Raw genomic sequence first — 85,811 nt, forward strand, 5'->3', positions numbered from 1 at the left:
AGGCGCTCCGGCGGTATTGCTGGTCATCACCGAAGAACAGCCGCCCGAGGCCTACGCCAGTTGGATCGTTGACGTGCCGTTTCCCTACGCCCTCGGCCTGCTGCTGACACCAGGCGACGAGTGGCAACTGGAACTCAGCGCCGGCACTGTCCAACCCACTCAAACCCAGTGGCCCCACGCCCTGAACCTGCTGCGCACCCTGCTTACCGAACAGGGCGCCTGCCAACATGCCTGGAAGAACCGTGTATGGAACTGGCAACGCAAGTCGTGAACGATAAGCCACGGGATGCCTACTACTGGCGCCTGTTCGCCACTGCCGCGAGCTTCTTCGTGTTCGGCGTCGGCGGGTTGTGCCTGCGCTTGCTGGTCTTTCCCCTGCTCAGCTGCCTGCCGGGCAACGTAGAAAGGCACCAGCGCCGCGCCCGCCATACCATCAGCAAGCTGTTCTGGTTCTTTATCCGCCTGATGCAGCGCGCCGGCGTGCTGACCTACAGCGTCGCAGGCGCCGAACGGCTCGGCCAGCCAGGCCAGATGATCATCGCCAACCATCCGTCGTTGATCGACGTGGTGTTCCTGATCGGCCTGATGCGCCAGACCAATTGCGTGATCAAGCAGAGCCTGTTTCAAAACCCGTTCACCCGGGGCCCGGTGCGCGACGCGGGTTATATAAGCAACGACGGCAGCGCAGACATGCTCGACGCCGCCGCTGACGCCCTGCGCAACGGCCAGACGCTGATCATCTTTCCCGAAGGCACCCGCACCACACCCGGCGTGGCGCCCGCCTTTCATCGCGGGGCCGCCGCCATTGCCCTGCGCGGTGCGACAATCATCACCCCGGTAGTGATCAAGGTCAGCCCCACCACCCTGACCAAGGCCGAACCCTGGTATCGCATCCCTAAATGCCGTTTTCACTTCAGTTTGCGCGTGGGGGCCGATATAGAACCACAGGCGTTCGCAACACTGGGGCCCGCGCCCCAGGCCTCACGCAAGCTCAACGATTACCTGCACCACTATTTCATTAAGGAGCTCGCCGAAGATGAGCGACCAACACCGCCTTGAGCACGACATAAAGCTGTTGATCATCGAGGCCCTGGGCCTGGAAGACATCAGCGCCGACGACATCGGCAGCGACCAAACCCTGTTCGGCGAAGGCCTGGGCCTGGATTCGGTAGACGCCCTGGAATTGGGCCTGGCGATCCAGAAAACGTACGGCATCAAGATCGATGCCGACGCCAAGGACACCCGCAATCACTTCACCAACGTGGCCAGCCTTGCGGCGTTCGTCACGGCCAGACAGGCAGCTTGAGACCGGACCATGCAAACTCGTGACGATATTTTCAACACCCTGCGCGATGCCTTGGTGGAACTGTTTGAACTGCCCCCGGAGCGCGTCACCCTCGACGCCAACCTGTATCAGGACCTGGAGATCGACAGCATCGATGCCGTGGACCTGATCGACCATATCAAGCGCCAGACCGGCAAGAAGATCGCCGCCGAAGAGTTCAAGGCCGTGCGCACCGTCAACGACGTGGTTGAGGCGGTGTACCGTCTGGTCCAGCCTGCCGCATGAGCCGGCTGATCGGCCTTGGCCTGTTATTGGCGGGGCTGCTGTACCCGTTTGCGGTGTATTACGGCACCGAGCACTTTGCGCCCTGGCAATTCGGCCTGCTGCTGGGCAGCCTGTGGCTGCTGCGCGCGGTCACGGGTGCGGCGCGCCCCGGCAGCCGCTGGATGGCGTTGGCGGTGATCGTGTTTTGCCTGGCCCTGGCCTGGTTCGACAACCCGCACCTGTTGCGCTGGTACCCGAGCCTGGTCAGTGCGTTCATGTTGGCGCTGTTCGGCCTGAGCCTGAAATACGGCCCGCCGATGGTGGAGCGTCTGGCGCGCATGACCGACCCGGTGCTGCCGCCTCACGCGATTGTGTATACGCGCCAGGTCACCGTGGTGTGGTGCGTATTTTTTCTGTGTAATGGCCTGCTCGCCGCCGCCCTCACCCTATGGGCGCCGTTGAGCTGGTGGACGTTGTACAACGGCTTGATCGCCTACGGGCTGATGGGGCTGTTGTTTGCCGTGGAATGGCTGGTACGACAAAGGGTTCGAGGCCGCGTATGAATGGGTTGAATCTTGAGCATCTGTTGCTCGAGCCGCTGGAACAGCGTTTGGTGACTACCGAACCTGCGATGAATCACGCCCAGCTGTGGGAACACTCCCTGAGCCTGGCCGCCGGGTTGCAAGCCCGTGGCATCCAGCGCCTGGCCCTGCACCTGGAAGACGCCGGCCTGCTGGCGATTGCACTGCTGGGCGCCTGGCGCGCCGGGGCCAGCGTGCTGCTGCCCGCCGATCTGCAACCCCAGACCCGCCAACGCTGGGACGCGGTTGTCGACGCCTGGCTGACTGAAGCGGCAGACCTGGACGCGCTGTATCAAGCACCGTTGAGCCCGGCCGCCCTCGACCTGGACACCTGCCAACTGAGCCTGTGCACCTCCGGCTCCAGCGGCGAACCCAAGCGTATCGACAAGACCCTGCGCCAGCTCGCCAATGAAGTCCAGGCCCTGGAAGCCCTGTGGGGCGCCGACCTGAAAGACGCCTGCATCATCGGCAGTGTCGCCACCCAGCACATCTACGGTTTGCTGTTCCGTGTGCTGTGGCCGTTGTGCGCCGGTCGCAGCTTTGTGCGCCGCCAGCTGGCGTTTCCGGAAGACATGCAACGCGCCAGCCGCGAACACCCGCAATTCGCCTGGGTCGCCAGCCCGGCGCTGCTCAAGCGCATGGGCGACAACCTCGATTGGCCGGCGCTGAGCCAGGTATCGCGGGTATTTTCGTCGGGTGGCGCCCTGCCCATCGAGGCGGCCGGCAGTCTTTACGAGCGCTTGCAGCAATGGCCGACCGAGATCCTCGGCAGCTCGGAAACCGGCGGCATCGCCTGGCGCCAGGGTGCGCAACCCTGGCAGCCGTTCGCCGATGTACACCTGAGCCAGGACGCCGACGGTGCCCTGCGCATCGCCTCGCCGTACTTGCCCGTCGGGCACATAGAACAAACCGCTGACGCGGCGCGCATCCATGCCGATGGTCGCTTCGAGCTGCTCGGGCGCCTGGACCGTATCGTCAAGCTGGAAGAAAAACGCATCTCCCTGCCCATGCTCGAGCAGGCGCTGATGGCCCACCCGTGGGTCGCCGAAACGCGCCTGGGGGTGGTGCAGGAAAACCGCGCATCACTCGGCGCGCTGGTGGTGCTCAGTGCCGACGGCCTGCACGCCCTGCGCAACCAGGGCCGACGGACTGTCACCCAGACCCTGCGCCACCATTTGAGCCAGCATTGCGAAGCCCTGGCGCTGCCGCGTCGCTGGCGGCTGCTGCGCCAGCTGCCGCTGAATGCCCAGGGCAAACTGCCCCAGGCCGATGTGGCCGCATTGCTGCTGGCGCCCCGGCCAAAAGCACCGGAAGTGCTGGAGCAAGTCGAAGTCGATGGCGAATGGACCGTGCAACTGAGCGTGCCGCCGGACCTGGCCTATTTCAGCGGCCACTTCCCGGTCACTCCGGTATTGCCCGGGGTGGTCCAGGTGGAGTGGGCGTTCAACCTCGGCCAACAACTGCTCGATCTGCCGTCGACCTTTGCCGGCATGGAAGTGCTCAAGTTCCAGCAACTGGTGCGCCCCGGCGACCGTATCGAACTGCACCTGCGCTTCGACCAGGAACGCGGCAAGTTGTATTTCGCCTACCGCAACGGCGTCGCGGCCTGTTCCAGCGGCCGCATCCAATTGGAAGCCGCCCATGCATAAGCTTCTGTGGCGAGCGGGCTTGGTATGGTTAACGGGCATCCTGTGGCGAGCGGGCTTGCCCCGCGTTGGGCCGCGTAGCGGCCCCAAAACCTGCGCCGGAGGTCTGTCTGACACGCCTCGGTTACCTTACTGGGGCCGCTCCGCGGCCCAACGCGGGGCAAGCCCGCTCACCACGACAAGCCGGCTCACTACAACAAGCCGGCTCGCCACAGGTTATTTACCAGACGGTGAGGGACACCATGCATAACCCCTGCGTCCTGATCCCGGTCTACAACCACGAAGCCGCCGTGCCCGCCGTGGTCCACAGCCTGTTGAACAGTGGCCTGCCGTGCCTGTTGGTGGACGATGGCAGCAGCCCGGCCTGCGCAGCGGTGTTGGCGCAACTGGCGCGGCTGGACAATGTCACCCTGCTCACCCTGCCGACCAATCAGGGCAAGGGCGGCGCAGTGATGGCAGGCTTTCGCGAAGCGGCGCGCCTGGGCTTCAGCCACGCCTTGCAGGTCGACGCCGACGGCCAGCACGACCTGCGCGAAGTCGAGACGTTTATCGACGCGTCCCGCAGGCAGCCCAACGCAATCATCTGCGGCTACCCCGAATACGACGAAAGCGTGCCCAAGGGCCGTTTGTACGCGCGTTACCTGACCCATGTGTGGGTGTGGATCAACACCCTGTCGCTGCAGATCCGCGACTCGATGTGCGGCTTTCGCGTGTACCCGCTGGCACCGGTGCTGGCGCTGATGGACTCGGCCTATATCGGCACGCACATGGACTTCGACTCCGACATCCTCGTGCGCCTGGCCTGGCGCAACCAGCCGATGCGCTGGCTGCCGACCCAGGTGCATTACCCCGCCGACGGCCTGTCGCACTTCCGCCTGTTCCGCGACAACGTGCGCATCAGCGCCATGCACACCCGCCTGTTCTTCGGCATGTTGGTGCGTGCGCCGCTGATCCTGTGGCGGCGGTGGCAGGCATGAGCGACAGCACCAAGCATTGGGCCGACCGCGAAGAGCGCGGCAGCTACTGGCTGATGAAATTCACCGCCCTCGCCGCCAAGGTCCTCGGCCGCCGCCTGCTGAGCCCGGTGCTGTACGGCATCGTGTTGTACTTCTTCCTGTTCGGCCGCACCGCGCGCCAGAGCGCCTGGCAATACCAGCAGCGCCTGGCCGACTGGAGCGGGCGCGATGAACTGCGCCCCAGCCAGCGCAGAGTCTTCGCCCAGTTCATGGCCTTTGCCGATGCCCTGCTCGACAAACTCGACGTGTGGAACGGCAAGCTGCGCCTGGAACAGATCGAGATCAACGACCCGGCGAAACTGCGCGGGCAACTGCGTGGTGGGCGCGGGCAGATGCTGGTGGGCGCCCACCTGGGCAACCTCGAAGTGTGCCGCGCGCTGGCGGAAATCGGCGAACAGGTCACCATGAACGTGCTGGTGCACACCAAGCACGCCGAACGTTTCAACCGTCTGCTGGGCGAAGCCGGTGCCACCCACTTGCGCCTGATCCAGGTCAGCGAGCTGGACCCGGCCACCATGCTGCTGCTCAGCCAGCGCCTGGACGACGGCGAGTGGCTGGCGATTGCCGGCGACCGCGTGCCCTTGCATGGCGGGCGCACGGTGCGCGTGGACTTCCTCGGCCATGACGCTGCCTTCCCCCAAGGCCCATGGTTATTGGCCGGGCTGCTGAAATGCCCGGTCAACCTGCTGATGTGCCTGAAACACCAGGGCCGCTATCGCCTGAGCATCGAGCCCTTCGCGCAATTGATCGAATGGAAACGCAGCACCCGCGAGCAGGTCATCGCCCTGTGGACCGCGCGCTACGCCGCACGCCTGGGCCAGTTCTGCCTGGAAGCGCCCCAACAATGGTTCAACTTTTACCCTTTCTGGAAGACCGATGACGACGCATCTTGAGCCGGTAACCTTTGGCGAATGCCCCCTGCGCATCGAAGACGTGCTGGCCCTGGCCAACCGTCAGGTGCCGACCCAGCTGCAAGGCGATGCCGCCTATCGCCAACGCATTGCCAAGGGCGCGCAGTTCCTCGACTCGCTGCTGGACAAGGAAGGCGTGATCTACGGCGTAACCACCGGCTACGGTGACTCCTGCGTGGTCGCGGTGCCGTTGCAACACGTCGAGGCCCTGCCCCGTCACCTGTACACCTTCCACGGTTGCGGCCTGGGCAAGTTGCTCGACGCCCAAGCCACCCGTGCGGTGCTGGCGGCGCGCTTGCAGTCGCTGTGCCACGGTGTCTCCGGGGTGCGCGTGGAACTGCTGGAGCGCCTGCATGGGTTCCTCGAACACGACGTGCTGCCACTGATCCCGGAAGAAGGCTCGGTGGGCGCCAGCGGTGACCTGACGCCGCTGTCCTACGTGGCCGCGACCCTGTCCGGCGAGCGCGAAGTGCTGTTCCGTGGCGAGCGTCGCCAGGCAGCCGACGTGCACCGCGAACTCGGCTGGGAGCCGCTGGTCCTGCGCCCCAAAGAGGCCCTGGCGCTGATGAACGGCACCGCGGTGATGACCGGCATCGCTTGCCTGGCCTTCGCCCGTGCCGACTACCTGCTGCAACTGGCCACGCGCATCACGGCGCTGAACGTGGTGGCGCTGCAAGGCAACCCGGAACACTTCGACGAGCGTCTGTTCGCCGCCAAGCCACATCCGGGGCAGATGCGAGTCGCCGCCTGGCTGCGCGAGGACCTGGCGATCGACGCGCCGACCGCGCCACTGCATCGCCTGCAGGATCGCTACTCGCTGCGCTGCGCGCCCCATGTCCTCGGCGTGCTCGCGGACAGCCTGAACTGGCTGCGTTCGTTTATCGAGATCGAGCTGAACAGCGCCAACGACAACCCGATCATCGACGCCGAAGAAGAACGCGTGCTGCACGGCGGACATTTCTACGGTGGGCATATCGCCTTTGCCATGGACAGCCTCAAGACCCTGGTGGCCAACGTCGCCGACCTGCTCGACCGCCAGCTCGCCCTGCTGGTGGACGTGCGCTACAACCACGGCCTGCCGAGCAACCTGTCCGGCGCGCCGGCGGACCGCGCGATGATCAACCACGGCTTCAAGGCGGTGCAGATCGGCACCAGCGCCTGGACCGCCGAAGCACTGAAAAACACCATGCCGGCCAGCGTGTTCTCGCGCTCCACCGAGTGCCACAACCAGGACAAGGTGAGCATGGGCACCATCGCCGCCCGCGATGCGATCCGCGTGCTGGAGCTGACCGAACAGGTCGCCGCCGCCACCCTGCTCGCCGCCAACCAGGGCGTGTGGCTGCGCGCCCAGGCCGACGACGCACGCCCGTTGCCGCCGGCGCTGGCGGCCATGCATGCAGAGCTGGCCCAGGACTTCCCGCCGGTCATCGAAGACCGTGCCCTCGAAGGCGAACTGCGCCTGTGCCTGCAACGCATCGCCGAGCAACACTGGAGGCTGCATGCGTAGCCCTGGCGTACTGCACAGCGACACCGAAATCCTGGTGCCGTTTTTTGACGTCGACACGATGAACGTCGTCTGGCACGGGCATTACGTGAAGTACCTGGAAATCGCACGCTGCGCGCTGCTGGACAAGATCGGCCACAACTACACGGCCATGCTCGAAGCCGGCTACGCCTGGCCGGTGATCGACATGCAACTGCGCTATGTGCGCGGTGCGGTGTTCGGCCAGACGATCAACGTGCGCGCCAGCCTGGTGGAATGGGAGAACCGCTTGAAGGTCAATTACCTGATCACCGACCTGGCCAGCGGCGAGCGCCTGACCCGCGCCAGCACCGTGCAGGTGGCGGTGGAAATCGCCAGCCGCGAGATGCAGCTGGCCTCGCCCAAAGTATTCACCGACGCCGTCGAAAGGGCCCTGAAATGCTGACCCCGTTCTCTGTAGGAGCGAGCTTGCTCGCGAAGATCGTCAACGATAACGCGGGTTTCCTGATACCCCGCGGCGCTCTCGGGTTTTTCGCGAGCAAGCTCGCTCCTACAGTGTTGGTGTTGTTTGGTTTTTCTGGGGCGGCACACGCCTTCGACCTGCAACAACTCAGCGACCAGTTGGCCAAACCCTCAGTGATCCACGGCAGCTTCACCCAGGAAAAACACCTGCGTGCGCTGCCGCAGCCATTGGTCAGCAAGGGCACCTTCGTCCTGGCCAAGGACCACGGCCTGCTGTGGCTGCTGAAAACCCCGCTGCAACAGGACTACCGCATCAGCGCCCAGGGTATCGCCCGGCGTGACGCCAACGGCTGGCAACTGCTGCCGAACAAGAGCGCCGGTGCCGAACAGAACCGTCTGTTCCTCGCCGTGCTCCAGGGCGACAGCAGCGGCTTGCAGCGCGACTTCGAGCTGCAACTGCAAGGCGAAGCCCGGCAATGGAAGCTCACGCTGCTCCCGCGTTCACTGCTGCTCAAGCAGGTATTCACCCAGATCAATATCGATGGTGGTGAGTTGGTGCAGAAGATCGAACTGCTGGAAACCCAGGGCGACAGCACCGTGCTGCGCATGCAGGACAGCAGCGCCGGCCAGCCATTGAGCGACGCGGAGCAACACGACTTTGCCCAGTGAGCGCCTGCTGCCCCGCCTCTTCCTGATCCTGCTGGTGGCCGTGCTGGCCCTGGCCGGCTGGCAGTGGCGCCACGGCGCACCGCTGTCGGCCAACCTGATGGAGCTGGTGCCGGGCAGTACGCCGGACGCCCTGGAACTGCAAGCCGAACAGCGCATGCAGGAGCCGCTCAACCGCGAAATGCTGGTGTTGGTGGGACACGCCGATCGCCAGCAAGCGGTGGCCGTGGCCCAGCAATTGGGCGAGCGCTGGCAGGCCAGCGGCTTGTTCGAGAAGGTGCAATGGAACCTGCAAGCCGACCTGCCGGCACTGCGTGAACAGTTGCTGCGCGGACGCCTGGCGATGCTCTCGGCCAAGGACCGCGAACAGCTGATCGACCACCCCGACGCGTTCATCCAGCAACGGGTGCAGTCGCTGTTCGACCCCTTCACCGGCTTCAGCCTGGTGCCGAGCCAGGACGACTGGCTGGGCCTGACCGGGCGCATCCAGAACAGCCAGCCGCAGCACGGCTCGGTGCAACTGGACATCGGCAGCGGCGCCTTGATCGCCGATGCCGACGGCAAAAGCTGGGTGCTGCTGCGCGCACGCACCACCGGCAATGCCTTCGACATGAAACTGCCGCTGCAGGTGGCGGATCTGCTCCAGGCCAGCCGCACGCAGGCCGGCGAACACGGCGCGCAATTGCTCGCCGCCAGCGGTTTGCTTTACGCCGCCAATGGCCAGCAACAGGCCACGCGGGAAATCACCTGGGTCGGCGGCGGCGCCACCGTCGGCATTCTGCTGTTGCTGTTGCTGGCGTTCCGCCGCGGGCGAGTACTGCTGGCGTTTGTACCGGTGCTGGTGGGCATGCTGTTTGGTGCCGTCGCTTGTGTGGCGCTGTTCGGGCATATGCATGTGATGACCCTGGTGCTCGGCTCCAGCCTGATCGGCGTCGCGGTGGATTACCCGCTGCACTACCTGTCGAAAAGCTGGAGCATGAACCCCTGGCGCAGTTGGCCGGCATTGCGCCTGACGCTGCCAGGGCTGAGCCTGAGCCTGGCCACCAGTTGCATCGGCTACCTGGCGCTGGCCTGGACGCCCTTCCCGGCCTTGACGCAAATCGCGGTGTTCTCCGCCGCGGGCCTGGTCGGCGCCTACCTGTCAGCGGTGTGCCTGCTGCCGGCACTGCTCAAGGGTGTCGAACTGCGCCCGGCACAATGGCCGCTGCGCGTCGCCGAATGCCTGTGGCGGGTGCGGGCCGCCTTGCTCAAGCGTGTGCCCAGTCCGGTGCTGCTGGTGTGGGTGCTGCTGTTCTGCGCCGGCGGCCTTTGGCAGCTGAACAGCAAAAACGATATCCGCCAGTGGATCGGCGCGCCGCCGCAGTTGCTGCAAGAGGCACAGGCCGTGGCGCGCATTACCGGTTTCCAGCCCACCAGCCAGTTTTTCCTGATACGGGCCGACAACCAGCCGCAGTTGCTGGAGCGCCAAGCCGCCCTGGGCCAACGCCTGGACCAGTTGGTGAATATGGACAAGCTCCAGGGTTACCTGGCGCTCAACCAACTGGTCAGCCTGCCCGCCGAACAGCAGCAACTGCGCGATGCCCTGAGCACACTCCCACAACATTGGCAGCCGCTGTTGGACCTCGGCGTGCCCGCCAGCGCCCTGCACGCCGAAATCGCGCAACTGCAAGCGCTGCCCACCGAAGACATCGACGCTGCGCTGGTGGGCCCCTTGGCCGAACCCTGGCGCACGCTGTGGCTGGGCCCGGTGGACGGCGGCGTGGCGGCCATGGTCAGCCTGCAGGGCTTGAACAACCCGGCGCTGCTGCGGGTGCAAGCCGTGGACCTGCCCGGCGTGCAGTTGGTGGATCGCCTCGGGGATTTGAACCGTGTATTCGCCGACACGCAGATCAGCGCCGCCGAATTGAAGTTAATGTCGTGCGTGCTGATCGTGCTGTTACTGATCCTGCCGTTCGGCTTCGGCGGGGCCTTGCGCATCGTCGCCCTGCCGTTGCTGGCTGCACTGTGCAGCCTGGCCAGCCTGGGTTGGCTGGGCCAGCCGTTGACCCTGTTCAGCCTGTTCGGGTTGCTGCTGGTCACGGCCATCAGTGTCGACTATGCGATTTTGATGCGCGAACAGATCGGCGGCCCCGCGGTCAGCCTTTTAGGGACGCTGCTGGCAGCGCTGACGACCTGGTTGTCGTTCGGCCTGCTGGCGGTGTCCAGTACCCCGGCAGTGAGTAATTTCGGCCTGTCGGTCAGCCTGGGCCTGGCATTCAGCTTTATGCTGGCCCCCTGGGCCGGCCAACGGAAACACGCCTCATGAATGTAGTTATCGCCAAAGCGGCAAGGAGCCCTCGTGCCCATAGTTGAAATGGAACGTCGCCAGGTCGTGGTAATTGGTGCCGGGCCATCCGGCGCGATTGCCGCCGCACTGCTCAAACGCAAAGGGCATGATGTATTGATCATCGAGCGCCAGCATTTCCCGCGCTTCTCGATCGGCGAAAGCCTGCTGTCGCACTGCATCGATTTTATCGAGGAAGCCGGCATGCTCGACGCCGTGCAGGCGGCGGGATTCCAGGTAAAAACCGGTGCCGCGTTTGCCTGGGGCGAGCGTTACAGCGCGTTCGATTTCGGTGACACCTTCAGCAACGGCAAGCCCACCACCTTCCAGGTGCAGCGCGGCGAGTTCGACAAGTTGCTGGCCGATCAGGCCGCCCAGCAAGGCGTCGACATCCGCTACGGCGAAACCATCGTCGGCGTGGATTTCTCCGGTGAGTGCCGCTACCTGCATGTGCGCCGTGAGAACGGCAGCGAGTACCACATCAAGGCCAAGTTCGTGCTTGATGCCAGCGGCTACGGCCGCGTGCTGCCGCGCCTGCTCGACCTGGAGGCGCCGTCGCATTTCCCGCTGCGCCAGGCGGTGTTCACCCACGTTGAAGACCGCATCGAACACCCAGGCTTCGATCGCACCAAGATCCTGGTCACCACGCACCCTACGAAACGCGACATCTGGTTCTGGACCATCCCGTTCAGCAACGGTCGCTGCTCGGTGGGTGTGGTCGCGGCCAAGGAGCATTTCGACGGCCGCGACAGCGATCTCGACGCTTGCCTGCGGGGTTTTATCGATGAAACCCCAAGCCTGTCCGGTGTACTGCGTCACGCTGTGTGGGATACCCCCGCGCGCACCATCGGCGGCTACTCGGCCAACGTCAAAACCCTGCACGGCCCCGGCTTTGCGCTGCTGGGCAATGCGGCGGAATTCCTCGACCCGGTGTTCTCCTCCGGCGTGACCATCGCCATGCGCTCGGCGAGCATGGCCGCCGGCGTGCTGCATCGTCAGCTCAAAGGCGAAACGGTGGACTGGCAAACCGAGTTTGCCGAGCCGCTCAAGCGCGGTGTCGACACCTTCCGCTGCTATGTCGAAGGCTGGTATGCAGGCACCTTCCAGGATGTGATTTTCCACCCCGGCAGCTCACCGGACATTCGCCGGATGATCAGTTCGATCCTCGCAGGTTACGCGTGGGACGAACGCAACCCGTTTGTCAGCGAGCCCAAGCGACGTTTGCGGATGTTGTCGGAAATTTGTGCGAGTGAACCGGTATGACGTCTCAATACCTGAGTAAAAACTACGTCGAAGAAACCCGCTTCGGCTTCTGGTTCCTGCGCAGCCATACCTGGCAGCACCATGTATTGCGCGTGGCAATCAACGACCTGCGCAGCCTGTTCACCGACCCGTTGCCCGAGGCGCCGGTGCTGCTGGACGCCGGTTGCGGCCAGGGCAAGTCATTCCAGTACTTGCAGCAGGTGTTTGCCCCCGCGCGCCTGATCGGCCTGGATGCCGACCCCCACAGCCTGGAACTGAGCAAGGCCGAAGCCGCGCGCCAGGGCTTGGCCATCGAATTGATCGGCAGTGACTGCGCCACCCTCGATGTGCCGGACGCCAGCGTCGACATCCTGTTCTGCCACCAGACCTTCCATCACTTGGTTGAACAGCATCGCGCACTCAAGGAGTTCTACCGGGTGCTCAAGCCGGGCGGTTACTTGCTGTTTGCCGAATCCACCGAAGCCTATATCGACACCTGGGTCATTCGCTGGCTGTTCCGCCATCCCATGCATGTGCAGAAAAGCGCCGAAGAGTACCTGCAGATGCTCCGCGAGCAGGGCTTTGAGTTCGACCCGCAGAACGTTTCGTACCCCTACCTGTGGTGGAGCCGTTCCCGCGACTTCGGCCTGCTGGAGCGCTGGGGCCTGCGTAACCCGCCGCCGGTGGGCCAGCGTGAGGAAACCCTGGTCAACTGCGTGGCGCGCAAACCCCTGGCGAGCGCCGCACCATGATGCGCAGCCTATTGATCGGTTGCCTGTTGCTGCTGAGCGCCTGCGCCAGCCAGCCGCCGCTGCCTGAAAAAACCCCGGCCTTGGCCTTGCCGCTACAGCTGCATGTGCAGCGCCTGGCAGACGGCCAGAGCCAGGACTGGCTGCTGGTGATCCAACGCGAAGGCGGCGCAATCCGCTGGTCGATGATGGACCCCCTGGGCATTCCCCAGGCCCGGCAAAAACTGATCGATGGCCAGTGGCAGGCCGACGGTCTGCTGCCGCCCAATCCCCAGGCACGCGAGCTGTTTGCCGCACTGTTGTTTGCCTTGGCCTCGGCCGATGACGTGCGCGCTCTCTACCCTGGCGCCCAGGCGATGGACCTCACGCGCACCCTGCCGGGCCATTGGCAGATCGTCTACCAATCGTCAGAAGTCTTCAGTGTGAACATGAGCGGCCAGCCCTTGAGCTACCGCATCACGCCGCTCGGTGCCGCCCGATGAGCGCCTACCTCAATGCCCTCGGCGTGATTTGCGCCCTCGGCCGTGGCCAGGCCGCCGTCAGTCGCAGCCTGTTTGCCGGCGACTGCTCGGGGATGCGTGCCGAAAGCGGCTGGGTGCCGGAGCGCACGCTGCCGGTAGGCAGTGTGCACGGCGAGCTGGCGACCATTCCGACGGAACTCGGCCAGCAAAGCAGCCGCAATAACCAACTGCTGCTGGAGGCGGCGCTGCAGATCGAGGGCGAGATTCGCCAGGCGATCCACCGCTATGGCGCCTCGCGGGTCGGGGTGGTGCTCGGCACCAGCACCTCGGGCATCGACGAAGCCAGCCGCGGTATCGCCCAGTACCTGCGCGATCAGCACTTCCCCAGCGACTATGACTACCAGCAACAGGAACTCAGCGCCCCGGCGAATTTTCTCGCCGACTGGCTGCAACTGAGCGGCCCGGCCTATGTGATTTCCACCGCCTGCACCTCCAGCGCCCGGGCCTTGATGAGCGCACAACGCCTGCTCGACCTGGGAGTGTGCGACGCGGTGCTCTGCGGCGGCGTCGACAGCCTGTGCAAGCTGACCCTCAATGGGTTCGGCGCGTTGGAAGCGGTGTCCAACGAACGCTGCAACCCGTTTTCGGTGAACCGCAACGGCATCAATATCGGCGAAGCGGCGGTGCTGTTCCTGATGACTAAAGCGCCTGCGGCGATCGCCCTGCTGGGCAGCGGTGCGAGTTGCGATGCGCACCATATCTCCGCGCCGGAACCCACCGGCAAAGGCGCGTTGCAGGCGATGCGCAAGGCCCTGGCCAGCGCAAAAGTGCAGCCCGGGCAGATCGGCTACCTGAACCTGCACGGCACCGCCACCCAACACAACGACGCCATGGAGAGCCTCGCCGTCGCCAGCCTGTTCCCCGACGGCGTGGCCTGCTCGTCGACCAAACCCATGAGCGGCCACACCCTGGGCGCGGCCGGCGCGCTGGAAGCAGCGTTCTGCTGGCTGAGCCTGGCCCAAGGCCGGGTGCCGCCCCATGTGTGGGACGGTCAGGCCGACCCCGCGCTGCCCGCCCTGCAATGGGCGCAGGCGGGGGACACCTTGGAAAAACCCCGACTGATGAGCAACTCGTTTGCCTTCGGCGGCAACAATGTCAGCCTGATAATCGGAGAGGCCCCATGACCGATTGGCCACTCGCCGAACTGCTGCCCCACGCGGGCGACATGATCCTGATCGACCAGGTACTGTCGTTCGATGAAGAGCAGATTCACACCCGCCTCACCGTCAAGCCCGGCGGCCTGTTCAACCGCCCTGACGGCAGCCTGCCGGCCTGGGTCGGCATCGAGTTGATGGCGCAGAGCGTCGCCGCCTACGCCGGCTGTCGTGCCCGTCAAAAGGGTGAAGCGGTGGAACTGGGCTTCCTGCTCGGCACACGCAAGTTCGAGTGCAACGTGGAACACTTCCCGGCCGGCGCCGAGTTGAACATCCACGGCCTGCGTTCCCTGGAAGACGACAACGGCATGGGTGTGTTCGAATGCCACCTCACCGGTAGCGGTATCCAGGCCAGCGCCCGCTTGAATGTATTTCGACCGCCCCAGGCGGCCAACTATTTAGATGAATCGAAGGACGAAACGCCATGACTGAACCCGTACTGGTCACCGGCTCCAGCCGTGGCATCGGCCGCGCCATTGCCCTGCGCCTGGCCCAGGCCGGGCATGACATCGTGCTGCATTGCCGCAGCGGTCACGCCGAAGCCTGCGCGGTACAGGTCGAGATCGAGGCCCTGGGCCGCCAGGCGCGGGTGCTGCAATTCGATGTGGCTGACCGCGCCGCGTGCAAGCAGATCCTTGAAGCAGATGTTGAGCAACACGGTGCTTATTACGGCGTGGTGCTCAACGCCGGCCTGACCCGCGACGGCGCCTTCCCGGCCCTGTCCGAAGACGATTGGGACGTGGTGATGCGCACCAACCTGGATGGTTTCTACAACGTGCTGCACCCGGTGATGATGCCGATGATTCGTCGTCGCGCAGCCGGGCGTATCGTGTGCATCACCTCGGTCTCCGGGTTGATCGGCAACCGTGGCCAGGTCAACTACAGCGCCTCCAAGGCCGGCCTGATCGGTGCGGCCAAGGCCCTCGCCATCGAACTGGGCAAGCGCAGGATCACCGTCAACTGCGTCGCCCCCGGCCTGATCGACACCGCCATGCTGGATGAAAACGTACCGGTGGAAGAGCTGATGAAGATGATCCCGGCGCAACGCATGGGCACCCCGGAAGAAGTCGCCGGGGCAGTGAATTTCCTCATTTCGGCCGAAGCCGGCTATATCACGCGCCAGGTCCTGGCCGTGAATGGAGGCCTGTGCTGATGAAACGCGTCGTCGTCACCGGCATGGCCGGCGTGACCTCCCTGGGCAGCGACTGGGACACCATCGCCGCCAACTTCCGCGCCAACCGCAGCGGCATCCGACGCATGGACGAGTGGGAGCGTTTTACCGAATTGAACACGCGCCTGGCCGGGCCGGTCGATGATTTCGTCGTGCCCGCCCATTGGACGCGCAAGCAGCTGCGCAGCATGGGCCGCGTCTCGCGCCTGGCGGTGTGGGCCGCGGAACAGGCGTTGCAGGACGCGGGCTTGCTCGGTGACGAGTCGATCAAGGACGGGCGCATGGGCGTGGCCTGTGGCTCGTCCACCGGCAGTACCGATGAGATCAAGGCCTTCGGCAATATGTTGCTGAACTCGGTGGCCGAGGGGCTGAACGCCAACTCCTACGTGCGCATGATGCCCCACACCACGGCGGCGAATATCAGCATCTTCTTTGGCCTCACCGGGCGGCTGATCCCCACGTCCAGCGCGTGCACCAGCGGCAGCCAGGGCATCGGCTATGCCTATGAAGCGATCAAGTTCGGCCGCCTGCCGTTGATGCTCGCCGGCGGCGCCGAGGAGCTGTGCCCCACCGAAGCCATGGTGTTCGACGCGCTGTATGCCACCAGCCTGAAGAACGATGCGCCGCAGACCAGCCCACGTCCCTACGACAGCGGCCGCGACGGCCTGGTGATCGGCGAAGGCGGCGGCATGCTGGTGCTCGAAGAACTGGAACACGCACTGGCGCGGGGTGCGCATATCCATGCCGAGATCGTCGGCTTCGGCAGCAATGCCGACGGCCAGCACACCACGCGCCCGGAACAGAAAACCATGCGCCGCGCTATGGAGCTGGCCCTGGAAGATGCGGGCCTGGAGCCTGCCGCCATCGGCTACGTCAACGGCCACGGCACCGCCACCGACCAGGGCGACATCGCCGAGACCCAGGCCACCAGCAGCCTGTTCGGCAGCCGCATGCCCATCAGCTCGCAGAAAAGCTTCCTCGGCCACACCTTGGGCGCCTGCGGTGCGCTGGAATCGTGGTTCAGCATCGAGATGATGAACCGCGACCAATACGTGCACACCTTCAACCTGGACTCCGTCGACCCGCACTGCGGCGAGCTGGATTACCTGCAGGGTGAATTTCGCGAGATGCACCACGACTACGTGATGAACAACAACTTTGCCTTTGGCGGCGTCAATACGTCGCTGATCTTCCGCCGCTGGTCCTGACTTTTTAATCGATTGGAGAATACGGAATGTCTTCCTTGCTACGCGCTACGCTGATCACCCTGGCCCTGCTGACCGCCGCCGGCTGTACCAGCAAACCGATCCTCAACACCCAGCACGACCTGCCGGCCGACGCCCAGCTCAGTGAAGAGAAAATGAAAACGGTGATCGTCAACACCCTGCAAAAACGCGAATGGACGGTGCAACGCCTGAGCCCGCAGCTGGTGCAGGCCGAGATCACCGTGCGCAACCAGTACTATGCGGCCATCGACATCCGCTACACCCGCAGCAGCTACGCCATCACCTACCGCGACAGCCGCCAACTGGGCTACAAGGACGGCAAGATCCATCGCAACTACAACCGTTGGGTGAACAACCTGGACAGCGACATCATGGCGGGATTGCGCAGCAATGGCGTGAGTGGTGAGGCAGGGTCGGCAGCGCAGTTGTTCGAGCAGACGGGAACGTCGAAGTAAAACCAAGGCCGGGCACAACCTCTGTGGCGAGCGGGCTTGTCGAATCGTCGCACCGCCAGCGTTGGGCTGCGTAGCAGCCCCATTAAGATCACCGCGTTTTTTCAGGCAGATCACAGCGTCAGATTTGGGGCTAGCCCGGTCACCACCAACAACTCCACAAACGCCTTCGCCATCGGCGTTTGTGCGCCTTTGCGCTGCACCAGCCATACCGCCGTCACCGCCTCCTGATCCAGCAAGGTGCGATAGACCACGCCATCGATGCGTATCCGTTGGTACGACGCTGGCAGCACCGACACGCCCAAGCCCGCCGCCACCAACCCGATGATGGTCATCGCCTCCCCCGCTTCCTGGGCGAAGTGCGGGCTGAAGCCGGCATCACGGGCCAGGTTGAGCAGTTGGGCGTACAGGCCACTGCCGTAGGTGCGAGGGAAAAATACAAACGGTTCCTCCGCCAGTTGCGCAAGGTGCAGGCCACGCTCACTACCCTCCACTAAGGGGTGGTCAGCGTTTAATACGGCAACCAGCGGTTCGCGCATCAGCTCGATCACACTCAATGAGTCCGGCAGCGGCAGCGGACGCATCAGCCCAACCTGGATCGACTCATCCACCAGCGACTCGGCCACTTCGGTGCTGCTCATTTCCTGCAGGTTCAGGTGCACCGCCGGGAAGGCTTGGCGAAACGCGAAGATCGCCTGCGGAATCGTGGAGTTGAACGGCGCCGACGAGGTGAAGCCAATCTTCAATTCGCCCAGTTCCCCCAACTGCGCACGGCGGGCCACGTCTGCCGCTTTGTCGACCTGGGCCAGCACCAGCCGCGCCTCGTGCAGGAACAAGCGCCCGGCCTCGCTCAGCTCGACCCGACGATTGGTACGCTCAAACAAGCGCGCGCCCACCTCCTGCTCCAGCGCCTGGATCTGCTGGCTCAATGGCGGTTGCGAGATGCCCAGCACCTGCGCCGCGCGACCAAAGTGCAGCTCCTCGGCGACAGCGATGAAGTACCGCAGGTGACGTAATTCCATGTCAGCCTCATTAGGTCGTAAAAGCTATCAAACGGGTCGAACAATATATTGGAAAGAATCATTAGCCAGCTATATTCTTTTTTGCATTGCCAGTCCTGGCAGGCTTTTCCTCCCCGAGGTCTCCGTGAAATCTGCTGTCGCTCCATTCGCCCAAGAAGTCCCGCCCACCGCCCTGGATGAGGTGGTGGCGCAGCTCAATGACGCGTACATCGAAAAAGGCACGCCGATGTTCATGCGCACGGTGCTGGCGCTGTTCTCCGGCGGCTTCGCCACGTTCGCCCTGCTGTATTGCGTGCAGCCGATGATGCCGGCGCTGTCCCACGAGTTCTCCATCAATGCGGCACAAAGCAGCCTGATCCTCTCAGTGGCGACGGCGATGCTGGCGCTGGGTTTGCTGATTACCGGGCCGATTTCCGACACCCTGGGCCGCAAGCCGGTGATGGTCGCCGCGTTGTTTTGCGCAGCGCTGGCGACCATCGCCAGCGGCTTGATGCCGTCCTGGGAAGGGATTTTGCTGATGCGTGCGCTGGTGGGCCTGTCCTTGAGCGGCCTGGCTGCCGTGGCGATGACGTACCTGAGCGAAGAGATCCACCCCCAGCACATCGGCCTGGCCATGGGCCTGTACATCGGCGGCAATGCCATCGGGGGCATGAGCGGACGCCTGATCATCGGTGTACTGATCGACTTCGTCAGCTGGCACACCGCAATGCTGATCATCGGCGCCCTGGCGTTGATTGCCGCCACGGTGTTCTGGAAGATTCTCCCCGAATCGCGCAACTTCCGCGCCAGCAGCCTCAAGCCACGCAGCCTGGTGGACGGCTTCGTCATGCATTTCAAGGATGCCGGCCTGCCGTGGCTGTTCCTTGAAGCCTTCCTGCTGATGGGCGCGTTCGTGACGATGTTCAACTACATCGGCTATCGCCTGCTGGCCGACCCGTATGACCTGAGCCAGGCCGTGGTGGGCCTGCTGTCGCTGGTGTACCTCTCGGGCATCTACAGCTCGGCGAAAATCGGCTCCCTGGCCGACCGCCTCGGCCGCCGCCGCGTGCTCTGGGCCACCATCGTGCTGATGCTCGCCGGCATGGCCCTGACCCTGTTCACCCCACTGTGGCTGGTGGTGCCGGGCATGCTGATCTTCACCTTCGGCTTCTTTGGCGCCCACTCGGTGGCCAGCAGCTGGATCGGGCGCCGCGCGGTGAAAGCCAAGGGGCAGGCGTCGTCGCTGTATCTGTTTTGCTATTACGTAGGCTCAAGCATCGCCGGGACAGCGGGCGGATTCTTCTGGCACTTCGGCGGATGGAACGGCATCGGCGCGTTTATCGTGGCGCTATTGATGGGTGCGTTGCTGGTGGCGTTGAAGTTGGCGAAGTTGCCGCCGTTGGGGAGCGCAAAAAGCGCGTAACGCCTGCACCTCTGGCGGTTCCGGCGGGCCAAGGTACACTGTCGGCATTCGTCAGTCTTGGTAAAGGAAAGCCAGAATGCGCCTGGACCAGCTTCATATTCAGAATTTTCGTTGCTACGAAGATGCCACTTTTGACTTTCAGCCGGGTTTTAACCTGGTGGTGGGGGTTAATGGGAGCGGTAAGACTTCGTTGTTGCAGGCGGTGGCGGCAAGCTTCTTCAACATTTCCAGATGTTTAGGCCAAAGTGAAGGTCTCTTATCTGAGCTTGACGTTCGGTCAACGGTTCTGAGGTTCGAGGACCGCTACCGATTTGAAAGGGCTTACCCAATAACATTGACAGCCATTGGAGACGTACTCGAATTTCCTACGTGGGAGGTAAGCCAAGTTCGGCAAGGTCATATACCCAATTTAGATACTGCTATGGCTGTATACGTCGCAGACGAAATCAATATTTCAAACTCAGAAAGCACTACGGAACTTCCTCTTTTTGCTTTTTACCGAGCAAATCGTCGATGGATTTCTACTGATGTATCGGCAGAGTCTGCGATTGCCGAGCAGCCCTCCAGACTAGATGCCTATAAAAATTGGTATGACGCGTCTGTAAGCCTAAAAGACTTTGAAAGCTGGTTTATAGGAAAAACCCTGGAACGGCTCCAAAAAATGTCTCGCGTCCAAAGCACCAATCAATTCGATGATGAGCTCGATTGGGTTAACGCAGCATTGAAGTTTGCTTTGCCTGATGCCAATGGCATCGAATATGACCTGGAGATTCGAAGCCTTTTAGTTAACTTGAACGACAACAAAACATTACTGTTCAAAAATCTGAGCGACGGGCAACGTGGAATGATCGCGCTTATTGCCGATATCGCACGCCGCATGTGCCTCCTTAATCCGCAAAAAGGACATACCGTCTTAGCGGACACCTCTGGAATTGTGGTAATTGACGAACTGGATATTCATCTGCATCCCGATTGGCAACGCACTATCGTCTCAGCTCTAAAAAATGCATTTCCAAAAATCCAGTTCATAGCGGCTAGCCACTCGCCCCAGATAATCGGCGGACTAAGGCCTGAAGAAATTATGCTTCTGAACAACCGCGACGCTCCACATCCTCGCGTCTCATACGGTCTTGACTCCAGCCGAGTTCTTGAAGAAATCATGGGCGCATCCGAACGAGAACCAGAGATAGAAGCGCTCCTTAACGAGCTATTCAGTACCATCGAAGACAACGAGTTGGAAAAAGCTAAAACTCAACTCCAGGCGCTCAAAGAGCTGGCGCCTGACCTCCCCGAATTCGCAGGCGCCCAAGCCCTGATCCGCCGCAAGGAGATTCTCGGAAAATGAAACAAGTGTTCAAAGGAACTGAACCGGCTTCTTTTACCCAGTGGAAAGCTTCAATCAGTGACGAATGGGTACCGACTTACTCAACCCTGCAGGACCCGCAAAAACGTGAACTGCACAACAGCCTGTTGCTGGAGCAAGGTGGCTTTTGTTGTTACTGCGGCAGAGGCATTGATACTGAGTCGAGCCACATCGAACACTTCCGCCCACAAAAGCATTTCAAGGAATTGGCGCTTGAATACCAAAATCTTCACGCCTCCTGCATCCGGGAAACCAGGCCTGGCTCTCCCTTGCATTGCGGGCATGTCAAAGGCAACTGGTTCGACGATGCAGAGCATATTTCGCCGATGGAGGATGGTTGTGAACAGCGCTTCCGGTATCTGCTGAACGGGCAGATTCAGGCAACCGATACCAAGGACTCTCCCGCCGGAAAGATGATCGACGTCCTCGCCCTGGATATCGCCTACTTGAACAATCGTCGTCAGGACGCCCTTGAACGCGTCTTTGATCCTGACTTCGTTTCTCAGGCCAGCGATGCAGACTTCAAAACCATCATGACGGCTCTGCGCTCAACCACACTCGGTGATCAACAAGCCTTCGATCATGTCGTTGCCCGATTTGCCGAGCAAATCCTCACACCTTGATCCTCGTACTCACCGCCGGGTGTCTTTTCAAAAGACATCCGCACCATCACCCGCTTGCCCTCGCGTTCATGCATCACCACCGCGCCGATATGCATCACCAACATCAACAACAACCCCACGCAAGAGAGCACATGCACGCGGGTGTACCAGGCAATGCGGGCAGGGTCGCTTTCAAAGGGGGCGATGGAAAACAGGTTAAAGATATTGATCGGCCGATCCATCATCAGCACACCTGTCGCCAATACCACCGCCAGCACCAGGTACATGGCCTTGTGAACCAATAACGCCATGTACTCCTGCAGCGAACGTTTGATGGAAAAATCCAGGCCGTGGGAAAACGAACAGTAAACCCGTAAAACAAAAACCGGGATATAGAGGGTGGTCAACGACACATTGAAAAAGCCGACCCACGCCTTGACCGGCGCGGACACGGTAAACACGGCCACGAAAAAACCCGACAACAACGCCCATAAAATGATCACGGCCGAGATCCAGTGCAGCAATTTCTGGCGTGTTGAATAGCAAACGGTAGTCATCCGGTATCACCTGACAATTAACGCCAGTGGTTGGCGAGTGGAAGCGTCGGGTAGGATTTTTACCGAGGTGAGTTACCGAGGCTGTAGGAGAAATCCCAAGCAGCTCAGATTGGCAAGACAGGGCTTAACAGACGCTGAAACGCAACGAGCCCCGCTTTGCCAGGCAAAGCGGGGCTCGTTTTTCAGGCAGGGAGGTTACTGGTGGTATTGCGCGGACAGTTCGTGCACCGCTTGCAGGAACGCGCCCGCATGCTCGGGGTTCACTTCCGGCGTAATGCCATGCCCGAGATTGAACACATGCCCAGTGCCTTTGCCGTAGCTGGCGAGGATACGGCCAACTTCAGTGCGGATCGCTTCCGGCTTGGCGTACAGCACGGTCGGGTCCATGTTGCCTTGCAGCGCTACCTGGTTGCCGACGCGACGGCGGGCTTCACCGATATCGCACGTCCAGTCCAGACCCAGTGCATCCGCGCCAGCATCAGCGATGCTTTCCAGCCACAGCCCGCCGCCCTTGGTGAACATAATGACCGGAACCTTGCGACCTTCGTGTTCGCGGATCAGGCCGCTGACGATTTTGCGCATGTAGGCGAGGGAGAATTCCTGATACGCCGCCGCCGACAGGTTGCCGCCCCAGGTATCGAAAATCTGCACCGCTTGCGCGCCGGCCATGATCTGGCCGTTGAGGTAGGAGGTAACCGACTGGGCCAGCTTGTCCAGCAGCAGGTGCATGGCTTGCGGGTTGTCGTAAAGCATGGCCTTGGTCTTGCGGAAGTCTTTCGACGAGCCGCCTTCGACCATGTAGGTGGCCAGGGTCCACGGGCTGCCGGAGAAGCCGATCAGCGGCACGCGGCCGTTCAGCTCGCGGCGGATGGTGCTGACGGCGTCCATCACGTAGCCAAGGTCTTTGTGCGGGTCGGGGATCGGCAGGGCTTCGATATCGGCCAGGGTGCTGATGACTTTCTTGAAACGCGGGCCTTCGCCGGTCTCGAAGTACAGGCCTTGGCCCATGGCGTCAGGGATGGTGAGGATGTCGGAGAAGAGGATGGCCGCGTCCAGTTGCGGGTAGCGATCCAGTGGCTGCAGCGTGACTTCGCAGGCGAACTCCGGGTTCATGCACAGGCTCATGAAGTCGCCGGCGTGGGCGCGACTGGCGCGGTATTCCGGCAGGTAGCGACCGGCCTGGCGCATCATCCACACAGGGGTGACGTCCACGGGTTGCTTGAGCAGGGCACGAAGGAAACGGTCGTTCTTGAGGGCAGTCATGTCGGCATCCGCAAAAAAAGTGCGGGCATTTTCTCAGAGCGAGACGCAAAAGGCACGGCAAGAGCGGTGCCTTTTGTCTATCGGGTCAATTTGTCGCGGTAGCTAGCTGTGGTGAGGGGGCTTGCCCCCCGGGTTCACCGCAGATCAAAGGGGCTGCTTCGCAGCCCGGCGCGGGACAAGCCCGCTCACCACAGCAAGCCCCTCCCACAGTTTGATCCCCTTTCAACCTGGGATCAGGGTCAGACTTGCAGGTAGTCCAGGATCCCTTCGGCGGCATTGCGGCCTTCGAAGATCGCCGTCACCACCAGGTCAGAGCCGCGCACCATGTCGCCACCGGCGAAGATTTTCGGGTTGCTGGTCTGGTGCTTGTACTGGCCTTGTTCCGGGGCGACAACGCGGCCCTGGCTGTCGGTCTGGATCTCGAACTGCTCGAACCACGGCGCCGGGCTTGGGCGGAAACCGAAAGCGATGACCACGGCGTCGGCCGGGATGATCTCTTCGGAGCCCGGGATCGGCTCGGGGCTGCGGCGGCCACGGGCGTCCGGTTCGCCGAGACGGGTCTCGACCACCTTCACGCCTTCGACGCGGTCTTCACCGACGATGGCGATCGGCTGGCGGTTGTAGAGGAATTTCACGCCTTCTTCCTTGGCGTTCTTCACCTCTTTGCGCGAGCCGGGCATGTTGGCTTCGTCACGGCGATACGCACAGGTCACCGACTTGGCGCCCTGGCGGATCGAGGTACGGTTGCAGTCCATCGCGGTGTCGCCGCCGCCGAGGACCACGACCTTCTTGCCTTTCATGTCGACGAAATCTTCCGGCGACTTTTCAAAGCCCAGATTGCGGTTGACGTTGGCGATCAGGAAGTCCAACGCGTCGTAAACGCCCGGCAGGTCCTCACCGGCAAAGCCGCCCTTCATGTAGGTGTAGGTGCCCATGCCCATGAACACCGCATCGTATTCTTCGAGCAGTTGCTCCATGGTCACGTCTTTGCCGATCTCCGTGTTCAGGCGGAACTCGATGCCCATGCCGGTGAAGACTTCGCGGCGATTGCTCAACACGGTCTTTTCCAGCTTGAACTCGGGGATGCCGAAGGTCAGCAGGCCGCCGATTTCCGGGTTCTTGTCGAACACCACCGGGGTCACGCCGCCGCGCACCAGCACGTCGGCACAGCCCAGGCCCGCCGGGCCCGCACCGATGATCGCGACACGCTTGCCGGTCGGCTTTACCTTGGACATGTCCGGACGCCAGCCCATGGCGAACGCGGTGTCGGTGATGTACTTCTCCACCGAACCGATGGTCACCGCGCCGAAGCCGTCGTTCAGGGTGCAGGCACCCTCGCACAGGCGGTCCTGCGGGCACACCCGGCCGCAAACTTCCGGCAGGGTGTTGGTCTGGTGGGACAGCTCGGCGGCGGCGAGGATGTTGCCCTCGGCCACCAGCTTGAGCCAGTTGGGAATGAAGTTGTGCACCGGGCACTTCCATTCGCAATACGGGTTACCGCAACCCAGGCAGCGGTGGGCCTGATCGGCCGAATGCTGGGGTTTGAAGGGCTCGTAGATTTCCACGAACTCTTTCTTGCGTTGACGCAACAGTTTCTTCTTCGGATCTTTGCGCCCGACATCGATGAACTGGAAGTCGTTATTCAGACGTTCAGCCATGTTAAAACCTCATCAAACTCTTCAGGCGCATATCACTGCGGGTTGGCACGGATGCTGGAAAGCAACGATTTCAGGTTGGCAGCCTTGGGCTTGACCAGCCAGAAACGACGCAGGTAATCATCGAGGTTTTCGGCGAGGTTACGCCCCCATTCGCTGCCGGTCTCCTCGACGTACTCGTCCAGCACGTGCTGCAAGTGGTTCCGGTAGGATTCCATGGCTTCGCCGCTGATCCGCTGGATCTCGACCAACTCGTGGTTGACCTTGTCGACGAAGGTGTTGTCCTGGTCGAGCACGTAGGCGAAACCGCCGGTCATGCCCGAACCGAAGTTGTAACCGGTCTTGCCCAATACCGCGACAAAGCCCCCGGTCATGTACTCGCAGCAGTGATCGCCAGTGCCTTCGACCACGGTGTGGGCACCGGAGTTACGCACGGCGAAACGCTCACCGGCCGTACCGGCGGCGAACAGCTTGCCACCGGTGGCACCGTACAGGCAGGTGTTGCCGATGATGGCACTGTCCTGGGTCTTGTAGACGCTACCTTTGGGCGGAACGATGACCAGCTTGCCGCCGGTCATGCCCTTGCCTACGTAGTCGTTGGCGTCGCCTTCCAGGTACATGTGCAGGCCGCCGGCGTTCCAGACGCCGAAGCTCTGGCCCGCAGTGCCCTTGAAGCGGAAGGTGATTGGCGCTTTCGCCATGCCCTGGTTGCCATGCTTGCGTGCGATTTCGCCGGAGATGCGTGCGCCGATGGAACGGTCGCAGTTGCAGATATCCAGGGCGAATTCGCCACCACTGGCGTCGTTGATCGAGGAACCGGCCATTTCGACCATCTTCTCGGCCAGCAGGCCCTTGTCGAACGGCGGGTTGCGATCCACCTGGCAGAATTGTGGCTTGTCTGCCGGGATGTGATCGCTGCCCAACAACGGCGTCAGGTCCAGGTGCTGTTGCTTGGCGGTCTGGCCTTCGAGGATGTCCAGCAGATCGGTGCGACCGATCAGCTCTTCCAGGGAACGTACGCCGAGCTTGGCCAGCCACTCACGGGTTTCTTCGGCGACGTAGGTGAAGAAGTTCACCACCATGTCGACGGTGCCGATGTAGTGATCCTTGCGCAGCTTTTCGTTTTGAGTGGCGACGCCGGTGGCGCAGTTGTTCAGGTGGCAGATGCGCAGGTATTTGCAGCCCAGGGCGATCATCGGCGCGGTACCGAAACCGAAGCTCTCGGCGCCGAGGATGGCGGCCTTGATCACGTCGAGGCCGGTCTTCAGGCCGCCGTCGGTCTGCACCCGCACTTTGCCGCGCAGGTCGTTGCCGCGCAGGGTCTGGTGGGTTTCCGCCAGGCCGAGTTCCCACGGCGCGCCGGCGTACTTGATCGAGGTCAGCGGCGATGCGCCGGTGCCGCCGTCGTAGCCGGAGATGGTGATCAGGTCGGCATAGGCCTTGGCCACGCCGGCGGCGATGGTACCGACGCCCGCCTCTGCGACCAGTTTCACCGAGACCAGGGCCTGCGGGTTGACTTGCTTCAGGTCGAAAATCAGCTGCGACAAGTCTTCAATCGAGTAGATGTCGTGGTGCGGCGGCGGCGAGATCAGGGTCACGCCCGGTACCGCATAACGCAGCTTGGCGATCAGGCCATTGACCTTGCCGCCCGGCAGTTGGCCGCCCTCACCGGGCTTGGCGCCCTGGGCCACCTTGATCTGCAGCACTTCGGCGTTGACCAGGTATTCCGGGGTCACACCGAAACGGCCAGTGGCAACCTGCTTGATTTTCGAGCTCTTGATGGTGCCGTAGCGCGCCGGGTCTTCACCGCCTTCACCGGAGTTGGAACGCGCGCCCAGGCGGTTCATGGCTTCGGCCAGGGCTTCGTGGGCCTCAGGCGACAAGGCGCCCAGGGAAATACCGGCAGAGTCGAAGCGCTTGAGGATCGATTCCAGCGGTTCGATTTCGCTGATGGCCAGCGGCGTATCCAGGGTCTTCACCTTGAACAGGTCGCGGATCATCGACACCGGGCGGTTATCCACCAGCGCGGTGTATTCCTTGAACTTGGCGTAGTCGCCCTGCTGCACGGCGGCTTGCAGGGTACTCACCACGTCCGGGTTGTAGGCGTGGTATTCGCCACCGTGCACGAACTTGAGCAGGCCACCTTGCTGGATCGGCTTGCGCGCGCTCCAGGCTTCGGCGGCCAGGGCTTTCTGTTCGGCTTCGATGTCGACGAAACGCGCACCCTTGATGCGGCTCGGCACGCCACGGAAGCTCAGCTCGCAAACTTCTTCCGACAGGCCGATGGCTTCGAACAGCTGCGCGCCACGGTAGGAGGTGACGGTGGAGATGCCCATCTTCGACAGGATCTTCAGCAGGCCCTTGGTGATGCCCTTGCGGTAGTTCTTGAACACCTCGTAGAGGTCGCCCAGTACTTCACCGGTACGGATCAGGTCACCCAGCACTTCATAAGCGAGGAAAGGGTACACCGCCGAGGCGCCGAAGCCGATCAACACCGCAAAGTGGTGCGGGTCGCGGGCGGTGGCGGTTTCCACGAGGATGTTGGAGTCGCAGCGCAGGCCTTTTTCGGTCAGGCGGTGGTGCACCGCGCCGGTGGCCAGAGACGCGTGGATCGGCAATTTGCCTGGAGCGATATGACGGTCGGTCAGCACGATCTGGGTACGCCCGGCGCGCACGGCTTCTTCGGCCTGGTCGGCGACGTTGCGCACAGCGGCTTCAAGGCCGAGGCTCTCGTCGTAGTTCAGGTCGATGATCTGGCGGCCGAAACCCGGCCGCTCCAGGGTCATCAGCGAACGCCACTTGGCCGGGGAAACGACCGGCGAGCTGAGGATCACGCGGGAGGCGTGCTCAGGCGACTCCTGGAAGATGTTGCGCTCGGCACCGAGGCACACTTCCAGGGACATCACGATGGCTTCGCGCAGCGGGTCGATCGGTGGGTTGGTCACCTGGGCGAACTGCTGGCGGAAATAGTCGTACGGCGTACGCACGCGCTGGGACAGCACGGCCATCGGCGTGTCATCGCCCATGGAGCCGACCGCCTCGTAGCCTTGCTCGCCGAGCGGGCGCAGCACCTGGTCGCGCTCTTCGAACGTGACCTGGTACATCTTCATGTACTGCTTGAGCTGGTCGATGTCGTAGAACGCCGAACCGTGGTCGTTGTCTTCCATGGTCGCCTGGATGCGCAGGGCGTTCTTGCGCAGCCATTGCTTGTACGGGTGACGGGACTTCAAGCGGTTGTCGATGGCATCGGTGTCGAGGATCTGGCCGGTTTCGGTGTCCACGGCGAGGATCTGCCCAGGGCCTACACGGCCCTTGGCGATAACGTCTTCCGGCTTGTAGTTCCACACGCCGATTTCCGACGCCAGGGTGATGAAACCGTTGGTGGTCGTGACCCAGCGGGCCGGGCGCAGACCGTTACGGTCGAGCAGGCACACCGCGTAGCGACCGTCGGTCATGACCACGCCGGCCGGGCCGTCCCACGGCTCCATGTGCATCGAGTTGTACTCGTAGAATGCACGCAGATCCGGGTCCATGGTCTCGACGTTCTGCCACGCTGGCGGAATGATCATACGCACGCCACGGAACAGGTCGATGCCGCCGGTGACCATCAGCTCGAGCATGTTGTCCATGCTGGAGGAGTCGGAGCCCACGCGGTTGACCAGTGGGCCGAGCTCTTCCAGGTCCATCAAATCGTTGGCGAACTTGGTGCGACGGGCCACGGCCCAGTTGCGGTTGCCGGTGATGGTGTTGATCTCGCCGTTGTGGGCGAGGAAGCGGAATGGCTGGGCCAGCGGCCATTTCGGCAGGGTGTTGGTGGAGAAGCGCTGGTGGAACACGCAAATGGCGGTTTGCAGGCGCTCATCGCTCAGGTCTGGATAGAAGGCGGTCAAGTCCGCCGGCATCATCAGGCCTTTATAAATGATGGTCTTGTGGGAAAAGCTGCAGATGTAGTGGTCGACATCGGCGGCGTTGGCCACGGACGAGCGACGACGGGAGGTGAACAGCTTGATCGCCATATCCTGGTCGCTCAGGCCGTCGCCTGCGATGAACACTTGTTCGATCTGCGGCAGGCGCTCCAGGGCCAGGCGGCCGAGCACGCTGGTGTCGATCGGCACTTTACGCCAGCCCACCAGCTGCAGGCCGGCAGCGATGATCTCGCGGTTCATGTTCTCGCGAGCGGCTTCGGCTTTGACCGGGTCCTGGTTGAAAAATACCATGCCCACGGCGTACTGCTTGGGCAGGTCGACCGCGAAATGCTCCTTGGCGACCGCGCGCAGGAACTGGTCGGGCTTTTGAATCAGCAAGCCGCAACCGTCACCGGTCTTGCCGTCGGCGTTGATCCCACCGCGGTGGGTCATGCAGGTCAGGGCCTCGATGGCCGTTTGCAAAAGGGTATGACTGGGCTCGCCCTGCATATGGGCTATCAGGCCGAAACCGCAGTTATCCTTGAATTCATCGGGTTGGTACAGACCTGCTTTCATAGACACTTTCTCACCAGGCTGCCTCTTATATCGAGGCAAATTTCTTTTCAATTCAACCGGTTACCTTCCACGCCGAACGTACGCCGGCTTAGCGGGGGCAAAAGGGAGGTCATTGTACACACCGACACAGACGCTCACAAATTTAGCGACGAAATGTCGCAAATCTATGTCGCATTTATGAAAGGTTTAAAGCGATATGCTGTGCTAGTCAAAACTTTTTTAATTCTGACCGCTACGACTCAAAAGCTACTGTAACGCAGACACCACAAAGCGCGCGGCCTGGAGGGGCTGCACGCCTTGCGATCTTTTTTGAGGTGCCGGGAGGGCGGCCTGGGTAAGGCCGCCGGATCTTCAGCGAGTTGCTGCCAGTTCTTGTTGAACGCTGGCGACAGTGCGAGGCCAAGGTTTACCAGCCTGAACCTTCGCTGGCAAGGCTTTGATGGCGGAATCAGCTGCGGCACGGCTTGGGAAACTGCCGTAGGTGATCACGTAGAGAGGCTTGCCGTTGAGCACTTTCTTGAAATAACGGTATTCGCCGCCCTGCTCTTTCACGAACGCCTGGGCGTTCGCTTCGGAGCTGGTGCCGAGGATCTGCACGACGAAGTTGCCGGTGGGCTGGCTGCTGTACCAACTGCTGCCGGCCTTGGCGACGGTGGCTGCCGGCTTTTCAGCCGGTTTGGCGGCTGGCGCCGGAGCCGGCTTCGCCACTGGCGCCGCGGGCTTGGCAGTGGCAACGGTCGGTGCCGGGGTCGGCTTGGCGGCTGGCGCCACAGGGGTCGCTGGCGTACCTGCGGGAACGCCCGCAGGTGGCGCAGTAGTGGTCACGGTCGGCGGTGTGGCGCTGGAGCCTTCCACCGGCACACCGTCGTCGCCTTCGGAGATACCACCGGCTTCTTCCGCGAGCGGGCCACGCATCACCGGCTGGCCCACCATCGGCAGGTTGGTCGGCTGACCGGAATTGGCGAACTCGACATTCGGCGTGGGCTTGCCCAGTGGCAACTGCGCCTGTTCGGTTGGCGCACCGGCGGTGGTCGGCGCCTTGCTGCGACCCGGAATCAACCAGGCGGCGGCAACAGCAACCACGACAACGGCGGAAATTGCCAATACGTGCTTCTTAGGCATAGTGAACCCCATCTTTGGACGCTTGACCGCAGAGCGGCTGGCAATCATGGCTTCGATCATGGCATCGCGGGCGACCTGGTTGATGGTGCCAGGCCAGCCGTCGGAGCTTTCGTGAATATCAGAGATCTGCGCAGCGGAGAAAAGTTCGATGCCCTGCCCTGCGCCTTCGAGGCGTTGAGCCAGGTATTCCCGGGTTTCGTCCTCTTCGTACGGTTGCAGTTCGATAACGTGGAACAGCTCCTGATCACCGCTGATCTGCTCCAGATCGGCGATCAACGACGATTCACCGAACAGGAACACATGGGGGCGACCTTCCGGCGTGCCCGCCGCCAGCGCCAACAGCGCTTCCAGGGCGGACTCGTCGAGCTGCTCGGCGTCATCCACCAGCAGGTAGACTTCCTGGCCGGTCAGACCCAGTTGCACCACCTGCTTGAGGATCGCATTCGGCTCGGCAGTGGCCACATCCAGCGCCTGGGCTACCTGACGCAGCACGCCCGCCGCATCACCGGCGCCACGGGCAGACACCACCACGCTCTGTACGGACTGTTTGTTGGTACTGGCCACCAGGGCCTGGCGCAGCAAGGTCTTGCCGCTGCCCAACGGGCCCGTGACAACCAGCAGCAGCTGGCTGTAGCGCGCGAGATGGTGCAGTTGCCCCAGCACCGGCTTGCGCTGGGCCGGGAAAAATTTGAAACCAGGCACCCGTGGAGCAAAAGGGTCGTGGCTTAACTGGTAATGGCCGAGGAACGCCTCGTCGGCATGCAAACTAGTCATCGGGATCTTATTAACCTTTCAGCTGAGCCAGGGCGCGGTAATCCGCTCCCAGCGTGGCCTGTAAAATCTCTTTCGGATAATCGTCGGTCACTACCGCTTCGCCCATATGGCGCAACAGCACCAGTCGCAGGCGACCGTCGATCACTTTCTTGTCTATCGCCATATGTTCGAGGAAGTCCGCCTCAGTCATCTCTTCCGGCGGGATAACCGGCAAACCGGCACGCTGGAACAGGCGGATGCCGCGATCCCGCTCCTGGGCGCTGATCCAGCCCAGACGTTGCGACATTTCCAATGCCATCACTGTGCCAGCCGCTACGGCCTCCCCATGCAACCACACACCATAGCCCATGTGCGTTTCGATCGCATGGCCGAAGGTGTGGCCCAGGTTCAAGGTGGCCCGCACACCGGACTCCCGCTCGTCGGCATTCACCACCAGCGCCTTGGCGGCGCAGGAGCGGGAAATCGCCTCGGTGAGCGCAACCTGGTCGAGTGCGCGCAGGGCGTCCACATGTTCTTCCAGCCAGGCCAGGAAGGGTTCGTCGCAGATCAACCCGTACTTGATGACTTCCGCCAGGCCCGCCGACAGTTCCCGCGGTGGCAAGGTGTTGAGGGTCGCGGTGTCGATCAGCACGGCCTGGGGTTGGTAGAACGCGCCAACCATATTTTTGCCCAGGGGGTGGTTGATACCGGTCTTGCCGCCCACCGACGAATCGACCTGGGACAACAGGGTGGTCGGCACCTGGATAAAGTCCACGCCGCGCTGGTAGCAGGCCGCCGCAAAGCCGGCCATGTCGCCGATCACACCGCCGCCCAGGGCAATCACGGTGGTTCGGCGGTCATGGCGTGCGGTCAGCAGGCCATCAAAGATCAGTTGCAGGGTTTCCCAGTTCTTGTGGGCTTCGCCATCGGGCAGAATCACGGAGATCACTGAGTACGCCGCCAGGCTGCGGCTCAGACGCTCAAGATACAGCGGCGCGACCGTCTCGTTGGAGATGATTGCCACCTGCCGCCCGGCAATGTGCGGGGCCAGCAATTCGGGCTGGTCCAGCAGACCTTCGCCAATATGGATCGGGTAGCTGCGCTCGCCTAGATCGACCTTAAGTGTCTGCATGTGTCCCCGCGTTGAAGATGTATTGACGACCGGTAACGTCGAGATCTGACGTTGCCTGATGGCTCTACGCCACACCCCGCAGGGTGATAGCGCGCCGCCGAGAATAGCGCATTTCGGGCCTGGCTTTAACGGGGTGGCAGCCGTTGCAGGCGCTCGAGAATGTCGAGAACCACCATCCTAGGCGGCCGCTCATCGGTTTCCACCACCAGATCGGCGATTTCCCGATACAGCGGATCGCGCAGCGCGAGCAGGTCGCGCAAGGTTTTTTCCGGGTTCGCCGTGCGCAGCAAAGGACGATTGCGATCACGGGCGGTACGCCCCACCTGCTGCTCGACCGACGCATGCAGATAGACCACCCGACCACCGGCATGCAGCGCCCGCCGATTTTCATCGCGCATCACCGCGCCGCCGCCGGTGGCCAATACCACGCCATCGCAGCCGCACAGCTCGGCAATCATCGCCTGCTCGCGGTCGCGAAAGCCCAGCTCGCCTTCCTTATCGAAGATCCATGGGATATTGGCACCCGTGCGCAATTCAATTTCCTTGTCGGAATCTTTGAATGGCAGGCGCAGCTCTTTGGCCAGCAATCGGCCGATGGTGCTTTTTCCAGCCCCCATCGGTCCTACAAGAATCAAATTTCGCACAGAATCAACGACTCACAGCAATCGCCTGGTTATTCATAATACGCGGAGTCAGGAATACCAGCAGCTCGGATTTTTTCTCCGCCAGCACATCGCGCCGGAAAAGGCGGCCAAGATACGGCACATCGCCCAAAAATGGCACTTTATCTACCACTTTGCTTTGGGTATTGGAGAAAACCCCGCCGATGACGATGGTCTCGCCATCCTTGACCAGCACCTTGGCATTCACCTCGTTTTTCTTGATCGGCGGTACGTCGTTGAGTTTGTTGAGATAGTCGGGCTCATCCTTGGTGACCTTGACCACCATGATCACATGGTCATCGGGGGTGATCTGCGGCGTGACCTCCAACGACAGGGACGCCTCCTTGAACGACACCGAGGTAGCACCTTGAGAGGTGGATTCCTGATAGGGAATTTCGGTGCCCTTCAGAATGCGCGCGGTTTCCTTGTCGGAAGTGACCACCTTGGGCTGCGAGACGATTTCGCCATTGCCGGTTTTCTCCATGGCGGTCAGTTCCAGGTCCAGCAGGAGGTTATCGGTGATAAAGGCGATGCCCAGGCCCGATGTACCCGTGAGTGAACCCAGGTCGACAAATGGCGAGCCGGGCACGTTTTCCGGCGCCTGGGCACCGTCCGGCAAAGGCTTCTGGATCCCCCCGGCAGCCCAATTCCCGCGATTGAGCCGCCCACCCCAGCGCGCGCCCAGGCTTTTGTCGTAGTCGACATTGGCCTCGACAATCCGCGCTTCGATCATCACCTGGCGCACCGGCACATCCAGTTGCGCCACGATCCGCCGCAACTCTTCCAGGCGCTCGCCGGTCTGGAAGGCAATGATGTTATTGGTGCGGTCATCCACTGCCACTGAACCACGCTCATCGGTCGTGCCTTCAAAGCCGCTCACCGACTGAAACAGCTTGGCCAGGTCTGCCGCCTTGGCGTGGTTGACTTGCAGTAGCTCACGGCGCAGCGGCGCCAGGTCAGCCATCTGCTTGCGCGATTCCAGCGCCAGCAGTTCCCGTGCAGCCAACTCCTCGGCCGGCGCCACCAGCAGGACACCAGCCTTTATCCGTTTATCCAAGCCTTTGGTTTGCAGCACCAGGTCCAGCGCCTGATCCCAGGGCACGCCTTTGAGCCGCAGGGTGATAGAGCCCTGTACGTCATCGCCGACCACCAGATTGAGGCCCGCCACGTCGGCGATTTGCTGCAAGGCAGCACGTAGTCCGATGTCCTGGAAGTTGAGGTTCAGCTTTTCACCGCTATAGGCGCCCGAACCCGCGCTGCCGGGAGGCGGTAGCTGGATCAGGTCCACACGATTGGGCACAGCAGCAGCCATCGGTGCCGTGAACGCTATCCATAGCGCCACACCGAAGGACGAGAAAGTCCTTTTCATTGTTTGATTCCGTTATGAGTTGACGTTTAGCACGAGGGTTCGCGGACGCTCCAGCCATCCCCCCTGTTCATCGGGAAATAACTCGACCAGTTCGATATGGCCGTCATGAATCGCTGTAACTCGACCATGGTCCGGACCCAGATAGTCGCCGACTGCCAGGCGGTGCACGGTTGAGGCCTGGCGCAGCAAGGCGAAGGTCTGCGCCCCATGGGACAACGTGCCGACCATCTCGAACTGATCCACTGGGTGGCCTTCCAAGGCTTCCCGCGGGCGAGCGAGGTCCGGCGCAGCGGCCGTCCGCCCTGGCGCGCGGTCCACTTGCAGGGCAATGGGCTGGAACGGATCGCGAATACCAGAAGCACCGTATACAAAGGGTTGCCTTTGCATGACAGCCGCGTCCCGCTTGATGCCTTGTCGCTCATGCCAATAAGTCTTGGCCAGCAGATCAAGGTGCAGCAGTTTGCCGTCACGTCGCATGGCAATATCGTGCGCCGTGGCGATTCGCGAAAGGCCGCCCAGGGCACTCACAAACGTCGCCAGGTCGTGATAGGTACCGGTGGCGCCGATGCGAACGGGCTGTTCGTGATAGAACGGCCTAGACAGCTTATCCAGCGGAGTGACGCTCTCAATCACCAAACCGTTGGCCAGCGCCATCCTGGCGATGTCCTCAAGAAAGCCGGGCATTTCGGACTCTTCGGGCATTTGCTGCAAAAGCCTGCCGACCTTCTCCTGCATAAGCTGGACCTGGCGAGCCCGCTCTTCAAGATCGGCAGCCAGGACGGCCTTTTCCGCGAGTTGCTGCTGCAAGCCCACTTCCTGCACCTCGACCTCGCGCAAGCGCTCCCGCGACGGGCTGAGGTACACAAGGTCGCCCAACAGCATCACTACGCCGGCCAGCGCGCAGCCCAGCAAGATCCTGCCAGGTAAGGGCCATTTGGCAGCATTGTGAGTCAGCGCGGAAAATTCGAGCCAGGACCGGCTCATGGCTGGGCCTCGGAAGACTCTCCCTGGCCCACCATCAACTGGAATTCAGTGTTGCCGCGAGCGCCTTCGGTTCGTACATGCTGCAGGCGAGTGGCGTGGGCGCCTTCGGATGCCTCCAGGCGACGCATCAGTTGGGCAATATCCTGGCTGGATTCAGCACTGCCACTGATACTCACCGTATCGCCTTTCGCCACGACCTCATGCAAATGCACACCGTCGGGCACCGCACGGGCCAACTGATCCAGCAGCTGTGCACCGGCGGAGCGATTATCGTGCAGGTCCTGCACGACTTTCATCCGCTCCGCCAGTTGCTGGCTTTGCACCTGGAGGTCATCAATGGTCTCGATACGCGAGTCCAGGACGCCGACGTCCTTGCGCACATGATCGTTTCGCGTCACCTGCCGGTCGATCGCCTGGTCGATCACCTGGTCCGCCAGCCACACCGTCGCGAGCGCCACACAGGCAAACGCCACCAGCAGTATCAGGAAATATTTACGCCGCCGCTCAACCAGCGCCTGGCGCCAAGGCAAAAGATTGATTCGTGTCATCCAGCGAAACTCCTCAGGGCCAACCCGCAAGCGACTCCCATCCCAGGGGCATCCACGATCCACTGGGCACCATCGACTCGATGACCCGGCGTGAAGCTGGCGAAATCCTGACGGCAAGCGCGCGCCAATGCAAACCCTTCGACATCCACCACCCTGGGCACCAGCCCCGCCAGGGCCAACACGGCTTCACGAACCTCGACGTGCTCCTTCAGACACGCCGCCAGCAACACCTCGACCTGCGCGGAATCCTGCGTCGACGGCCCCTGGACCTGAAAGTCCAGCGCCACCTCGTCCAGTGGGTAGGGAATGTATTGCTCTGCCTCCACCTGGATCCTCCGGGCCATTTCGTCGTCGCCAAGCCCCGCCTGCATTTCGATGACCCGTGTAATGACCGAAGGACCGGAAACGGCGACTGCCGCCTGCCTGGCTGACGTGCGCAGCCGGGAGAGCGCCATGTACAGCGCATGGCCTATGCCTTCCAGGTCCAGCCAGACGCCGTCGACTACCGCCTGGGCCGGCAGCGCCTGTGTGGCGTAGCCCTGCACGGTGTAACGGTTGGCTGAACAGCTCAGCTCTACCAACTTGATCCCTGCCTCATTGATGTCGACGCCAAGGACGGTGTCGACTTTGCGCCTGAAAAATCCCTTTCCCATAAAACTCCCCAAAGCTTTGCCTGTCTTAACGCCTGATTGCCGCCGGAAGCCCTGCATTCGGTCGACTTGTTGAGCCGGCGCGAATGACGCCCCAAGGCGAAAAATGCTTTAATGCCCAGCGTTTTTCCCCGCTTTTTATCTGCAGCTCGGGTCGATCCATCGTTTGCCATGCATGCCCCGACGCGTAACCCATTCTTTTCTCTGGAAATCCAAAAGCCTTGATCCGTCTGCTGAAGTTTTTCGGGTACTCCATTGTCGCGATCGTCTGCGGGCTGCTGCTCGTACTCAGCGGGGCCTACCTCTACCTTAGTCCGGGTTTACCCTCCGTAGAGGCCCTCAGAAGTATCCAGTTGCAGATTCCTTTGCGGGTCTACAGCAGCGATGAAAAGCTGATCGCGGAGTTCGGCGAAATGCGCCGCACACCGATCCGTTTTGCCGACATTCCACCTAATTTCATCAGCGCATTGCTGTCGGCCGAAGACGATAATTTTGCCAACCACTATGGCGTCGACCCCAGCAGCCTGGTGCGTGCGGCCACACAACTGGTAAAAAGCGGACACATTCAATCCGGCGGCAGCACCATCACCATGCAGGTGGCGAAGAACTTCTTCCTCACCAGCGAGCGCAGTTTTTCGCGCAAAGCCACTGAAATCCTGCTGGCATTGCAGATCGAACGTCAGCTGACCAAGGACGAGATCCTCGAGCTGTACGTCAACAAGATCTACCTGGGCAACCGTGCCTACGGGATCGAGGCGGCCTCGCAGGTCTACTACGGCAAGTCGATTCGTGACGCCAGCCTGGCGCAGATGGCCATGATTGCCGGCCTGCCCAAGGCCCCTTCGCGCTTCAACCCCCTGGCCAACCCGGCGCGCAGCAAAGAGCGCCGCGACTGGATCCTGGGGCGCATGTACAAGCTGGGCAAGATCGACCAGGCCGCCTATGAAAGTGCGGTGGCCGAGCCGTTGAACGCCAGCTACCACGTGCCGACGCCGGAGGTGAATGCCCCGTATATCGCTGAAATGGCGCGTGCGGAGATGGTCGGTCGTTACGGCAGCGAGGCCTACACCGAAGGCTTCCGCGTGACCACGACGGTTCCGAGCGACTTGCAGGACATCGCCAATGACTCCGTGCATTCCGGCCTGATCACCTACGACCAGCGCCACGGCTACCGAGGCCCTGAGTCGCGCCTGCCAGGCAAGACCCTGAGCGCCTGGACGGCCGAGCTGGGCAAACAGCGTGCGATCAGCGGCCTGGAACCGGCCATCGTCACCCAGGTGAAGAAAGATGGCGTACAGGTACTGACCCGCACCGGCGAAGCCCACGTGGCCTGGGACAGCATGAAATGGGCACGCCCGTTCCTGAACACCAACAGCATGGGCCCGATGCCGAAGCAACCGTCGGATGTCGCGCAAGTGGGTGACCTGATCCGCGTGCAACGCCAGAAGGACGACAGCCTGAAATTCAGCCAGGTGCCGCTGGCCCAGGGCGCACTGGTATCGCTGGACCCGCAGAACGGTGCAATCCGCGCCCTGGTGGGTGGCTTCGCGTTCGAGCAGAGCAACTACAACCGGGCCACCCAGGCCAAGCGCCAGCCAGGCTCGAGCTTCAAGCCGTTCATCTACAGCGCCGCCCTGGATAACGGTTACACCGCCGCCAGCCTGGTCAACGATGCACCCATCGTGTTCGTCGACGAGTACCTGGACAAAGTCTGGCGCCCCAAGAACGACACCAACACCTTCCTCGGCCCGATCCGTATCCGCGAGGCGCTGTACAAGTCGCGCAACCTGGTGTCGATCCGCTTGCTTCAGGCGATGGGTGTAGGCAAGACCATCGACTACATCACGCGCTTTGGCTTCAACAAGTCGGACCTGCCGCCGAACCTGTCCCTGGCCTTGGGTACCGCGACCCTCACGCCGATGGAAATCGCCACTGGCTGGAGCACCTTTGCCAACGGCGGCTACAAGATCGCGCCGTACCTTATCGACAAGATCGAAAGCCGCAACGGCGACACCCTGTTCACCGCCAACCCACCACGTGTGCCGGGTGATGTGGTCAACGGCATCGCTGCGACGGATGGCCTGGCGGCGCCAGGCAATGGCGGCATCACCATCGAGCCGACCCCAGGCACCGCGCCAGCCACCAACCCCGCTGCAACCGAACCGCAGGCACCCGCCGTGGCCGAGCGCATTGTGGATGGCCGTACCACCTATATCCTCAACAGCATCCTCGAAGACGTAATCAAGAAGGGTACCGGCCGTCGCGCCCTGGCCTTGGGCCGCGCAGATATCGCGGGCAAGACTGGTACCACCAACGAATCCAAGGACGCCTGGTTCTCCGGCTATAACGCCGACTACGTGACCACCGTGTGGACCGGCTACGACCAGCCGGAAAGCCTTGGCCGCCGCGAGTTCGGCGGCACCGTCGCGCTGCCGATCTGGATGAGCTACATGGGCGCCGCCCTGAAAGACAAGCCGCTGCACACCCAACCGGAGCCGGAAGGCATCCTCAGCCTGCGGATCGACCCGATCAGTGGCCGTGCGGCCTCGCCGAGCACGCCGAATGCGTACTTCGAACTGTTCAAGAGCGAAGACACGCCGCCGTCGGTCAATGAGCTGGGCAACGGCATCGTACCGGGCAGCCCGCTGCCGGCGGATGAGGCGGCGCCGATCGATCTCTTTTAGAGAGCGGCAAGCTGTCAGCTACAAGCGGCAAGTTAAGAACTGCGATGTGCCGCTCTTGAACTTGCCGCTTGCAGCTTGAAACTTCCCCATAAAAAAACCCGGCGTTCTGAGCCGGGTTTTTTTATGGGTCTACGGCTTAGCCGTTGAACACATCATCCACGCTTTGCAGCGGGTAGTTTTTCGGATACGGCAGGGTGGCCACACCGGTCTCGATCGCGGCCTTGGCCACGGCATCGGAGATCAGGGTGATCAGGCGCTTATCCATTGGTTTCGGGATGATGTACTCACGACCGAATTCCAGCTTGGCGCCACCGTAGGCGTCGCACACATCCTGAGGCACCGGCAGCTTGGCCAGTTCACGCAGGGCGTTGGCGGCAGCCACTTTCATCTCTTCGTTGATGCGCTTGGCGCGAACGTCCAGGGCACCACGGAAGATGAACGGGAAGCCCAATACGTTGTTGACCTGGTTCGGGTAGTCCGAACGACCGGTGGCCATGATCACGTCGTCGCGGGTGGCGTGGGCCAGTTCCGGGGCGATTTCCGGATCAGGGTTGGAGCAGGCGAACACGATCGGGTTGGCCGCCATGGACTTCAGGCCTTCAGCGCTCAGCAGGTTCGGGCCGGACAGGCCGACGAACACGTCGGCACCGTTCAGGGCGTCAGCCAGGGTACGCTTGGAGGACGGGTGGGCAAACATCGCCTTGTACTGGTTCAGGTCGGTACGCTCGGACTGGATCACGCCCTTGCTGTCGACCATATAGATGTTTTCCAGCTTGGCGCCCATGCTGACGATCAGCTTCATGCAGGAGATGGCCGCAGCGCCGGCGCCCAGGCAGACGATCTTGGCGTCAGCCAGGGTCTTGCCGGCGATTTCCAGGGCGTTGATCATGCCGGCCGCGGTGACGATCGCGGTGCCGTGCTGGTCATCGTGGAATACCGGAATGTCGCACTGCTCGATCAGGGCCTTTTCGATCTCGAAGCACTCAGGTGCCTTGATGTCTTCCAGGTTGATGCCACCGAAGGTGATGGAGATGCGCTTGACCGTGTCGATGAAAGCCTGCGGGCTCTCGGAATCGACTTCGATATCGAAAACGTCGATGCCGGCGAAGCGCTTGAACAGCACGCCCTTACCTTCCATGACTGGCTTGGAGGCCAGTGGGCCGAGGTTACCCAGGCCGAGAATCGCGGTGCCATCGGAAATCACTGCAACCAGGTTGCCTTTGCCGGTGTACTTGTACGCCAGTTCGGGGTCGCGGGCGATTTCACGTACGGGCTCGGCCACGCCAGGGCTGTAGGCCAGCGACAGATCGCGGGCGGTGGCGGTGGCTTTGGTGAGCTCTACACTCAGCTTTCCTGGACGAGGATGGGCATGATATTCGAGAGCGGCAGTTTTCAAATCAGACATATCGGCATTCCGCTTTTACTGTTGGTCGACGGACCGCCGAGGATACTCGTGTCGTAAAGTCCCTACAAGACTGGGCAGTCACAGGTGTCAAGGGCCCTGCACTAAGACTTTCGGCCAAGAGCCACAGGATACAAGGGCTCAACTGTTCACAATCGACTTAAAAAATGTCTACAATTTTTTCTCAGTGCGTCGATTTGAGCATGCTTGGATCGGTCAACGGCAGAAGCCAGCGCGCCTGACCTTTTTTCAGCCCGCCACGTCGCGAGCGATCCTGTACCCAGCCCCGCGCCTCAACAGTGCGGCCTTGCAGACCATTGAGCCCGACAGCGTCGAATTGACTGACCAGAGCAGGCGAGACACGTAATACCAATGATCCCTGCATTTCAATCCAGATACCGCCGCGATTGCGCTTTACCTGGCTGACCCGGCCACTGACCACGGCAAACCCGGAGCGCTTGAGCTGCGCCACAGACTGTATCGGCGATTGGCGCCACAGGCCCAGGCGCGCGCTACGGGCGCTGTTTTCAGCCGCCTGCTGACAGGCGACGAGATCGACATTCGGCGCCACGCCAACCTGGAACCCCAGGCCCTCGGCCAACAGTTGCGCCTCCAGGTTCTCGCCGTCGGCACCATAGAGGTGGGCCAGGGTGCGACCGTAATGATCCTTGCGCTCACGCCCCGGCACCAGGCCGACACGACCACCGCTGGCACCCACCAATGCCTGCAGGCGTTGACGCGCGGCGACCGCGAAAGGCTCGTCGGCGCGCCCCTTCTTGCCTGTTTCCGGGGCATTGATACCGATCATCCGCACACTGCGGCCATCCTTGAGGCGCACCGTGTCGCCATCCACCACCCGCTGCACTTCCACGCGGGCCAGGGCCGTCGGCGCCGGGCAGAATACCTCGGCCTGCACGGCCGTCACCCAAATTACAGGCACAAAAAAGGCGCCCGCAAGGGACGCCTTTTTCAACAGCTGGCAAAAGCCCATAAGGCTTTTGAGCCTTACTCTGCTGGAGTAGCAGCAGGCTTCTTGCCGAAAGCACCAAAGCGATCTGCGAAGCGCTGTACACGGCCGCCGGTGTCCAGAGTTTTCTGCTTACCGGTGTAGAACGGGTGGCACTCGTTGCATACGTCAGTACCCAGTGGCTTGCACAGGTTCGAGCGAGTTTCGAACTTGTTGCCGCAGCTGCAGGTCACTTCGATGGTTTCGTACGCTGGATGGATATCGGCTTTCATGGTGACTTCCTCGGGCTAGCGTGCCGCCACTCGACACTATTGTCGAATACCGCACGTAATTAGGCCGCGGATTCTACCAGACCTTTTTAAACGCGCAAGCGGCGACACCCATCGCGCGTCAACATAAAAGCACCTTTCATCAGAAAACTGGCGGCTACCCCAAGCCTCCCCCGGTCTGCTAGGCTCGCGCCCCTGCGCCACCGCCTGCCTTTATAGATGAGACCTCTCGCGTGCCCGACGCCATTTTGCGCCTAGCCCTGCCCTCGCCCCTGCGCCGCCTGTTCGACTACCGGGCCCCGGCCGGTGTGCTGCGTGCGCAGTTGCAGCCGGGCATGCGCGTGCGCGTGCCGTTTGGCCGTCGAGAGATGATCGGCATCCTGGTGGAAGTCGCCGACCACAGTGAAGTGCCGGCCGAGAAGCTCAAGCCGGCCATCGCCATGCTCGATGCCACGCCGCCGTTGCCGCCCGCGCTGTTCAAGCTGTGCCTGTGGACCGCCCAGTATTACCAGCACAGCCTCGGTGACACGTTGAGCTGGGCACTGCCGGTGCTGTTGCGCCAGGGTGAACTGGCCGAAACGCGCCAGGAACGCTTCTGGTCGACGGTGCCCGGCGCACGCCTCGACGACCCACGCATCGCCCGCGCCCCGCGCCAGCGTGAAGCCCTGGCAACCCTGGCCCAGCACCCCCATGGCGTCGCCCATCAGCTATTGAGCAAGCTGATGCTGAGCAAGGACAGCCTCGACCTGTTGCTGGCCAAGGGCTTGGTGCAGGTGGAAATCCGCAGGCACGCCCCCGACCCGCGCCACGAACACTGGCTGGCCCAGCCCGAACTGCCGCTGAACCCTGAACAACGCGCCGCCTATGAAGCGATTCGCGCAGGTTTCGACAGCTTCCATGCGTTCCTGCTGGCGGGCGTCACCGGCAGCGGCAAGACCGAAGTCTATTTGCAGCTGATCCGCGAAACCCTGCAGGCCGGCAAACAGGCACTGGTGCTGATCCCCGAGATCAACTTGGGCCCGCAGACCCTGGCGCGCTTCGAACAGCGTTTCAATGCGCGCATCGCCCTGGTGCACTCGGCGGTCAATGACCGTGAGCGCCTGGAGTCGTGGCTGGCGGCGCGGGATGGCGAAGCGGACATTATTATCGGCACCCGCTCGGCGCTGTTCACGCCGATGAAAAACCCCGGGCTGATCATCATCGACGAGGAACACGACGGCTCCTATAAGCAACAGGAAGGCCTGCGCTACCACGCCCGCGACCTGGCGCTGGTGCGCGCGCGCCAGGAAGACATCCCGATTGTGCTGGGCTCGGCCACACCCTCCCTGGAAAGCCTGCACAATGCCTACACCGGTCGTTACGGGCTGCTGCGCCTGAACGAGCGCGCCGGCGGCGCCAAGCAACCCCGTTTCCTGCGCCTGGACGTAAAAAGCCGGCCGCTGGACAGCGGCATTTCCGGGCCGATGCAACAAGCCATCGGCCAGACCCTGGCGGCCGGCCAGCAGGTCTTGGTGTTTCTCAACCGCCGAGGCTTTGCACCGACGCTGCTGTGCCATGACTGCGGCTGGATGTCCGAGTGCGAGCGTTGCGATGCGCGCATGACCGTGCACCAGCGCCATGGCGAACTACGTTGCCACCATTGCGGCCATGTGGAACGTGTACCGCGCCATTGCCCGCAGTGCGGCAAGGTCGACCTGCGCCCGGTGGGTGCAGGCACCGAGCGCGCCGAGGAGCGCCTGGGGATTCTGTTCCCGGACTACCCGGTTTTGCGGGTCGACCGCGACAGCACCTCGCGCAAGGACGCGATGAACCAACTGTTCGCCACCATCCAGAAGGGCCAGCCGTGCATCCTCGTGGGTACACAGATGCTCGCCAAAGGGCACCACTTCCCACGGGTGACCCTGGTGTCGATCCTGGATGCCGACGGCGGCCTGTTCTCCGGCGACTTCCGCGCCAGCGAGCGCATGGCGCAGTTGATCGTGCAGGTCGCCGGCCGCGCCGGGCGTGCCGAAGAGCCGGGCAAGGTGATTATCCAGACCCACCTGGCCGACCATCCGCTGCTGATTCAACTGACCGAACAAGGCTACTTTGCCTTCGCCGAACAGGCGCTGAGCGAACGTCGCTCCGCCGGCCTGCCGCCCTTTGCGCACCTGGCGCTGTTGCGCGCCGAAGCCCATAAACCAGGGCAGGCCGAGGGTTTTCTGGATGAAGCCTGCAGCGCCGCCGAACGCTTGCTCGGCGAGCTGGGGCTGAGCGGCATCGAACTGCTCGGACCGGTACCCGCGCCCATGGAGCGTCGTGCCGGGCGTTATCGTGCCCAGCTACTCTTGCAGGCCACGTCCCGCGCAACGTTGCATCGGCTATTAAGTAGCTGGTTACTTGCGCTGGAGCAAATGCCCAGTGGCCGCCAGGTGCGATGGTCGTTGGATGTAGACCCGGTAGATTTGTATTAAGCCTGGCCATAGGTCCCGCGAAGGTTGGCAAGCCCGCCCTCGCCACGGATAATGCCCAGTTTTTCCACCTGCGCATCGCGCGCCGCCGCTTGCGGTCGAAAGAGAACACCATGAAAGACACCATTCGCCAGCTGATCCAACAAGCCCTCACCCAACTCGTCAACGAAGGTGTGTTGCCTGAAGGCCTGACGCCGGCGATCCAGGTGGAAAACACCCGCGACAAGACCCACGGCGACTTCGCCAGCAACATCGCGATGATGCTGTCCAAGCCGGCCGGCATGAAACCGCGCGACCTGGCGGAAAAAATCATCGCCGCGCTGCCTGCCGACGAGAGCGTTACCAAGGCCGAAATCGCCGGCCCGGGCTTTATCAACTTCTTCCAGAACACCCAGGCCCTGGCTTCACGCCTGGATGCGGCACTGGCCGACGCCAGGATCGGCGTGCGCAAGGCCGGCCCGGCTCAGCGCGTGGCCATCGACCTGTCGGCGCCCAACCTGGCCAAGGAGATGCATGTCGGTCACCTGCGCTCGACTATCATCGGCGACGGCGTGGCCCGGGTACTGGAGTTTCTTGGCGACACCGTGATCCGCCAGAACCACGTGGGCGACTGGGGCACCCAGTTCGGCATGCTGATGGCCTACCTGCAGGAAAACCCGATCACCAGCAACGAGCTGTCGGACCTGGAGAACTTCTACCGCGCCGCCAAGAAGCGTTTCGACGAATCCGAAGAGTTCGCCGACCGCGCGCGCGGCCTGGTGGTCAAGCTGCAAGCCGGCGACAAGGAATGCCTGGAACTGTGGGGCCGCTTCCGCGAGATCTCGCTGTCCCACTGCCAGGAAATCTACGAACTGCTCAACGTCAAGCTGACCATGGCCGATGTAATGGGCGAAAGCGCCTACAACGACGACCTGATCAACGTGGTCAACGACCTCAAGGCCAAGGGCCTGTTGGTGGAGAGCAACGGCGCGCAGTGCGTGTTCCTCGAAGAATTCAAGACCGCCGACGGCGAGCCGCTGCCGGTGATCATCGTCAAGGCCGATGGCGGCTACCTCTACGCCACCACCGACCTCGCGGCCGTGCGCTACCGTAGTGGCGTGCTCAAGGCCGACCGTGCGCTGTATTTCGTCGACCAGCGCCAGGCCCTGCACTTCCAGCAGGTGTTCGAAGTGGCACGTCGCGCCGGTTTCGTCACCCATCCGATGCACATGGAGCACATGGGCTTCGGCACCATGAACGGCGCCGATGGCCGCCCGTTCAAGACCCGCGACGGCGGCACCGTCAAGCTGATCGACCTGCTCAACGAAGCCCAGGACCGCGCCTACAACCTGGTGAAGGAAAAGAACCCGGAGTTGGCGGAGGCCGACCTGCGCAATATTGCCCGCGTGGTGGGTATTGGCGCGGTGAAATACGCCGACCTGTCCAAGCACCGCACCAGCGACTACAGCTTCAACTTCGAACTGATGCTCAACTTCGAGGGCAACACCGCGCCGTACCTGCTGTACGCCTACACCCGCGTGGCCGGTGTGTTCCGAAAGCTGGGCAAGGACTTCAGCGAAGTCGAAGGCCGGATCGTGCTGGACGCGCCCCATGAACAGGAGCTGGCCGCCAAGCTCGCGCAGTTCGGCGAAGTGCTGAACAGCGTCGGCGAGAAAGGCACGCCGCATATCCTGTGCACCTACCTGTACGAAGTCGCCGGGTTGTTCTCCAGCTTCTACGAGAACTGCCCGATCCTCACCGCCGACGACGAAGCCCAGAAGCAAAGTCGCCTGCGCCTCGCCGCACTGGCTGGACGGACCCTCAAGCAAGGCCTGGAACTGTTGGGCCTGGAAACTCTGGAGCGTATGTAAGTTGGCTGCCAAGAAAAAACCTGCACCCAAGCGCGGCGCCAGCCGCTACCAGGCCCCGGCGAAGAAGCCGATCCCGGGTTGGTTGTGGATGGCGATCGGCCTTACGGTCGGCGCGTTCATTGTGTTCCTGATGAAGCTGGACCCAGGCCAGGGCGATGACGTCAAACGGGTCAAGCAGGAACAGCAGAAGGCCACGAAAATGGCTGAAGCCAACAAGACTGCGCCGAGCCCGACGGCACCGGTAAAGCCGAAGTACGATTTCTATACGCTGCTGCCGGAATCGGAAGTCATCGTGCCGCCTGACGCCGTGCCGGAGAAAACCCTGCCGACGCCGCAAGTGCCGACCACCCCGGTAACCCCTGCGGAAGCGGCGAAAATCGACACGGCGCGGGCCCAGGCGGCGTTGGCCGGGATTACTCCGCCGCCAGCACCACCGGTTGCCGAAACCAAGGCCGCGCCGGTGACCAAGTTCTTCCTGCAGGCGGGCTCGTTCCCGAAGCAGGCGGATGCGGATCGTGTGCGTGCGCAGATCATTCTGCTGGGCCAGACGGTGACGGTGGAGTCCGGCACGGTGAAGGACGCAACCTGGTATCGCGTGCTGGTGGGACCGTTCAGCAACCGCGAACAGCTGACCGTGGCGCAGAAGCAATTGGCCGGCGCCGGGTTTAGCAACCTGTTGTTACAACAGCGCCAGAGCCGCTGATTCAAACTCAACACCGATCAAAATGTGGGAGGGGGCTTGCCCCCGATGGCGGTGTATCAGTCACCGAAAATATTGACTGATCTACCGCCATCGGGAGCAAGCCCCCTCCCACATTTGGTTTTGCAGCGCCCTGAAATGTGTGTCAGACCGATAAACACCACTCGTCCGCCTTAAACCCCCACGGTTGAAATCCCCCCCGCCACCCCCATATGAGTTTCCATCAGGGCATTTTCGCCCCGCTGCGTGGAGACTCTCCCCTTGACCACCATCGTTTCAGTACGTCGCCACGGCAAAGTCGTCATGGGCGGCGACGGCCAGGTTTCCCTGGGCAATACCGTGATGAAAGGCAACGCCAAGAAAGTCCGTCGCCTGTACCACGGCCAGGTCCTCGCCGGGTTTGCCGGTGCCACCGCCGACGCCTTCACCCTCTTCGAGCGTTTCGAAGGCCAGCTGGAAAAACACCAGGGCCACCTCGTACGCGCCGCGGTCGAACTCGCCAAGGAATGGCGCACCGACCGCTCCCTCAGCCGCCTGGAAGCCATGCTGGCCGTCGCCAACAAAGATGCGTCCCTGATCATCACCGGTAACGGCGATGTGGTTGAGCCTGAACATGGCCTGATCGCCATGGGCTCCGGCGGTGGTTATGCACAAGCCGCAGCCAGCGCACTGTTGAAGAAAACCGACCTGTCGGCCCGCGAAATCGTCGAGACTGCCCTGGGCATCGCCGGCGACATCTGCGTGTTCACCAACCACAACTTCACCATTGAGGAGCAGGACCTCGCCGAGTAAGCCGTAGGCTTATTCCCGCTTGAGGCCGCCAAACACTATGTCCATGACTCCCCGCGAAATCGTCCATGAACTCAATCGCCATATCATCGGCCAGGACGATGCCAAGCGCGCGGTTGCCATCGCGCTGCGTAACCGCTGGCGCCGGATGCAACTGCCCGAAGAATTGCGCGTTGAAGTAACACCGAAGAACATCCTGATGATCGGCCCGACCGGCGTCGGTAAAACCGAGATCGCGCGACGCCTGGCCAAGCTGGCCAACGCGCCGTTCATCAAGGTCGAAGCGACCAAGTTCACCGAAGTCGGCTATGTGGGCCGCGATGTCGAGTCGATCATTCGTGATCTGGCCGACGCTGCCCTGAAGCTGCTGCGCGAGCAGGAAATGACCAAGGTCAGCCACCGCGCCGAAGACGCCGCCGAAGAACGCATCCTCGACGCCCTGCTGCCACCGGCGCGCATGGGCTTCAACGAAGACGCCGCACCGGCCTCGGATTCCAACACCCGCCAGCTGTTCCGCAAGCGCCTGCGTGAAGGCCAGCTGGATGACAAGGAAATCGAGATCGAAGTCGCTGAAGTCTCTGGCGTCGACATTTCCGCACCGCCTGGCATGGAAGAAATGACCAGCCAGTTGCAGAACCTGTTCGCCAACATGGGCAAGGGCAAGAAGAAAAGCCGCAAGCTCAAGGTCAAGGACGCGCTGAAGCTGGTGCGCGATGAAGAAGCCGGACGCCTGGTCAACGACGAAGAGCTCAAGGCCAAGGCCCTGGAAGCCGTTGAGCAGCATGGCATCGTGTTTATCGACGAGATCGACAAGGTCGCCAAGCGCGGCAACTCCGGCGGCGTCGATGTATCCCGCGAAGGTGTGCAGCGCGACCTGCTGCCGCTGATCGAAGGCTGCACCGTCAATACCAAGCTGGGCATGGTCAAGACCGACCACATCCTGTTTATCGCTTCGGGTGCGTTCCACCTGAGCAAGCCAAGCGACCTGGTGCCCGAGCTGCAAGGCCGCCTGCCGATTCGCGTAGAGCTCAAGGCGCTGACCCCCGGCGACTTCGAGCGCATCCTCAGCGAACCCCATGCGTCGCTCACCGAGCAGTACCGTGAGCTGCTGAAAACCGAAGGGCTGGGCATCGAGTTCCTGCCGGACGGCATCAAGCGCCTGGCGGAGATTGCCTGGCAGGTCAACGAGAAGACCGAGAACATCGGTGCGCGCCGCCTGCACACCTTGCTTGAGCGCCTGCTTGAGGAAGTGTCCTTCAGCGCCGGCGACATGGCCGGGGCGCAGAATGGCGTAGCGATCAAGATCGACGCCGACTACGTCAACAGCCACCTCGGTGAATTGGCGCAGAACGAGGACTTGTCACGGTACATTCTGTAAGCCGCAAGCTGTAAGCTACAAGCCGCAAGTTGAGCACATTCAACTCGCAGCTTGTAGCTTGCAGCCCAAGGTGTCCCCAATGCCGAAATTCCCCACCGCTGTTAATTTGCACAAAACCTCCAACACCCTCGGCCTCACCTATGGGCCCGACGAGGTCTACCAGTTGCCCGCCGAACTGCTGCGGGTGCATTCGCCTTCCGCCGAGGTCCAGGGGCACGGCAAACCCATCCTGCAATTCGGCAAGCTCAACGTGCGCCTGACCAAGATCGAACCGGCCGGCCAGTACGCACTGAAATTGACCTTCGACGATGGCCATGACAGCGGACTGTTCACCTGGGACTACCTCTACCAATTGGCCGTGCGTCAGGACGCGTTGTGGGCCGATTATCTTGCCGAGCTCAAGGCAGCCGGCAAAACCCGCGATCCGAGCGAGTCGGTCGTGCGGCTGATGCTCTAGTCCAGGCTTCTTGCTCTTTAGAGGGCATTTTCTAATTTCATCTGCTTGAATGCCCTGTCGCGTGGCCAACGATTGGCCCGCTTGCGAAAAAAATTAAACTCGGGTAACCAATGGAACTGGCAAGTTCCCTGCATTTGACGATGCGGTATCAACGGTCACCCGAGTCGCAGTACCTGGCTTGTGTTGTGTATCGAAACCTGGTGCGCAGCGGTACCCGGTACTCGTCTTTCGGACAATGGAGCGTCGTAGATGAGTAACAAGAACAACGATGACTTGAAACGCCAGGCCTCGGAAAACACCCTGGGGCTTAACCCGATCATCGCGTTACGTAAAAAGGATTTACTGGCCTCGGCCAAGATGGTGCTGACCCAAGCCATCAAGCAACCGTTGCACAGCGTCAAGCACGTCGCCCACTTTGGCGTTGAATTGAAGAACGTGATGTTCGGCAAATCGCAGCTGCAACCCGAAAGCGATGACCGTCGCTTTCACGACCCAGCCTGGAGCCAGAACCCGCTCTACAAACGCTACCTGCAAACCTACCTGGCGTGGCGCAAGGAACTGCACGACTGGATCGGCGACAGTAACCTGTCGGACCAGGACATCAGCCGCGGCCACTTCGTGATCAACCTGATGACCGAAGCCATGGCTCCTACCAACAGCGCGGCCAACCCGGCGGCGGTCAAACGCTTCTTTGAAACCGGCGGCAAGAGCCTGCTCGACGGCCTGTCGCACCTGGCCAAGGACATGGTGCACAACGGCGGCATGCCGAGCCAGGTCAACATGGGCGCGTTCGAAGTGGGCAAGACCCTGGGCATCACCGAAGGGGCGGTGGTATTTCGCAACGACGTGCTGGAGCTGATCCAGTACAAGCCGATCACCGAACAGGTGCACGAACGCCCGTTGCTGGTGGTACCGCCGCAGATCAACAAATTCTATGTATTCGACCTGAGCCCGGAAAAGAGCCTGGCGCGCTTCTGCCTGCGCAATGGGCAGCAGACCTTTATCGTCAGTTGGCGCAACCCGACCAAGGCCCAGCGCGAATGGGGCCTGTCGACCTATATCGAGGCGCTCAAGGAAGCGGTCGATGTAGTCACGGCAATCACCGGAAGCAAGGATATCAACATGCTCGGCGCCTGCTCCGGCGGAATAACCTGCACCGCCCTGCTGGGCCACTACGCGGCGCTGGGTGAGAAGAAGGTCAACGCCCTGACCCTGCTGGTGAGTGTGCTGGACACCACCCTGGACACCCAGGTGGCGCTGTTCGTGGATGAGCAGACCCTGGAAGCGGCCAAGCGCCACTCCTACCAGGCCGGCGTGCTGGAAGGCCGCGACATGGCCAAGGTGTTTGCCTGGATGCGTCCCAACGACCTGATCTGGAACTACTGGGTGAACAACTACCTGCTGGGCAATGAGCCGCCGGTGTTCGACATCCTGTTCTGGAACAACGACACCACGCGCTTACCGGCGGCGTTCCATGGCGACCTGATCGAACTGTTCAAAAACAACCCGCTCGTGCGCGCCAATGCCCTGGAAGTGTGCGGCACGCCGATCGACCTCAAGCAGGTCACGGCCGACATCTATTCACTGGCCGGCACCAACGACCACATCACCCCCTGGCAGTCGTGCTACAAGTCGGCACAGCTGTTTGGTGGCAAAGTGGAATTCGTGCTGTCGAGCAGCGGGCATATCCAGAGCATCCTCAACCCGCCCGGTAACCCCAAGGCGCGCTACCAGACCAGCGACAGCCTGGCGGGCAAGCCACTGGAGTGGCAGGAGAATGCGACCAAGCACACTGATTCGTGGTGGTTGCATTGGCAGGTGTGGCAAGCGGAACGTGCGGGCAAGCTGAAGAAGGCACCGACGGTATTAGGCAACAAGACGTACGCCGCAGCCGAAGCGGCGCCGGGTACCTATGTGCATGAACGCTAGTCCTGTAGGAGCGAGCTTGCTCGCGAAAGGCTCAAGATCAACACGGGACATCAGCTATCCCGCGTTATCGTTGACGACCTTCGCGAGCAAGCTCGCTCCTACAAGGGATTGAAGTACCTATCGAAGGGTTCCCCCATGCCGCAACCGTTCATCTTCCGTACCATCGACCTGGATGGCCAGACCATCCGCACGGCGGTACGCCCGGGCAAGCCCCACTTGACGCCGTTGCTGATCTTCAACGGCATCGGCGCCAACCTTGAGCTGGTGTTTCCGTTCGTCCAGGCCCTGGACCCGGACCTGGAAGTGATCGCCTTCGATGTGCCGGGCGTGGGTGGTTCCTCGACGCCCAACCGACCCTATCGATTTCCCGGCCTGGCCAAGCTCACCGCACGCATGCTGGACTACCTGGACTATGGCCAGGTGAATGCGGTGGGCGTGTCCTGGGGTGGCGCGTTGGCGCAGCAGTTTGCCTATGACTACCCGGAGCGCTGCAAGAAGCTGATCCTGGCGGCGACCGCTGCCGGGGCCTTTATGGTGCCGGGCAAGCCGAAGGTGCTGTGGCTGATGGCGAGCCCCCGGCGTTATATCCAGCCGTCCCACGTGGTGCGCATTGCACCGATGATTTATGGCGGTTCGTTCCGCCGCGATTCGAAACTGGCCGCCGAGCACGCGAGCAAAGTGCGCTCGGCCGGCAAGCTGGGCTACTACTGGCAACTGTTCGCGGGGTTGGGCTGGACCAGCATCCACTGGCTGCACAAGATCCGCCAGCCCACCCTGGTGCTGGCCGGGGACGACGACCCGCTGATCCCGCTGGTCAACATGCGCATGCTGGCCTGGCGCATTCCCAACGCACAGTTGCACATCATCGATGACGGCCACCTGTTCCTGATCACCCGGGCTGAAGCCGTGGCGCCGATCATCATGAAGTTTCTCGAGGAGGAGCGCATGCGGGCCGTGATTCACCCGCGACCAGCGGTGTAAGGAGCACACCGCCGCGCAACTTGCCGAGAACCGACTATGGTTCTGAATTGGCGTGCCTGTTGATGGCTTGACGAAGGAGTGTTGGCTCATGCGAGAAAGACCCGTGACGAACCCGGCGCCCACCCCTGCCGCGTTCATCAACGCACAAAACGCGATCACCGGCCTGCGCGGTCGGGATTTGCTGTCGACCTTGCGCAGCGTTGCCGCCCACGGCTGGCGCAACCCGGTGCATACCGCCCGTCACGCCCTGGCCCTGGGCAGTCAACTGGGTCGTGTGCTGCTGGGTGAGACCGTGCACGAGCCCAACCCACGGGACAGCCGCTTCAGCGACCCGACCTGGACGCTCAACCCGTTCTACCGACGCAGCCTGCAAGCCTATTTGAGCTGGCAGAAGCAGACCCGCCAGTGGATCGATGACAGCTCACTGAGCGCCGACGACCGCGCCCGCGCACACTTTGCCTTCGCCTTGATCAACGACGCCGTGTCGCCCTCCAACACCCTGCTCAACCCGCTGGCCGTCAAGGAGCTGCTCAACTCCGGCGGCAACAGTGTGGTGCGCGGCGTGAGCAACCTGTTCGACGACCTGCTGCACAACAACGGCCTGCCGCGCCAGGTGAGCAAACAGGCCTTTGAAGTCGGCAAGACCGTGGCCACCACCCCAGGCTCGGTGGTATTTCGCAATGAGCTGCTGGAGTTAATCCAATACAAGCCCATGAGCGAAAAACAGTACGCCAGGCCGCTGCTGATCGTGCCGCCGCAAATCAACAAGTACTACATCTTCGACCTGAGCCCGGCCAATAGCTTCGTGCAGTACGCCCTCAAGAACGGCCTGCAGACCTTCATGGTCAGCTGGCGCAACCCGGATGTACGCCACCGCGAATGGGGCCTGTCCACCTATGTGGCGGCGCTGGAGGAAGCGCTCAATGTCTGTCGGGCCATCACCGGCACCCGCGAGGTCAACCTGATGGGCGCCTGCGCCGGTGGCCTGACCATCGCCGCCCTGCAAGGCCACTTGCAAGCCAAGCGCCAGCTGCGTCGTATCTCCAGCGCCAGCTACCTGGTGAGCCTGCTGGACAGCCAGATCGACAGCCCCGCCATGCTGTTCGCCGATGAGCAAACCCTCGAGGCGGCCAAGCGTCGTTCCTACCAGCAAGGAGTGCTGGACGGCCGCGACATGGCCAAGGTGTTCGCCTGGATGCGCCCCAACGACCTGATCTGGAACTACTGGATCAACAATTACCTGCTGGGCAAGAAACCGCCGGCCTTCGACATTTTGTACTGGAACAACGACAACACGCGCCTGCCCGCCGCACTGCATGGCGACCTGCTCGATTTCTTCAAGCACAACCCGCTGAGCCATCCCGGCGGCCTGGAAGTGTGCGGCACGCCCATCGACCTGCAGAAGGTCACGGTGGACAGCTTCAGCGTGGCCGGGATCAACGACCACATCACGCCGTGGGACGCGGTGTATCGCTCCACGCAATTGCTGGGTGGCGAGCGGCGCTTCGTGCTGTCCAACAGCGGGCATATCCAGAGCATCCTCAACCCGCCGGGCAACCCCAAGGCCAACTACGTCGAAAACCCCAAGCTGAGCAGCGACCCGCGTGCCTGGTACTACGACGCCAACCACGTCGAGGGCAGTTGGTGGCCGCAGTGGCTGGCGTGGATCCAGCAGCGCTCGGGCGTACAGCGCGAAACCCTCACCGCCCTGGGCAACCAGAACTATCCACCGATGGAAGCGGCGCCCGGCACCTACGTGCGAGTGCGCTGAGCTCAACGATCAGATTAAGAAGACTGGATGAAGACCCGCGACCGTATCCTTGAATGTGCCTTGCAGTTGTTCAACCAGAAGGGCGAGCCGAACGTGTCGACCATGGAGGTGGCCAATGAAATGGGGATCAGCCCCGGCAACCTCTACTACCACTTCCATGGCAAGGAGCCACTGGTGCTCGGGCTGTTCGAGCGCTTCCAGGGCGAATTGGCGCCGCTGCTCGACCCGCCGGCGGACGCGCAACTGCAGGCCCAGGATTACTGGCTGTTCCTGCACCTGATCATCGAACGCATGGCCCAATACCGGTTTTTGTTCCAGGACCTGTCGAACCTGGCGGGGCGCCTGCCGAAACTGGCCAAGGGCATTCGCAACCTGCTGACCGCACTCAAGCGCACCCTCGCGTCCTTGCTGGCCCGGCTCAAAGCGGATGGACAACTGGTCAGCGATACCCAGGCGCTTGGGCAATTGGTGGAACAGATCACCATGACCCTGCTGTTTTCTCTGGACTACCAACGCATTCTCGACCGTGAGGGCGAGGTGCGGGTGGTGGTGTATCAGGTCATGATGCTGGTGGCGCCGCATCTGCTATCTGCGGCGCGGCAGGCCACGGAGCGATTGGCGCTGCGCTATCTGGACGATCATGTTTAAGCATTATCCGAAAACCTGCGGCTGACATTTGAGCCGAATCATTCAAACTCCCCGAATTGCTGGGTAAACTTGAACAACTCACTGTCATTCTTGATTCCCAATTTTCTATAAGCCGATTGTTTCTGCGTACTGATCGTACTCGCACTGCGTGAAAACTTTGCGGCAATCGAATTCACCGACATTCCATCCAGAAAACATCGCAGCACCTCCTGTTCTTTAGGCGTAAGACAGGCGTTCAAGCGCAACGGCGTTGCATAGTCCATTTTCGACTTCATACTCACGACTTCCAGCATTGATTGCATGCCCTGCAAAGCAGGCACCATGCAAGGCTGCAGATAAATTCGACCTTGGGCGACGGTTCGAATAGCCGTGATCAACTCCGTCAGGTTCTGGGTTTTACCCAGGATTCCCCAACAGCCAGCCTTCAGCGACAGTGATACGGTAGCGGGCGTGTAATGCGAACAGACAATCAACGGCCGGCACTGGCTGAAGCGCCGGTTCAGCGCTTGTATAAGACTCAGGCCATCGTTGTCCGAAGGGGCCAGGATGAAGTCCATTACCACCACATCCGCCGGGCGCCGCGCAAGGGCTTCCAGTAATTCCTTGGCCGTCCCGAAAGAGCCGACCACACGGAGGTCGGCCTCGTTGCTCAACCCCAACTCGATCCCCTGCCGAAGCATCGCATGGTCATCTAGCAGCATGACGGTATACGTAGTGGATATTGAAGTAGGCATAAATAAACCCGCATAAGTAAATACAACACCGCAACATTATTCGCTGCTGCGAGCACGGTATACCCTGCCCCATCAAGGGATCAACATAGCGGGGCAATAAGCGTTACCCCTTCAGCAACATCCTACAGATGATTCCCAGTACTACAGACAATTCCTAAGTTAACCCGATTATTTTTCGAACTATCACGAGATAAAACTCGCCACTTCACTATAGATGCCATCTGGCACTGCACGCAAAATTATATAACCGCCATTAGAGACTAGTTCGAAACGAACTACAGGTGCTGCTTTTTACCTGTGGCGGCTCTCGTTTATTAAAATCACGACCGGAATCATCATGAAATTTACCGCTATCTCCACCGCTGCAACACTTCTTGCCCTGACGGCTGCGTTATCACGGCCCGCATTCGCCACCAACGACGGGGTCATCAACTTCACGGGGTTGGTGACCGATGTGACCTGCACCGTCGAGGGTGCCGCACCTGGCACAGGCGCAGTGGTCAAGGACGTCAACCTGGGCGGCGTCTCTGCTTCACGCCTGGCAACCGCTGGCAGTCGCGCCAACCTCACCGGTTTCACCATTCGCATTGGCGGGCCCGGCGAAGGCAGTTGCACCAACGGCCGCACCGCCATGGTGGCGTTCGACCCAACCAGCCCGGCCATTGACGTGGCGACCGGGCGCTTGAACATCGACGGCTACGACGACCCTTCTGACACTACCAATGCCAAGAACGTACAGGTCGAAGTCACTAACCGCGACGGCTCCCCGATCAACGTCTACACCGAAAAATCCGAGGGCGTCGTGATCGCCGATAACCAGGCCATTATCCCGCTGGCAGCCCAAATGTACGCCAGCGGCGCCGCAACCGAAGGCACGGTGAAAACACGCGTCGGCTTCCTGGTCGAATACGCCGAGTAAGGGATAACACGTCTGCACACGCAGACCTCGAAGCCCAGGACCTGCAACTGCGTTGCGGGTCCGCCCCCAGACTCGAAGAGACTTCAAATGATTAAAAGAATGGCCCGCCGTGCTCTCGCCACCTGTGCCCTCGGGCTGCTGTCGCTGCACGCGCTCAACGCCCATGCCGGCATCATTGTCCATGGCACACGCGTGATCTACCCCGCTGAGCAGCAGGAGGTCGTTGTGCGCCTGGAGAATAAAGCCGATCGTCCGGCATTGGTACAGACCTGGCTGGATACGGGCGACCGAAACTCGACACCAGCGACTGCGCGGACTCCGTTCACCCTCTCACCGCCGATGTTTCGCATCGAACCGCACCAACAACAGGCATTGCGCCTGCGTTATTCCGGCGCCCCGTTGCCTACTGATCGCGAAAGCCTGTTCTGGTTGAACATATTCGAAGTGCCGCCGACTTCCGCCGACGCCGCGCAAAACAACCAGATCGAATTGTCGTTTCGCACTCGCTTGCGGGTCTTCCTGCGCCCACAAGGATTGCCATACCCCGTCAGCAGCGCGGCAGCCAAACTGCAGTGGAAACTGGTCCCCCATAACCATGGGTTCGCCCTGCAAGCGACCAACCCCACGCCCTACCATATTTCGCTGGCTTCGGTCGCGTTGCTGAGCGAAGGCAAACGGTTCAACAAGGCGCCGAGCCAGGCGGCCAATGACGGTCTGTTATTGCCGGCCGGAGACATGAAACTGTTTGCATTGCCCCAGTTGCGTATTCGTCCCAACGGCAACCCCAAGGTCGAGTTCGTTTCCGTCAGCGATTTTGGCGCCCGCGTGCAGCACACAGCGGCTGTCACCCTTTCGTCCGCAGGATAACCCGCAGCATGAACGCGACTTTGATCTCACATTGGCTAACCAGACTCAGCCTGTTGACGCTTGCACTGATCTGTCCCGTCATGGCGCAGGCAAGCGTTGTGATCAGCAGCACACGGATCATCTATCCGCAACAGGACAAGGAAGTCACTGTAAGGCTGGAAAGCAAGAATCAGGTACCCGTCCTGATGCAGGCATGGCTGGACAAGGGTGACGAGCACTCCACCCCGGACGCCGGCGGAATCCCCTTTGTCGTTACGCCGCCGATCTTTCGTATCGAGCCAGGCCGGCAACACGTCGTGCGCTTGGCATACACCGGCGAAACGCTGCCGTCTGCGCAGGAAAGCCTGTACTGGTTCAACTTACTCGAAGTGCCTTCGCAGGCCGAAGATGCCGCCCAGGGTAACCAGTTGCAACTTGCCTTCCGCTCCAGGATCAAGGTGTTTCTCCGACCGCCCAGCCTGCCCTTTGCGGCCGAAGCCGCGCCGGCCAAATTGCAGTGGCGCAGCGTAACCACCGAGCACGGCCCGTCACTGGAGGTCTATAACCCGACCCCCTATTACGTGAATTTCGACAAGATCGAAGTGGTCGCGAAGGGGCAGCGCCATGCGCGCAAATCCGCCGCATCGAGCGGAGACAATATGGTGGCGCCCGATAGCCGCAACCACTTCCAGATTGCAGGGCTTGCGTCGTTGCGTACGGCCGAGATGACCGTGGAGTTCCAGACGCTCGACGACTTCGGGCTCACGATCCAGCACAGCGCCAAGGTGTCGCCATGATCGCCCCACCCTGAGTTCATCAGGGTCCAGTCCCTGCCTCTCGAGGTTGATTGACCCGCCGCAGCACAAATCAAACACGTCCGTTCAGTACTTGTTCGTCAGGACAGGGCCGCGCTTTGTCGCAATTCGGACCACAACTTTCCCCGGGAACGGTATCCATGAGTTCGAAAACACCGGCCAGACCCGAAAACGGGTTTATATCGCCTTTCAGGTTGACGCTTGTAGCTCAAGGTCTATTGCTGTTGGGTGGCGCCCACACTGCAGCGGCCCAAGACGCCACGCATTCTGTATTCAACCCGGCCTTTTTTCCCGGCGGGGCAGCGGGCTTGCAGGTCGACATTTCAAAGTTCAACCAAGGCAACGTCGTGCTACCCGGCAGCTACCGTGCGGAGGTTTATCTCAACGGCCAATGGATAGGCAGAGAGACGCTATCGTTCAAAGCGATGGACGGACAAGACACTGCGCAGATGTGCCTTGAGCGTGACGCGCTCTTCAGGTTCGGCATCGACATGGAGGCGGTCGACAGGCAATCGACCGACGCCGTATTTTCCGCATGCGCCGATATTGCCAGCTACCTGCCAGGCGCCAGCAGCCGGTTCGATTCTGGTGAAAATCGCCTTGACCTGCAGATCCCGCAGATTTACCTCGCACGCAAGGCTCGGGGCTATATCGATCCCAAACACTGGGACAGTGGCATCGACGCAGCCTTCGTGCGTTACAACGCCAACACCTTTGCCACCCAAACCAGGCATCAGTCGCTCAACTCCAACTACCTGGGCCTGAACACCGGGCTCAACCTGGGCGACTGGCATTGGCGCCACAACGGCAGCTACAGCCAATCATCGGTGGGCTCTGGCTACCAGAGCAGCAGCACCTACGTTCAGCGTGAAATGAGCTCGCTGCAGTCTCAATTGATGGTCGGCGAAATCTACACGCCGGGCGAGCTGTTCGACAGCGTCCGCCTGCGGGGTGCGAGCCTGTTCAGCGATGACCGGATGCTGCCTGATTCCCAGACCGGTTTTGCCCCCGTGGTGCGCGGCGTTGCCGAGACCAACGCGCGGGTGACCGTGCGCCAGCGCGGGGTACTGCTGGATGAGGTGTCGGTGGCGCCCGGGCCGTTTGTACTCAATGATTTATTCCCTACCGGATATGGCGGCGACCTGACCGTCACGATCACCGAGGCGGATGGCCGTCAGCGGGAGTTCATAGTCCCCTTTGCGGCCAACACCAACCTCCTGCGACCCGGCCACCACCGCTATTCGCTGAGCATCGGCCAGCTCGATGAACTTGGCCTTCGGCACCCTCCCACACTGATGCAGGCGACCTACCAGCATGGCCTCAGCAATCTACTGACCGGCTATACCGGCGCGGTGGTGGGCCAAGACTACAACTCACAATTATTGGGAACGGCACTCAACACGCCATTGGGTGCGGTGTCGTTTGACTTGACCCACTCCAATGCCCATATACCTGGGCACGGTTCGCGGGAGGGACAAAGCCTGCAACTGCGCTACAGCAAGAATTTCGCAGACACCGGCACTCACTTCGCATTGGGGGCCTACCGCTATTCCACTAAAGGGTTCCTGAGCGTGGGCGATGCCGCACGGGTTCGCGACCTTGCCATCGACGGACTCAGCCTCGACAGCGTCTCGCGCCTGCGCGACAGAATGGATATAAGCCTCAACCAGAGCCTGGGCAACGGCTCGGTTTACTTGACCGGTTCTTCACAAAACTATTGGAACCGCACAAGTGGCAACCTGACCTTTACTGCGGGATACAGCGGCACCTGGAAGGGCCTTCACTATACCGTCAGTGCACAGCGCACCCGTGACCTGTTGAGCGACCGAGTCGACAAGCAGGTGGATCTGACCTTGAGCCTGCCCCTGGGCAGCGGCGCCCGTTCGCCGACCCTGACCACCACGGTCTATCACGGCGACCAAAACAGTGGAGAGCGCGTGAACGTCGGCGGCAGCCTTGGCGAACGCAGCGAATTCAGCTACGGCCTTGGTGCCAGTCGAACCCGAGGCAGTGGTAACGCCGCGAGTGCCGATATGAAATACCAGGCCAGTCACGGCGTGCTGTCTGCCGGTTACGGGCAGAGCAGCGACTATCGCTCGGTATCGCTGGGAATGACCGGTGGCATCGTTGCCCACGCTGGCGGCGTGACCTTCGCCCCGGAGCTGGGCGACACCATCGGCATCGTCCAGGCGCCCGACGCCCAGGGTGCGCGGATCAACGGTAACCACAGCGCGCAAGTCGGTAACAGCGGCTACGCCGTGGTGCCCCACCTTACCCCCTATCGCCAGAACGTCGTGGAACTGGACCCGAAGGATCTTTCGGTCGATGTGGAACTCAAGACCGCCGCCCAGAACGTAGCGCCCCGTGCCGGTTCGGTGGTGAAGCTTAAGTTCGAGACGGTCAGCGGCCAGGCCATGTTGATCACGGCACTGCGCGAGGATGGCAGCTCCTTGCCGTTTGGTGCGGATGTGTTTGATGAGGACGGCGCGAGCGTCGGGGTGGTCGGGCAGGGTGGTCAAGCCTTTGTTCGAGTGTCTCGTACACAGGGACCATTGACGATCAAGTGGGGCCCCCATGCCGGCGCCGCATGCCAGTTGCATTACGACTTGGGCGCACAGTCGAACATTGCCGGCACCCAACGGTTGCTTAATCTCGACGCGGGCACCTGCCGGCTCGATACAGCACAGCACATGCCACCGTCGAGCGAGCGCAATGCAAGCAGTTGATCCGGCGCAGGCAAGCACGCCCAGTGCACTGCTTGCCTGCAACCGCCCTATTTCTTTTGCGGGACTGAAGATGAAACGCGCCATACAACTCATGTCAACAGTGCTGGTCCTTGGCTCGCCGATCGCGGCTCAAGCGGCGTGTGACAGGTATCAGAACGACACATTCACACTCACCCTTCCGTCCACAATCGTCGTACCGGACAGCCTCCCGGTGGAGTCTGAAATTGTCATTAAGGAATTCACTGGTACGGCACCCTCTTACACCATGAATTGCGGCCCCACCTTGTTAACGATTACCGGGCGCTACAACGCAAGGTCTCACTCAAAGTACTACGAGACGGAGGTTCCTGGCGTGGGCGTACACATGCGCATCCGACATTCCGGCTCGCTTTACCCTTTCTTCAGCATGCATAACCAGCAACGCACATTCAGCGGCCCCCTCACCAGCTTCATGGCCGCGGAGTTGAGGTTCTATAAAGCCGGGCCTGTAACAGACGGGACAGTGCCTGCCGGTAACATTTGGGTGAAGAGACTGGATAACCGTCCGGAGAGTTTTACCCTGAGGCTCGGCAACGCAGTGCGCTTTGTCAGGCCCGCCGCCACCTGCGACCTGGCAACCGGCGACGTCAACCGCACGATCTCGCTCGACCCAGTGCAAGTCGGCGCATTCAACAACGCAACGACCGCGGGCCCACGCAACTTCGAGTTAACCGCAAACTGCACCAACGCTTCCAACGTGACCTTCCGCTTTTCCGGTACCCCCGCACCTGGCAATGATCGGCTCTTCGCCAATACGGGCACTGCCGGTGGCGTCGCCCTGTGGCTGTATTCGCGCATTGGCGGCGGTATCCAGAACATCCTCGCCAACGGCACCGAAAACACCCGCACGGTACCGGTCTCCGGCGGTCGCGCGGTGCTGCCGCTGGGTGCGGCCTATCACAAGAACGGCACGGTCAGCCAAGGCAGGCTCGAAACGACCGCGACCGTCAACATCACCTATAACTAAAAACCTGAGGAGTATGCAATGAGGATTCGAGCCCTGCCCCTGCTGCTGGCTATCACCGCGAGCCTGGCCGCCACCGCGGTCCAGGCCGCAACCACGGGCACCTTGCGCTTTACCGGCCAGGTCAACGCCGGCACCTGCAACCTGGCCGCCGGTGATGTGACCCGCACCATCACCCTGCCCTCGATCAAAGTATCGGATTTTGATTCATCCGAAGAAGTGGGTACGACAAATTTCGACATTACCGCCGAGTGCGAATCGGACATTCAAAATGTGTTCTTTCTGTTCGCGGGCACTCCGTCCAGCGGCAATGGCGCATTGTTCGCCAACACCGGAACCTCAGCCGGGACGGCGCTCTCGCTTTCCCACCGGAACGTCGCTTACATTCCCGCCAATGGTTCTGTCGCCGAGCGCACCCGCCAGATCGCCACAAGCGGCGCAAGAGCGTTGTTACCGATGAATGCGTCGTACCGAAAAACCGGCACCCCAATTACCGCGGGTACCCTGGACAGCACTGTCACCGTTTCCATTACTTACAATTGATGGGGAACCGCGCACAAAAAAATGCCCAGCCTTTGCAGGCCGGGCATTTTTTACGCGTCCCGGAAAAATCAGGACTGACTGGTTGGCGTCGGGGTGACCGGCGTTGCAGTCGGGGTGGCGGCTGGCGTGGGTGCCGACACCGAGTTGGCCGCCGACGCAGCCGGTGCCGTGGTTGCCGGCTTGGCGGCAACAGCAGGCTTGGGCGCTGCCGGTTTTTTCGCTGCAGCTGGCTTCTTCGCCGCAGCAGGTTTGGCGGCTGGCTTGGCCACCGGTTTCGCGGCGGCGGGCTTGGCTGCAGGTTTAGCAGCGGCAGGCTTGGCCGCGGGTTTGGCCGCTACGGTTTTGGCTGCGGGCTTAGCCGCCGGTTTTGCGGCGGCCTTGGCTGCTGGCTTGGCCGCAGGTTTGGCAGTTGCTTTCGCAGCCACGGGTTTAGCTGTGGCCTTGGCAGCCGGTTTGGCCGCTGCGGTTTTGGCAGCCGGTTTAGCGACTGCTTTTATTTTACAGCTGCCTTGACCGCGGGTTTTGCAGCTGGCTTGGCGGCAGCTTTCACCAGAGGTTTGGCAGCCGTTTTAGCCGCTGGTTTGGCAGCGGCCGTTTTTGCAGCAGGCTTGGCAGCCGGTTTAGCGGCGGCCGCTTTCACTGGAGCCACTTTGGCACCGGTCAGTTTTTCGATTTGCTTTGTCAGGGTATCGACCTTGCTGTGCAGGGTCTTCAGCTCAGCTTTACTCGGCACGCCCAGGCGCGAAATAGCACTGTTGAGGCGCTTGTCCAGAGCCCCTTCGAGTTCGCCCCAAGTACCCAATACCTGTTTCTTCGCATCACTGATGCGCGAACCGGCAGTCGCTTTGGCAGCACCTACTTGTTTACCCACTGCGCTCTTGGTCAACTTCTCGGCTTTCTCGCCGTCTTTAACCAAGGTCTCGAAGAGTTTACTGCCGTCACTGTCGATCTTCGAGTAAACGCCTAAACCAGCCAGCCAGATCTTGCGGGAATACTCTTCAACTTTCCCGACCCACGAGCTGCCTTCTTTCTGAGTAGTCTTTTTAACAGCCATCCCGATGTCTCCTTAGTGTTTACGCGCGACACGTTCGAGCAATGCCGTCAGCTCTTCGAGCTTAGCAGAGAGTGTCTCCACGTCATGTTTAGACGCAATGCCAATTCGATTCAAGGCACTGGCAACGCGAGTATCAAAAGCTTTTTCAACTTTATCCAGCTGAACTTCTACCAGACCTTTGACCGCGGAGACATTACTCTTTACTTGATCAATCTGACTGTTGGCTGCATCAAGTTGTTCCACTGCAACTTTTTTGCCTTTACTTTCAACATGTTGACCGGTTTTAACCAGCTCTTTGAAGTAGTCGCCGCCCTCGCTGCCGACCTTCGCGTAGGCACCAAGACCCGCCAACCAGATCTTGCGGGCGTAGGTTTTAACGTCACTCAACGCGCCGGTCTGAGCATCGATTTTTTTCTTCAGGATAACTTTGGCCATGGTGCACCTCACGCAGAAAAGGGGGGGAGGAACGGCCCGCAGGAGTTGAGGGCCTGGGCACAAAGTAGGCTGGAAAATTAGAATCGGCACCCTAAGTACTCGCGCATCAGGCCAAGGCTTTATCCAGGGCTTTCTCGATTTCGGACTTGATGGTGCCACTCATGGCCGACATCAACAGGCCCAGTTCCACATCAATGCGCAGCAAATCATCCGCCACCAATACGGTGCCTTTAACCCCCGAACGCTTGAGGTTCAAGGTATCGCCGGACCAGGAGGGCTCCAGGCCATATTGCTCCTGGAGTTTATGCGCCAACTTCTCGGCCTTTGCGCGTGCCCCTTCTTTACCCAGGGAATGTGCACGCTCAACGGTTATACGGGCCATTGCGATGACTCCTCTTTATAGGGATTTGAATACCTTGAATGCGGCAAAAGGTCTCGGTGCCTGCCTATCTTACCTGCAGCCTTGCCAAGACAAAGCAGGCCTTGGGGATTATCATGTCCCGCATTCTCTTTTGGTGACAGCGATATGACTGATCAGCGCAAAGGCAGCGATGCCGAACCCACCACTCACTTCGGCTTCAAGAACGTCCCGGAAAGCCAGAAAGCGGAAAAAGTCGCTGAGGTATTCCACTCCGTGGCGGCCAAGTACGACCTGATGAACGACGTGCTCTCCGGCGGCATGCACCGCCTGTGGAAACGCTTCACCATCGAGCTGTCGGGTGTACGCACCGGCAACCGCGTGCTGGACATCGCCGGCGGCACGGGTGACCTGGCGGCCAAGTTTTCCAAGCTCGTCGGCCCTACCGGCCAGGTGGTGCTGGCGGACATCAACGGCTCGATGCTCAAGGTCGGCCGTGACCGCCTGCTCGACAAAGGCGTGGCCGGCAATATCGAATTCGTCCAGGCCGACGCTGAAAAGCTGCCGTTCCCCGACAACCATTTCGACTGCGTGACTATCGCCTTCGGCCTGCGCAACGTGACCCACAAGGAAGACGCGATCCGCTCGATGCTGCGCGTACTCAAGCCGGGTGGTCGCCTGTTGGTACTGGAGTTCTCCAAGCCGACCAACGCGCTGATGTCCAAGGTCTACGACACCTACTCCTTCGCCTTCATGCCGTTGATGGGCAAGCTGATCACCAATGACGCCGAAAGCTACCGCTACCTGGCCGAATCGATCCGCATGCACCCCGACCAGGAAACCCTGAAGTCGATGATGGTAGAAGCCGGTTTCGACCGCGTGACCTACCACAACATGACTTCGGGCATTGTCGCCCTGCACCGTGGCATCAAGCCCTGATGCTGCTCAAAGGCCTTCTCGCCAGCGTCGAACACGGTATCAACCGTGTACTGCGCCTGGACAGCACCGCCCTGGCGCGGCTCGCGCACTTGAACGGCAAGGTCATCGCCGTGGACTGCACCAGCCCCGCCCTGCAGCTGTTTATCCTGCCCAGCGATGAAGGCCTGCTGCTCGCCACTCAATGGGCTGCCGAAGCCGACTGCACCCTGCGTGCACCGGCCTCCAGCCTGTTGCACCTAACGCTGAGCCGCAACAAGACCGCCATCCTCCACGGCCCCGAAGTGCACCTGGAAGGCGACAGCGCGGTCCTGATGGACCTGGCCGCCGTACTGCAGGACCTGGAACTGGACTGGGAATACGAGCTGTCCCGCTGGATCGGCCCCGTCGCCACCCAGTTGATCAGCGGGCACCTGCGCAGTCGCACGCGCTGGTACCAGCAGGGGTTCGCCAGCCTCAACCAGAACCTTGCCGAATACCTGAGCGAAGAATCGCGCACCCTGGTCGGAGAACGCGAAGCGCAAGCGCGCTTTCGTGAGCTCGACAAGGCCAAAATCGACCTGGAACGCCTCGAGGCCCGCTTCGAGCGCCTGAGCCGTTCCCTTGATCCAAGCGATAACGCATGAAGCTGCTCGCCGTCCGCCGTTTGTTCCGTATCCAGCGCGTCGTAATCCGCTACCGCCTCGATGACCTGCTGTTCGCCCTGCCTTTGCCGTGGTTCCTGCTGGCGGTGCGCTATGTGCTGCCGTGGCGCTGGTTCCCGCGCAAGCAGCTGGAGTTGAGCCGGGGCGCGCGCCTGCGCCTGGCCTTGCAGGACCTGGGGCCGATCTTTATCAAGTTCGGGCAGATCCTCTCCACGCGCCGCGACCTGCTGCCCGAAGACATCGCCGACGAACTGATGCTGCTGCAGGATCGCGTACCGCCGTTCGATTCGCAGCAGTCGATGAAGCTGATCGAAGAGCAGCTGGGCAAGAAGATCAGCGAGGTGTTCAGCCGCTTCGACGTCGAACCGCTGGCCTCGGCCTCGGTGGCGCAAGTGCACGCCGCGCAGTTGAAGAGCGGCGAAGAAGTGGTGGTGAAGGTGATTCGCCCGGGCCTCAAGCCGATCATCGGCCAGGACCTGGCGTGGCTGTTTATCCTGGCCCGCGCCGCCGAACGTTTCTCTGCCGATGCGCGCCTGCTGCACCCGGTGGACGTGGTCGCCGACTACGAGAAAACCATCTACGACGAACTCGACCTGCTGCGCGAAGCAGCCAACGCCAGCCAGCTCAAGCGCAACTTCGAAGGTTCGCCGTTGCTGTACGTGCCGCAGGTGTATTGGGACTGGTGCCGCCCGAAAGTGCTGGTGATGGAGCGCATCTACGGCGTGCAGGTCACCGACCTCGCGACCCTGGCCGACCAGCGCACCGACATGAAGATGCTCGCCGAGCGCGGCGTGGAGATCTTCTTCACCCAGGTGTTCCGCGACAGTTTCTTCCACGCCGACATGCACCCCGGCAATATCTTCGTCAGCACCGTCAATCCGTGGAGCCCGCAGTACATTGCGATCGACTGCGGCATCGTCGGCAGCCTGACCCCGGAAGACCAGGACTACCTGGCGCGCAACCTGTTCGCCTTCTTCAAGCGTGACTACCGCCGCGTGGCGCAGCTGCACATCGATTCGGGCTGGGTGCCGGCGGAAACCAAGCTCAATGAATTCGAAGCGGCGATCCGCACCGTGTGCGAGCCGATCTTTGAAAAGCCACTGAAAGATATCTCCTTCGGCCAGGTGCTGATGCGCCTGTTCCAGACCGCGCGGCGCTTCAATATGGAAGTGCAGCCGCAACTGGTGCTGCTGCAAAAAACCCTGCTCAACATCGAAGGCCTGGGCCGCCAGCTGTACCCGGACCTCGACCTGTGGAACACCGCCCAGCCGTTCCTGGAACGCTGGATGCGCGAGCGGGTCAGCCCGAAAACCTTGCTGGGCAACCTGCACAGCCAGTTCGAACAGCTGCCGCACCTGGCCAACATGACCCGCGACCTGCTGGAGCGCATGTCCCAGCCCCATGCCAAAGACCCCGCGCCGCCCTGGCAGAAGCGCAAGGACGACTGGTTCCTGCGCCTGCTGGGTGCTGCGCACCTGGTCGGTGGCGTGATGCTGGCCATTGGCGGGCCGCTGAACCAACTGGGCCACTGGCCGGCCGGCATCATGGTCGCCGTGGGTGTTTATCTGATCGTGCGTCGATAGCCAATCCGGTTATACACTGTCGCAAATTGCCGGAGCCGAAGATGAAAGACTGGCTGGACGAGATCAAGTGGGACAGTGACGGCCTGGTGCCGGCCATTGCCCAGGACTACAAGACCGGGCGCGTGCTGATGATGGCCTGGATGAACCGCGAGGCCCTGAGCCTCACCGCCACTGAGCAGCACGCCATTTACTGGTCACGTTCCCGTGGCAAACTGTGGCGCAAGGGCGAAGAGTCCGGGCACGTGCAGACCCTGCACGAGATGCGCATCGACTGCGACGCCGACGTGGTGATCCTCAAGGTCGAGCAGATCGGCGACATCGCCTGCCACACCGGCCGCCACAGCTGCTTCTATCGCGTGTTCGAGAACGGCGAATGGAAGGTTGTAGAGCCGGTGCTCAAAGACCCGCATGCCATCTACTCGGCAGGACACTGACCATGAGCGATACCCTCAACCGTGTGGCCCAGGTGCTGGAGGACCGCAAAGGTGCGGACGCCGACAGCTCCTACGTCGCCAGCCTGTACCACAAGGGTCTGAACAAGATCCTGGAAAAACTCGGCGAAGAGTCCATCGAGACCATCATCGCGGCCAAGGACGCGCAAATCAGCGGCGATTGCAGCGATGTCATCTATGAGACCGCCGACTTGTGGTTCCATAGCCTGGTCATGCTCGCCCAACTGGGGCAGCATCCACAGGCCGTGCTGGATGAACTGGACCGTCGCTTCGGCTTGTCCGGGCACGCCGAAAAGGCCTCGCGCCCGTCCGCTTGAATAACTTTTACTAGAGGATTTGCAGCATGGGCATTTTTGACTGGAAACACTGGATCGTCATCCTGGTGGTAGTGGTACTGGTATTCGGCACCAAGAAACTCAAAAACCTCGGCACCGACGTGGGCGAGTCGATCAAGGGCTTCCGTAAAGCCATGAACGACGATGAGAAGCCTGCCGACCCGGCCGCCAACCCGGTGCCACCGGCCCAGCCTGTACACCCCCAGGCCACCCAGCCGATCACCGAGCGTCGTACCTTCGACGTGCAGGCTGAAAAAGTCGAAGAGCCGACCCGCAAAGACTCGTGAGCACTGACTAATGTTTGGTATCAGCTTCTCTGAACTGCTGCTCGTCGGCCTGGTTGCCTTGCTGGTACTGGGGCCGGAACGCCTGCCCGGTGCCGCGCGCACGGCCGGCCTGTGGATCGGGCGCCTGAAACGCAGTTTCAACGCCATCAAACAGGAAGTTGAACGGGAAATCGGCGCCGACGAGATCCGTCGCCAACTGCACAACGAACATATTCTGTCGCTGGAGCAGGAAGCCCGGAAGATCCTGTCGCCGGTGCAGGAGCCCGCCAAACCGGTGGAGCCTGGGGCCGAGCACAGCATCGCGCCTGCGGTGGATACCCCGCCCGCCGCCCCGACCCCGACCGCTGCAACCGAGCCTGCGCCGACGCCCGCTGCGTCGCCCGCGCCCCATGACCCTACATTGCCGCCGCGAGCCCCATGAGCGCTGATAAACCGGAAAACGACCAGCATATGCCGCTGGTCTCGCACCTGACCGAGCTGCGGACCCGCCTGCTGCGTTGCGTGGCCGCGATCTTCGTGATCTTTGCCGGGCTGTTCGCCTTTACCCAGCAGATCTACACCTTCGTCTCCACGCCACTGCGCCAGTACCTGCCGGCCGGCGCGACGATGATTGCCACCGATGTGTCATCGCCCTTCCTCACACCGTTGAAGCTGACGATGATGGTCTCGCTGTTCCTGGCGATCCCGGTGATCCTGCACCAGATCTGGGGCTTTATCGCACCGGGCCTGTACAAGCATGAGAAGCGCATCGCCGTGCCCTTGCTGGTGTCGAGCATCCTGCTGTTCTACACCGGCATGGCCTTCGCCTACTTCCTGGTATTCCCGTTGATCTTCAAGTTCTTCGCTGCCGCCACCCCGGCCGGCGTGGAGATGATGACGGACATCACCAGCTACCTCGACTTCGTGATGACGCTGTTCTTCGCCTTTGGCGTCGCCTTCGAAATCCCCGTGGCCGTGGTGTTGCTGGTGTGGATCGGCGTGGTCAACGTGCAGTACCTGAAGAAGATCCGCCCGTACGTGATCATCGGCTGCTTCGTGGTCGGTATGATCCTCACGCCGCCGGACATCTTCTCCCAGACCCTGCTGGCCGTGCCGATGTGGATGCTGTTCGAGATCGGCATCCTGTTCAGCGGCCTGATCAGCAAGCGTGGCGATCACCCGGATGACCAACCCGCCGACGACGACCAGCCGCCAGCGACCCAGCCGTGAACCTGCTGCTGCTGTTCGATGCCGACTTCATTGCGGCCGACCGGGTGATCCTGCGTGATCGGCGCCTGGTGCATATGCAGGAAGTCCACCGCGCCGCCGTAGGCGACAGCCTGCGGGTCGGGCGCCTTGGCGGGTTGATGGGCAACGCGCAATTGCTGCGCCTGGAAGCCCGCGAAGCCGAACTGCAAGTGAGCTTCGACCAACCACCGCCGGTCAAACTGCCCCTGACCCTGCTGCTAGCCCTGCCACGTCCGAAGATGCTGCGCCGGGTCCTGCAAACCGTGGCGGCCATGGGCGTGCCGAAAGTGGTGCTGGTCAACAGCTACCGGGTGGAAAAAAGCTTCTGGCAGACCCCCTTCCTGGAGCCCGAGGCCATTCGCGAACAACTGATCCTCGGCCTGGAACAGGCGCGGGACACGGTACTGCCGCAAATCGTTATCGAAAAGCGCTTCAAGCCCTTCGTCGAAGACCGCCTTCCGGCCATGACCGCAGGCACCCTTGGCCTGATTGGCCATCCCGGCGACTACCCAGCCTGCCCCCGTGGGCTGGATGAACCGGTCACCCTGGCCATAGGCCCGGAAGGTGGCTGGATCCCCTATGAGGTGGACCTGCTGGCCAAGGCCGGCTTGCAGCCGGTGCAATTGGGTGCGCGCATCCTACGCGTCGAAACGGCCGTCACCGCCCTGCTCTCTCGCCTGTTCTAAACCCACCGCTGTTCCCCCTGTGGGAGAGGGCTTGCTCCCGATGGCGGTGGTTCAGCATCAGAAATGCTGAATGACCCATAGCTATCGGGAGCAAGCCCCCTCCCACAGGGTAGAGCGTCGCTACAGAATTCCGTATGCAGGCCGATAACCCGTGAATAAGTCAAAGCTTGGTTCCAGGGGAGTTCGCAGCATGTATCGTTGGTTAGCCGAAAAACTGGGGAATGTCAGCGTCAAAACCAAGCTGGCGGTGGGCTTTGGCCTGGTATTGCTGTTGACACTGATGATCACCTTCACCGGCTGGAGCGGCCTGGGCGACGTGATCAGCCGTGGTGACAAGCTGGGTTACATCTCCAGCCTCAACGGCTTGACCAAAGACCTGCGCCTGGCACGCCTCGACTACGAGATGCGCCGTGGCGAACAAGGCCCGACCGCCGTCAGCGAGCTGCTGAACAAGCTGGACACTGGCCTGAAGACCGCACGCAGCCTGATCGAACAACCCACGGATGCCGCCCTGGTCGATGAGCAATTGGCCGCCGTGGACCAGTACAAGCGCGCGTTCAACGATATGGTGCAGGCAGGCACCAACCGCGAAAATGCCCGCAGCAAGCTGGGCGATACCGCCGATAATGCGGTACTCAAGGTCAGCGAAGTGGAGAAATCCCTGCTGCAAGGCGACAGTGTCACGCTGTTCAACAGCGTGGTGGACCTGAGCAAACTGATCCAGCAAGCGCGCTTCCAAGTACGGGGCTACACCTACAGCGGCAAGGTCGAGGCCGAGCAGCCCGCGCTGGATGCCATCGACAACGCGCTGAAAAAAATCACCAGCCTCACCAGCCAAATACCTGATCAGTATTCAGCCAACCTGCAACAGGCCAGCGTCTCACTGCAAGCCTACCGCGCCGCCGTCAGCCAATACCGCGACTCTCAAGTGGCCAGCGCAGCGGCACTCAAGACCATGTCTGCCCAGGGCGATATCCTGCTGGGCCACAGTGACAAACTGACGGTTTCCCAGACCGCGGTACGCGATGCGGATGCCGCGCAAGCCAAATACTTGCTGCTAATGGCCACCGTGCTGGCGCTGATCTTCGGCCTGGTTGCCGCCTGGGCCATCACCCGCCAGATCATCCTCCCCCTGAACCAGACCCTGCAGGTCGCCGAGCGTGTCGCGTCGGGCGACCTAAGCCACAACCTCACCTCCTTGCGCCAGGATGAGCTGGGCCAATTGCAACGCGCCATGCAAAGCATGACCATGGGCCTGCGCGAGTTGATCGGCGGCATCAGTGAAGGGGTCACCCAGATCGCCAGCGCTGCCGAGCAACTGTCGGCCGTGACCGAACAGACCAGCGCCGGGGTCAACAGCCAGAAAGTCGAGACCGACCAGGTGGCCACCGCCATGAATGAAATGGCCGCTACCGTGCAGGAAGTGGCGCGCAATGCCGAGGAAGCCTCGGAAGCCGCGCTGGCCGCCGACCAGCAGGCCCGTGAAGGCGACAAAGTGGTCGGCGAAGCGATCGCCCAGATCGAACGCCTGGCCACTGAAGTCGGCAACTCCACGGTCGCCATGGCCGATCTGAAGCGCGAAAGCGACAAGATCGGCAGCGTGCTCGATGTGATCAAGTCCGTGGCCCAGCAAACCAACCTGCTGGCCCTCAACGCAGCCATTGAAGCGGCACGGGCCGGTGAGGCCGGACGCGGTTTCGCGGTGGTGGCCGATGAAGTACGCAGCCTGGCCCAGCGCACCCAGAAGTCCACCGAAGAGATCGAAGAGCTGATCGTCGGCCTGCAAAGCGGCACCCAGCAGGTGGCGAACATCATGGACAACAGCCGTGGCCTCACCGACAGCAGTGTCGAGTTGACGCGCCGCGCCGGCAGCGCCTTGGAGAACATCACACGCACGGTCTCGACCATCCAGGCGATGAACTCCCAGATCGCCACCGCCGCCGAGCAGCAAAGCGCCGTGGCGGAAGAGATCAATCGCAGTGTGTTGAACGTGCGTGATATCTCCGAGCAGACGGCTTCGGCCAGTGAAGAGACTGCCGCATCGAGTACCGAACTGGCGCGCCTGGGCACCCATCTCCAGGCGCTGGTCGGCCGCTTCCGGGTCTGACCCCTTCCCCGCGTGGCGACCCGCCCTGGGTCGCCGCCTGCAATCTGTGAAATTTCCTACGCGTTTATCAGCCCCACCTCTGCGCCGAGAGAACTAGCGTTCAATTCAGCTCAATGTGCCTGCGCATGTTGAGAACGCCCACTGTTCACTTGTCGGAGGTTGATCATGCTTCGTCGAATGACTTACCTGTTGGGTGACGCCAGTGTCACTCTCAAACTGGCCCTGGGCTTCTCCCTGGTCCTGGCATTGAGCCTTGTGATTGCCGTGACTGGCTGGCAGGCGCTGGCCGCGTCCCTTTACCGCTCGCAAACCCTGACCGTGCTCGCGCAACTGGCCGTGACGGGTGAAGAACTGCGGGCCGACAGAATCGTCTACCGAACCCTGGACGATACCAACAGCCTCAACAAATTGAGCCTGAGCATAGAAAAAATCGACGGATTCCTGAGCGAGCTTTCCAACCGGCTCAAAGTCCCCAAATCCATTCAATACCTGCAGGAGATGACCCGCCTCTCCGCAACGTTCAAAACCACGCTCAAGGAGGTGCCCGCCCTGGTCGAGAAACGTGAGAGTGCCCGTGAACAACTGAAGCAGAGCTCCGTACGCACCGGTGACGTGCTGGCACAACTGGCCAGCGACTTACCCGACCAGGAGGATGAAAAAGCCCTCGATGCCATCGAAAACCTGCGCCAGGCCATAGAGCAGGCGGAGGATCGCGCCCAAACCCCTGCCTGGGCCGCCAGCTCGCTGGATGCCTACGCCCAGGCCGTCAGCGACGCCGAGCGTAACCTCGAACTCGCCCAGGCTGGCGTAGCAAAATTGCCGGTCGACAGCGGCGCCCTGAAAAATACCGTGCTCAGTATCCGCACCCACCTCACACGCCTCAAGGACACGCAACTCACAACCGAAGGCGCGCAAAATCAATTGGAACAGCAGCTGGACCAACTGCTCGCCCAGAGCGATCTCTTGGGCCAGGACCAGACTCAACGGCGCGAACGCGAAGCCGAACAAGCCCGCACCCAAACCCTTGGTACGACCGCTGCAGCCTTGCTCCTCGGAGCCCTGGCGGCCTGGCTGATTGCCGGGCAAATCGTGAAACCGCTGCGCAAAGCGCTGTCCGCCGCCAATCGCATTGCGCAAGGCGACCTGAGCCATGACGTGCAATCCCGACGGCGTGACGAGTTGGGTCAACTGCAACGCAGCATGAGCCAAATGACGCTGAACCTGCGGGGGCTGATTGGCAACATCAGCGACAACGCGCGGCAAATTGCCAGCGCCCCCGAGGAGCTCTCCACCGTGACCGAACAAACTCGCGCAGGGGTGAATAATCAGCGCGATGAAACCGAGCAGGTCGCCGCCGCCATGAACCAGATGCTCGCCACCGCCCAGGAGGTTGCGCGCCACGCCGAGCAGGCGTCCCTCGCCGCCGGACAGGCCAATCAACAGACTGAGCTGGGCGATCAGGTGGTGACGGATGTCGTGGCGCAAATCGAGCACCTTGCCCATGAAATGGCGCGCGCAGGCCAGGCCATGATTGGGCTGCAACGGGAAAGCCAGAAAATCAGCAGCGTGCTGGATGTGATCAAGTCCGTGTCACAGCAGACCAACCTGCTGGCGCTCAACGCTGCGATAGAAGCCGCACGGGCCGGCGAGGCCGGTCAAGGCTTCGCGGTGGTCGCCGATGAGGTGCGCGGTCTCGCCCAACGGACCCAGCAGTCCGCCGAGGAAATCGAAGAGCTGATTGGCGGCCTGCACAGCGGAACCCAACAAGTGGCCGACATCATGGATTACAGCCGCACCCTGACCGACAACAGCGTCGGCCTGGCCCGCAACGCCGGGGACTCCCTGACGGAGATAGCCCGCACGGTGTCGGTCATCCAGGAAATGAACCCGCAGATCGCCGCTGCCGCCGAGGAGCAAAGTGCGGTGGCCGAAGAGATCAATCGCAGCGTATTGAAAGTACGCGACGCCTCGGAGCAAACCGCCGCCGCCAGTGAACAGACGGCAGCGGCCAGTATCGAACTGGCGCGGTTGGGAACGGATTTGCAGCAATGCGTGGGGCGGTTCAAGGTATGAACGCCCCGCGCCCTATAGCACCTGGCGCAGGAACGCCTGGGCACGCGGGTCTTTGGGTGCCGCGAAGAACTCGGCCGGGGCCGCATCCTCCAGCAACTTGCCATGATCGAAGAACAGCACCCGGTCCGCTACTTCACGGGCAAAGCCCATTTCGTGAGTGACGCAGACCATGGTCATGCCTTCCAGGGCCAGGGTCTTCATCACGTCCAGCACCTCGCCGACCATTTCCGGGTCGAGGGCCGAGGTGGGCTCGTCGAACAGCATCACCTTGGGCTCCATCGCCAACGCCCGGGCAATCGCCACGCGCTGTTGCTGGCCACCGGAAAGCCGCGACGGGAACTCGTTGGCTTTCTGCGCAATGCCGACCTTTTCCAGCAGCGCCAGGGCCTTGGCTTCGCGCTCTTTCTTACCGCGCTTGCGCACGACTTTTTGCGCCAGGCACAGGTTTTCCAGCACGGTCATGTGGGGGAACAGGTTGAAGTGCTGGAACACCATACCGACTTCACGGCGATAGGCATTCACATCGGTTTTCGGGTCGGCCAGTTGCAGGCCATCGATGCTCACCGAGCCGGAATCGAACTCTTCCAGGCCATTGAGGCAACGCAGGAACGTGGACTTGCCGGAGCCGGACGGGCCGATCACCACCAACACTTCGCCCTTGGCCACCTGGGTGGTCACATGGTCCACCGCGCGCACCACATGCCCGCGGGTATCGAAGACTTTTACCAGATCGCGGACTTCAATCACTTTGGGCGAGCCTCCGCTCAAGCCGGCTGGCCATTTTCGACAGCGGCAGGTTGATCAGCAGGTACAACCCTGCGACGCAGAACAGGATTTCAAACGGCGAGAACGAGGTGGTGATCACTTCGCGACCGCTTTTGAGCAGCTCGGTAATCGCGATCACCGAGACCAGCGAGGTGTCTTTCACCAGGCTGATAAATTGCCCGGCCAGCGGCGGCAACACGCGCTTGAAGGCCTGCGGCAGCACCACATGACGCATCGACTGGCTGGCGCTCAGGCCCAGGGAGCGAGCCGCCTCGTTCTGGCCACGGGTGATGGACTGCACCCCCGCGCGGACGATTTCCGCCACATAGGCGCCGGTGAACAACGACAGGGCGGCGATCCCGGCGAATTCCCGGGACAGGTTGAGCACCGTGCCGATAAAAAAGTAGAAAATGAAGATCTGCACCAACAGTGGCGTACCACGCACCAGCTCGACGTAGATCGTCGACAGATCGCGCAGGGTCGGGTTATTGGACAGTCGGCACAACCCGGTTGCAAGACCGATCGCCAGGCCGAGAATCCCGGATACCACCGACAGCCACAACGTGGTCCACAGCCCCCACATCAAGGGGCCCAACGCCCAATGGCGGTTAACCCCGATGACATCGCCTTCGGCCACATCATCGCCGCGCGCCACTTGCAGGCTGTTGTCGGCCACGCTCACGCGTTGTTCGACGCCGGCATCGTTGCGCAGGGTGACTTCGGCCACATCGCCCTTGCGGACCAGCTCCACGACAGTGGAGATGTCCGCAGCGCGCTGGGACTCTTCGGCCTGGTAGGCGAAGTATTGCGGGACCCGGTTCCAGCGCCATTCGTAGGACATCAGCGAGGTAGCGTAGTACAAGGCGCCAGCCAGGCCGACCAGCACGACGACGGTCAGCAGGTGCCAGGGCCATTGGGCTTTTTTCTGTTTCATCTACTCAGCATCCAAAAAATTCGAGGCCCGCACACTTGAGGTGGCAAGCCCGCTCCCCACATCAAGCCCTCTCGCAACAGAAAACAGTCCCGCTTTATTCCATGTCCTTGAGCCACTCGGAGCTCTTGAACCACTTGTCATGGATGCGATCGTAGGTGCCGTCGTTCTTGATCTGGTGCAGGAAATTGTTGATGAAGTTGATGCTGTCGTAGTCACCCTTCTTCAGGCCGAACGCCAGGGGTTCAAAGGTGAAGGGTTCTTCGAGGAACACCAGCTTGCCGTTACCGACTTTTTTCTCGGCGACCACGTTGTATGGCGCGTCATACACAAAGGCATCGGCCTTGCCGTTGACCACGTCCAGCACACCTTCCTGCTCGTTGTCATAGCCGTGGTACTTGGCCTTGGAGATCAGCTTCTTGGCGACCATCTCACCGGTGGTGCCGAGCTTAGAGGTCAGGCGGTACTTCTCGTCGTTCAGGTCTTTGTAGGACTTGATGGTGTCTTCCAGCTCCTTGCGGATCAGCAGGGTCTGGCCAACCACAATGAAGGGTTCGCTGAAGTTCAGGCGCAGGTTGCGTTCCTGAGTCAGGGTCATGCCGCTGCCGATCATGTCGAACTTGCCGGTGAGGAACGCCGGGATGATGCCGTCATAGCCGGTGGACACCAGCTCCAGCTTGACACCCATGGACTTGGCCATGGCCTTGAGGATATCGACCTCGAACCCAATGATTTCGCCGCGTTTGTCGGTCATTTCGAACGGCATGTAGGTCGGGTCCATGCCGACTTTCAGCGTGCCGCGCTTGACCGCATCATCGATGGCACCGGCCTGGGCGGCATTGGCCGCAACCAGCGCGGCGACGCCGAGCAGCAGCATCGAAAGATACTTTTTCATCATCAAGTCCCCTGAACGATTCTTATACGGTCGGCGCGCAAAAGGGCTGCACCAATTCGGGGTGCGATCCTAACCCACTCATTGCCTGTCACAAAGGTTTCACGGGTATTTGTTATCTGCGTATGTCGGAAAAGTCCCACAACAACGCAGCCAGCTGCTGGGATAGACGCTTGCGTTGGTAGCGCTGGCAACGGATTGATGTGTAAGAAGTTATGACTTCCAGTCGACCTCTACCAGCCAGTCCATGTCCTTGAACCACTTGTCGTGCAAGCGATCGTAGGTCCCGTCCTGGGCGACTTGATTGAGGAAATGGTTGATCCAGTTGAGGCTGTCAAAATCGCCTTTCTTCACGCCAAACGCCAAGGGTTCAAAGGTGAACGGCTGTTCAAGCGCCAGCAGCTCGCGGTTTTCCGGCAAGCTCAGGGCGATCAGGTTGTAGGGCGCATCGTAAATAAAGGCATCGGCGGCACCGTTCACCACTTGGCGCACAGCTTCCCGGGGCGTTGCAAAACTGCTCAAGCGCGCCGCCCCCAGGAAGCGTTGCGCCGCCGCCTCGCCAGTGGTGCCCTGGACGGTGGTGACACGGTAAGTGGCGTCGTCCAGGTCTTCGACACTGGCGACCTTGTCCTTCAGGCTGGGGTGCAGCAACACGGTTTGCCCCACCACGATAAAGGAGTCGCTGAAATTCAGCTTCAGGTTGCGCTTCTGGGTGACGGTCATGCCGCTACCGATCAGGTCGAACTTTTTCGCCTGTAGCCCAGGCAGCAACTCGGTATAGGGCACGCTGACCAATTCAAGCTCAACGCCCAGGGCCTGGCTCATCACCTTGAGCAGGTCGATTTCAAAGCCAACGATACGGCCCTCTTTATCGGTCATTTCAAAGGGGACATAGGTGGGCGTAGTACCCACTTTCAACACACCACGCCGAACCGCATCGTCGATGGCACCGGCCTGCACCAGACCAGCGTGAATCAATGCAATAACGCCGATCAGCAATGCCGAACAATACCTTTTGATCATGAATCCCCCTGTGACCGAGTCAAATTTGGGGGGCGATCCTACCCCACTCGCGGGCACGCAAATACGCCTCAGACAAGGGACTTTTGTTTCGAAATAACAAGGAGTTAGAGCGATAGAGAAACGCTGTAGGACCAGCGCTTCGAACGCCCCCGAAGTGAACCCTCGGGGGCGCCTGAATCAGGCCGGTTGGGCCTGGGACGACAGCGGTTGCAGCGGCAGTAACGGCGCGTGCGGGTCGGCCTTGATCGAATTACGCCAGGCAGCGAGCCACTCGGCATGCCCTTCGCTCCAGATCTGCTCATGCAAGCGGGCCAGGGCTACCGGGTCGCTGAGCAACGCCAGGCGTTCGCCGTTGTTGAGGCCGGCAGGGCCGACTTTCAACGCGTGGCGCACACGCTCGGCACGCAGGTACTCGATCGGCTCGGCCTGACCGTGACGCGAGGTCGCCAGGGCACAGGCCAGGGCGTTCTGCTGCGGGTCGACCACCGAACGCACAAAGCCGTCTTTCAGCGCGTGCCAACGGTTTTCGTGGGTGTACTTGTCGGTGGACAGCAACGCTTGCGGCGGATTGTATTCCTCAGGGATCAGGAACAGGCTCTCATCGCGGGACTTCAGGCCAAGGTTGACCCGGCTGGAGATCACCGACACCGGGATCGACAGCATCAACGAACCGACGATCGGTACCAGCCACCACAGGAAGCTCGGGTTCAACCACACCACCAGCAGGGCCCAGAAGAAGCCCAGCAGGGTCTGCGTGCCGTGACGCTTGATCGCTTCGCCCCACGGGGTGGAGTCGTCGTCACGCTGCGGCGAGTTCCAGGTCGCGGCCCAGCCGAGGAACGCGGCGAGCACGAAACGGGTGTGGAAAATCATCCGCACCGGCGCCAGCAGCATGGAGAACAGCATCTCCAGCAGCATGGACATCGTCACCTTGAACTTGCCACCGAACTCCTTCGCACCTTTGGCCCAGATCAGGATGATGCTCAGCAACTTCGGCAGGAACAGCAGCACGATGGTGGTGGAGAACAGCGCCACCGCCTTGTCCGGATGCCATTGCGGCCACAGTGGGTACAACTGGCGTGGCGCCATGAAGTACTGCGGCTCCATCAGGGTGTTGACCGCCAGCAAGGCCGTCGACAGCACCAGGAACAGGAACCACAACGGCGCCGACAGGTAGGACATCACGCCGGTCAGGAACACCGCGCGGTGCACCGGGTGCATGCCCTTGACCAGGAACAGGCGGAAGTTCATCAGGTTGCCGTGGCACCAGCGACGGTCACGCTTGAGTTCATCCAGCAGGTTCGGCGGCAGTTCTTCGTAGCTGCCCGGCAGGTCGTAGGCAATCCACACGCCCCAGCCGGCACGGCGCATCAGCGCCGCTTCAACGAAGTCGTGGGACAGGATGGAACCTGCGAACGCACCTTTACCCGGCAATGGCGCCAGGGCGCAGTGCTCGATAAACGGTTTCATGCGGATGATCGCGTTGTGACCCCAGTAGTGGGATTCACCCAACTGCCAGAAGTGCAGGCCGGCGGTGAACAGCGGGCCGTACACCCGGGTGGCGAATTGCTGCATGCGCGCATACAGGGTGTCCATGCCCGACGCACGCGGCGCGGTCTGGATAATCCCGGCATCCGGCGTGGCTTCCATCAGGCGCACCAGGCTGGTCAGGCATTCGCCGCTCATCACGCTGTCGGCGTCGAGAACCACCATGTACTTGTAGTCGCCGCCCCAACGACGGCAGAAGTCGTCGAGGTTGCCGCTTTTACGCTTCACGCGACGGCGACGGCGGCGATAGAAGATCTTGCCGAAGCCACCCGCCTCACGGCAGACGTCGAGCCAGGCTTGCTGCTCGGCGATGCAGATGTCGGCCTCGTTACTGTCGCTGAGCACGAAGAAGTCGAAACGATCGAGGTCACCGGTGGCGGCCACCGATTCGAACGTCGCGCGCAAACCGGCGAATACCCGCGGCACGTCTTCGTTGCAGATCGGCATGACCAGCGCGGTGCGCGCCTCTTTCGGGATCGGCTCGTCGCCGGCACTTTTACCGGAAATCCGGTATTTATCGTGGCCGGTGAGCAGTTCGAGGAAGCCCATCAATGCAGTCCAGAAACCGGCCGAGACCCAGCAGAACAAGATCCCGAACATGATCAGGATGCTGGTCTGCAGGGCGTAAGGCAGCACCTGGGTGGCGGTTTGCAGCAGGGTCTGGTTGCGGATCTCGTCGAAGTCGACCAGCGACCAGCCCTGGTACGGCATGATGCCTTTCATGTACCAGCCGGCCACGATGGTCTGGCCGAGCATCAGCACCAGCAGGATATAACGACGAATCGAACCCACGGTACGCCAGCGGGCCGCCGGCAATACGCGCTCATCCTTCGGCGGGGTCGGCGGGTTGCTGCGGCCGGTGATCCGTCGCCAGCCGCGCACCAGGATATTGGTGCGCCACGGTTCAGGCACCACGCGGGTACGGCGGATGGGCGGCGTGGCCTTGAGGCACACGCGCCCACTGGCGTCGAGCCCGAGCATTTCGGCGTCTTGCAGCTCTTCGGCCGTGCTGAGGGTCAAGCGGCGACCCACCGACGCCTGGGCGGCGTCGACGGGTGCATCGAACGCCTTGGACGACAAGCGCTCGTGCAACTCGGTGAAGGATGTGCAGCCCGCCAACTCGGCGCGCTGCTCAGCGGTCATCGGAAGATGCGCCAGGTACTCGGAGAGAGTCTCTGGCTGGACTTGAGAATTACTCATCGGCAGGCAACTGATAGCTCCAGGTTTCGGTCAGGACTTGCTCGGTCTTGATCGGCTCCGGTGTGGCTGGGGCAGCTTCTGGCTGCTTGGCTTCCTTGTCTTTCGCGTCTTTCTTGGCCTGTTTATCATGCTGCTTGGCCAGGACCTTGTCGGCCTTCAGCACCTGGGTGGAAACATGCTCAGGCTCAGGCGGCGTGATGTCCTGGACCAGGGCTGCACGCATCTCGGTCGGCTTGCCTGCGTCCTTGATCTTCATACGCAGGGTCAGGCGCCAGCCTTTGGTGTGTTCGTTGTAGCGCACGCTGTTTTCTACCAGCTCCGCGTTGTCACTCACGCTCACCTGGCTGCGCACCGGGGCGTCCGGCAGCAGTTTCTTCAAGGACGGGCCCTCGAAGTCCACCAGGTAAGCCACGCTGCCATCCGGCTGACGGATCAGGTTGGATTGCTTCACGTCACCGGTGGAGCGCAGGGTCTGCTTGACCCAGGCGCTGTCCGGCGAATGGAACGCGGCATCATCGAGGGTCCAGTGCAGGCGGTAGGCCACTTCCAGCGGCTTGCCGACTTCCGGCAACTCGGCCGGGCTCCAGAACGCAACGATGTTGTCGTTGGTTTCATCGGCAGTCGGGATCTCGACCAGGTCGACGGAGCCCTTGCCCCAGTCGCCTTCAGGCTCGATCCACGCGCTTGGACGCTTGTCGTAGTTGTCGTCGAGGTCTTCGTAGTGGCTGAAGTTGCGACCGCGTTGCAGCAGGCCGAACCCACGCGGGTTCTCCACGGTGAAGTTGCTGACCGACAGGTGTTTAGGGTTGTTCAGGGGGCGCCAGATCCACTCGCCGTTGCCGGCATGGATCGACAGGCCGCTGGAGTCATGCAACTCGCGACGGTAGTTGAGCACCTTGGACGGCTGGTTGGCGCCGAACAGGAACATGGAGGTCAACGGGGCAACGCCCAGCTTGCTGACCTTGTCACGCAGGAACATCTGGGATTTCACATCGACAACCGTGTCGGTGCCCGGACGCAGGATCAGGCGATAGGCGCCGGTCGCACGTGGGGAATCCAGCAGGGCAAAGATCACCAGGTGCTTGTCACCCGGTTTTGGACGTTCGATCCAGAACTCGGTGAAACGCGGGAATTCTTCACCCGACGGCAGCGCGGTATCGATCGCCATGCCACGGGCGGACAGGCCATAGACCTGGTCCTTGCCGACGACGCGGAAATAGCTGGCGCCGAGCATGGTCATGATTTCGTCTTGCTTGTCGCCCTTGTTGATCGGGTACAGCACACGGAAACCGGCGTAACCCAGCTGTTCGGTGGCTTTAGGATCAAACTTCACGTCGCCGAAATCGAAGCGAGTCGGGTCGTATTTGATTTCCTGGACGCTGTCGGCGGTCACTTCGTTGATTTTCACCGGTGTATCGAAATGCATACCCTGGTGATAGAAGGACAACTTGAACGGGGTGTTCTGATCGGCCCATTCGGCTTTTTCATTGCGGAAACGAATCTTCTGGTAGTCCGCGAACTTCATTTCGCGGAACTCGTTCGGCAGATTGCTGCGCGGAGCTTCGTATTTCTGCCCGGCCAGCTCTTTTGCCTTGGCCGACACATCATCCAGACTGAATGCCCACAGTTGACCCGCGCCGAACAGGCAAAACAGGGCGGAGCCCGTCACCAGTGCGTTTCGTAACCGTTTGGCAGACAATTTTGGTGCATTACAGGGACTAACAATCACGAGCAACCCTCGCCGAAAACAGATCAAAAAACCAACGGCCAGCTATCTATATGCCAGGTTGGCGAGCATTGTTCCGACTCCCCAGGGTCCAAATGATTCCCCTGAGGCCGTCGGACAAGTCTCTACCTAAGTCAAAAATGGACCAAACAACGCTGATCCCCGTAGCGCGCGATTATCTAGTAGCCCGCGAGACAACGCATCAGGGACAACGAAGTATTTGTAGCGAAACCCTACGTTTTTAGGCATTAAAGTCGTTTTTAATACATTCATGTCTGTAAGAGAAAGGTCACAGGGCCATCATTGACCAGATGCACCTGCATATCTGCGCCAAAACGCCCCGAGGCCACCTTGCCATGCAATTGTTGCGCTTGTAACAGCAAGTGATCAAAAAGCGCCGCTCCCAGGGCCGGCGGTGCAGCGGTTGAGAAGCTTGGCCGCAGGCCGCTCTTGGTATCCGCCGCCAGGGTGAACTGCGACACCAGCAGCAATCCGCCATCGATATCCTTCAACGACAGGTTCATCTTGCCCTCGTCGTCGCTGAACACCCGGTAGTTAAGCAGCTTGTGCAGCAGTTTGTCGGCGCTCTCGGGCGTATCTGCAGGTTCGACGGCCACCAGCACCAGCAAACCTTGGTCAATCGCTCCGACGATTTCGTCCGCCACTTCGACCCGGGCGCTACGCACCCGTTGCAGCAAGGCCTTCATGCTTCTTCTGGCGGCAGATCAAGCAGGCGCCGTGCCATTTCGCCGGTCGCGCGCACCAGTGCATCGGTAATCCCGGGCTCGGACGCCGCATGACCCGCTTCACGAATGACCTGCAGTTCGCTGTTCGGCCAGGCCTGATGCAGCTCCCAGGCGTTATCCAGCGGGCAGATCATATCGTAGCGGCCATGGATGATGACGCCAGGCAGATGGGCGATCTTGTGCATATCGCGAATCAGCTGGTTGGGCTCCAGGAAGGAGTTGTTGGTGAAGTAGTGGCACTCGATACGGGCGATGGACAGCGCGCGCTGAGGCTCGGAAAAACGCTCCACGTGCTGCGGGCTCGGGCACAGGCCGAGCATGCGCCCTTCCCAGCCGGACCAGGCCTTGGCGGCGTGCATCTGGGCGATCTGGTCGTTGCCGGTCAGGCGCTTGTGGTAGGCCGCGATCATGTCGTGACGCTCATCGGCGGGAATCGGCGCGATGTAGTCCTGCCAGTAGTCCGGGAACAGGCGGCTGGCACCAGCCTGGTAGAACCATTCGATGTCCTGGGGGCGGGCGAGGAAAATACCGCGCACGATCAGGCCATGCACACGTTCGGGGTGGGTTTGCGCGTAGGCCAGGGCCAGGGTCGAGCCCCAGGAGCCGCCGAACAGCACCCATTTGTCGATGCCAAGATGTTCGCGGATGCGCTCGAGGTCGGCGACCAGGTCCCAGGTGGTGTTGTTTTCCAGGCTCGCGCGCGGGGTGGAACGGCCGCAGCCACGCTGGTCGAAGGTGACGATGCGGTACAGGTTGGGATCGAAATAGCAGCGGCTCTGGGCATCGCAACCGGCGCCAGGGCCACCGTGGATGAATACGACAGGCAAGCCTTCGGGGGAGCCACTTTCATCGACGTACAGCGTGTGGGTGTCATCGACGGCCAGATCGTGCCGGGCGTAGGGTTTGATCTGCGGGTACCAAGTCTGCATTGCGCGCTCCGTAGGGGGTCGGGTTCATCCCTGGGGGGACGTCTTTTATTTTGCCGTCTGGCACTATAAACCCGAATTGTGCAATGAGCATGTCCTTGAGCGCTTAGAGCTGCGTCAGTAGTTCGCTCCTCAGGTAATCCAACAGGTAGCCGTACAGCCGATCCACCTCCGGGGCCTGGCCCTTTGCGCGTAGACAGCCGTGGACCAGGCCTTTGCCCGGATACAACCGCGCAGGCACACCGGCCTGTTGCAGGCGCTCGGCGTACAGCATGCCGTCGTCGCGCAGCGGGTCGAATTGGGCTACTGCTATCAAGGCCTTGGGCAAACCACTGAAATCCTCGGCCAGCAGCGGCATAGCATAGGGCGATGGTTTAGCCAAACCACGCAGGTAGAGCGCCAGGTAGTAGTCGGTGTCGGCAGTGCTGAGCAGCGGCGCGTCCATGCAGTCACGGCGCGAGGGCAAATCAGCCGTGCCGCCCAGTCCGGGGTAAATAAGGACCTGGGCCCGCGGCATAGGCTGGCCATCATCGCGCAACCCCAGGCACAACGCCGCCGCCAGGTTGCCGCCCGCACTGTCACCGACCACTGCCAGGCGTTGCCGATCGATGGCGTGTGGCGCCTGCCCTTTCTGGATCGCCTGCCACACTGCGCGGCAATCGTCGTAGGCGGCCGGGAATGGGTGCTCGGGCGCCAGGCGGTAGTCGATGGCGATCACCAGCACCCGGAGGGCATTGGCCAGCTCGAAGCAGATGAAGTCGTGGGAATCCAGGCCGCCGACCACCCAGCCACCGCCGTGTATATAGAGGAGACATGGCCAGCCGTCGGCGGGTGGCGGTGTGGGGGGCAGATAACTGCGCACGTTCACGCCGGCCAGGGTGAAGTCCGTGAGCTGCAAGCCTTCCGGTTTCGGCGGGGTGAATGCCTGGCACATGCGTTCGTAACTTTGGCGCAGGCTCGCCAGGGAAGAGTCGGCGCTGGTGAAAGACTCGGTTTTTTCAACGAACGCGACAAGTTGCGGGGATATCGGGTACATACGCAATGATCTCTGGCGCGGCAGGTTCAAGGTCGGAGGTTTCCGATTGCGATGGATCAGTCACTTGATAGGTGGCCCGGCATGGCGCTATCGGGGCAGTCGTATCTACACATCTTCGGTGAAAGCATAATCTGAGGTAATGAAGTTCTTGTGGTGAGCGGGCTCGCCCCGCGCTGGGCTGCGAAGCAGCCCTAAAACCCCACGCGCTGAGTACTAACAGAAAAATCCCGGCGCTTTTATTGGGGCTGCTTCGCAGCCCAGCG

77 protein-coding genes and 3 pseudogenes (1 of these 80 cut by a window edge) are annotated in these 85,811 nt (G+C 61.7%); 52 read left to right on the top strand and 28 right to left on the bottom strand.

Annotated features, from left to right (window positions below):
* From V3W40_RS18685 to V3W40_RS18780, 20 genes are all read left to right on the top strand, one after another.
* Nucleotides 1-271, top strand: the 3' portion of a protein-coding gene (locus tag V3W40_RS18685; protein WP_065925688.1) for a beta-ketoacyl synthase chain length factor. Its footprint begins 449 nt before the window's first position; 271 of the gene's 720 nt are visible here — the last part of the coding sequence; the start codon falls outside the window, past its left edge; the stop codon is at nt 269-271.
* A complete protein-coding gene (locus V3W40_RS18690) occupies nt 247-1,059 on the top strand; it encodes a lysophospholipid acyltransferase family protein (protein WP_074848508.1) in 813 nt (270 codons plus the stop codon). The genes V3W40_RS18685 and V3W40_RS18690 overlap by 25 nt, the downstream gene beginning before the upstream one ends.
* On the top strand, nt 1,037-1,306 hold the full coding sequence (locus V3W40_RS18695; RefSeq protein ID WP_027604978.1) for a phosphopantetheine-binding protein: 270 nt from the start codon (nt 1,037-1,039) through the stop codon (nt 1,304-1,306). The genes V3W40_RS18690 and V3W40_RS18695 overlap by 23 nt, the downstream gene beginning before the upstream one ends.
* Nucleotides 1,307-1,315: 9 nt before the next feature.
* Nucleotides 1,316-1,570, top strand: coding sequence for an acyl carrier protein (locus V3W40_RS18700; protein ID WP_003187949.1), 255 nt, complete (start codon nt 1,316-1,318; stop codon nt 1,568-1,570).
* Entirely contained in the window at nt 1,567-2,112 is a 546-nt protein-coding gene (locus tag V3W40_RS18705) for a hypothetical protein (RefSeq protein ID WP_065925689.1), read from the top strand. The genes V3W40_RS18700 and V3W40_RS18705 overlap by 4 nt, the downstream gene beginning before the upstream one ends.
* The gene (locus tag V3W40_RS18710) at nt 2,109-3,779 is read left to right on the top strand and encodes an ApeI family dehydratase (protein ID WP_330215475.1); all 1,671 of its coding nucleotides are present in this window, start codon (nt 2,109-2,111) and stop codon (nt 3,777-3,779) included. The genes V3W40_RS18705 and V3W40_RS18710 overlap by 4 nt, the downstream gene beginning before the upstream one ends.
* A 239-nt stretch (nt 3,780-4,018) precedes the next feature.
* Nucleotides 4,019-4,753 carry a glycosyltransferase family 2 protein gene (locus tag V3W40_RS18715; RefSeq protein WP_330215476.1) on the top strand — a complete coding sequence of 245 codons (735 nt, stop codon included), beginning with the start codon at nt 4,019-4,021 and terminating at the stop codon, nt 4,751-4,753.
* Entirely contained in the window at nt 4,750-5,685 is a 936-nt protein-coding gene (locus tag V3W40_RS18720; protein WP_065925692.1) for an LpxL/LpxP family acyltransferase, read from the top strand. Before V3W40_RS18715 ends, V3W40_RS18720 begins: the two co-directional genes overlap by 4 nt.
* Complete coding sequence (locus V3W40_RS18725) at nt 5,669-7,210, top strand: HAL/PAL/TAL family ammonia-lyase (protein WP_315871254.1); 1,542 nt, start codon at nt 5,669-5,671, stop codon at nt 7,208-7,210. The genes V3W40_RS18720 and V3W40_RS18725 overlap by 17 nt, the downstream gene beginning before the upstream one ends.
* A complete protein-coding gene (locus V3W40_RS18730; protein ID WP_065925694.1) occupies nt 7,203-7,631 on the top strand; it encodes an acyl-CoA thioesterase in 429 nt (142 codons plus the stop codon). Before V3W40_RS18725 ends, V3W40_RS18730 begins: the two co-directional genes overlap by 8 nt.
* Nucleotides 7,625-8,317, top strand: coding sequence for an outer membrane lipoprotein carrier protein LolA (locus V3W40_RS18735; protein ID WP_065946645.1), 693 nt, complete (start codon nt 7,625-7,627; stop codon nt 8,315-8,317). Before V3W40_RS18730 ends, V3W40_RS18735 begins: the two co-directional genes overlap by 7 nt.
* On the top strand, nt 8,307-10,619 hold the full coding sequence (locus tag V3W40_RS18740) for an MMPL family transporter (protein ID WP_330215477.1): 2,313 nt from the start codon (nt 8,307-8,309) through the stop codon (nt 10,617-10,619). Before V3W40_RS18735 ends, V3W40_RS18740 begins: the two co-directional genes overlap by 11 nt.
* 33 nt (nt 10,620-10,652) lie before the next feature.
* A complete protein-coding gene (locus tag V3W40_RS18745; protein ID WP_065925697.1) occupies nt 10,653-11,900 on the top strand; it encodes an NAD(P)/FAD-dependent oxidoreductase in 1,248 nt (415 codons plus the stop codon).
* Nucleotides 11,897-12,631 (top strand): class I SAM-dependent methyltransferase, encoded by a 735-nt coding sequence (locus V3W40_RS18750; RefSeq protein ID WP_065925698.1) that lies wholly within the window; start codon nt 11,897-11,899, stop codon nt 12,629-12,631. The genes V3W40_RS18745 and V3W40_RS18750 overlap by 4 nt, the downstream gene beginning before the upstream one ends.
* Nucleotides 12,628-13,110, top strand: coding sequence for a hypothetical protein (locus V3W40_RS18755; RefSeq protein ID WP_065946647.1), 483 nt, complete (start codon nt 12,628-12,630; stop codon nt 13,108-13,110). The genes V3W40_RS18750 and V3W40_RS18755 overlap by 4 nt, the downstream gene beginning before the upstream one ends.
* Nucleotides 13,107-14,273, top strand: a complete 1,167-nt coding sequence (locus tag V3W40_RS18760) for a beta-ketoacyl-[acyl-carrier-protein] synthase family protein (protein ID WP_330215478.1) — start codon at nt 13,107-13,109, stop codon at nt 14,271-14,273. The genes V3W40_RS18755 and V3W40_RS18760 overlap by 4 nt, the downstream gene beginning before the upstream one ends.
* The gene (locus tag V3W40_RS18765; RefSeq protein WP_065940800.1) at nt 14,270-14,731 is read left to right on the top strand and encodes an ApeP family dehydratase; all 462 of its coding nucleotides are present in this window, start codon (nt 14,270-14,272) and stop codon (nt 14,729-14,731) included. Before V3W40_RS18760 ends, V3W40_RS18765 begins: the two co-directional genes overlap by 4 nt.
* Complete coding sequence (fabG, locus tag V3W40_RS18770) at nt 14,728-15,456, top strand: 3-oxoacyl-ACP reductase FabG (protein ID WP_330215479.1); 729 nt, start codon at nt 14,728-14,730, stop codon at nt 15,454-15,456. The genes V3W40_RS18765 and fabG overlap by 4 nt, the downstream gene beginning before the upstream one ends.
* Nucleotides 15,456-16,682: a beta-ketoacyl-ACP synthase gene (locus V3W40_RS18775; protein WP_065925702.1), complete on the top strand. Its 1,227-nt coding sequence runs from the start codon at nt 15,456-15,458 to the stop codon at nt 16,680-16,682. The genes fabG and V3W40_RS18775 overlap by 1 nt, the downstream gene beginning before the upstream one ends.
* A 26-nt stretch (nt 16,683-16,708) precedes the next feature.
* Nucleotides 16,709-17,155 carry a hypothetical protein gene (locus tag V3W40_RS18780; protein ID WP_330215480.1) on the top strand — a complete coding sequence of 149 codons (447 nt, stop codon included), beginning with the start codon at nt 16,709-16,711 and terminating at the stop codon, nt 17,153-17,155.
* Between the two features lie 110 nt (nt 17,156-17,265).
* On the opposite strand, the gene V3W40_RS18785 is transcribed toward V3W40_RS18780, so the two are convergent.
* Nucleotides 17,266-18,174, bottom strand: a complete 909-nt coding sequence (locus tag V3W40_RS18785; protein WP_065925704.1) for a LysR family transcriptional regulator — start codon at nt 18,172-18,174, stop codon at nt 17,266-17,268.
* A 172-nt stretch (nt 18,175-18,346) separates the two neighbouring features.
* Between V3W40_RS18785 and V3W40_RS18790 the strand changes: the two genes are divergently transcribed.
* The 3 genes from V3W40_RS18790 to V3W40_RS18800 all read left to right on the top strand — a co-directional run bounded on the left by V3W40_RS18790 (nt 18,347) and on the right by V3W40_RS18800 (nt 21,562).
* Nucleotides 18,347-19,576, top strand: coding sequence for an MFS transporter (locus tag V3W40_RS18790; RefSeq protein WP_409999752.1), 1,230 nt, complete (start codon nt 18,347-18,349; stop codon nt 19,574-19,576).
* A gap of 76 nt (nt 19,577-19,652) precedes the next feature.
* Nucleotides 19,653-20,921 carry an AAA family ATPase gene (locus tag V3W40_RS18795; protein ID WP_330215481.1) on the top strand — a complete coding sequence of 423 codons (1,269 nt, stop codon included), beginning with the start codon at nt 19,653-19,655 and terminating at the stop codon, nt 20,919-20,921.
* The gene (locus V3W40_RS18800) at nt 20,918-21,562 is read left to right on the top strand and encodes a retron system putative HNH endonuclease (RefSeq protein ID WP_330215482.1); all 645 of its coding nucleotides are present in this window, start codon (nt 20,918-20,920) and stop codon (nt 21,560-21,562) included. Before V3W40_RS18795 ends, V3W40_RS18800 begins: the two co-directional genes overlap by 4 nt.
* On the opposite strand, the gene V3W40_RS18805 is transcribed toward V3W40_RS18800, so the two are convergent.
* The 11 genes and pseudogenes from V3W40_RS18805 to pilM form a co-directional block, all read right to left on the bottom strand.
* Nucleotides 21,520-22,098 (bottom strand): cytochrome b/b6 domain-containing protein, encoded by a 579-nt coding sequence (locus V3W40_RS18805; RefSeq protein WP_330215483.1) that lies wholly within the window; start codon nt 22,096-22,098, stop codon nt 21,520-21,522. The genes V3W40_RS18800 and V3W40_RS18805 overlap by 43 nt on opposite strands.
* A 195-nt stretch (nt 22,099-22,293) precedes the next feature.
* The gene (hemE, locus tag V3W40_RS18810) at nt 22,294-23,361 is read right to left on the bottom strand and encodes a uroporphyrinogen decarboxylase (RefSeq protein ID WP_330215484.1); all 1,068 of its coding nucleotides are present in this window, start codon (nt 23,359-23,361) and stop codon (nt 22,294-22,296) included.
* Nucleotides 23,362-23,600: 239 nt separating this feature from the next.
* Nucleotides 23,601-25,019, bottom strand: coding sequence for an FAD-dependent oxidoreductase (locus tag V3W40_RS18815; RefSeq protein WP_053140574.1), 1,419 nt, complete (start codon nt 25,017-25,019; stop codon nt 23,601-23,603).
* A 32-nt stretch (nt 25,020-25,051) separates the two neighbouring features.
* Nucleotides 25,052-29,497 (bottom strand): glutamate synthase large subunit, encoded by a 4,446-nt coding sequence (gene gltB, locus V3W40_RS18820; protein WP_330215485.1) that lies wholly within the window; start codon nt 29,495-29,497, stop codon nt 25,052-25,054.
* 351 nt (nt 29,498-29,848) lie between these two features.
* Nucleotides 29,849-31,393, bottom strand: a complete 1,545-nt coding sequence (locus V3W40_RS18825) for an SPOR domain-containing protein (protein WP_027605003.1) — start codon at nt 31,391-31,393, stop codon at nt 29,849-29,851.
* 10 nt (nt 31,394-31,403) lie between these two features.
* Nucleotides 31,404-32,504, bottom strand: a complete 1,101-nt coding sequence (gene aroB / locus V3W40_RS18830) for a 3-dehydroquinate synthase (protein WP_027605004.1) — start codon at nt 32,502-32,504, stop codon at nt 31,404-31,406.
* Nucleotides 32,505-32,629: 125 nt separating this feature from the next.
* The gene (aroK, locus tag V3W40_RS18835; RefSeq protein ID WP_003171222.1) at nt 32,630-33,148 is read right to left on the bottom strand and encodes a shikimate kinase AroK; all 519 of its coding nucleotides are present in this window, start codon (nt 33,146-33,148) and stop codon (nt 32,630-32,632) included.
* A 4-nt stretch (nt 33,149-33,152) separates the two neighbouring features.
* Nucleotides 33,153-34,409: pseudogene (locus tag V3W40_RS18840) on the bottom strand (type IV pilus secretin PilQ); the annotation flags it as partial.
* Between the two features lie 138 nt (nt 34,410-34,547).
* Nucleotides 34,548-35,519, bottom strand: coding sequence for a pilus assembly protein PilP (locus V3W40_RS18845; RefSeq protein ID WP_330215486.1), 972 nt, complete (start codon nt 35,517-35,519; stop codon nt 34,548-34,550).
* Nucleotides 35,516-36,067 (bottom strand): PilN domain-containing protein, encoded by a 552-nt coding sequence (locus V3W40_RS18850; RefSeq protein ID WP_065925712.1) that lies wholly within the window; start codon nt 36,065-36,067, stop codon nt 35,516-35,518. The genes V3W40_RS18845 and V3W40_RS18850 overlap by 4 nt, the downstream gene beginning before the upstream one ends.
* Complete coding sequence (gene pilM / locus V3W40_RS18855; protein ID WP_065925845.1) at nt 36,064-36,720, bottom strand: type IV pilus biogenesis protein PilM; 657 nt, start codon at nt 36,718-36,720, stop codon at nt 36,064-36,066. Before pilM ends, V3W40_RS18850 begins: the two co-directional genes overlap by 4 nt.
* Nucleotides 36,721-36,941: 221 nt before the next feature.
* Between pilM and V3W40_RS18860 the strand changes: the two genes are divergently transcribed.
* Complete coding sequence (locus V3W40_RS18860) at nt 36,942-39,401, top strand: penicillin-binding protein 1A (protein WP_442962847.1); 2,460 nt, start codon at nt 36,942-36,944, stop codon at nt 39,399-39,401.
* A 136-nt stretch (nt 39,402-39,537) separates the two neighbouring features.
* Here the strand turns inward: V3W40_RS18860 and V3W40_RS18865 are convergent, their stop codons facing one another.
* The 3 genes from V3W40_RS18865 to rpmE all read right to left on the bottom strand — a co-directional run bounded on the left by V3W40_RS18865 (nt 39,538) and on the right by rpmE (nt 42,042).
* The gene (locus V3W40_RS18865) at nt 39,538-40,806 is read right to left on the bottom strand and encodes a malic enzyme-like NAD(P)-binding protein (protein WP_027605010.1); all 1,269 of its coding nucleotides are present in this window, start codon (nt 40,804-40,806) and stop codon (nt 39,538-39,540) included.
* A gap of 181 nt (nt 40,807-40,987) precedes the next feature.
* Nucleotides 40,988-41,794 carry a thermonuclease family protein gene (locus V3W40_RS18870; RefSeq protein ID WP_315871247.1) on the bottom strand — a complete coding sequence of 269 codons (807 nt, stop codon included), beginning with the start codon at nt 41,792-41,794 and terminating at the stop codon, nt 40,988-40,990.
* A gap of 14 nt (nt 41,795-41,808) precedes the next feature.
* A complete protein-coding gene (gene rpmE / locus V3W40_RS18875) occupies nt 41,809-42,042 on the bottom strand; it encodes a 50S ribosomal protein L31 (protein WP_005784030.1) in 234 nt (77 codons plus the stop codon).
* Nucleotides 42,043-42,272: 230 nt separating this feature from the next.
* Here rpmE and V3W40_RS18880 point away from each other — a divergent pair, with 230 nt between their 5' ends.
* The 10 genes from V3W40_RS18880 (at nt 42,273) to V3W40_RS18925 (ending at nt 54,992) form a co-directional block, all read left to right on the top strand.
* Nucleotides 42,273-44,492, top strand: a complete 2,220-nt coding sequence (locus V3W40_RS18880) for a primosomal protein N' (protein WP_315871246.1) — start codon at nt 42,273-42,275, stop codon at nt 44,490-44,492.
* A 110-nt stretch (nt 44,493-44,602) separates the two neighbouring features.
* Nucleotides 44,603-46,339: an arginine--tRNA ligase gene (gene argS, locus V3W40_RS18885; RefSeq protein WP_027605013.1), complete on the top strand. Its 1,737-nt coding sequence runs from the start codon at nt 44,603-44,605 to the stop codon at nt 46,337-46,339.
* Nucleotide 46,340: 1 nt separating this feature from the next.
* Entirely contained in the window at nt 46,341-47,042 is a 702-nt protein-coding gene (locus V3W40_RS18890; RefSeq protein ID WP_027605014.1) for an SPOR domain-containing protein, read from the top strand.
* 258 nt (nt 47,043-47,300) lie between these two features.
* On the top strand, nt 47,301-47,831 hold the full coding sequence (hslV, locus tag V3W40_RS18895; protein WP_010563201.1) for an ATP-dependent protease subunit HslV: 531 nt from the start codon (nt 47,301-47,303) through the stop codon (nt 47,829-47,831).
* Between the two features lie 37 nt (nt 47,832-47,868).
* The gene (gene hslU / locus V3W40_RS18900; RefSeq protein WP_027605015.1) at nt 47,869-49,206 is read left to right on the top strand and encodes an ATP-dependent protease ATPase subunit HslU; all 1,338 of its coding nucleotides are present in this window, start codon (nt 47,869-47,871) and stop codon (nt 49,204-49,206) included.
* 79 nt (nt 49,207-49,285) lie between these two features.
* Nucleotides 49,286-49,663, top strand: a complete 378-nt coding sequence (locus tag V3W40_RS18905; protein ID WP_065925716.1) for a gamma-butyrobetaine hydroxylase-like domain-containing protein — start codon at nt 49,286-49,288, stop codon at nt 49,661-49,663.
* Between the two features lie 249 nt (nt 49,664-49,912).
* Nucleotides 49,913-51,592, top strand: coding sequence for a class II poly(R)-hydroxyalkanoic acid synthase (gene phaC, locus V3W40_RS18910; RefSeq protein WP_065925717.1), 1,680 nt, complete (start codon nt 49,913-49,915; stop codon nt 51,590-51,592).
* A gap of 135 nt (nt 51,593-51,727) precedes the next feature.
* Nucleotides 51,728-52,573 carry a poly(3-hydroxyalkanoate) depolymerase gene (gene phaZ / locus V3W40_RS18915; protein WP_027605018.1) on the top strand — a complete coding sequence of 282 codons (846 nt, stop codon included), beginning with the start codon at nt 51,728-51,730 and terminating at the stop codon, nt 52,571-52,573.
* A gap of 88 nt (nt 52,574-52,661) precedes the next feature.
* Complete coding sequence (phaC, locus tag V3W40_RS18920; RefSeq protein ID WP_330215488.1) at nt 52,662-54,344, top strand: class II poly(R)-hydroxyalkanoic acid synthase; 1,683 nt, start codon at nt 52,662-52,664, stop codon at nt 54,342-54,344.
* Nucleotides 54,345-54,371: 27 nt separating this feature from the next.
* Nucleotides 54,372-54,992 (top strand): TetR/AcrR family transcriptional regulator, encoded by a 621-nt coding sequence (locus V3W40_RS18925; protein ID WP_330215489.1) that lies wholly within the window; start codon nt 54,372-54,374, stop codon nt 54,990-54,992.
* Between the two features lie 38 nt (nt 54,993-55,030).
* Here V3W40_RS18925 and V3W40_RS18930 read toward each other — a convergent pair whose 3' ends face one another.
* Nucleotides 55,031-55,693: a response regulator transcription factor gene (locus V3W40_RS18930; RefSeq protein WP_330215490.1), complete on the bottom strand. Its 663-nt coding sequence runs from the start codon at nt 55,691-55,693 to the stop codon at nt 55,031-55,033.
* Nucleotides 55,694-56,063: 370 nt separating this feature from the next.
* On the opposite strand from V3W40_RS18930, the gene V3W40_RS18935 reads away from it, so the two are divergent.
* The 6 genes from V3W40_RS18935 to V3W40_RS18960 all read left to right on the top strand — a co-directional run bounded on the left by V3W40_RS18935 (nt 56,064) and on the right by V3W40_RS18960 (nt 62,578).
* On the top strand, nt 56,064-56,645 hold the full coding sequence (locus V3W40_RS18935) for a fimbrial protein (RefSeq protein WP_065925847.1): 582 nt from the start codon (nt 56,064-56,066) through the stop codon (nt 56,643-56,645).
* A gap of 99 nt (nt 56,646-56,744) precedes the next feature.
* Nucleotides 56,745-57,512, top strand: a complete 768-nt coding sequence (locus V3W40_RS18940) for a fimbrial biogenesis chaperone (RefSeq protein ID WP_330215491.1) — start codon at nt 56,745-56,747, stop codon at nt 57,510-57,512.
* Between the two features lie 8 nt (nt 57,513-57,520).
* Nucleotides 57,521-58,288: a fimbrial biogenesis chaperone gene (locus tag V3W40_RS18945; RefSeq protein ID WP_098480519.1), complete on the top strand. Its 768-nt coding sequence runs from the start codon at nt 57,521-57,523 to the stop codon at nt 58,286-58,288.
* Between the two features lie 158 nt (nt 58,289-58,446).
* Nucleotides 58,447-61,032 carry a fimbria/pilus outer membrane usher protein gene (locus V3W40_RS18950; RefSeq protein ID WP_330215492.1) on the top strand — a complete coding sequence of 862 codons (2,586 nt, stop codon included), beginning with the start codon at nt 58,447-58,449 and terminating at the stop codon, nt 61,030-61,032.
* The gene (locus V3W40_RS18955; protein WP_330215493.1) at nt 61,019-62,038 is read left to right on the top strand and encodes a fimbrial protein; all 1,020 of its coding nucleotides are present in this window, start codon (nt 61,019-61,021) and stop codon (nt 62,036-62,038) included. Before V3W40_RS18950 ends, V3W40_RS18955 begins: the two co-directional genes overlap by 14 nt.
* An 18-nt stretch (nt 62,039-62,056) precedes the next feature.
* Nucleotides 62,057-62,578 (top strand): fimbrial protein, encoded by a 522-nt coding sequence (locus tag V3W40_RS18960; RefSeq protein ID WP_092358745.1) that lies wholly within the window; start codon nt 62,057-62,059, stop codon nt 62,576-62,578.
* 68 nt (nt 62,579-62,646) lie between these two features.
* On the opposite strand, the pseudogene V3W40_RS18965 reads toward V3W40_RS18960, so the two are convergent.
* From V3W40_RS18965 to V3W40_RS18975, 3 genes and pseudogenes are all read right to left on the bottom strand, one after another.
* Nucleotides 62,647-63,632: pseudogene (locus V3W40_RS18965) on the bottom strand (phasin family protein).
* Nucleotides 63,633-63,644: 12 nt separating this feature from the next.
* A complete protein-coding gene (locus V3W40_RS18970; protein ID WP_027605028.1) occupies nt 63,645-64,067 on the bottom strand; it encodes a phasin family protein in 423 nt (140 codons plus the stop codon).
* 106 nt (nt 64,068-64,173) lie between these two features.
* Nucleotides 64,174-64,449 (bottom strand): polyhydroxyalkanoic acid system family protein, encoded by a 276-nt coding sequence (locus V3W40_RS18975; protein ID WP_065940772.1) that lies wholly within the window; start codon nt 64,447-64,449, stop codon nt 64,174-64,176.
* Nucleotides 64,450-64,593: 144 nt separating this feature from the next.
* Between V3W40_RS18975 and ubiE the strand changes: the two genes are divergently transcribed.
* The 12 genes and pseudogenes from ubiE (at nt 64,594) to V3W40_RS19030 (ending at nt 74,755) form a co-directional block, all read left to right on the top strand.
* Nucleotides 64,594-65,364: a bifunctional demethylmenaquinone methyltransferase/2-methoxy-6-polyprenyl-1,4-benzoquinol methylase UbiE gene (ubiE, locus tag V3W40_RS18980; protein ID WP_003171186.1), complete on the top strand. Its 771-nt coding sequence runs from the start codon at nt 64,594-64,596 to the stop codon at nt 65,362-65,364.
* Entirely contained in the window at nt 65,364-65,987 is a 624-nt protein-coding gene (locus tag V3W40_RS18985; protein WP_065925724.1) for a ubiquinone biosynthesis accessory factor UbiJ, read from the top strand. The genes ubiE and V3W40_RS18985 overlap by 1 nt, the downstream gene beginning before the upstream one ends.
* Entirely contained in the window at nt 65,984-67,588 is a 1,605-nt protein-coding gene (gene ubiB / locus V3W40_RS18990; RefSeq protein ID WP_027605031.1) for a ubiquinone biosynthesis regulatory protein kinase UbiB, read from the top strand. Before V3W40_RS18985 ends, ubiB begins: the two co-directional genes overlap by 4 nt.
* A 41-nt stretch (nt 67,589-67,629) precedes the next feature.
* A complete protein-coding gene (hisI, locus tag V3W40_RS18995; protein WP_330215494.1) occupies nt 67,630-68,022 on the top strand; it encodes a phosphoribosyl-AMP cyclohydrolase in 393 nt (130 codons plus the stop codon).
* Between the two features lie 2 nt (nt 68,023-68,024).
* Nucleotides 68,025-68,357: a phosphoribosyl-ATP diphosphatase gene (locus V3W40_RS19000; protein WP_027605032.1), complete on the top strand. Its 333-nt coding sequence runs from the start codon at nt 68,025-68,027 to the stop codon at nt 68,355-68,357.
* 26 nt (nt 68,358-68,383) lie between these two features.
* Nucleotides 68,384-68,662: a twin-arginine translocase TatA/TatE family subunit gene (locus V3W40_RS19005; RefSeq protein ID WP_003171180.1), complete on the top strand. Its 279-nt coding sequence runs from the start codon at nt 68,384-68,386 to the stop codon at nt 68,660-68,662.
* A 10-nt stretch (nt 68,663-68,672) separates the two neighbouring features.
* Nucleotides 68,673-69,083 carry a Sec-independent protein translocase protein TatB gene (tatB, locus tag V3W40_RS19010; RefSeq protein ID WP_330215495.1) on the top strand — a complete coding sequence of 137 codons (411 nt, stop codon included), beginning with the start codon at nt 68,673-68,675 and terminating at the stop codon, nt 69,081-69,083.
* Complete coding sequence (gene tatC / locus V3W40_RS19015; RefSeq protein ID WP_027605034.1) at nt 69,080-69,871, top strand: twin-arginine translocase subunit TatC; 792 nt, start codon at nt 69,080-69,082, stop codon at nt 69,869-69,871. The genes tatB and tatC overlap by 4 nt, the downstream gene beginning before the upstream one ends.
* Nucleotides 69,868-70,575 (top strand): 16S rRNA (uracil(1498)-N(3))-methyltransferase, encoded by a 708-nt coding sequence (locus V3W40_RS19020; protein WP_330215496.1) that lies wholly within the window; start codon nt 69,868-69,870, stop codon nt 70,573-70,575. Before tatC ends, V3W40_RS19020 begins: the two co-directional genes overlap by 4 nt.
* Nucleotides 70,576-70,855: 280 nt before the next feature.
* Nucleotides 70,856-71,827: pseudogene (locus V3W40_RS34760) on the top strand (methyl-accepting chemotaxis protein); the annotation flags it as partial.
* A 141-nt stretch (nt 71,828-71,968) separates the two neighbouring features.
* The gene (locus tag V3W40_RS34765; protein ID WP_370671261.1) at nt 71,969-72,682 is read left to right on the top strand and encodes a methyl-accepting chemotaxis protein; all 714 of its coding nucleotides are present in this window, start codon (nt 71,969-71,971) and stop codon (nt 72,680-72,682) included.
* A gap of 165 nt (nt 72,683-72,847) precedes the next feature.
* Entirely contained in the window at nt 72,848-74,755 is a 1,908-nt protein-coding gene (locus tag V3W40_RS19030) for a methyl-accepting chemotaxis protein (RefSeq protein WP_330215497.1), read from the top strand.
* A gap of 12 nt (nt 74,756-74,767) precedes the next feature.
* Here the strand turns inward: V3W40_RS19030 and V3W40_RS19035 are convergent, their stop codons facing one another.
* From V3W40_RS19035 to V3W40_RS19075, 9 genes are all read right to left on the bottom strand, one after another.
* Nucleotides 74,768-75,502 carry an amino acid ABC transporter ATP-binding protein gene (locus V3W40_RS19035; RefSeq protein ID WP_027605038.1) on the bottom strand — a complete coding sequence of 245 codons (735 nt, stop codon included), beginning with the start codon at nt 75,500-75,502 and terminating at the stop codon, nt 74,768-74,770.
* The gene (locus V3W40_RS19040) at nt 75,495-76,454 is read right to left on the bottom strand and encodes an amino acid ABC transporter permease (protein WP_065925730.1); all 960 of its coding nucleotides are present in this window, start codon (nt 76,452-76,454) and stop codon (nt 75,495-75,497) included. The genes V3W40_RS19035 and V3W40_RS19040 overlap by 8 nt, the downstream gene beginning before the upstream one ends.
* 94 nt (nt 76,455-76,548) lie before the next feature.
* Nucleotides 76,549-77,346 (bottom strand): transporter substrate-binding domain-containing protein, encoded by a 798-nt coding sequence (locus V3W40_RS19045; RefSeq protein ID WP_330215498.1) that lies wholly within the window; start codon nt 77,344-77,346, stop codon nt 76,549-76,551.
* Between the two features lie 210 nt (nt 77,347-77,556).
* Nucleotides 77,557-78,366, bottom strand: a complete 810-nt coding sequence (locus V3W40_RS19050) for a transporter substrate-binding domain-containing protein (protein WP_065946669.1) — start codon at nt 78,364-78,366, stop codon at nt 77,557-77,559.
* A 177-nt stretch (nt 78,367-78,543) separates the two neighbouring features.
* Nucleotides 78,544-81,114, bottom strand: a complete 2,571-nt coding sequence (gene mdoH, locus V3W40_RS19055; protein WP_065946670.1) for a glucans biosynthesis glucosyltransferase MdoH — start codon at nt 81,112-81,114, stop codon at nt 78,544-78,546.
* Nucleotides 81,107-82,786, bottom strand: coding sequence for a glucan biosynthesis protein G (locus V3W40_RS19060; RefSeq protein ID WP_235865643.1), 1,680 nt, complete (start codon nt 82,784-82,786; stop codon nt 81,107-81,109). Before V3W40_RS19060 ends, mdoH begins: the two co-directional genes overlap by 8 nt.
* 323 nt (nt 82,787-83,109) lie before the next feature.
* Complete coding sequence (dtd, locus tag V3W40_RS19065; protein WP_065925734.1) at nt 83,110-83,547, bottom strand: D-aminoacyl-tRNA deacylase; 438 nt, start codon at nt 83,545-83,547, stop codon at nt 83,110-83,112.
* A complete protein-coding gene (gene pip, locus V3W40_RS19070) occupies nt 83,544-84,515 on the bottom strand; it encodes a prolyl aminopeptidase (RefSeq protein ID WP_027605045.1) in 972 nt (323 codons plus the stop codon). The genes dtd and pip overlap by 4 nt, the downstream gene beginning before the upstream one ends.
* 103 nt (nt 84,516-84,618) lie before the next feature.
* Nucleotides 84,619-85,548 (bottom strand): alpha/beta hydrolase, encoded by a 930-nt coding sequence (locus tag V3W40_RS19075; RefSeq protein WP_330215499.1) that lies wholly within the window; start codon nt 85,546-85,548, stop codon nt 84,619-84,621.
* Between the last annotated feature and the right edge of the window lie 263 nt (nt 85,549-85,811).

The sequence above is a fragment of the Pseudomonas sp. AM8 genome, from assembly GCF_036346475.1.
GTDB classification, from domain to species: domain Bacteria; phylum Pseudomonadota; class Gammaproteobacteria; order Pseudomonadales; family Pseudomonadaceae; genus Aquipseudomonas; species Aquipseudomonas marginalis.

Bases quoted from the DNA above. Each gene is read 5' to 3' on its own strand.
- V3W40_RS18705 (WP_065925689.1), top strand. From the start codon at position 1,567: ATGAGCCGGCTGATCGGCCTTGGCCTGTTATTGGCGGGGCTGCTGTAC.
- aroB (WP_027605004.1), bottom strand. From the start codon at position 32,504: ATGCAGACACTTAAGGTCGATCTAGGCGAGCGCAGCTACCCGATCCAT.
- V3W40_RS18950 (WP_330215492.1), top strand. From the start codon at position 58,447: ATGAGTTCGAAAACACCGGCCAGACCCGAAAACGGGTTTATATCGCCT.
- V3W40_RS19075 (WP_330215499.1), bottom strand. From the start codon at position 85,548: ATGTACCCGATATCCCCGCAACTTGTCGCGTTCGTTGAAAAAACCGAG.
- V3W40_RS18935 (WP_065925847.1), top strand. From the start codon at position 56,064: ATGAAATTTACCGCTATCTCCACCGCTGCAACACTTCTTGCCCTGACG.
- V3W40_RS18805 (WP_330215483.1), bottom strand. From the start codon at position 22,098: ATGACTACCGTTTGCTATTCAACACGCCAGAAATTGCTGCACTGGATC.
- V3W40_RS18715 (WP_330215476.1), top strand. From the start codon at position 4,019: ATGCATAACCCCTGCGTCCTGATCCCGGTCTACAACCACGAAGCCGCC.
- V3W40_RS18930 (WP_330215490.1), bottom strand. From the start codon at position 55,693: ATGCTGCTAGATGACCATGCGATGCTTCGGCAGGGGATCGAGTTGGGG.
- V3W40_RS18755 (WP_065946647.1), top strand. From the start codon at position 12,628: ATGATGCGCAGCCTATTGATCGGTTGCCTGTTGCTGCTGAGCGCCTGC.
- argS (WP_027605013.1), top strand. From the start codon at position 44,603: ATGAAAGACACCATTCGCCAGCTGATCCAACAAGCCCTCACCCAACTC.
- V3W40_RS18775 (WP_065925702.1), top strand. From the start codon at position 15,456: ATGAAACGCGTCGTCGTCACCGGCATGGCCGGCGTGACCTCCCTGGGC.
- V3W40_RS19045 (WP_330215498.1), bottom strand. From the start codon at position 77,346: ATGAAAAAGTATCTTTCGATGCTGCTGCTCGGCGTCGCCGCGCTGGTT.
- V3W40_RS18845 (WP_330215486.1), bottom strand. From the start codon at position 35,519: ATGAGCCGGTCCTGGCTCGAATTTTCCGCGCTGACTCACAATGCTGCC.
- V3W40_RS18870 (WP_315871247.1), bottom strand. From the start codon at position 41,794: ATGGGCTTTTGCCAGCTGTTGAAAAAGGCGTCCCTTGCGGGCGCCTTT.
- V3W40_RS18795 (WP_330215481.1), top strand. From the start codon at position 19,653: ATGCGCCTGGACCAGCTTCATATTCAGAATTTTCGTTGCTACGAAGAT.
- V3W40_RS18695 (WP_027604978.1), top strand. From the start codon at position 1,037: ATGAGCGACCAACACCGCCTTGAGCACGACATAAAGCTGTTGATCATC.
- V3W40_RS19005 (WP_003171180.1), top strand. From the start codon at position 68,384: ATGGGCATTTTTGACTGGAAACACTGGATCGTCATCCTGGTGGTAGTG.
- V3W40_RS18970 (WP_027605028.1), bottom strand. From the start codon at position 64,067: ATGGCCAAAGTTATCCTGAAGAAAAAAATCGATGCTCAGACCGGCGCG.
- dtd (WP_065925734.1), bottom strand. From the start codon at position 83,547: ATGAAGGCCTTGCTGCAACGGGTGCGTAGCGCCCGGGTCGAAGTGGCG.
- V3W40_RS18815 (WP_053140574.1), bottom strand. From the start codon at position 25,019: ATGGCTGAACGTCTGAATAACGACTTCCAGTTCATCGATGTCGGGCGC.
- pip (WP_027605045.1), bottom strand. From the start codon at position 84,515: ATGCAGACTTGGTACCCGCAGATCAAACCCTACGCCCGGCACGATCTG.
- V3W40_RS18940 (WP_330215491.1), top strand. From the start codon at position 56,745: ATGGCCCGCCGTGCTCTCGCCACCTGTGCCCTCGGGCTGCTGTCGCTG.
- tatC (WP_027605034.1), top strand. From the start codon at position 69,080: ATGAGCGCTGATAAACCGGAAAACGACCAGCATATGCCGCTGGTCTCG.
- V3W40_RS18800 (WP_330215482.1), top strand. From the start codon at position 20,918: ATGAAACAAGTGTTCAAAGGAACTGAACCGGCTTCTTTTACCCAGTGG.
- phaZ (WP_027605018.1), top strand. From the start codon at position 51,728: ATGCCGCAACCGTTCATCTTCCGTACCATCGACCTGGATGGCCAGACC.
- ubiB (WP_027605031.1), top strand. From the start codon at position 65,984: ATGAAGCTGCTCGCCGTCCGCCGTTTGTTCCGTATCCAGCGCGTCGTA.
- V3W40_RS18825 (WP_027605003.1), bottom strand. From the start codon at position 31,393: ATGACTAGTTTGCATGCCGACGAGGCGTTCCTCGGCCATTACCAGTTA.
- V3W40_RS18765 (WP_065940800.1), top strand. From the start codon at position 14,270: ATGACCGATTGGCCACTCGCCGAACTGCTGCCCCACGCGGGCGACATG.
- V3W40_RS18735 (WP_065946645.1), top strand. From the start codon at position 7,625: ATGCTGACCCCGTTCTCTGTAGGAGCGAGCTTGCTCGCGAAGATCGTC.
- V3W40_RS18925 (WP_330215489.1), top strand. From the start codon at position 54,372: ATGAAGACCCGCGACCGTATCCTTGAATGTGCCTTGCAGTTGTTCAAC.
- V3W40_RS18700 (WP_003187949.1), top strand. From the start codon at position 1,316: ATGCAAACTCGTGACGATATTTTCAACACCCTGCGCGATGCCTTGGTG.
- V3W40_RS18720 (WP_065925692.1), top strand. From the start codon at position 4,750: ATGAGCGACAGCACCAAGCATTGGGCCGACCGCGAAGAGCGCGGCAGC.
- pilM (WP_065925845.1), bottom strand. From the start codon at position 36,720: ATGGGAAAGGGATTTTTCAGGCGCAAAGTCGACACCGTCCTTGGCGTC.
- V3W40_RS18725 (WP_315871254.1), top strand. From the start codon at position 5,669: ATGACGACGCATCTTGAGCCGGTAACCTTTGGCGAATGCCCCCTGCGC.
- V3W40_RS34765 (WP_370671261.1), top strand. From the start codon at position 71,969: ATGAATGAAATGGCCGCTACCGTGCAGGAAGTGGCGCGCAATGCCGAG.
- V3W40_RS18975 (WP_065940772.1), bottom strand. From the start codon at position 64,449: ATGGCCCGTATAACCGTTGAGCGTGCACATTCCCTGGGTAAAGAAGGG.
- mdoH (WP_065946670.1), bottom strand. From the start codon at position 81,114: ATGAGTAATTCTCAAGTCCAGCCAGAGACTCTCTCCGAGTACCTGGCG.
- fabG (WP_330215479.1), top strand. From the start codon at position 14,728: ATGACTGAACCCGTACTGGTCACCGGCTCCAGCCGTGGCATCGGCCGC.
- V3W40_RS18850 (WP_065925712.1), bottom strand. From the start codon at position 36,067: ATGACACGAATCAATCTTTTGCCTTGGCGCCAGGCGCTGGTTGAGCGG.
- V3W40_RS18785 (WP_065925704.1), bottom strand. From the start codon at position 18,174: ATGGAATTACGTCACCTGCGGTACTTCATCGCTGTCGCCGAGGAGCTG.
- V3W40_RS18780 (WP_330215480.1), top strand. From the start codon at position 16,709: ATGTCTTCCTTGCTACGCGCTACGCTGATCACCCTGGCCCTGCTGACC.
- V3W40_RS18955 (WP_330215493.1), top strand. From the start codon at position 61,019: ATGCAAGCAGTTGATCCGGCGCAGGCAAGCACGCCCAGTGCACTGCTT.
- phaC (WP_330215488.1), top strand. From the start codon at position 52,662: ATGCGAGAAAGACCCGTGACGAACCCGGCGCCCACCCCTGCCGCGTTC.
- V3W40_RS19050 (WP_065946669.1), bottom strand. From the start codon at position 78,366: ATGATCAAAAGGTATTGTTCGGCATTGCTGATCGGCGTTATTGCATTG.
- V3W40_RS19000 (WP_027605032.1), top strand. From the start codon at position 68,025: ATGAGCGATACCCTCAACCGTGTGGCCCAGGTGCTGGAGGACCGCAAA.
- V3W40_RS18760 (WP_330215478.1), top strand. From the start codon at position 13,107: ATGAGCGCCTACCTCAATGCCCTCGGCGTGATTTGCGCCCTCGGCCGT.
- gltB (WP_330215485.1), bottom strand. From the start codon at position 29,497: ATGAAAGCAGGTCTGTACCAACCCGATGAATTCAAGGATAACTGCGGT.
- V3W40_RS18710 (WP_330215475.1), top strand. From the start codon at position 2,109: ATGAATGGGTTGAATCTTGAGCATCTGTTGCTCGAGCCGCTGGAACAG.
- V3W40_RS18750 (WP_065925698.1), top strand. From the start codon at position 11,897: ATGACGTCTCAATACCTGAGTAAAAACTACGTCGAAGAAACCCGCTTC.
- V3W40_RS18730 (WP_065925694.1), top strand. From the start codon at position 7,203: ATGCGTAGCCCTGGCGTACTGCACAGCGACACCGAAATCCTGGTGCCG.
- hemE (WP_330215484.1), bottom strand. From the start codon at position 23,361: ATGACTGCCCTCAAGAACGACCGTTTCCTTCGTGCCCTGCTCAAGCAA.
- V3W40_RS18865 (WP_027605010.1), bottom strand. From the start codon at position 40,806: ATGTCTGATTTGAAAACTGCCGCTCTCGAATATCATGCCCATCCTCGT.
- phaC (WP_065925717.1), top strand. From the start codon at position 49,913: ATGAGTAACAAGAACAACGATGACTTGAAACGCCAGGCCTCGGAAAAC.
- V3W40_RS19030 (WP_330215497.1), top strand. From the start codon at position 72,848: ATGCTTCGTCGAATGACTTACCTGTTGGGTGACGCCAGTGTCACTCTC.
- rpmE (WP_005784030.1), bottom strand. From the start codon at position 42,042: ATGAAAGCCGATATCCATCCAGCGTACGAAACCATCGAAGTGACCTGC.
- V3W40_RS18985 (WP_065925724.1), top strand. From the start codon at position 65,364: ATGCTGCTCAAAGGCCTTCTCGCCAGCGTCGAACACGGTATCAACCGT.
- V3W40_RS18690 (WP_074848508.1), top strand. From the start codon at position 247: ATGGAACTGGCAACGCAAGTCGTGAACGATAAGCCACGGGATGCCTAC.
- hslU (WP_027605015.1), top strand. From the start codon at position 47,869: ATGTCCATGACTCCCCGCGAAATCGTCCATGAACTCAATCGCCATATC.
- V3W40_RS18905 (WP_065925716.1), top strand. From the start codon at position 49,286: ATGCCGAAATTCCCCACCGCTGTTAATTTGCACAAAACCTCCAACACC.
- V3W40_RS18960 (WP_092358745.1), top strand. From the start codon at position 62,057: ATGAGGATTCGAGCCCTGCCCCTGCTGCTGGCTATCACCGCGAGCCTG.
- hisI (WP_330215494.1), top strand. From the start codon at position 67,630: ATGAAAGACTGGCTGGACGAGATCAAGTGGGACAGTGACGGCCTGGTG.
- V3W40_RS18945 (WP_098480519.1), top strand. From the start codon at position 57,521: ATGAACGCGACTTTGATCTCACATTGGCTAACCAGACTCAGCCTGTTG.
- ubiE (WP_003171186.1), top strand. From the start codon at position 64,594: ATGACTGATCAGCGCAAAGGCAGCGATGCCGAACCCACCACTCACTTC.
- tatB (WP_330215495.1), top strand. From the start codon at position 68,673: ATGTTTGGTATCAGCTTCTCTGAACTGCTGCTCGTCGGCCTGGTTGCC.
- V3W40_RS19040 (WP_065925730.1), bottom strand. From the start codon at position 76,454: ATGAAACAGAAAAAAGCCCAATGGCCCTGGCACCTGCTGACCGTCGTC.